This window comes from Dokdonella ginsengisoli (genome assembly GCF_042652785.1).
Classification (GTDB): Bacteria; Pseudomonadota; Gammaproteobacteria; order Xanthomonadales; family Rhodanobacteraceae; genus Dokdonella_A; species Dokdonella_A ginsengisoli.
In genome coordinates this window covers 1-114,279 of the sequence record NZ_JBHSHD010000002.1, presented here as the reverse complement: position 1 = coordinate 114,279, position 114,279 = coordinate 1, and the positions used below count along the sequence as shown (strand labels likewise).

General features: G+C 70.1%; 94 protein-coding genes, 3 tRNA genes and 3 rRNA genes (1 of these 100 only partly in view). 62 read left to right on the top strand and 38 right to left on the bottom strand.

The genetic code is table 11. The features are described 5' to 3' along the window. From amt to ACFO6Q_RS00805, 5 genes are all read left to right on the top strand, one after another. Positions 1–1,022: the 3' portion of an ammonium transporter gene (amt, locus tag ACFO6Q_RS00825; protein ID WP_380018578.1), read on the top strand. 391 nt of this gene lie to the left of the window's left edge; 1,022 of the gene's 1,413 nt are visible here — the last part of the coding sequence; the start codon falls outside the window, past its left edge; it ends in the stop codon at positions 1,020–1,022. A gap of 88 nt (positions 1,023–1,110) precedes the next feature. Further along, positions 1,111–2,712 (top strand): tetratricopeptide repeat-containing sulfotransferase family protein, encoded by a 1,602-nt coding sequence (locus ACFO6Q_RS00820; RefSeq protein ID WP_380018577.1) that lies wholly within the window; start codon positions 1,111–1,113, stop codon positions 2,710–2,712. A gap of 106 nt (positions 2,713–2,818) precedes the next feature. Beyond that, positions 2,819–3,067 (top strand): PepSY domain-containing protein, encoded by a 249-nt coding sequence (locus ACFO6Q_RS00815; protein ID WP_380018576.1) that lies wholly within the window; start codon positions 2,819–2,821, stop codon positions 3,065–3,067. A 45-nt stretch (positions 3,068–3,112) separates the two neighbouring features. Next, positions 3,113–3,823: a response regulator transcription factor gene (locus tag ACFO6Q_RS00810; RefSeq protein WP_380018575.1), complete on the top strand. Its 711-nt coding sequence runs from the start codon at positions 3,113–3,115 to the stop codon at positions 3,821–3,823. Positions 3,824–3,839: 16 nt separating this feature from the next. Continuing rightward, complete coding sequence (locus ACFO6Q_RS00805; RefSeq protein WP_380018574.1) at positions 3,840–5,228, top strand: ATP-binding protein; 1,389 nt, start codon at positions 3,840–3,842, stop codon at positions 5,226–5,228. Between the two features lie 153 nt (positions 5,229–5,381). On the opposite strand, the gene ACFO6Q_RS00800 is transcribed toward ACFO6Q_RS00805, so the two are convergent. The 4 genes from ACFO6Q_RS00800 to ACFO6Q_RS00785 are packed head-to-tail and all read right to left on the bottom strand — an operon-like array spanning position 5,382 to position 10,111. After that, entirely contained in the window at positions 5,382–6,569 is a 1,188-nt protein-coding gene (locus ACFO6Q_RS00800; RefSeq protein WP_380018573.1) for a glycosyltransferase, read from the bottom strand. After that, a complete protein-coding gene (locus tag ACFO6Q_RS00795; protein ID WP_380018572.1) occupies positions 6,566–7,651 on the bottom strand; it encodes a glycosyltransferase in 1,086 nt (361 codons plus the stop codon). The genes ACFO6Q_RS00800 and ACFO6Q_RS00795 overlap by 4 nt, the downstream gene beginning before the upstream one ends. Beyond that, positions 7,648–8,730, bottom strand: a complete 1,083-nt coding sequence (locus tag ACFO6Q_RS00790; protein ID WP_380018571.1) for a glycosyltransferase family 4 protein — start codon at positions 8,728–8,730, stop codon at positions 7,648–7,650. Before ACFO6Q_RS00790 ends, ACFO6Q_RS00795 begins: the two co-directional genes overlap by 4 nt. Before the next feature lie 13 nt (positions 8,731–8,743). After that, a complete protein-coding gene (locus ACFO6Q_RS00785) occupies positions 8,744–10,111 on the bottom strand; it encodes a methyltransferase domain-containing protein (RefSeq protein ID WP_380018570.1) in 1,368 nt (455 codons plus the stop codon). 169 nt (positions 10,112–10,280) lie between these two features. Here ACFO6Q_RS00785 and ACFO6Q_RS00780 point away from each other — a divergent pair, with 169 nt between their 5' ends. The 11 genes from ACFO6Q_RS00780 to ACFO6Q_RS00730 all read left to right on the top strand — a co-directional run bounded on the left by ACFO6Q_RS00780 (position 10,281) and on the right by ACFO6Q_RS00730 (position 23,289). Then, on the top strand, positions 10,281–10,832 hold the full coding sequence (locus tag ACFO6Q_RS00780) for a hypothetical protein (protein WP_380018569.1): 552 nt from the start codon (positions 10,281–10,283) through the stop codon (positions 10,830–10,832). A 13-nt stretch (positions 10,833–10,845) separates the two neighbouring features. Further along, entirely contained in the window at positions 10,846–12,228 is a 1,383-nt protein-coding gene (locus ACFO6Q_RS00775) for a glycosyltransferase family 39 protein (RefSeq protein WP_380018568.1), read from the top strand. 47 nt (positions 12,229–12,275) lie between these two features. Next, positions 12,276–13,037, top strand: a complete 762-nt coding sequence (locus ACFO6Q_RS00770) for an ABC transporter permease (protein ID WP_380018567.1) — start codon at positions 12,276–12,278, stop codon at positions 13,035–13,037. Between the two features lie 7 nt (positions 13,038–13,044). Next, entirely contained in the window at positions 13,045–13,764 is a 720-nt protein-coding gene (locus tag ACFO6Q_RS00765) for an ABC transporter ATP-binding protein (RefSeq protein WP_380018566.1), read from the top strand. Beyond that, on the top strand, positions 13,761–14,024 hold the full coding sequence (locus tag ACFO6Q_RS00760) for a hypothetical protein (protein WP_380018565.1): 264 nt from the start codon (positions 13,761–13,763) through the stop codon (positions 14,022–14,024). The genes ACFO6Q_RS00765 and ACFO6Q_RS00760 overlap by 4 nt, the downstream gene beginning before the upstream one ends. Before the next feature lie 2 nt (positions 14,025–14,026). Beyond that, positions 14,027–16,660, top strand: a complete 2,634-nt coding sequence (locus ACFO6Q_RS00755; protein WP_380018564.1) for a glycosyltransferase — start codon at positions 14,027–14,029, stop codon at positions 16,658–16,660. Positions 16,661–16,662: 2 nt separating this feature from the next. Next, positions 16,663–18,228 carry a glycosyltransferase family 2 protein gene (locus ACFO6Q_RS00750; protein ID WP_380018562.1) on the top strand — a complete coding sequence of 522 codons (1,566 nt, stop codon included), beginning with the start codon at positions 16,663–16,665 and terminating at the stop codon, positions 18,226–18,228. Further along, positions 18,225–19,259, top strand: coding sequence for a GDP-mannose 4,6-dehydratase (locus ACFO6Q_RS00745; protein ID WP_380018561.1), 1,035 nt, complete (start codon positions 18,225–18,227; stop codon positions 19,257–19,259). The genes ACFO6Q_RS00750 and ACFO6Q_RS00745 overlap by 4 nt, the downstream gene beginning before the upstream one ends. A gap of 469 nt (positions 19,260–19,728) precedes the next feature. Continuing rightward, on the top strand, positions 19,729–20,889 hold the full coding sequence (locus tag ACFO6Q_RS00740) for a glycosyltransferase family 4 protein (RefSeq protein WP_380018560.1): 1,161 nt from the start codon (positions 19,729–19,731) through the stop codon (positions 20,887–20,889). A gap of 49 nt (positions 20,890–20,938) precedes the next feature. Further along, positions 20,939–22,300: a S1C family serine protease gene (locus tag ACFO6Q_RS00735; RefSeq protein WP_380018559.1), complete on the top strand. Its 1,362-nt coding sequence runs from the start codon at positions 20,939–20,941 to the stop codon at positions 22,298–22,300. After that, positions 22,288–23,289, top strand: a complete 1,002-nt coding sequence (locus ACFO6Q_RS00730; RefSeq protein ID WP_380018558.1) for an FHA domain-containing protein — start codon at positions 22,288–22,290, stop codon at positions 23,287–23,289. Before ACFO6Q_RS00735 ends, ACFO6Q_RS00730 begins: the two co-directional genes overlap by 13 nt. Positions 23,290–23,310: 21 nt before the next feature. On the opposite strand, the gene ACFO6Q_RS00725 is transcribed toward ACFO6Q_RS00730, so the two are convergent. The 3 genes from ACFO6Q_RS00725 to ACFO6Q_RS00715 all read right to left on the bottom strand — a co-directional run bounded on the left by ACFO6Q_RS00725 (position 23,311) and on the right by ACFO6Q_RS00715 (position 27,396). Beyond that, positions 23,311–26,070: a C25 family cysteine peptidase gene (locus ACFO6Q_RS00725; RefSeq protein WP_380018557.1), complete on the bottom strand. Its 2,760-nt coding sequence runs from the start codon at positions 26,068–26,070 to the stop codon at positions 23,311–23,313. 59 nt (positions 26,071–26,129) lie between these two features. Beyond that, positions 26,130–26,924 carry a M90 family metallopeptidase gene (locus tag ACFO6Q_RS00720; protein WP_380018556.1) on the bottom strand — a complete coding sequence of 265 codons (795 nt, stop codon included), beginning with the start codon at positions 26,922–26,924 and terminating at the stop codon, positions 26,130–26,132. 85 nt (positions 26,925–27,009) lie between these two features. Continuing rightward, a complete protein-coding gene (locus tag ACFO6Q_RS00715; protein WP_380018555.1) occupies positions 27,010–27,396 on the bottom strand; it encodes a hypothetical protein in 387 nt (128 codons plus the stop codon). Between the two features lie 252 nt (positions 27,397–27,648). On the opposite strand from ACFO6Q_RS00715, the gene ACFO6Q_RS00710 reads away from it, so the two are divergent. The 5 genes from ACFO6Q_RS00710 to ACFO6Q_RS00690 all read left to right on the top strand — a co-directional run bounded on the left by ACFO6Q_RS00710 (position 27,649) and on the right by ACFO6Q_RS00690 (position 30,892). Then, on the top strand, positions 27,649–28,689 hold the full coding sequence (locus tag ACFO6Q_RS00710; RefSeq protein WP_380018554.1) for a biotin--[acetyl-CoA-carboxylase] ligase: 1,041 nt from the start codon (positions 27,649–27,651) through the stop codon (positions 28,687–28,689). Further along, positions 28,686–29,435 carry a type III pantothenate kinase gene (locus ACFO6Q_RS00705; RefSeq protein WP_380018553.1) on the top strand — a complete coding sequence of 250 codons (750 nt, stop codon included), beginning with the start codon at positions 28,686–28,688 and terminating at the stop codon, positions 29,433–29,435. The genes ACFO6Q_RS00710 and ACFO6Q_RS00705 overlap by 4 nt, the downstream gene beginning before the upstream one ends. A 39-nt stretch (positions 29,436–29,474) precedes the next feature. Next, positions 29,475–30,140 (top strand): SPOR domain-containing protein, encoded by a 666-nt coding sequence (locus ACFO6Q_RS00700; RefSeq protein ID WP_380018552.1) that lies wholly within the window; start codon positions 29,475–29,477, stop codon positions 30,138–30,140. Positions 30,141–30,222: 82 nt separating this feature from the next. After that, positions 30,223–30,298, top strand: a tRNA-Thr gene (locus tag ACFO6Q_RS00695). A 351-nt stretch (positions 30,299–30,649) separates the two neighbouring features. Next, on the top strand, positions 30,650–30,892 hold the full coding sequence (locus ACFO6Q_RS00690; RefSeq protein ID WP_380018551.1) for a hypothetical protein: 243 nt from the start codon (positions 30,650–30,652) through the stop codon (positions 30,890–30,892). A 22-nt stretch (positions 30,893–30,914) separates the two neighbouring features. Here the strand turns inward: ACFO6Q_RS00690 and ACFO6Q_RS00685 are convergent, their stop codons facing one another. The 8 genes from ACFO6Q_RS00685 to ggt form a co-directional block, all read right to left on the bottom strand. Then, entirely contained in the window at positions 30,915–31,568 is a 654-nt protein-coding gene (locus ACFO6Q_RS00685) for a glutathione S-transferase family protein (RefSeq protein WP_380018550.1), read from the bottom strand. A gap of 236 nt (positions 31,569–31,804) precedes the next feature. Continuing rightward, on the bottom strand, positions 31,805–32,383 hold the full coding sequence (locus ACFO6Q_RS00680) for a YkvA family protein (protein WP_380018548.1): 579 nt from the start codon (positions 32,381–32,383) through the stop codon (positions 31,805–31,807). A 122-nt stretch (positions 32,384–32,505) separates the two neighbouring features. Continuing rightward, a complete protein-coding gene (locus ACFO6Q_RS00675) occupies positions 32,506–34,341 on the bottom strand; it encodes a phospholipase D-like domain-containing protein (protein WP_380018547.1) in 1,836 nt (611 codons plus the stop codon). Beyond that, positions 34,338–34,934: a YceI family protein gene (locus ACFO6Q_RS00670; RefSeq protein ID WP_380018546.1), complete on the bottom strand. Its 597-nt coding sequence runs from the start codon at positions 34,932–34,934 to the stop codon at positions 34,338–34,340. Before ACFO6Q_RS00670 ends, ACFO6Q_RS00675 begins: the two co-directional genes overlap by 4 nt. Positions 34,935–34,950: 16 nt before the next feature. Continuing rightward, on the bottom strand, positions 34,951–35,427 hold the full coding sequence (locus ACFO6Q_RS00665; RefSeq protein ID WP_380018839.1) for a SixA phosphatase family protein: 477 nt from the start codon (positions 35,425–35,427) through the stop codon (positions 34,951–34,953). A 152-nt stretch (positions 35,428–35,579) separates the two neighbouring features. After that, positions 35,580–36,056 carry an EF-hand domain-containing protein gene (locus ACFO6Q_RS00660; RefSeq protein ID WP_380018545.1) on the bottom strand — a complete coding sequence of 159 codons (477 nt, stop codon included), beginning with the start codon at positions 36,054–36,056 and terminating at the stop codon, positions 35,580–35,582. A gap of 142 nt (positions 36,057–36,198) precedes the next feature. Next, a complete protein-coding gene (locus ACFO6Q_RS00655) occupies positions 36,199–36,831 on the bottom strand; it encodes a nucleotide-binding protein (protein WP_380018544.1) in 633 nt (210 codons plus the stop codon). Positions 36,832–36,922: 91 nt separating this feature from the next. Then, on the bottom strand, positions 36,923–38,620 hold the full coding sequence (gene ggt / locus ACFO6Q_RS00650) for a gamma-glutamyltransferase (protein ID WP_380018543.1): 1,698 nt from the start codon (positions 38,618–38,620) through the stop codon (positions 36,923–36,925). Positions 38,621–38,784: 164 nt separating this feature from the next. Between ggt and ACFO6Q_RS00645 the strand changes: the two genes are divergently transcribed. From ACFO6Q_RS00645 to ACFO6Q_RS00635, 3 genes are read left to right on the top strand one after another with little or no spacing between them, the layout of a single operon-like run. Continuing rightward, on the top strand, positions 38,785–40,350 hold the full coding sequence (locus ACFO6Q_RS00645) for an ArnT family glycosyltransferase (protein WP_380018542.1): 1,566 nt from the start codon (positions 38,785–38,787) through the stop codon (positions 40,348–40,350). Further along, the gene (locus tag ACFO6Q_RS00640; protein WP_380018541.1) at positions 40,347–41,192 is read left to right on the top strand and encodes an ABC transporter ATP-binding protein; all 846 of its coding nucleotides are present in this window, start codon (positions 40,347–40,349) and stop codon (positions 41,190–41,192) included. Before ACFO6Q_RS00645 ends, ACFO6Q_RS00640 begins: the two co-directional genes overlap by 4 nt. A gap of 42 nt (positions 41,193–41,234) precedes the next feature. After that, positions 41,235–41,543 (top strand): PGPGW domain-containing protein, encoded by a 309-nt coding sequence (locus ACFO6Q_RS00635; RefSeq protein ID WP_380018540.1) that lies wholly within the window; start codon positions 41,235–41,237, stop codon positions 41,541–41,543. 33 nt (positions 41,544–41,576) lie between these two features. Here ACFO6Q_RS00635 and speE read toward each other — a convergent pair whose 3' ends face one another. Next, positions 41,577–42,449: a polyamine aminopropyltransferase gene (speE, locus tag ACFO6Q_RS00630; protein WP_380018539.1), complete on the bottom strand. Its 873-nt coding sequence runs from the start codon at positions 42,447–42,449 to the stop codon at positions 41,577–41,579. A 131-nt stretch (positions 42,450–42,580) separates the two neighbouring features. On the opposite strand from speE, the gene speA reads away from it, so the two are divergent. Next, complete coding sequence (gene speA / locus ACFO6Q_RS00625; protein ID WP_380018538.1) at positions 42,581–44,470, top strand: biosynthetic arginine decarboxylase; 1,890 nt, start codon at positions 42,581–42,583, stop codon at positions 44,468–44,470. A 127-nt stretch (positions 44,471–44,597) separates the two neighbouring features. Further along, on the top strand, positions 44,598–45,494 hold the full coding sequence (locus ACFO6Q_RS00620) for an NAD(P)-dependent oxidoreductase (protein ID WP_465251704.1): 897 nt from the start codon (positions 44,598–44,600) through the stop codon (positions 45,492–45,494). A gap of 10 nt (positions 45,495–45,504) precedes the next feature. Here ACFO6Q_RS00620 and ACFO6Q_RS00615 read toward each other — a convergent pair whose 3' ends face one another. Beyond that, positions 45,505–47,049, bottom strand: coding sequence for an outer membrane protein assembly factor BamB family protein (locus tag ACFO6Q_RS00615; protein WP_380018536.1), 1,545 nt, complete (start codon positions 47,047–47,049; stop codon positions 45,505–45,507). A 57-nt stretch (positions 47,050–47,106) separates the two neighbouring features. Further along, the gene (locus ACFO6Q_RS00610; protein ID WP_380018535.1) at positions 47,107–49,098 is read right to left on the bottom strand and encodes an outer membrane protein assembly factor BamB family protein; all 1,992 of its coding nucleotides are present in this window, start codon (positions 49,096–49,098) and stop codon (positions 47,107–47,109) included. 174 nt (positions 49,099–49,272) lie between these two features. On the opposite strand from ACFO6Q_RS00610, the gene ACFO6Q_RS00605 reads away from it, so the two are divergent. Beyond that, positions 49,273–50,598 (top strand): PQQ-dependent sugar dehydrogenase, encoded by a 1,326-nt coding sequence (locus ACFO6Q_RS00605; protein WP_380018534.1) that lies wholly within the window; start codon positions 49,273–49,275, stop codon positions 50,596–50,598. Between the two features lie 52 nt (positions 50,599–50,650). Beyond that, positions 50,651–52,261 (top strand): PQQ-dependent sugar dehydrogenase, encoded by a 1,611-nt coding sequence (locus ACFO6Q_RS00600; protein ID WP_380018533.1) that lies wholly within the window; start codon positions 50,651–50,653, stop codon positions 52,259–52,261. Here ACFO6Q_RS00600 and ACFO6Q_RS00595 read toward each other — a convergent pair. Then, on the bottom strand, positions 52,224–52,862 hold the full coding sequence (locus ACFO6Q_RS00595; protein ID WP_380018531.1) for an SPOR domain-containing protein: 639 nt from the start codon (positions 52,860–52,862) through the stop codon (positions 52,224–52,226). The two genes, ACFO6Q_RS00600 and ACFO6Q_RS00595, sit on opposite strands and share 38 nt — an antisense overlap. Continuing rightward, positions 52,862–54,547 (bottom strand): arginine--tRNA ligase, encoded by a 1,686-nt coding sequence (gene argS / locus ACFO6Q_RS00590; RefSeq protein ID WP_380018530.1) that lies wholly within the window; start codon positions 54,545–54,547, stop codon positions 52,862–52,864. The genes ACFO6Q_RS00595 and argS overlap by 1 nt, the downstream gene beginning before the upstream one ends. 184 nt (positions 54,548–54,731) lie before the next feature. Here argS and ACFO6Q_RS00585 point away from each other — a divergent pair, with 184 nt between their 5' ends. The 4 genes from ACFO6Q_RS00585 (at position 54,732) to ACFO6Q_RS00570 (ending at position 62,999) form a co-directional block, all read left to right on the top strand. After that, a complete protein-coding gene (locus ACFO6Q_RS00585; protein ID WP_380018529.1) occupies positions 54,732–57,647 on the top strand; it encodes a TonB-dependent receptor in 2,916 nt (971 codons plus the stop codon). A 148-nt stretch (positions 57,648–57,795) separates the two neighbouring features. Then, the gene (locus tag ACFO6Q_RS00580; RefSeq protein WP_380018528.1) at positions 57,796–59,556 is read left to right on the top strand and encodes a hypothetical protein; all 1,761 of its coding nucleotides are present in this window, start codon (positions 57,796–57,798) and stop codon (positions 59,554–59,556) included. A 293-nt stretch (positions 59,557–59,849) separates the two neighbouring features. After that, positions 59,850–61,565: a DUF1800 domain-containing protein gene (locus tag ACFO6Q_RS00575; RefSeq protein WP_380018527.1), complete on the top strand. Its 1,716-nt coding sequence runs from the start codon at positions 59,850–59,852 to the stop codon at positions 61,563–61,565. Positions 61,566–61,574: 9 nt separating this feature from the next. Further along, positions 61,575–62,999, top strand: a complete 1,425-nt coding sequence (locus ACFO6Q_RS00570; protein WP_380018526.1) for a DUF1501 domain-containing protein — start codon at positions 61,575–61,577, stop codon at positions 62,997–62,999. 6 nt (positions 63,000–63,005) lie between these two features. On the opposite strand, the gene radC is transcribed toward ACFO6Q_RS00570, so the two are convergent. Further along, positions 63,006–63,665 (bottom strand): RadC family protein, encoded by a 660-nt coding sequence (gene radC / locus ACFO6Q_RS00565; protein ID WP_380018525.1) that lies wholly within the window; start codon positions 63,663–63,665, stop codon positions 63,006–63,008. 194 nt (positions 63,666–63,859) lie between these two features. On the opposite strand from radC, the gene coaBC reads away from it, so the two are divergent. The 3 genes from coaBC (at position 63,860) to ACFO6Q_RS00550 (ending at position 67,960) form a co-directional block, all read left to right on the top strand. Next, positions 63,860–65,077, top strand: coding sequence for a bifunctional phosphopantothenoylcysteine decarboxylase/phosphopantothenate--cysteine ligase CoaBC (gene coaBC / locus ACFO6Q_RS00560; protein ID WP_380018524.1), 1,218 nt, complete (start codon positions 63,860–63,862; stop codon positions 65,075–65,077). Further along, positions 65,074–65,526 carry a dUTP diphosphatase gene (gene dut / locus ACFO6Q_RS00555; protein WP_380018523.1) on the top strand — a complete coding sequence of 151 codons (453 nt, stop codon included), beginning with the start codon at positions 65,074–65,076 and terminating at the stop codon, positions 65,524–65,526. Before coaBC ends, dut begins: the two co-directional genes overlap by 4 nt. A 79-nt stretch (positions 65,527–65,605) precedes the next feature. Next, positions 65,606–67,960 (top strand): phosphomannomutase/phosphoglucomutase, encoded by a 2,355-nt coding sequence (locus tag ACFO6Q_RS00550; protein ID WP_380018522.1) that lies wholly within the window; start codon positions 65,606–65,608, stop codon positions 67,958–67,960. A 155-nt stretch (positions 67,961–68,115) separates the two neighbouring features. Here the strand turns inward: ACFO6Q_RS00550 and ACFO6Q_RS00545 are convergent, their stop codons facing one another. Beyond that, positions 68,116–68,769 (bottom strand): DUF4124 domain-containing protein, encoded by a 654-nt coding sequence (locus tag ACFO6Q_RS00545; RefSeq protein WP_380018520.1) that lies wholly within the window; start codon positions 68,767–68,769, stop codon positions 68,116–68,118. A gap of 59 nt (positions 68,770–68,828) precedes the next feature. Beyond that, a complete protein-coding gene (gene pyrE, locus ACFO6Q_RS00540) occupies positions 68,829–69,470 on the bottom strand; it encodes an orotate phosphoribosyltransferase (protein ID WP_380018519.1) in 642 nt (213 codons plus the stop codon). A gap of 137 nt (positions 69,471–69,607) precedes the next feature. Here pyrE and ACFO6Q_RS00535 point away from each other — a divergent pair, with 137 nt between their 5' ends. Then, positions 69,608–70,405, top strand: coding sequence for an exodeoxyribonuclease III (locus tag ACFO6Q_RS00535; protein ID WP_380018518.1), 798 nt, complete (start codon positions 69,608–69,610; stop codon positions 70,403–70,405). Then, positions 70,402–71,706, top strand: a complete 1,305-nt coding sequence (locus ACFO6Q_RS00530) for an AmpG family muropeptide MFS transporter (RefSeq protein ID WP_380018517.1) — start codon at positions 70,402–70,404, stop codon at positions 71,704–71,706. The genes ACFO6Q_RS00535 and ACFO6Q_RS00530 overlap by 4 nt, the downstream gene beginning before the upstream one ends. Here the strand turns inward: ACFO6Q_RS00530 and ACFO6Q_RS00525 are convergent. Beyond that, positions 71,658–72,851 carry an anhydro-N-acetylmuramic acid kinase gene (locus ACFO6Q_RS00525; protein ID WP_380018516.1) on the bottom strand — a complete coding sequence of 398 codons (1,194 nt, stop codon included), beginning with the start codon at positions 72,849–72,851 and terminating at the stop codon, positions 71,658–71,660. The two genes, ACFO6Q_RS00530 and ACFO6Q_RS00525, sit on opposite strands and share 49 nt — an antisense overlap. Before the next feature lie 7 nt (positions 72,852–72,858). Next, the gene (locus ACFO6Q_RS00520; RefSeq protein WP_380018515.1) at positions 72,859–74,316 is read right to left on the bottom strand and encodes an OapA family protein; all 1,458 of its coding nucleotides are present in this window, start codon (positions 74,314–74,316) and stop codon (positions 72,859–72,861) included. 201 nt (positions 74,317–74,517) lie between these two features. On the opposite strand from ACFO6Q_RS00520, the gene tyrS reads away from it, so the two are divergent. From tyrS to ACFO6Q_RS00480, 8 genes are all read left to right on the top strand, one after another. Further along, the gene (tyrS, locus tag ACFO6Q_RS00515) at positions 74,518–75,732 is read left to right on the top strand and encodes a tyrosine--tRNA ligase (RefSeq protein WP_380018514.1); all 1,215 of its coding nucleotides are present in this window, start codon (positions 74,518–74,520) and stop codon (positions 75,730–75,732) included. A gap of 564 nt (positions 75,733–76,296) precedes the next feature. Continuing rightward, positions 76,297–77,835 (top strand): 16S ribosomal RNA (locus ACFO6Q_RS00510). 86 nt (positions 77,836–77,921) lie between these two features. After that, positions 77,922–77,997: transfer RNA gene (locus ACFO6Q_RS00505), tRNA-Ala, on the top strand. Positions 77,998–78,072: 75 nt separating this feature from the next. Further along, positions 78,073–78,149 (top strand) — tRNA-Ile (locus tag ACFO6Q_RS00500). A gap of 181 nt (positions 78,150–78,330) precedes the next feature. Further along, positions 78,331–81,207, top strand: a 23S ribosomal RNA gene (locus ACFO6Q_RS00495). Between the two features lie 115 nt (positions 81,208–81,322). Then, positions 81,323–81,437: ribosomal RNA gene (gene rrf / locus ACFO6Q_RS00490) — 5S ribosomal RNA — on the top strand. The 16S, 23S and 5S rRNA genes sit together here with 2 tRNA genes alongside, the layout of an rRNA operon. A gap of 92 nt (positions 81,438–81,529) precedes the next feature. Next, a complete protein-coding gene (locus ACFO6Q_RS00485; protein ID WP_380018513.1) occupies positions 81,530–81,790 on the top strand; it encodes a YcgL domain-containing protein in 261 nt (86 codons plus the stop codon). A 125-nt stretch (positions 81,791–81,915) separates the two neighbouring features. Beyond that, the gene (locus tag ACFO6Q_RS00480; RefSeq protein ID WP_380018512.1) at positions 81,916–85,335 is read left to right on the top strand and encodes an ankyrin repeat domain-containing protein; all 3,420 of its coding nucleotides are present in this window, start codon (positions 81,916–81,918) and stop codon (positions 85,333–85,335) included. A gap of 25 nt (positions 85,336–85,360) precedes the next feature. Here the strand turns inward: ACFO6Q_RS00480 and ACFO6Q_RS00475 are convergent, their stop codons facing one another. The 3 genes from ACFO6Q_RS00475 to ACFO6Q_RS00465 are packed head-to-tail and all read right to left on the bottom strand — an operon-like array spanning position 85,361 to position 89,221. Further along, entirely contained in the window at positions 85,361–86,092 is a 732-nt protein-coding gene (locus ACFO6Q_RS00475; RefSeq protein ID WP_380018511.1) for an SDR family NAD(P)-dependent oxidoreductase, read from the bottom strand. Further along, on the bottom strand, positions 86,089–87,426 hold the full coding sequence (locus tag ACFO6Q_RS00470) for an FAD-binding oxidoreductase (RefSeq protein WP_380018510.1): 1,338 nt from the start codon (positions 87,424–87,426) through the stop codon (positions 86,089–86,091). The genes ACFO6Q_RS00475 and ACFO6Q_RS00470 overlap by 4 nt, the downstream gene beginning before the upstream one ends. A 1-nt stretch (position 87,427) precedes the next feature. Next, positions 87,428–89,221, bottom strand: a complete 1,794-nt coding sequence (locus ACFO6Q_RS00465; protein WP_380018509.1) for a monovalent cation:proton antiporter-2 (CPA2) family protein — start codon at positions 89,219–89,221, stop codon at positions 87,428–87,430. Between the two features lie 34 nt (positions 89,222–89,255). Here ACFO6Q_RS00465 and ACFO6Q_RS00460 point away from each other — a divergent pair, with 34 nt between their 5' ends. Continuing rightward, on the top strand, positions 89,256–89,729 hold the full coding sequence (locus tag ACFO6Q_RS00460) for a hypothetical protein (RefSeq protein WP_380018507.1): 474 nt from the start codon (positions 89,256–89,258) through the stop codon (positions 89,727–89,729). Here the strand turns inward: ACFO6Q_RS00460 and ACFO6Q_RS00455 are convergent. Both ACFO6Q_RS00455 and ACFO6Q_RS00450 read right to left on the bottom strand, forming a co-directional pair. Further along, entirely contained in the window at positions 89,726–91,966 is a 2,241-nt protein-coding gene (locus ACFO6Q_RS00455; RefSeq protein WP_380018506.1) for a hypothetical protein, read from the bottom strand. The genes ACFO6Q_RS00460 and ACFO6Q_RS00455 overlap by 4 nt on opposite strands. A 31-nt stretch (positions 91,967–91,997) precedes the next feature. Further along, positions 91,998–93,482 carry a RimK family protein gene (locus ACFO6Q_RS00450; protein WP_380018505.1) on the bottom strand — a complete coding sequence of 495 codons (1,485 nt, stop codon included), beginning with the start codon at positions 93,480–93,482 and terminating at the stop codon, positions 91,998–92,000. Positions 93,483–93,735: 253 nt separating this feature from the next. Between ACFO6Q_RS00450 and ACFO6Q_RS00445 the strand changes: the two genes are divergently transcribed. Further along, positions 93,736–94,161 carry a GNAT family N-acetyltransferase gene (locus ACFO6Q_RS00445; protein WP_380018504.1) on the top strand — a complete coding sequence of 142 codons (426 nt, stop codon included), beginning with the start codon at positions 93,736–93,738 and terminating at the stop codon, positions 94,159–94,161. 31 nt (positions 94,162–94,192) lie between these two features. Here the strand turns inward: ACFO6Q_RS00445 and ACFO6Q_RS00440 are convergent, their stop codons facing one another. Both ACFO6Q_RS00440 and ACFO6Q_RS00435 read right to left on the bottom strand, forming a co-directional pair. After that, positions 94,193–94,498: a PepSY domain-containing protein gene (locus tag ACFO6Q_RS00440; protein WP_380018503.1), complete on the bottom strand. Its 306-nt coding sequence runs from the start codon at positions 94,496–94,498 to the stop codon at positions 94,193–94,195. 74 nt (positions 94,499–94,572) lie between these two features. After that, on the bottom strand, positions 94,573–95,259 hold the full coding sequence (locus ACFO6Q_RS00435) for a hypothetical protein (RefSeq protein ID WP_380018502.1): 687 nt from the start codon (positions 95,257–95,259) through the stop codon (positions 94,573–94,575). A 47-nt stretch (positions 95,260–95,306) separates the two neighbouring features. Here ACFO6Q_RS00435 and lptM point away from each other — a divergent pair, with 47 nt between their 5' ends. The 10 genes from lptM (at position 95,307) to ACFO6Q_RS00385 (ending at position 102,958) form a co-directional block, all read left to right on the top strand. After that, positions 95,307–95,450 carry an LPS translocon maturation chaperone LptM gene (lptM, locus tag ACFO6Q_RS00430; RefSeq protein ID WP_380018501.1) on the top strand — a complete coding sequence of 48 codons (144 nt, stop codon included), beginning with the start codon at positions 95,307–95,309 and terminating at the stop codon, positions 95,448–95,450. A gap of 8 nt (positions 95,451–95,458) precedes the next feature. Beyond that, a complete protein-coding gene (gene dapF, locus ACFO6Q_RS00425) occupies positions 95,459–96,289 on the top strand; it encodes a diaminopimelate epimerase (RefSeq protein WP_380018500.1) in 831 nt (276 codons plus the stop codon). A gap of 47 nt (positions 96,290–96,336) precedes the next feature. Then, positions 96,337–97,017, top strand: a complete 681-nt coding sequence (locus ACFO6Q_RS00420) for a DUF484 family protein (protein ID WP_380018499.1) — start codon at positions 96,337–96,339, stop codon at positions 97,015–97,017. Position 97,018: 1 nt separating this feature from the next. Then, a complete protein-coding gene (locus ACFO6Q_RS00415) occupies positions 97,019–97,927 on the top strand; it encodes a tyrosine recombinase XerC (RefSeq protein ID WP_380018498.1) in 909 nt (302 codons plus the stop codon). Between the two features lie 184 nt (positions 97,928–98,111). Next, entirely contained in the window at positions 98,112–98,645 is a 534-nt protein-coding gene (gene hslV, locus ACFO6Q_RS00410) for an ATP-dependent protease subunit HslV (RefSeq protein WP_380018497.1), read from the top strand. 144 nt (positions 98,646–98,789) lie between these two features. Continuing rightward, positions 98,790–100,127: an ATP-dependent protease ATPase subunit HslU gene (hslU, locus tag ACFO6Q_RS00405; protein WP_380018496.1), complete on the top strand. Its 1,338-nt coding sequence runs from the start codon at positions 98,790–98,792 to the stop codon at positions 100,125–100,127. Positions 100,128–100,262: 135 nt separating this feature from the next. After that, positions 100,263–100,880 (top strand): hypothetical protein, encoded by a 618-nt coding sequence (locus tag ACFO6Q_RS00400; protein ID WP_380018495.1) that lies wholly within the window; start codon positions 100,263–100,265, stop codon positions 100,878–100,880. Between the two features lie 93 nt (positions 100,881–100,973). Beyond that, the gene (locus ACFO6Q_RS00395; RefSeq protein ID WP_380018494.1) at positions 100,974–101,333 is read left to right on the top strand and encodes a gamma-butyrobetaine hydroxylase family protein; all 360 of its coding nucleotides are present in this window, start codon (positions 100,974–100,976) and stop codon (positions 101,331–101,333) included. A gap of 40 nt (positions 101,334–101,373) precedes the next feature. Continuing rightward, positions 101,374–102,123, top strand: coding sequence for a bifunctional demethylmenaquinone methyltransferase/2-methoxy-6-polyprenyl-1,4-benzoquinol methylase UbiE (gene ubiE, locus ACFO6Q_RS00390; protein ID WP_380018493.1), 750 nt, complete (start codon positions 101,374–101,376; stop codon positions 102,121–102,123). Positions 102,124–102,133: 10 nt separating this feature from the next. Then, a complete protein-coding gene (locus ACFO6Q_RS00385; RefSeq protein ID WP_380018492.1) occupies positions 102,134–102,958 on the top strand; it encodes an aminoglycoside phosphotransferase family protein in 825 nt (274 codons plus the stop codon). Between the two features lie 113 nt (positions 102,959–103,071). On the opposite strand, the gene ACFO6Q_RS00380 is transcribed toward ACFO6Q_RS00385, so the two are convergent. Beyond that, complete coding sequence (locus ACFO6Q_RS00380; RefSeq protein WP_380018491.1) at positions 103,072–103,782, bottom strand: LuxR family transcriptional regulator; 711 nt, start codon at positions 103,780–103,782, stop codon at positions 103,072–103,074. 329 nt (positions 103,783–104,111) lie between these two features. Here ACFO6Q_RS00380 and ACFO6Q_RS00375 point away from each other — a divergent pair, with 329 nt between their 5' ends. Then, positions 104,112–105,947, top strand: coding sequence for a M1 family metallopeptidase (locus ACFO6Q_RS00375; protein ID WP_380018490.1), 1,836 nt, complete (start codon positions 104,112–104,114; stop codon positions 105,945–105,947). A 51-nt stretch (positions 105,948–105,998) separates the two neighbouring features. Here the strand turns inward: ACFO6Q_RS00375 and ACFO6Q_RS00370 are convergent, their stop codons facing one another. Beyond that, the gene (locus ACFO6Q_RS00370) at positions 105,999–106,751 is read right to left on the bottom strand and encodes a tetratricopeptide repeat protein (protein ID WP_380018489.1); all 753 of its coding nucleotides are present in this window, start codon (positions 106,749–106,751) and stop codon (positions 105,999–106,001) included. 94 nt (positions 106,752–106,845) lie between these two features. Then, positions 106,846–107,496, bottom strand: coding sequence for a DUF4097 family beta strand repeat-containing protein (locus ACFO6Q_RS00365; protein WP_380018488.1), 651 nt, complete (start codon positions 107,494–107,496; stop codon positions 106,846–106,848). A gap of 129 nt (positions 107,497–107,625) precedes the next feature. Between ACFO6Q_RS00365 and gpmI the strand changes: the two genes are divergently transcribed. From gpmI to lepB, 4 genes are all read left to right on the top strand, one after another. Then, on the top strand, positions 107,626–109,152 hold the full coding sequence (gene gpmI / locus ACFO6Q_RS00360; RefSeq protein WP_380018487.1) for a 2,3-bisphosphoglycerate-independent phosphoglycerate mutase: 1,527 nt from the start codon (positions 107,626–107,628) through the stop codon (positions 109,150–109,152). Beyond that, the gene (locus ACFO6Q_RS00355) at positions 109,152–110,327 is read left to right on the top strand and encodes a murein hydrolase activator EnvC family protein (RefSeq protein WP_380018486.1); all 1,176 of its coding nucleotides are present in this window, start codon (positions 109,152–109,154) and stop codon (positions 110,325–110,327) included. The genes gpmI and ACFO6Q_RS00355 overlap by 1 nt, the downstream gene beginning before the upstream one ends. A 94-nt stretch (positions 110,328–110,421) precedes the next feature. Next, positions 110,422–111,795 (top strand): S41 family peptidase, encoded by a 1,374-nt coding sequence (locus tag ACFO6Q_RS00350; protein WP_380018485.1) that lies wholly within the window; start codon positions 110,422–110,424, stop codon positions 111,793–111,795. A 19-nt stretch (positions 111,796–111,814) separates the two neighbouring features. Next, complete coding sequence (gene lepB / locus ACFO6Q_RS00345; protein ID WP_380018484.1) at positions 111,815–112,486, top strand: signal peptidase I; 672 nt, start codon at positions 111,815–111,817, stop codon at positions 112,484–112,486. A gap of 230 nt (positions 112,487–112,716) precedes the next feature. On the opposite strand, the gene ACFO6Q_RS00340 is transcribed toward lepB, so the two are convergent. The 3 genes from ACFO6Q_RS00340 to ACFO6Q_RS00330 all read right to left on the bottom strand — a co-directional run. Continuing rightward, positions 112,717–113,046, bottom strand: a complete 330-nt coding sequence (locus tag ACFO6Q_RS00340) for a DUF1820 family protein (RefSeq protein WP_380018483.1) — start codon at positions 113,044–113,046, stop codon at positions 112,717–112,719. A 110-nt stretch (positions 113,047–113,156) separates the two neighbouring features. After that, the gene (locus tag ACFO6Q_RS00335) at positions 113,157–113,840 is read right to left on the bottom strand and encodes a rhomboid family intramembrane serine protease (protein WP_380018482.1); all 684 of its coding nucleotides are present in this window, start codon (positions 113,838–113,840) and stop codon (positions 113,157–113,159) included. 14 nt (positions 113,841–113,854) lie between these two features. Continuing rightward, positions 113,855–114,279 (bottom strand): general secretion pathway protein GspB (locus ACFO6Q_RS00330; RefSeq protein WP_380018481.1); only part of this gene is annotated, 425 nt, incomplete at its 5' end.

The window sequence follows — 114,279 nt, the reverse complement described above, 5'->3', positions numbered from 1 at the left end:
CGATGTACGAACTGGTGTTCGTCGCGTTCCAGGCCACGTTCGCCGCGATCACCTGCTGCCTGATCCTCGGCTCGCTGGTCGAGCGCATCCGCTTCTCCGCGGTGCTAATCTTCATGCTGATCTGGTTCACCTTCAGCTATCTGCCGATCGCGCACATGGTCTGGTTCTGGCCGGGGCCGGACGCCTACACCGATGCCGGCAAGGTCGAAGCCCTCAACGCCACCGCCGGTCTGATCTGGCAGTGGGGCGCGCTCGATTTCGCCGGCGGCACGGTCGTGCACATCAACGCCGGCGTGGCCGGACTGATCGGCGCGTTCCTGGTCGGCAAGCGCATCGGCTACGGCCGCGAGGCGCTGCGCCCGCACAGCCTGACCATGACCATGATCGGCGCGTCGCTGCTGTGGTTCGGCTGGTTCGGCTTCAACGCCGGCTCCGCGCTGGAGGCGAACGCCTCGGCCGCGCTCGCGTTCCTCAACACCTATCTGGCGACCGCCTGCGCGGTGCTGTCGTGGACCTTCGCCGAGTGGCTGCTCAAGGGCAAGCCGTCGATGCTCGGCGCCGCGTCGGGTGCGGTCGCCGGCCTCGTCGCGATCACGCCGGCGGCCGGCAACGTCGGCATTCCCGGCGCGTTCGCGATCGGCCTCGCCGCCGGCGTGATCTGCCTGTGGGGCGTGACCGGGCTGAAGCGCCTGCTCAAGGCCGACGACTCGCTCGACGTGTTCGGCGTGCACGCGCTCGGCGGCATCAGCGGCGCGCTGCTGACCGGCATCTTCAACGCCCCCGCGCTCGGCGGCCCCGGCCTCGTCACCGACTGGGTCACCGGCACCGTCGGCTATCCCGGCATCGGCACGCAGCTGCTGATCCAGGCCAAGGCGGTCGGCCTCACGATCGTCTGGACCGCGGTCGTCGCCGTCATCGCCTACAAGGTCGCCGACCTGCTCGTCGGCCTGCGCGTCAGCGAGGAGCAGGAGCGCGAAGGCCTGGACATCGTCTCGCACGGCGAGTCGGCCTACGACCACTGAGTCCGGCGTCCGCGCCGGCGCGGCTTCCCCCGCGCCGGCGCTTTGCTAAGCTCGCGCGGTTTCCGCCGAAGACGGGGCCTTCCGCGCGATGAACTCCGCCAGTCGCCTTGCGCCCGGCCCCGCCGAACGCCTGCGCGGGCTGGCGCCGCCTGTCGTCGCATCGTTGCAGGAGGCGGCGCAGCGTCTGCGTCGCGGCGACCCCGACGGCGCCGAACGCGCCCTGGCCGCGGCGCTCGCATCGGCACCCTCGCATCTGGAAACCCTGCGTCTGCACGGCTTGCTCGAACAGCGCCGCGGCCGTCGTGCGCAGGCCGAGGCGATCTACCGCCGCGCGCTCGAGGGGCAGCCGGACGACGTCTCGATTCTGGTCCAGCTGGCCGAGGTCAGGCTCGACCTCGGCGACGCGGACGAGGCGCAGGCCCTGCTGCGTCGCGCGGAGCGCCTCGCGCCCGCCGAGGCCGACACCCTGTTCCGCCTCGGCCGGCAGTTCGATCGCCACGGCCTGCACGCGCCAGCGCTCGCCTGCGGTCGCCGCGCGCTGGCGCATGCGCCCACGCATGCGCTGGCGCGGCTGCTGGTCGCGCGCAGCCTGCAGGCGCAGGGGCACATCGACGAAACCGCCGCCGAATACCGCACGCTGGTCGGGCAGGGCGGGCCGCGCGCCTACCAGGCCTGGTTCAGCCTGGTCGACCTGAAGACGGTGCGGCTCGACGCGGACGAAACCGCCGCGCTCGAACGCCTTGCCGGCGACGCGACGCTCGGCGACGAGGCACGTTCGGCGCTCGCCTTCGCGCTGGGCAAGGTCTGCGAGGACGCCGCGCGCTACGACGACGCGCTGTCGGCGTTCGCACGCGCGAATGCGCTCGCGCGGCGCCGGCTCGACTGGAGCGCCGACGCTTTCGGCCGCGAGATCGAGGCGATCCGCCTGGCTTTCGACGCGCCGCCGCCGCAGGCCCCGGCGGCATTGGGCGAGGACGTCGTCTTCGTGCTCGGCATGCCGCGCTCGGGCACCACCCTGGTCGAGCAGATCCTTGCTGCGCATTCGCTCGTCGAAGGCGCCAGCGAATTGCCCGACCTGCCGATCGTCCTCGCGCAGGAGTCGCGACGGCGCGGCCGGCCGTTTCCGCACTGGGCGGCACAGGCGACGGCGGCCGACTGGGAGCGCCTGGGCCGCGACTATCTCGCGCGCACGGCGCGCTGGCGCGCGCGCCGGCCGCGTTCGACCGACAAGCTGCCGGACAACTGGACGTTCGTCGGCGCGATCCGCGCGATGCTGCCGGGCGCGAAGATCGTCGACTGCCGCCGCGATCCGCTCGAGACCTGCTGGTCTTGCTACAAGCAGCTGTTCGCACCGGGCCGCGCGACGTACGCCTACGACTTCGCCGACCTGGGTGCCTGCTGGCGTGCCTACGATCGCCTGAGCCGGCTCTGGGAGTTGCGCCACCCGCAGCACGTGCGCGTACAGCCTCACGAGGCGCTGCTCGCCGCGCCGGAGGCGGAAATCCGTGCCCTGCTGGAATTCTGCGGCCTGCCGTTCGAGCGCGGCTGCGTGGACTTCCACACCGTGCGGCGCGACGTGCGCAGCGCCAGCGCGGCGCAGGTGCAGCAGCCGCTGTATCGCGACACCGCACGCGCGGCGCGCTACGGCGAACGCCTGGCGCCGCTGCGCGCTGCGCTCGCCGGCGACTGAGGCCGGAACCGGCGCGCGAAATTCAGCCGCAATTCAATGGAATCTGCCGAGACTGCCGCGTCGCTACGCTTTTGCGTGGACTGGCATGCCGGCTAAGATGAGGACGATGCAAGCCCGACGCGGAACAAGCCTGCTGGTGCTCTTCCTGATGCTGTCGTGCGCGGCCATCGGGTCCGCACCCGTCGTCGCGCGCGAAGTCAGCGTGCAGGAGGCGGTGGCGCAGGCGCAGCGGCAGGCCGACGGCAAGGTGCTGTCGGTGCAGACCTTGAACGTCGGCAAGCGCAAGGTCTACCGCGTCAAGATCCTGACGCGCGACGGTCAGGTGCGTGTCATCCAAGTGCCTGCGGAGCAATGACGCCGGCCCGGCGCGAACTGGACGCAACATCCTACGGAGAACGACATGCGCGTATTGCTGGTGGAAGACGAAGCCCCGTTGCGCGAAACCCTGGCCGCGCGGCTCAAGCGCGACGGCTTCGCGGTCGACGCCGCCGGTGACGGCGAGGAAGGCCTGTACCTGGGCCGCGAAGTGCCGTTCGACGTCGCGATCATCGATCTGGGCCTGCCCAAGCTCTCGGGCATGGACCTGGTCAAGCAGCTGCGCGAAGCGGGCCAGCGCTATCCGATCCTGATCCTCACGGCGCGCTCGAGCTGGCAGGACAAGGTGCAGGGCCTGAAGAACGGCGCCGACGACTACCTGGTCAAGCCGTTCCACGTCGAGGAACTGCTGGCGCGTCTCAATGCGCTCGTGCGCCGCGCCAGCGGCTGGTCGCGGCCGACGCTCGAATGCGGTCCGGTGGTGCTCGACACGACCGCGCAGACGGTCGCCGTCAACGGCGGCACGGTCGACCTGACCAGCTACGAGTACAAGGTGCTCGAGTACCTGATGCTGCACGCCGGCGAGCTGGTGTCGAAGGCCGATCTCACCGAGCACATCTACCAGCAGGATTTCGATCGCGATTCGAACGTGCTGGAGGTGTTCATCGGACGCCTGCGCCGCAAGCTCGATCCGGACAACGCGATCAAGCCGATCGAGACCGTGCGCGGCCGCGGCTACCGCTTCGCGCTCGAACGCAGCGACACGCCGGTCGAAGAAGCCAAGACCGAAGCCTGAGAGGGGGCAAGCGCGCATGGCGCGTCCGCTTTCGCTGCAGGCGCGCTCGCTGGCGGCGGCCGGTCTGGTACTGGCCGCCTTCCTTGCGCTGGCGTTCTTCGCGCTCGACAACGCGTTCTATCTGGCGGCCGAGAGCGGCCTGCGCGAGCGCCTGCAGGGCTACCTGTACACCTATCTGGCCAGTTCCGATCCCAATCGCGCCGGCGCGCTGATTCCGCCGGACGTCGGGCCCGATTCGCGCTTCGACCAGCCGACCGCGACCGGCCTGTACGCCGGCATCGTCGGCGGCAAGGTCGTCGGCGCGAAGGAAAAGGAATGGCGCTCGGCCTCGGCGGCCGGACGCGAACTGCCGTTCTCCGACGAGCTCGATCCGGGCGAGATCCGCTTCCGCGGTCCGGTGGCGACGTCCGAAGGCAGCCTGTTCGTGCTGTCGCAGGGCGTGGTGTGGAACGCCGGCGCGAAGAACGAACTGCACGTGACCTTCCACATCGCCGAAGACAGCCGCGCCCTGCAGCGCCAAGTCGACGTCTATCGCCGCACGCTGGCGACGTGGCTGGGCTCGCTCGGCGTGGTCCTGCTGCTGCTGCTGCTCGGCGTGCTGCGCTGGAGCCTGTCGCCGCTGCGCCGCGTCGCCGGCGATCTTCGCCGCGTCGAGCACGGCGCGCAGGAACAGCTCGACCGCGACTATCCGATCGAGCTGTCGGGCCTGACCGCGAACATCAACAACTTCATCGAGGCCGAGCGCGAGCGCGTCAAGCGCTATCGCAACACCCTGTCCGACCTCGCGCACAGCCTGAAGACGCCGCTGGCCGTCATGCGCAGCCAGCTGGAGACCGGAGCCGACGGCAAGGACCTGCGCTGGACGGTGCTCGAGCAGGTCGGGCGCATGGACGAGATCGTCGCCTACCAGCTCTCTCGCGCGGCGACGTCCGGCCACCAGACCTTCGCCGCGCCGCTGCCGCTGGAGCCGTACGCGGAAGAGGTCGTGCGCAGCCTGGAGAAGGTCTACGCGTCGAAATCGATCCTGTGCGAATTCGACATCGATCCGGGCGCGCGTTTCCACGGCGACCAGGGCGACCTGCTCGAGCTGCTCGGCAACCTGCTCGAGAACGCGTTCAAGTGGGCGCGGCGCCGCGTGTTGCTGACCGCGCAGCCGCAGCCGGCCGCGGCCGGAAAGCGCGCCGGCCTGGTGGTGATGGTGGAAGACGACGGTCCCGGCATCCCGGACGACAAGATCGAGCATCTGCTGCAGCGCGGCGTGCGCGGCGACGAACGCGTGCAGGGCCACGGCATCGGCCTGGCCATCGTGCAGGACATCCTCAAGGCCTATCGCGGCGAGCTGGTCGTCGACCACTCGCCCAACCTCGGCGGTGCGCGCTTCTCGATGCGTCTGGCGGCGCGCTGAATCTCTGGGTCGCGAGAGCGGCCGAGAAAGACGGTTCTCGCAGAGGCGCAGAGGTCGCGGAGAAAAAAGCCGGGCTTTCGTCTGTCCTCTGCGGACTGCGTGTCTCTGCGAGAGGGCAGCTTCGTCCGCGCGACAGCCGGGCACGCGGCCGGCTCAGTTTGCCGCCAGCGCCTCGATTTCCGCGATCAGCCGTGCGCGCACCTGCTCGCGGCTGTAGTGGTCGAGCACGTAGGCCCGCGCGCGTCGCGCCTGCTCGGCGCGCGCGGGCGCGTCGAGCGCGCGCACGGCGTCGATCGCCGCGTGCAGTCCGGCTTCGCCGCGGAACACGAAGCCGCTGCCGCTGGCCTCGACGTGGTCGGCGAGGGTTTCGCACTCGCCGTTGACCACGATCGGCGTGCCCTGTGCCATCGCCTCGAGTGCGACGATGCTCAGGCTCTCGTACGGCGAGGGATGCACGAAGGCGAGCGCGCCCGCCATCAGGGCCAGCTTGCGCTCGTCGCTGACGAAGCCGAGATAGCGCACGTGCTCGGACTGCTGCACGCCGAGCTTGTCGGCGCCGGTCAGCAGCAGGCGCAGGTCGGACGGCCGTTCGCGGCTGTAGCTGCCGAACGCGTCGAGCAGCATCGCGCAGCCCTTGTGCGTGTCGATGCGGCCGCTGTAGAGCAGGTACGGCGTCGACTCGCGCGCCGGCGCCACCGTTTGCGTCGCCACGGTCATGGCGACGAGATTGCCGGCGTCGACGTTCCACAGCCTCGCGCCGAGGCGGCGTTCGGCCGGCGTGTTCCAGAGCAGGCGCGGCGTGTGCCGCGCCATCTGCGCGAACACGCCGAAATGCCCGGCGGGCTCGTCGTGCAGGGTCGGCACGATCGCCCAGCGCCGGTGCGGCAGCGCGCGCGCGCCGTCGTAGGTGGTCGGATACAGGTACGTCAGGAAGATCACCGCGGCGTAGTCGTCGCCGGCCCGCGCCAGATGCGCGATCAGGTCCGGGCACACCGGCCCCTGCGAGCGGATGAATTCCTCCTGCAGCGCCTCGGGCCACGCGACGCGTCCGTCGCTCGCGTCCGCGCGCGCGGCGAAATGCGCCAGCAGGCGGCGATGCAGGTCGTGGAAGTAGCCGTCGCGGCCGCGCGCGACGCGGAAGCGGTGGATCGCGACGCCGTCACGGCGTTCCACGCCTTCGGGCAGGTCGTTCGCCCAGCTGACGTAGTCGCTCGCGGTGGTGGTCAGCACGTCGACCGCGTACTCGTCCGCCAGCAGGGTCGCGTACTGCCAGCCCAGCGCTTCGGCGCCGCCGACCAGCGATTCGTGACAGCGCGGCACGACGATGGCGACGCGCTTCACGACAGCGGCTCCAGCGCGGCGAGGAAGCGCTCGCGCAGCACGTGCGGCGCGAACTCCGTCTCGTAGCGGCGTCGCGCCGTATCGCGCAGGTCGTTGCGGAAGTGCGCGTCATCGGCGAGCCGCGCGAGGCTGGCCGCGAACAGCCACGGATCCTCCTCGCTCCAGAGCACGCCGCCGTCGCCGATCGTCTCCGGGATCGCGCTCGAGGCGTGTGCCAGCACCGGCACGCCGAGCGCCATCGCCTCGATCAGCGGCACGCAGAAGCCCTCGTGGCGGCTCATCGTCAGGAACGCGTGGCTGGCCAGATAGGCCGCCTTCAGCTGCGCCTCGCTCAGCGATTCCAGCCACCACACGCGGTCGCCGAGACGGTGTTCGTCGATGCGCGCGCGGATCGCCTGGTTGTAGGCGTCCAGGCCCGGATCGGACTTGCCGACGACGAGCAGGCGCGTGGGATCGCCGTAGGCGTCGACGTAGGCGGCGAACGCGTCGATCAGCGCGAGGTGGTTCTTGTTCGGCGCGATGCGTCCGACCATCAGCAGGTTGCGCGTGCCGTCGTTGAGTTCGTCGAGCAGGTCGAGGTCGGCCTCGGCGCGCAGCAGTTGCTCCACGCGATGGAACGGTGCGACCACGGCGCCGCGATCGGCCGGCGCGCCGCAGGCGATCAGCTCGTCGAGGTTGTAGCGCGAGGCGCCCAGATAGCGCTCGCAGCCGAGCCGCGCGACGGCGGGAATCTCCTCGCGTCCCTTGGCGCAGGCGCTTTCGTAGAGGCGCGAGGTGCCGGCGAAGAATTCCGGCGGCGTGATGTTGTGGTAGCGCACGACGCGGTAGCCGCGCGCGCGCGCGACCAGTTCGGTCGCCTGCGGCCAGCCGACCGAGAAGTGGTAGATGACGAGGTCGTCGGGACCGCCGGCGAAGTCGAGCAGCGTGTCCGGCGAGTAGGTGGTCTCGGCCACGCCGTGCGCGACGTCGCAGAACACGCGCGTCTCCAGGCCGCGCTCGCGCAGCAGCGCGGCCATCGCCAGCGTGTCGTTGCCGACCGCATCCTTGCCCGCCAGCACCGGCAGCAGCAGGGCGGCCTTCATCGGCGCGCTACCCGGGTCATCGCCTCGGCCAGGCCGCGCTCGAGCACCGCCGGTGCGAACGTCGAGGCGTAGCGCGCCTTGCCGGCGGCGCGCAGGTGTTCGCGCAGTTCCGCGTCGCCGGACAGACGCTGCACGGCGGCGGCGATCACGTGCGGGTCGGCGCCGTCCCACAGCAGGCCGGCGTCGCCGAGCGTCCACGGGATCGCGCTCGTCGCGCGCGCGATCACCGGCGTGCCGAGCGCCATCGCCTCGATCAGCGGCACGCAGAAGCCTTCGTGCCGGCTCAGCATCAGCAGCGCGTCGGCGCGCTCGAACGCAGCGCGCAGCTCGGCGCCGTTGGCGTCCTGCATCAGCGTCACCGCGTCCTGCGTGTCGCGGCGCTGGATGTGATCTTCCAGCGCCTCGCCATAGCGCGAGAGATTCGGATCGAGCTTGCCGGCGGAGAGCAGATGGGCCGAGCCGGCGCCCATCGCGCGCAGCGCGGCGAGCGCGTCGACGAGGTCGAAGTGCGCCTTGTTCGGCGCCAGCCGTCCGACCATCAGCAGCAGCGGCTCGCCGCGCGGCAGGCGCCGGTCGTCGGGGGCGAGGGAGCGCAGCTGTTCGACCTGGTGGAACGGCGGCAGCAGCGCGCAGCGCGCGGGATCGACCCCGCGCGACAGGAAATCCTCGAGGTTGTACGGCGAGCAGCCCAGGTACAGCTCGCAGTTCATCGCCGCGTAGGGATCGAGCTGGCCGCGCCCTTCGGCGCAGGCGGCGACGTAGCCTTCGGCCCACTCGGTGAAGAATTCCGGCGGCGTGATGTTGTGGTAGCGCAGCACGCGGCGCGCACGCGTGCGGCCGAACAGCGCCAGCGGGAAGTCCCAGCCGACGCAGTAGTGATAGACGATGACGTCGTCCGCGGACTGCGCCCAGGCCTCCACCTCGGCCGGTGCGCGGATCGTCTCGTCGACGCCGCATGCGTGCGGCGCGAACAGCGCCACCTCGTGCCCTTGCGCACGCAGCGCGCGCGTCATGCCGAGCGTGTCGTTGCTGACCGCGTCGTGCGGCGCCAGCCCCGGCACCAGCATCGCGATCCTCATCAGCCGATCCTCATCAGGGGCCGCCTGCGCCGCGCCGGGCGAGGACGATCGCCGCGTCGCCGTCGCGCACGATGGCCGGCGTCTGGAAGCCGGTCGCCGCGAGCCACGCGCTCCAGCGCGTCGCATCGCCGTCGACGGCGGCGAGCCGGTGCGGCTCGCGCTCGCAGCGCAGGGCCAGCCAGCCGGAAGGCTTGAGCGCGCGGCGCGCGTGTCCGAGCAGCTCGACGGTGGCGGCCGGGTCCGCGGCGAGCACGCTCGCGCTGACGCTGATGGCGTCGAGGCCGGCATCGGCGCAGCGCGCAAGCGCCGCTGCCGGATCGCCCTGCGCGACGCGGCCGGCCTTCGCGCGTGCGACCAGGTGCGCGTTCGCCTCGACGCCGACGGCGTCGAAGCCACGTTCGGCCAGCGCCTCCGGCCAGGCGCCGTCGCCGCTGCCCAGGTCGAGCACCGACGCGGCCTGCGGCAGGCGTTCGGCCAGCGCCGCACTCCACGCGCGATGGCGCTCGCGGCGTGCGGCGGCGACGCCTTCGTCTTCCGGCAGCGACGCGGCGAACGCGTCGGCGCTGTCGCGCTCGGCGGCGGCGCCTTCCTCCAGATCGCCGAGGCTGCGCTGCAGCGAGGCGATCCAGTGGTTCGCCGCGTGCACGTACTGGCGCAGCTCGCCCAGTTCGTGCGCGGCGGCGCCGGTGCGGCCTTCCAGCGAGTCCGCGCGCAATTGGAACTCGTGCGCGCGCCGTTCGAGATCGTCCACGCGCAGCTGCAGGCGGCGGATCTCGCCGCGCAGCTCGTCGCTGCGCCGGTCGTGTTCGGTCCTGAGTGTGGCCTGCACCTCGTCCAGCCGGTGCCCGGCGTCGCGCTGCGCGTCGGCGATCGTGTTGAAGCCGGCGGCAACCGAGGTGTCGGCGGCGCGCTGGTGGCGCAGCAGCACCGGCAGCCCGGCGAACGCGATGCCCCATTGCAGCGCATAGCCGATCACCGGCAGGCGCGCCAGCTTGGCCAGCACGTAGCGCGGCAGCAGGCCGCGGATGCGCGTGCCGATGCGGCGGCCTTCCGGCGACCAGCGCAGATTGCCGATCACCTCGGCCTTCGGCGCACCGGCGGCGAGCAGGCGGATCTGCATGGTCGAGCCGGCGTCGTCGGGCTGGCGCTTCAGGACCGCGCGGAACACGTGGTCGACGAAGGCGATGTAGTGCGGCCCGCTCAGTTCGGCGATCGAGTAGTCCAGACGCTCGCGCTCGATGCCGTCGCCCTGCGTCGAACGCGGCCGGCGCGGCGGCGGGTCGCGGCGCGGCAGCGGCGCGCGCGTGCGCGCGGCGTCCGCTTCAAGGCGGATTTCGGCCTTGACGCGCTCGAGGTAGTCATCCTGCCGATCCGGACTCACGCGTTCCCATCCCGTCTGTGGAGCTTCGCCCTGCGGGCGGTCGCGCATTATGGCGGGCCGGCGCGCGGATGCGAAACCGCGCCGGCGCGGCAGGGCGCGCCGCGCCGGTTGCCAGCGCCGGTACCGGACGACTATCGTTGCCGACCTGTCGCGAAACGCCGGAGTCCGCATGCGCCCGCTCGTCCCGATCTCCCTGGCCACCGCCCTGGCCGTCGCCCTGGCCGCCTGCAGTCCGCCGCCGTCGGAACCGGTCGCGCCGAAGGCTCCGCCGGCGCCCGCGGCAAACGTGCCGGCCGCCGCGCCCGCCGCCGAGGCGCCGAAGCCGGCCGAAGCCGCCGCTCCGGTCAAGGAGATCCCGGAAGGCGAGTGCGGCGACCAGTCGAAGGTCGCGGCCGACCAGCGCGCCTTCAACACCGCGCGCTGGTCCACCGCCAGCGAGCAGAACAATTTCGGCTTCGACGTGTGGCGCGGCGACTCGGAGAAGGGCGAGTTCGCCAAGCTGACGAAGGAACCGATCCTCGGCGCCGGCACCTCGGACGAGACGCACAAGTACGAGTTCCGCGACGACACGATCGATCCGTGCAAGGAATACTGGTACTACATCGAGCAGACCAACACCGACGGATCGAAGGAGAAGATCTCGCCGGTGTTCAAGGCGCCGGCCAAGCGCCGCGCCGTCGGCAGCCCGGCGCCGCAGCCGGTCGCGCCGGCGAAGGAATGACCGCCGCGCCGCGATGAACGTCGCGGCCGCGCTTCCGGCGCTGCGCCGGCGCAACCGGCGCGCCGCGGCGGCGGCTTTCATCGTTCTGTTCGCCGTTTCCCAGGCGCTGCTGTGGAGCGCCTGGTACGCCTGGGGCGCGAAGCGGCTGATCGGCGACGAAAACGCCTACCACGACTTCGCGCTTGCGATCCTCGCCGGCGGAGCGTGGATGCCGAGCACGATCTGGCCGCCGCTGCAGCCGCTGCTGCTGGCGGCCGTCTACGCGCTCGCCGGCGTGCACGTGCTCGCCGTGCAGCTCGCGCAGACCGCGCTGTTCGTCCTCTGCGGCGCCCTGCTGCGCGACCTGTGGCGCACGCTCGGCGGCAGCGTCGCCGCGGCGAACACGGCGGCGGCGCTGTTCCTGCTGAACCCGTCGATCGCGGCCTATTCGCACTGGCTGTGGCCGGAAATCCCGCACCTGACCCTGCTGCTGGCGGCGTTCTGCCTGCTCGCGCGCGCCGCGTCGGGCCTGCGCGCCCTCGCCGCCGGCGCCTGCGTGGGCCTTGCGATCCTGGCCAAGAGCCTGCTGTCGGCGTTCTGGCCGGCGTTCCTGATCGTGTTCCTGCGCCGCGAACGTCCCTGGCTGGTCTGGCGGCCGGCCGCGCTGTTCGTGGTCGGCCTCGGCCTCGTCACCGCGCCGGCGCTGTGGCACGGCTGGCGCGAGTACGGCCGGCCGATGATCGCCGACAGCTCGGTGTACAACCTCTGGGTTGGCCTGACCGACCGCTGGCGCAGCGACTACGTGCTCGACATGGGCGGTGCGACCCTGCCGGCCTTCCTCGACAGCGGCGCCACGCCGCAGGAACGCAACGCGGTCTACCTGGAAAAGATCCGCGCGCTGCTCGCCGAGCGCGGCGCCGCGGCGGTCGTGGCCGACCAGCTCGGACGCCAGTATTTCCGCCTGTTCAGCGCGAAGACGCCGCTGCTGTCGCAGCTGCCGGGGCCGGCCTGCGCCGGGCACCTGTCGGTCTACAGCACGCCGCCGTGGCTGACGCGCACGTTGACTCTCGCCAGCGACGCCTTCCATGCGCTGATCCTCGCCGCTGCCGCGTTCGGCCTCGCCGGCTGGCGGCGCCGGCCGGACCGACTGGCGCTGGTGGCCGCCCTGTTCGTCGCCTACCAGCTCGCGCTGTTCGCGCTGATCCACGTCAAGGCGCGCTTCCTGCTGCCGCTGCTGCCGTTCCTGTGCGGCTTTGCCGGTAGCTTCCTGGCGGCCCTGCGCGCGCGCGCCTGCGCGCGGCGCTTCGACGCGATCGCGCTGACGCCGCCGCGCCTGGTCCTCGGCGCGGCGCTGGCTGGCCTGCTGCTGTTCCTCGCCTTCGCCGGTCCCGCGCTCGACCGCCTCTGCGCGGCGTGAGCGGCGGAATCCGGTATCCTCGCAAGGTTTTCCCTTCCGCTTCGCCCATGCGTCAACATCTGATCGAACTGGTCCTCTTCAGCACCTACGCGGAACTGCGCGCCGAGCGCGCGCGCAGCTATCTCGGCCTGGCCTGGTGGGTGCTCGACCCGGCCATGCAGATGGCCGTGTGGTGGCTGCTGATCCATGTGATCCTGCGCGCCGGCGGGCCGGACTACCTGCCGTCGCTGCTGATCGGCGTGACGCTGTGGCAGTGGATGAAGTCGTGCATGATCCACGGCGGCCACGCGATCTGGAGCAACCTGAACCTGGTGCGCCAGGTGCGCCTGCCGCCGCTGGTGTTCCCGATCGTGGCGATGCTGTCGGACACGGTGAAGTTCTTCTACATCTTCGCCGTGCTGCTGCTGATCCTGTGGTTCGCCGGCTATCCGCCGAACCTCGCCTACTTCGGCCTGCTGCCGCTGTTCGTGGCGATCCTGCTGCTGTCGGCCGGCGTCGGCTTCGTGATCGGCGCGGTGGTGCCGCTGTTGCCGGACCTGCGCTTCGTCATCGAGCAGGTGCTGAACGTGGTGATGTACCTGTCGGGCGTGGTGTTCATGCTCTCCAACGTGCCCTCGCCGCTGCGCGAGATCCTCGCGCTGAACCCGATCGCGGTGCTGATGGACGCCGCGCGCGGCATCCTCATGCACGGCCTGTGGCCGAACTGGGTCGGCCTGACCAAGGCCAGCCTGATCGCCCTGGTCGCGTGCGCGATCGGCGCGTTCGTCATCTCGCGGCTGGCGCCGCGCTATCCCAAGCTCGCCGCGTGAGGGACGCATGCCGGTAGACCCGAACGAGATCCTGGTCGAACTGCGCAACGTCGGCGTCGCGTTCAGTTCGCAGCGGCGCATGAACGAAAACCGCTTCTGGGCGCTGGAAGACGTCGACCTCACCCTGCGCCGCGGCCAGCGCCTGGGCGTGATCGGCCGCAACGGCGCCGGCAAGAGCACCCTGCTGCGCGTGATCGCCGGCATCCTCGCGCCCGACCGCGGCACGGTGCGGCGCGGTCCGGTGTCGTGCCAGCTGCTGTCGCTGGCACTCGGCTTCACGCCGCACCTGTCCGGCCGCGACAACGCGATCCTGTCCGGCCTGATGCTCGGCCTGCGCCGCCGCGAGATCACCGCGCGCCTGCCGGCGATCCGCGAATTCTCCGAACTGGGCGACTTCTTCGAGCAGCCGATCGCCGCCTATTCGTCGGGCATGATGATGCGCCTGGCGTTCTCGGTGGCGATCCAGGTCGAGCCGGACGTGCTGCTGATCGACGAGGTGCTCGCCGTCGGCGACGCCGAGTTCCAGCAGAAATCCGGCGCCGCGCTGCGCGCGCGCATGGGCGAGGGGCACACGGTGGTGCTGGTCAGCCACGACGAGAACCAGATCGCTTCGCTGTGCGATCGCGTGCTGTGGGTCGAGCACGGCAAGAGCGTGCTCGAAGGCGACCGCGACGAGGTGTTCGAGGCCTACCATCGCGACCTGCACCTGACCGCGGTGCCGGCATGAACCAGGTGGATACCGCCCGCCTGCAGGCGCTCGCGCGCCGGCTCGGTATGGCGCCCGGTCAGCTCGCGCTGGCCGCCGCGCGCCTGGCGCGCGAACCGGGCGCGGTCCAGGCGCAGCGCCGGCGCCGCGTGCTCGCCGAAGCCGCGTGTCCGTCGGCCGCGGCGGAGAACGTCGCCGCGCTGCTGCAGACGCCGATCGCCAGCTTCGCGCTCGGCGACGTCGATCGCGCGCTGGCGGCGGCCTGGCGGACGGAGGACTAGCCGTGCGCGGCACGACCCTCATCGTGCTCGCCTGGAACCAGTGGCCGCTGACGCGGCGCTGCCTGGATTCGCTGCTCGCCAGCGATCTCGACTTCGCCGAAGTGCTGGTGGTCGACAACGGCAGCGAGGACGAGACCCCGGACGGCCTGGCCGCTTACGCCGGCCGCGTGCGCACGCTGCGCCTGCCGCGCAACCTCGGCTTCGTGCGCGGCATGAACGCCGGAATCGCTGCGGCGCCCGCCGACGACGACGTCGTGCTGCTCAACAACGACCTGGTGTTCACCCAGCCCGACTGGCTCGGCCGCCTGCGCGACGCCGCCTACGCCGATCCGGCGACCGGTATCGTCGGCTGCCGCCTGCTCGGCCCGGAAGCCGAAGGGCGCGTCTACCACGTCGGCGGCTACATCGAGCCGGACGACCTGCACGGCCAGCAGACCGAATCCGCCCACGTCGAGCGCGAGGTCGCGCAGTACCCGCACCTGCGCCGCGTGCAGGCGATCGCCTTCGCGCTCGCTTACCTGCGCCGCGACGCGATCGCGCGCATTGGCGGCCTCGACGAGGCCTTCCACAGCTATTTCGAGGACACCGACTGCTGCCTGCGCGCCGCCGACTTCGGCATCGCCAGCGTCGTCGCCGGCGGCGTCACGCTGCGCCACGACCAGCACGGCTCGACCCAGGACGACGGCGGCTTCCGCAGCCGCCTGTTCGCCGACAGCCGCGCCGCGTTCGCCGCGCGCTGGCGCGAGCGGCTGCGCGCGGACTACCGCGGCGACGTGCTGTGGCACGGCGCCACGCGCTTTCCGGGTGCCACGGCGGAACTCGCGCGCCTGTTCGTGCGGCGGCTCGACGCGCGCGGCCTGCGCATGGGCTTCGCGCCGACCGCGCGCGAATGCGCCGACGCGCAGGACGGCCGCCTCGACCTGGCCGCGCGGCGGCGCCTGCCGGCCGTGCCGGCCGCCGCGATCGCCTGCGGCGCGGAAGACGCTTTCGCGCAGGCGCGCGGCCGCTGGCGCGTCGGCGTGGGCTTGAGCGACTGCGAAACCGCCTCGCCGCAGGCGGCGCGCGGTGCGCGTTCGCTCGACCTGCTGCTGGTGCCCGATGCGTTCCAGCGCGAGGCGTTCGAGCGCGCCGGCGTGCGCACGCCGATCCAGATCCTGCCGCTCGGCGTCGATCGCGACTATTGCCATCCCGGCGTGCCGGCGCCGCGCCACCCGCACGGCCGGTTCGTCTTCCTCGCGCTGGCCGAGGATCTCGCGCGCGACGCACCGGACCTGCTGGTCGCCGCGTTCCGCGCCGCGTTCGGCGCCGACGAGCCGGTCGAGCTGCTGCTGCAGATCCTGCCCGGGCGCGACGCGCTGGCGATCCGCGCTGCGCTGGACGCGCTGCCCGACGGAGCCGCGCGCGGCCGCGTGCGCGTGCTCGACGACTGGGGTTTTCCGTGGCACCAGCGCGCGCAGCTGCTCGCCGCCGCCGACGCGTATGTTTCCGCGCGCCGCGGCGGCGGCTGGGATCCGCGCGCGGCCGAAGCGCTCGCCTGCGGCCGGATCCTGCTGGCCACCGACTTCGGCAGCCAGGCGAGCCTCGCGCGAGAACACGGCCTCGCCGTCGCCGCGAAAACGATCGACGCCGGCCCCGGCCGGCGCTGGGCCGAGCCGGACCGCGACGCGCTGGTCGCGCGCCTGCGCGAAGCCTTCGAACGGCGCGAGGTGCTCGGCGCCGCCGCGCGCACGCGCGCCGAGTCCTTCGCCCGCGATCACGACGTCGAAACCAGTGCCGACCGCCTCGTCGAAGCGCTCGCGCGCGGCGGCACGCTGGCGCCGCCGCGGCCGACGCCGCGGGTGCATCGGCCGGCCGACCTCGCGCAGCCGGCGAGCGGACAGATCCTCGTGCTCGGCATGCACCGCTCCGGCACCTCGAGCGTGGCCGGCCTGCTGGCACGGCTGGGCGTCTATGCCGGCGAGGATGCGGACCTGCTGATCGGCCCGGACAATCCGAAGGGCCACTACGAACTGGCGCGCCTGCACGGCGCCTGCCTGCGCCGGCTCGAGGCCGCCGGCGGCGACTGGAAGCATCCGCCGGCGCACGCGCCCGGCGCCGCCGTCGACGCGTTCCGCCGCGACGTCGCCGAGGTGCTGCGCACGCTGGAGCCGCGGCGGCCGTGGCTGATCAAGGAGCCGCGCCTGTGCCTGCTCGCGCGCGAACTGCTGCCGCTGCTGACGCGCCCGGTGTTCGTGCACGTCGTGCGCGAGCCGCAGGCGGTCGCGCAATCGCTGGCCCGGCGCAACGGACTGTCGCGCGAGCACGCGCTCGCGCTGTGGCGGCAGTACACCCTGGCGGCGTTCGAGGCGAGCCGCGGCTGGCCGCGCGTGCTGGTCGACTACGCGCAGGCGCTGGCCGATCCGCTTGCGTTGGCGCGCCGGCTGCATGAGGAACTGAGCGGCTTCGGCGTGCCGGGTCTGCGCCAGCCCGACGCCGCCGAGCTGCGCGCCTGGATCGATCCGGCGCTCGCCCATGCCTCGCCCGTGCAGCCATCCGCGCTCGACCCCGAAACGCAGGCCTTGTGGGACGCGATCCGCGAACGCCGCATCCTCGACGAGGCCGTCGAGCCGCCGCGCCACGCCGGCGTCGGCGGCTGAGCGTGTTCTCGTTCGTCCGTCATCTGCTCCGCCCGTCGCGCGCGCGGCTGCGGCCGCCGCTGCGTGCGGCGGCGTGGAACGGCACGCAGCTGCGACTGGAGTTCGAGCCCGGCCACGCCGACACGGTCGCGCTGGATCTGGACGGCGCGTATTTCGCGCAGTCGCCGCTCGACGCCCACGCCCACGCGGACTTCACCTTTGCCTTCGCGCCGTCCGGGCACGACTGGCTGCAACTGATGCCGCGCCGCGGACGCGACGGCGAGGCGCTGGCCGAACGGCCGCTGCACGTGCGCCTGGGTTCGGCCGGCATCGGCGCGGCCGATGCACCGCCGCCGCCGCTGGCGCCGCCGGCCGCCGCCGCGCAGCCGGTTCCGTTCGGCGTCGACGCCGCGGCCGCCGAGGTCGCGATCGTGGTGCCGGTCTACGACGCGCCGGAACTGGTCGGGCGCTGCCTCGATTCCGTGCTCGCCTGGACCACCGGCCGCGTGCGCCTGATCGTCGTCGACGACGCCAGCCCCGATCCGCGCATCGCGCCGCTGCTGGCGCGCTACGCGCGCGTGGCCGGCGTCGAGGTGCTGCGCATTGCCGAGAATCGCGGCTTCACCGCCACGGCCAACCGCGGCATCGACGCGGCGGGGCGCGCGGACGTCGTGCTGCTCAACGCCGACACCGAAGTCGGGCCGAACTGGCTGACCGGGCTGCGCCGCGCCGCGCACGCGCGCGACGACGTCGGCACCGCCACGGCGGTGTCCGACAACGCCGGCGCGTTTTCCGTGCCGGAGCTGGAGCAGGCCAACGAGCTGCCGCCCGGCTGGAGCTTCGAGCGCGCCGCGCGAACGCTATGGCAGCAGGCGGGACTGGCGTATCCGGCGCTGCCGACCGGCAACGGTTTCTGCCTCTACATCCGCCGCGCGGTGATCGAGCGCGTCGGAAAGCTCGACGAAGCCGCGTTCCCGCAGGGCTACGGCGAGGAGAACGATTTCTGCCAGCGCGCCGCGCAGGCGGGCCTGCGCCACCTGATCGCCGGCAACGTGCTGGTGCGGCACGCGCGCAGCGCGAGCTTCGGCGAGGAGCGCCGCCGCCGTCTGGGCGAGGCCGGCATGGCGGTGCTGCGCGAACGCTGGCCGGACTACGAAGCCGAGGTCGGGCGAACCCTGTTCTCGTTCGAGCGGCGCGTGCTCGACTGGCGCGTGCGGCGTGCCTTCGCCGACGCCGCCGCGGCGCGGCCGCGCCTGCTGTGGGTCGGTGCGAACGCACCGTCCGTGGTCGATGCCGACGTGTGGACCCTGCGCGCGAACGGCGAGCGCAACGAGCTGGTCGCGGGCGGGCGTGTCGTCGCCGCCAACCTCTGGCGCGCGGACGATGCGGAAACCTCCTACCGCGCGCTGTGGGACTGGCTGCAGCTGCATGCGATCGAGGGCCTGCTGGTCGCCGAGCGCAAGGAGTCGGCGGCGGAGATCGTGTGCCGCCTGCTCGATATTCCGATCCTGCCGATCGACCCCGCGCGGACCGCGACGCCGGCCGAGCTGTTCGCCGGCGCACGCCGTTTTGCGAAGATGCCGTCATGACTTCCGACTGCGCGCGCGCCCTCGTCACCGGCCTTTGCGGCCAGGACGGTGCCTTGCTCGCGGCGCGGTTGCTGCGTGAGGGTGTCGAGGTGGTCGGCACGCACCGGCCGCAGCGCGAGCCGGAGCGCTGGCGCCTGCGCGAGCTGGGCATCGACGCGCATCCGCGGCTGCGCGTCGTCGCGCTCGATCCGACCGACGCCACCGCCTGTGCCGCGCTGGTCGCCTCCACGCATCCGAAGGCCGTGTTCCACCTGGCCGGGCAGTCGCGCGTCGCCGAATCGTTCCGCGATCCGGTCGGCAGCCTCGCCGCAAACGGGCTCAGCACGGTGCACCTGCTCGAAGCGCTGCGCGCGCACGCGCCGGCCGCGCATTTCGTGCTCGCCGCGAGCGCGGAAATCTTCGGCCTGCCCGAGCGCGCGCCGCAGGACGAGCGCACGCCGGCGGCGGCGCGCTCTCCGTACGGGTTGTCGAAACTGCTCGCGCACGCGGCGGTCGGCAGCTGGCGCGCCAGCTACGGCCTGCGCGCGTCGAGCGCGATCCTGTTCAACCACGAGTCCGAGCTGCGCGATCCGGCCTTCGTCACGCGCAAGATCAGCCTCGGCGCGGCGCGCATCGCGCTGGGCCGCGCGCAATGGATCGAACTCGGCAACCTCGATGCGCGGCGTGATTTCGGCTACGCGCCCGACCACGTCGCCGCGATGGCCGCGATGGCGGCGCGCGACACCGGCGACGACTACGTGCTGGCGACCGGCGTCGCCGCCAGCGTGCGCGATTTCGCCACCGCGACGTTCGCCGCCGCCGGCATGCCGCTGGACTGGTTCGGCGAAGGCGCGGACGAAGTCGGCGTGGAACACGGCAGCGACCGCGTGCGCGTGCGCGTGGACGCGTCGCTGTTCCGCCCGGTCGACGCGCCGCTGCTGGTCGGCGACGCGTCGAAGGCGCGTCGAGAGCTGGGTTTTGCGCCGAGTCTGGATCTCGCCGGACTGGCGCGGCGCATGTTCGAGGCCGATCTGGCGCGCGAGCGGGCTTAGGCGTTCGGGACGCCTCGAGCATGCAGCGCGTGTCGAGAGCTTTTCTCTCGCAGAGGCGCAGAGAGCGCAGAGAAGAGCATTTTCGAGTGTTCTTCCCTGCGTTCTCTGCGCCTCTGCGAGAAACCGGCTCGAACAGCCTCGCGAAGCCTGGAACAACCCTCGCCATTCCCGCGAACGCGGGAATCCACTTTGATCTCCGCTCCGAGAGCAGGATGGATGACCAGCCCCGCGGTGGTTGAACGGCGCCTTGCGCGTTCGCGGGAATGACGGTACTCGGCGTTGTCCAGGGTTCCCTTCAGCGCCGCCCGCGTTCGACGAGCGGCCGCCGGAAGAAATCGGCCGGGCGCCGGTACACCTCCAGCCAGGTCGCGTTTCCGCGTGCCCGCGCGAGCGCGCAGGATCCGTCACTCCGCGTTCCGCCGCGCTTCGTGGTTCAATGGCCGGTCTTGCCGTTCGAACAGGGCCGCGCATGCGCGTGATCTTCAACGTCGACGCGATCACCGCGCCGCTCACCGGCATCGGCCGCTACGCGCTCGAGCTCGCCCGCGGGCTGGCGCGGCATCGCGAGGTCGAGGCGCTCAAGCTGTACTCGGCCTATCGCTGGGTCGACGATCCCGAGCATGCGCTGCACGCCAACGCGACGATCGCCGCGGTGCGCCGCAACGTGCCGTTCAAGAGCGCCGCGCTGGAGGCGTACACGCAGCTGCGCTCGGCGCTGTTCCGCCTGCACACGTGGCGCCTCGACGGCTGGCTGCTGCACACGCCGAACTACGTGCTGATGCCGTTCGCCGGTCCGGCGCTGACCACCGTGCACGACCTGTCCTGGCTGAACCATCCCGAGACGCACCCGATCGAGCGCGTGCGTTTTCTCGACCGCCACCTGCCGCGCAGCCTGGAGAAGGCCGCGGTGGTGTTCACCGATTCGCAGTTCATCGCCGACGAGATCGAAACCCGGCTCGGCGTGCCGCGCGCCAAACTGCGCGTGGTGCCGCTGGGCGTCGACGCGACCTACCGGCCGCGCGCGGCGGACGAGCTGCGCGCGACCTTGCGCAAGCACGCGCTCGAGGACGTGCCCTACCTGCTGGTCGTGGCCACGCAGGAGCCGCGCAAGAACCTCGCGCGGCTCGCTCGCGCCTACGCGGCGCTGCCGGCGGCGCTGCGCGCGCGCCATCCGCTGGTGGTGGTCGGCGCGCGCGGCTGGCTGCGCAGCGAACTGGAGCAGGCGCTGGGTCCGCTCGAGGCGCGCGGCGAGGCGCGGCGCCTGGGCTACGTCGACGAGGAAGACCTGCCGCTGCTCTACGCCGGCGCGCATGCGTTCGCCTTCCCGTCGCTGTACGAAGGCTTCGGCCTGCCGCTGCTGGAAGCGATGGCGAGCGGCGTGCCGGCGCTGACTTCCGACCGCTCGTCGATGCCGGAGGTCGTGCGCGATGCCGAGGGCACGATCGCGCTGACGGTCGATCCGCTCGACGAGGACGCGCTGCGCGACGGCCTGCAGCGACTGCTCGAGGACGCGCCGTGGCGCGCGCGTGCGGCCGAGCGCGGCGCGCGGCACGCGCGCACCTATCCGTGGACGCGCTGCGTCGAGGAGACGGTCGCGGTCTACCGCGAAGTGCTGGGGCAGGGACGTTGAACCGGAGGCGAGGCAGGCGATAGGCTCGGCGTCCGCCGTGGAGATGCCGATGAAGGAACCTTGCAACGCACCGCGCTGGATCTGCCTGCTCGCGCTGGCGCTCGGCGCCGCCGCAGCGTCAGCGCAGGAAGCCGCGCCCGCCGCGCCGCCCGCCGCACCGCCGGCCGCGCCGGTGTCGGCCGCGGCTGAGGGCATCTACGCCGGCACGCGGCCGAGCCTGCTGCAGATCCGCACCCTGGTCGAGGCCGCCGGTCGGCAGTCGTCGATCGGCTCCGGCTTCCTGGTCGGTGCGGACGGGCTGGCGGTGACCAACTACCACGTCGTCTCGCAGTACGCGCTGGAGCCGAAGACCTACCGCCTGGAGTTCGCGCGGCCGGACGGCACGCAGGGCGCGCTGACCCTGCTCGCCATCGACGTCGCCAACGACCTGGCCGTGGTGCGGCTGGAAGGCGCCGACCTGCCGCACCTGCAGTTCGATCCGGGCGCGCTGTCGGGCGAGCTGCCGCGCGGCGAGCGCGTCTACGCGATGGGTAATCCGCTCGACATCGGCTTCACCATCGTCGAGGGCACCTACAACGGGCTGGTCGAGCGCAGCTACAACGAGCGCGTGCACTTCACCGGCGCGATCAATCCGGGCATGAGCGGCGGTCCGGCGGTGACCGCGGCTGGCCGCGTCGCCGGGGTCAACGTCGCCAAGCGGCTCGACGGCGAGCTGGTCAGCTTCCTGGTCCCGGCGAGCAAGGCGGCGGCGCTGGTCGAGCGCGCGCGCGCCGGCGCGCCGCTGGATCCGGCGCAGACGCGCGAGGAGATCGACCGTCAGTTGCTGGCCTGGCAGGAGGCCTTCTATCGCGAGCTGGACGAGCGCGGCTTCCGCGCGACGACGTTCGGCCCGTATCGCGCGCCGGAGAGTTCGGCGCCGTGGTTCAACTGCTGGGCGCGCACCAACGCCGAGCAGACGCCGCGGCCGCGCGCGCAGATGGACAGCTCCAGCTGCAATTCGCAGAGCTCGCTGTTCGTCGCCGAGGACATCGAGAGCGGCCGCGCCGAGCTGACGCACGCCTACGTGCGCAGCAGCGATCTCAACGCGTTCCAGTTCGCCGCGTTCCTGTCGCAGTACTACGCCTCGGCGTCGATGAGCCGCTCGTGGTCGCGCAAGCGCCTGACCCAGCCCGAATGCCACGAGGAATTCGTCACGCCGGCCGACCCGGCCGCCGCACCGGTGCTGCGCGCGGTCTGGTGCGCGCGCGCCTATCGCGACTTCGCCGGCCTCTACGACGTGGCGCTGACCACGGTGACGCAGGACCGCGACCGCGAGGCGCTGGTCTCGCGCCTGGCCATGCAGGGGGTCAGCTACGACAACGCACTCGCGCTGGGACGGCGCTTCCTCGGAGCGGTCGCATGGACGAAGTGAACGTGACGCCCGCCGCCGAGGCGGTCTGGCTCGAGGTGCTCGGCCGCCATCGCGACGTCGTCGCGCGCGAGCGCGTCACCGCAGCGGCGATCACCGTCGGCCGCGCCTTCGACAACGACGTCGTGCTCGACGACCCGTACGTGGCCGCGCACCACCTGCGCATCGTGCGCGGCGACGACGGACGCTGGAGCGCGCAGGACCTGGGCAGCCGCAACGGCGTCTACGTCGAGGGCTCGGCGCAGCGCCGCGACCGCGTCGCGCTCGAGCGCACGACCGCGCTGCGCATCGGCCACACCGTGCTGCGCCTGCGCTCCTCCGCCGAGGCGGTGGCGCCCGAGCTGCCGCTCGCCGGCCACCGTTCGCCGTGGCCGTTCGCGCTGGTGGCGATCGCGCTGGTGTTCGCGCTGGAGCTGCTCGGGCTATGGCTGAACGAGACGGGTGAGTCGAAACTGATCCGCTATCTGACGCCGGCGCTGACGGTGGTCGCCATCATCGCCGTGTGGACGACGCTGTGGAGCGTGCTGTCGCGCGTATTCAGCGGCCATGCGCGCTTCGGCCTGCATCTGGCGATCATCGGCAGCGGCCTGCTGGCCTATTCGCTGTACGACCAGGTCGGCGAGTTCGGCGCGTTCGCGCTGTCGTGGCCCGCGCTGACCACGTACCAGTACGTCGTGGCCTGGCTGATCCTCGCCGCGGTCTGCTTCTTCCATCTGCGCGCGGTCAGTTCCGCGCGTCTGCCGACGAAGGCGATCGCGCTGGCCGCGCTGGCCGCGCTCGGCATCACGGTGCAGAGCCTGAAGCTGTCCGAATGGCGTTCGACCTACGGTCAGGCGGTCACCCTGCAGCGCCTGCAGCCGCCGTCGATCCGCCTGGCCGGTGCCGAGAGCATGCAGGCGTTCTTCGCCCAATCGGAAGCGTTGAAGGCGTCGCTCGACCAGGCGCGCAGCCGCGAGCCCGACGAGCCGGCCGAATCCGACGACGCGCAGTGACGGCGTCGTCCGGGGCGCGGCTCAGGGCGAGCCGGCCGCGGCGGTCTTCGGCAACGCGGACTGCGCCTGCTGCCGCGCCTGCGCGGTGCGCGACGGGTCCTCGAAATCGATCTGCATGATCGTGTCGGCGTGCCATTCCGGTGCGCGATACGGCGCGCGCCGGAAATCGCGCCACCAGTCGGCCAGCGCGACGCGCATCGGCTTGGCCGGCTTTCGCGCCTCGAAGTCGAGGCCGCCGACGGCGTCGCGGCCGGTCGTCGGCGACGCGGCGTAGACGCGCACCTGGGCGAGCTTGCCGCGTGCCGCCGCCGGCACCGGCAGGCGGAAGCGCGCATCGTCGGTGCGGTAGTCCGCCGAGGCGAGCTTGGCGCCCTTCGCGTCGAGCCAGTCGACGCGCACGTTGCCGGCGAAGCCCGGCTGCTGCAGGTCGACGACGATGCCGTCGCTCCAGCGGCCGTCGTCGCGCACCACGCGCGCGTTGTCGCGCGGACGCTCGAGCACGATGGCCGGGTCGCCGAGCAGGTTGTACATCTCCACCAGCACGCGGTCCCTGGACTGCCGCTTGCCGCGCACGATGGCCTCGCCGATGGTCGCGCCGGGCGTCAGCAGTTCGCTGATGATGCTCTTGCTGAAAGCCGGCGACGGCGAATTGCGCCAGGACGCGGCGAACACCGCGACCGCACCCTTGTCCGGCTCGCGCAGGAACTTCTCGCCGATCGAGTCCTCGGTCGGGTTGTCGAACGGCGCGGAATAGCAGGTCATCGACAGGATCATCGGCAGGCGCTCGGTGTTCTTCAGCGCGCTGACGTCGTCGAGAGTGAACAGGTCGTGGTTCTTGCTGAAGTCCGGCGGGCCCGTGCGCCAGATGTAGCGGCCGCCGTGGCCGATGAAGTGCACCAGCAGGCGACCGTCGTCGATGCCGTCGCGGATCGCGGCCTGGTGCGCGGAGTTCTGCGACTCCTTCGGGCTGGCGTAGACCTTGTCGGCGAGGAAGCCTTCCTTGCCGAGCGCGGTGGCGATCTCGTCGGAGGCCTTCTTGAACGAGTCGATCTCGTCGGTGATGAACATCACGTCGCGGCGCCAGGCGCCCAGCTGCGGCTTGGACAGGTAGTCGATGGTCTTGTCGACGATCGCCTTGACCTCGTCGGGCTTGACCACCGGGAAGCGTCCGACCGCGACGACCGGATGCCAGTCGTCGCCGTCGACCGCGGCGAACCAGTTGTCGCTGGCGGACTGGCCCTCGGGCGAGGGGAACTGCCAAGTCGGGATCAGGTTGCGCTCGCCGAGCTTCTTGGGCATGTCCTTGTAGTGCGAGCTGGCGATGACGCCGAACGCGTTCGGATACTGCAGCTCCAGCCCCACCCACTTCGCGTACTGGCCGTCGCGGAAGCTGTCGTTGCGGATGTCGAAGCTGGAATCGCCCACCAGCAGCAGGAAGCGCGGTCGCGGCGCCGGCCAGGAGTGATAGGCGACGTCGACCAGGTTGCGCACCGCCTGCGGATGCGTGATGCCGTGGTTGAACTCGTCGTAGACCGCGTTGATGTCGAGGATCGCCACCTTGAGGCCGCGCTTCTCGTGGAACTCGGCCAGCGGCCGGATCGACTCGATCAGGCTCGGGTGGCTGACGATCAGATAGTCGTACGGCTGGTCCGGCTGGCGCCATCCGCCTTCGGCGACCGCGCGCAGCGCGACCGGCCTGGCCAGGCCGTCGCCGAGCACCGGAAACAGCTCGGTGCCGGCCGTCGCCGGCGCGAACGCGTAGCGGCCGGGACCCAGCGCGCGGCCGGGACGGCGCAGTCCGTCGCTGCCGTACAGCGCCGGCACGCCGTCGCCGCGCCAGGCAAGTTGCAGCGGCGAGGCTGCATCGGCGGCCACCGTCAGCGGCAGCGCGCCGGCATCGAGATCGCCGGCGAGCCGGTAGCGCGTCTCGAACCAGTTGAACATCACCACGTCGACCACGCTCTGCGCGGCATCCCACGGCAGCGCGCGCTTGGGCACCTGCAGCGACAGCGTGTTCTGCGCGGCCTTCAGCCAAGCGCCGGGCACCTCGAGTTCGCGACGGATCTCGTCGCGCCCGTTCCAGCGCAGCGAGCTCAGCGCCTTGCCGTTGACCAGCACCTCGACGGCGTGGTCCTCGGGCTTGTCGCCCTTGTGCTTGTACGGCGGATTCACCTGCGACAGGCCGCGGAAGTTCACGGTGAGCTTCACCTGGCCGGCGCGCGGGTCGAGATCGGGCAGATCGAAGCGCGTCTCGAACGGCTTCGGATCGACCTGGGTCAGCTTGGCCCATTGCCAGACGTCGGACTCCTGCCCCGGCTTCTGCTGGGTCTGGTCGAGCCGGATCATCATGTTTTCCTGCTCGAGGTGCAGGTGCCTCTCCAGCGCGGCGCGGCCGCTGCCGTCGGCCTCGACGTCGCGCAGGCGGGCGTGCGGGCCCGCGGCGGCGCCGAGCAGGTAGACGTTGTTGATGCTGTACGGGTCGTACCAGCTCTCCGGGCCGTGCAGCGCCCGGCCGATCCATTCGATGCGGTCGCCGGCGGCGAAGCGCTCTGCGGCGGCGATCACGCGGATCGGCACCTCCTTGCCGTTCTGCGTCAGCACCAGCTCGTCCGCGGCGCAGTCGGCCAGGCCAGGCTGTGCGGCGACGATGGCGGCGTGGTCGAGCGTGTAGACGCCGGCGTGTTCGAGCTCGATGTGCAGGCGGCCGCTGCAGGCCAGGGCGGGCAGGGGGGCGGCGAACAGGGTCAGCGCGAGCGCGCGGATCGGAAAGGCGAGAGGCATGTCGGCAGGCGGTAGCGGGACGGAACCCGCACGGCGAAAAGGCTACGGAACCGCGCAGGCTACCGGTCTGACCGCAGCCCCGCAACCGAAGTTGCAGGCGCCGGCGCGGCGTAGAAGCGCCGCAGCAGGTCCGCCACCGCCGGGGCTTCGCGCGCCAGCAGGACGGGGTCGGAGAAGTGCAGTTCGCTGACAACGGCGAAGTATTCGTCGACCGATTCGGCCGCGTACGGATCGATCGCCGTGTCGCGGCCGCGCTGCACCGCGCGCGCCAGCGCGTCGTAGGCCGGCTGCATGGCGCCGATCCATTCGCTGCGCGCGATCGTCGGCGGCAGCCGCGGCGTGCCGTTCATCGCCCCGTCCAGCGCGTCGAGCTTGTGCGCGATCTCGTGCGCGACCACGTTGAAGCCGTCGAACGGATGCGCCAGGTCGGTGGCGACGTCGGCCCAGGACAGGATCAGCGGGCCGCGCTCCCAGGCTTCGCCGATCAGGTCGTCGTCGCCTTCGGTGACCACGCCGCTGCGCTCGTCGTGGTGCTCGCGCCGCACGCGGAATTCGCCCGGGTAGACGATCACCTCGCGCCAGCCGGCGAGATGCTCGAAACCCAGGTGCAGCACCGGCAGGCAGGCCAGCGCCGCGATCGCCAGGCAGTCGGCGGCGACGAGTTCGTGCCCGCCGGCGGCGCTGAAGGTCTTGCGCGCGAGGAAGCGTTCGCACAGCGTGCGCAGCGCGGTGCGATCGCCGTCCGGCAGCCGTTCGAACAGCGCCGAGCGGCGCAGCAGCGCGTGCCAGTCGGAATCTTCGATGCGCGGCGCCGGCGCGAAGGCGTCGCGCAGGCGCCGCAGCCAGTTCGTCATGCGCGGTTCCGGTGCGGGATCGACCGGATTAGAACCGGAAGCCGCGGCGGCGTACATCCCCGCCGCGAGCAAGGACTCGATGCGACTACTTGATCGCGCCGGGGACCAGCGACTGCCAGCGATAGCTCGGCCGCTTCGGCGTGGCCACGTTCGGCGCTGCCGGGTCGACCTGCTGGATCGGGCCCGGCGGCAGCGCATCGGGCGTCTTCGGTGTGGCACCAGGGCGGGTCGGTGCGGCGCCGGCGTCACCGCCGCGCGCGGCACGCGGTTCGCTGCCGCCGCCTTCGTCGGGCATGTCGACCATCACGTTGCGGAGGCTGCGGCCCGGCGTATTGCCCAGGCCGTTGTCCGAATCACCGGCGGCGTTCAGCGCGAGCAGCCCGACGCCACGCAGCGGCGCGTCCTGCGCGAACGCAGTCGCACCGCAGGCCAGGCCCACGACGAACGCGAGAGCGAGAACGGGCTTGTTCATGAAGGGATTCCCGATGAGGGAAGCGACTATGCTCGCACGATCCATGGGTCGACTCCAGTACCCGCCTTTAGCACGTTTCATGCCACCAGGCCAAGGGCCGTCCGGCGCGTATCCGCCCGGCCGGAAGGTGTCCGCCGGACACCGGCGGACAACCGCGGACAGACCGCCGGCCTGCAGCGATCTGGGATGCGCCGGCAGGGCGGTTGGTTGCACCCACGCCTGCTCGCGATGACGCCCGGCTACACTGCCGCGATGTCCGCGTCCGTCGCCCGCCCCGCCCACGCCCATGCGCCGCCGCCGCTGCTGGCCGCTCTCGCGCACGGCGGAGCGGTCTCCGGCAGCGAGCTGGCGGCCCGCCTCGGCATCAGCCGTGCCGCGATCTGGAAGCAGATCGAGCGCCTGCGCGAATTCGGCCTCGAGGTGGAGGCGCAGGCCGGCCGCGGCTACCGTCTCGCGGCGCCGATCGAATGGCTCGATGCGCCGTGCATCCGCGCGGAGCTGAGCCCGGCCGAGGCGGCCCGCCTGTCGGATCTGGCGCTGCACTGGCAGCTCGATTCGACCAGCAGCGAGCTGCAGCGGCGCGCCGCCGGCGATGCGCGCGACGGGCTGACCTGTCTGGCGGAATGGCAGGACGCCGGCCGCGGCCGCCGTGGCCGGGTCTGGCGTACGCCGCTCGGCGGCGGCCTGGCGCTGTCGCTGCTCAAGCGCTTCGACGACGGCATGGCCGCGCTGGGCGGTCTCAGCCTGGTCGCCGGCGTCGCCGCCGTGCGCGCGCTGCACGACTGCGGCGTCGAAGGCGTCGGGCTGAAATGGCCGAACGATCTGGTCGCGCGCGAACGCAAGCTCGGCGGCATTCTGGTGGAGCTCGGCGGAGACGCGACCGGGCCCTGCCATGCGGTGATCGGCATCGGACTGAACCTGCGCCTGGACGCGCGCACGGCCGCCGCGATCGACCAGCCGTGGATCGACCTGGCGACCCTGACGGGCGCTGCGCCGCCGTCGCGCAACCGGCTGGCGGCGCGCCTGATCGCGCAGCTCGGCGCCGCGCTCGAGCGGTTCGCCGCCGACGGCTTCGACGCCTTCGTCGAGGACTACCGGGGACTGGATCTTCTGCGCGGCCGCGCCGTGCGCGTGCTGCGCGCCGGGGCGGTCGAGGACGGCGTGGCGCTCGGCATCGACGCGCGCGGAGCGTTGCGCGTCGCGTTCGCCGACGGCGAGCGCCGCGTCGACGGCGGCGAGGTCAGCGTGCGCCCGGCCGGCTTCGATTCGACCGCACGAGGATCGGACGCATGAAGCTCCTCGTCGACCTCGGCAACACGCGCCTGAAGTGGGCGACGCTGACGCGCGGCGAACTGCGCGCCGGCGGCGTGTTCGCGCACGGGCGCGAGCCGCTGGAAGCGGCCTTGCGCGCGGAATGGGCCGACCTGCGCGGCGTCGAGGGCGTGCTCGTCGCCAGCGTGGTCGCGCCGGCGCGCGAGGCGGAACTCGACGCGCGCGTGCGCGAACGCTTCGGCGGCCATGCCCGGTTCGTGCGCACGCCGGCGGCGGCGCTCGGCGTGCGCAACGCCTACGCCGAGCCTGCGCGGCTGGGCGTCGACCGATTCCTCGCGTTGGCGGCGCTGCACGGCGAACGCGCGCGCGCGCAGGTCCTGGTCAGCGTCGGCACCGCCCTGACGGTTGACGCGCTGGACGCCGGCGGCCGCCACCACGGTGGCCTGATCCTCGCCAGCCCCCGCCTGATGCGCGAGGCCGTGCTCGGCAACACCGCCCGCGTCGACGCGCTCGGCGGGCGCTGGAGCGAGATGCCGGACAACACCGTCGACGCGGTGGTGTCCGGCTCGCTGTACGCAGCGCTCGGTGCGATCGAGCGTTTCCTCGCGGCAGCGACGCCGCGTCTGGGCGGACCGCCGGCACTGGTCCTCACCGGCGGCGGCGCCGAGGAACTGGCGCCGCTGCTGCCGGACGCCGAGCGCGCGCACGACCTCGTCCTGCGCGGGCTTGCGCGATGGGCCGCGGAAGAGTCCGCGCCGGAACACTAGAATCGCCTCTTCGTTCCGCCCGAGGTCGGCCCGCTTCCGATGTTCGTCCGCGCCCTGTTCCTTCTGCTGCTCGCGCTGAATATCGGCGGCGCCTGCTGGCTCGCGTTCGGGCAGAAGCCCGCCGCGCCGCCTGCCGCGACCGATCCCGGCGTACCGAAGCTGGTGCTGCTGGCCGAGCGCGACGGCGACGGGCCGCTCGCCACCGCGGAACTGGCCGAGGCACCGGAAACCCCGGTCGATCGCGCCAACGACCAGTGCCGCACGCTCGGCCCGTTCCCGACCCAGGCCGACCTGCGCGCGGCGATGAATGCATTGACGCCGCTGACCAAGCGCATCCAGTTCCGCGAGACGCACGCGACGCAGACGCGCGGCTACTGGGTCTACCTGCCGGCGATGGCCTCGCGCGAGCAGGCGCTGGCGACCGCCCGCGCGCTGTCGGCCAAGGGCGTGCGCGACTACTACATCGTGACCGCCGGCGACCAGCAGAACACGATCTCGCTCGGCCTGTTCCGCGAGCCGGCCAACGCCGAGAAACGGCGCAACGAGATCGGCGCGCTCGGCTTCAAGCCGCAGACGAACACGCGCACCGAAGACCTGCCGCAGTACTGGATCGACCTCGCCCTGCTCGGCGACCAGCCGCTGGACTGGCGCGCGCGCGTGCCCGCGCAGCGCGACCTGCGCGAGGAAACCATCGATTGTTTTTGACGCTTCGAGCGGTTGCGCGGCAAGAAGGCGGGCCTGGATCGGCAAATACGCCTGCGGGCGGATCGCTTACAATCCCGCCCGCGCCGCTTTAGCTCAGTTGGTAGAGCAACCGCCTTGTAAGCGGTAGGTCATCCGTTCGAGTCGGATAAGCGGCACCATTCGATGATTCCGGCAAGTGCGGGGACGACTTGGGAAGCGCCAGAATCCGCGACAACGCGGGTTTTCGTTCCATTGCGGACAGCGCTCCGGGCCACTCCGCGGCCCGCCCGACGCGGGCGCTCCGCCGTACGCACGGAACGCTCCGGAACTTCGATGTCCTGCACGTCCAGCCGCCCCGATACCCTCGTCCTGCTGCTCGCCGGCCTGACGTCCGTTGCCGCTGTTGCGCAGCCGTCCGAAAAGCCGAACGACATCCACGAAAGTTTCCTTCGCTACCGCGCACGAGTCGTCGCGGAAGGCTGGGTGCCGAGGCAGACCGCGCTGCCGTTCGGCGACGGGCTGGAAAGGTCGTGGGGTCCGCCCTGGCGTTCTATCAGGCGGGCTTCCACGAAGTGGAAATCTGCGCCGGCACCGGCGTGAATCCGTGCATCTTCAACTACGTTCGCGGTGCGCAGTGCCTGCGCGTCCATACCGTCGGCGAGCAGCCCGAAGACGCCACGATCAGCGACGTCAGTCACGAGTGCCCGCCGGACGAAGCCCTGAAACGTCCGGGCTCACGAGAGGACGAGGAGCGGCCGGCTCGGCCGGGATGACGGCACGTGCCCGCCGGCGACCTCAGCCGCCGACCGGCGGCGCGGCGTTGACCGCCCACTGCGCGGCGAACGCGCGCCGGTAGGCAGGCCGCGTTTCGCCACGGGCGACATAGGCGGCCAGCGACGGAAATTCATCCAGGAGGCCCGAAGGCCGCAGCCGCAGCAGCACCGAGACCATCATGAGGTCGCCCGCGCTGAAGCTGCCGTCGAGCCAGTCGGCATCGCCCAGACGCGCCGCCAGCTGCGTCAGCCGATCGCGAATGCGATCTTCGACCAGGGGCAGCCGCTCGGCGGTCCAGGGCTTGTCCCTCTCGAGGATCCGCGCGGTAACCAGCTCCAGGATCACCGGCTCCACGGTGTTGAGCGCGGCGAAGATCCAGGTGATCGCCCGCGCCCGTGCGCCGGCGTCATCGGGCAACAGGCCCGCGTGATGCTGGGCAATGTGGAAGACGATCGCGCCGGTCTCGAACAGGGCGAGATCGCCCTCTTCGTACGTGGGAATCTGGCCGAACGGATGCAGGGCCAGATGCGCCGGTTCCTTCATCGCGCGGAACGACACCGGACGAACCTCGTAGGGCAGGCCCGCTTCCTCCAGCGCCCAGCGCACGCGCGTATCGCGGGCCAGTCCCTTGCCGCCATCGGGCGAGCGTTCAAAGGCGGTGATGACGATGCCCATCGGTGCAGGTTCCTGGCGATTGATCGGCTGCGTATCGGCAAGTCGGATGGCCGGCTCTCTCCCGTGCGACGATCCGGCGGCGCCGGACTCGACATCGCGCGGAGAAAATTTCCGGTTTCGGCGCGGCTGCGCAGTGATCGGTTGGATGGAACGAAGAATCGGAAACGAGGCTGGAGAAGCCATACGAAAAAGGCCGCCTTGCGGCGGCCTTTTCGCGACGGAAGACTGCGGCCTCGTCAGCCGCGGAACGTGAACAGCACCGGCTTCCAGCCGCCGCTGGACTGGTAGCTCTGGCCACGGCGCTTGCGCATGCGCTCGATCAGCTCGATGCGGCGCGCTTCGGCCCACTCGACGCGCTGCGTCTTCAGCGCGGACGGATCGACGCCGCGGCGCGCGGCCTCGTCCTTGCGATAGAGCACGAAGTCCTCGTAAGCCTCGATCTCGTACTGCAGCTCGCGTACGCACAGTTCGATCATGATCGCGTCGTCGAGGAAGCCGAGCACCGGCACCCCGTCGGGAATGATGTCCTGCGGATTGGCGAAGTAGGTCAGGCAGGCGAGCACGTGCTGGCGGTCTTCCTCCGGCAGCGCGAAGCCTTCGTCGTTGGCCATCGCGATCATGCTGTCGAGCTTGCCCAGGCGCTCGGCGATGAAGTTCGGCAGCTTGACCTTGTGGCCGTCCACGAGCAGTTTCGAGGCGGCCTCGGTGATCTGCTGCGGCGACAGGCTCTTGGCCTCGCTCTGCGCGCGCTGCATCGCGTCGATGAAGTGCTGGAGGTCGGCATCGCCGAGTTCGATGGTGATCGCGAGCGACATGGGAGGAACTCCGCGGGAAACGACGCGCGAGACTAGCCAGCGGGGCCGGTGACGTCAATGTGGCCGCGCCGGACGCGCCGACGGCGCCGGCTCCGGACGGCCGTCCGCGGGTTCGGCGGCGCTCAGAGGATGCCGACCAGGCCGGCGCCGAAGGCGGTCACGATGCGCGTGTAGATGGTCTTCAGCGGCAGGTCGACCTCGGGGAAGTCGCCGACGTCCTCGTAGCAGGCCTCGAAGCCGGGGTCCCCGGGCGGCAGGGGCCGGCAGCCGGGTTTCAGCTCGTAGCTGGTGGCGTAACGGAACGGCCACAGATCGAACAGCGGCAGCGCGGTCGAGGCGGTGGCGATGACGTTGTTGAGCTTGCGGATCAGCTTCGGTCCGGTCTGGGGCTGTCGCGCGATGGTCCACGCGTTCTGCGGCGCCGCGTTGCGCAGCACGGCTTCGCGCACGCGGTCGGCCACGGCACGGTCGTAGATGATGAAGCCGGACTCGGTGTTGACGTTGTCCGAGCGCGGGTCGAAGTTGTGCGAGCCGATCAGGCTGACGCGGTCGTCGATGACGATCGACTTGGCGTGCAGGCCCAGCCGCACGCCGCTGCGCGTGAGCGGCGTGCGCCCGTAGCGCTGGTAGCGGCCGGCGTTGCCGCCGCCGGCGAGCCGGTCGTAGTTGCGCACGAACTCGGCGGCGTCGGCTGGGAACGGCTTGAACTCGTGGATCTGGAAGCCGTAGCGCTTCAGATAGCGCTTCTTGTACTTGTACGACAGCGCGTAGACGTAGAACGCGTCGGTCGCGGCGAGCGAATTGGTCGACACGACGATCGGCACGCGCGGCTTGCGCTTGTACAGGTCGCGGAACACCTCGCGCGCGCTCGGGCTGAGCACGAGGTAGGGCGTCTCGAACACCACCTGCTTGCGTGCGGCCAGCAGCAGGTCGCTGATGCGCCGGGTCAGCTCGGCGCCGGACGGATCGTCCGGGCGCTGCGCCTTGTCCGGCGCGTCGGAGAAGTAGTCGACGCGGCCGACCGGCAGCGCCGCCGCCGCGAAGTGGTCGCGCACGTAGTCGAAGTCGGTCGCGCGCGTGCGCAGCGCGGCGATGCGCTCGAGGTCGGCCGATTCCGGCGGCGCGAAGCCGGACGCCTGTCCGCCGCCGGCGGCGACGAGGCGGCGGTTGACGTCGTTGAGCCGGGTCAGCGGCTTGCTGCGCGGGTGGCTCCAGAACTGCTCGAACGAGGCACGCATCTCGGCGCCGACCGGCGGGCCGAGCACGAGCACGTCGCGGTCGCGGTAGTCGAATTCCGGATCCCAGTCGAAATAGCGGTTCTCGATGTTGCGTCCGCCGGCGATGCCGATCTGGCCGTCGATCAGCAGCAGCTTGTTGTGCATGCGCTGGTTGAACTTCGAGAAGCAGCAGATCACGCCGGCGGCGAATTCCAGCGGCTGCGTCACCGCCTCGTCGAAGGTCGGGTTGTAGAGCCGGAACTCGAAGTTCGCGTGCGCGCGTGCGATGCGCGACAGCCAGTCGACGTTGTCGAGGGAGAACAGCTGGTCGGCCAGCACGCGCACCTTCACGCCGCGGCGCGCGGCGGCGATCAGCTCGTCGAGCACCAGCCAGCCGGCGTCGTCGCCGGCCCAGATGAAGGTCTGCAGGTCGATGCTCTCGCGCGCCGCGCGGATCAGGTGCACGCGCAGCAGCAGCGAGTCCTCGCCCACTTCCAGCACGTTGACGTAGTGCGCCGGTGCGTCCGGCCGGCTCGACGCGCGCGCGCGTTCGACCAGTTCGCGGTACGGCGAGGGAATCGCGCAGTGATCGGCGCGGTCGCAGTCCAGTGCGCCGGGGCGTTCGGCCGCGACCACCGCATCGGCCTGGCGCGCCAGTTCACGGTTCAGGCCGCAGGCGGACAGGAGCAGCAGCGTGCCGAGGCCGAGCAGGAGGCGGGCACCGCACGAACGTGGCGTCATCGCCGGGCGGGTTGCGCGTAGACGCTGAAGGCGAGTTCGACCTTGTCGCTGAGCGTGCCGCGACGCGAGCGCATCTCGAAATCGGACCGGCGGATGGCGCCCTCGACCTCGATCGGGCAGTCGAACGCCGGCTTCTCGCAGCTCGACGGCCGCATCTGGAAGCTGACCTTCTTGCGGATTCCGCGCACGGTCAGCGCGCCCGGCAGCTCGCCGCCCTTGCGCAGGCGCTCCTGCGGGATCGGCTCGGAGGTGAATTCGATCTGCGGGTGTCTTTCGGCGTCGAAGAATTCCGGCGACTTGACCCAGTTCTCGTAGTTCTTGCTGTTCATGCGGATCGCGTCGACGTCGATGCGCGCGTCGACGCTGATCTGGCTGCGGAAGCGGTCGACCTGCACGGTGCCGTGCACCTTGCCGAAGCGGCCCTCGACGCCGACCAGCCACAGTACCTTGACCTTGAAGTCGACGCGCGAGCGTTCGCTGTCCAGGCGCACGGCTTCCTCGCCGTCGGCCGCGACTGCGCGCTCGACGGGAGCGGCCGACAGCACCACCGCAAGGAGCGCGAAAGCCAGCGGCGCGCGCGACGGATGGAACATGACGCGCAGGCTGCGACTACGGCCACCAGAAATGGCGGGCGGTGGCGCTGCCCGGTTCGAAGCCGGCGTTCTCGCCCAGGCGCAGCCAGACGACGCCGCCGGGCGGGATGCCGCGGCCCGAATCGGACGCGCCTTCGGTCAGCAGCGCGACCAGGTTCTCGAGCCCGGGATTGTGGCCGACGAGCAGCAGCTGCTCGACGTCGGCGTGGTCGTCGAGCACGCGCAGCAGCGTCGCCGGGGTCGCCTCGTAGATGCGCGCCTCGCTGCGCAGGTCGGCGTAGCCGAGGATCGCGAGCACGCGTTCGCAGGTTTCGCGCGTGCGCGCCGCCGGCGAGTAGAGCACGCGGTCCGGCGCCGCGCGGTGGTCTTTCAGCCAGACGCCGGCCGCATCGGCCTCGGCCTCGCCGCGCAGGCTGAGCACGCGCGCGATGTCGTCCTGACCCGGGGCTGCCGAGTCGGCGTGCGCATGACGCAACAGGATGATCTCGCGAATGGCCATGGCCGCTTCCTCTCGCTCCGATGCGCGATGATGCCTGATTCGACGCGGCCCCGGTCAAGCACCGCGTATGGCCGGTGCGCGCCGCACGCACGGCGGACGGCGGGGCAGCCCGTCCGCCGCGCGCGCGGCGCGCGTTTCGATGCGGCTTACTGGGCGGAGGCGTCGCGCGGGCCGCGATGCCCGTGCCCGCGCTTGGCGGCGAACTGCTCGGCGGTCAGCGAGTCGGCGCCGCCGCTGAGCTTGTCGAAGCGCGCCATTTCCTTGGCCTGGAAATCGGCCTTGCTGACCTTGCCGCTGTCGCTGGCGTCGTAGCGCTGGACGAAGCGCTCCGCGCGCTTCTGCGCGCGCTCGGCGGCGGCCGGCGAGGCGGCCAGTTCGTTCGCGTCGACGCTGCCGTCGTGGTTGGCGTCCATGCGGTCGAAGCGGCCGTCGACCCAGGCCTGGTATTCGGCGCGGCTGATCTTGCCGTCGTGGTCGGTGTCGATGCGGTCGAAGAAGCGTTGCCGGGCTTCGGTGTGCTTGGCGGAGCGGGCGATGTCGGCGTCGGTGACCGGTGCCGCAGCGGCCATACCGGCGGCGCACAGCGCGCCGGCTGCCAACACGGTGGGGAGGAAGTTGCGCATGTTCGGGACCTCGTGCAGCGGCCAGGTCGGCCGCAGCACTATTGAACGTCCGCAGCGCGCCGGCGTTCGCCGCCGGCGTGCAAAGATCGCGCAAATTCTTGTGAAGCCGCGGGCCGCCGCGACGGCGGCTCCGCGCCGGCGTTCAGGAATGCTTCTTCAGCCAGCGCAGCAGCCTGGCCCAGTCTTCCTGGTGCGAGCGCACCAGTTCGGAGTGGTAGTCGAAGATGCTCTTGCCGAGCGCGTTGGCGAGCACGTAGCCCTGCGTGTCGCGCAGTTCGGCGACCAGCGGGAACGGAAACCTGCGCATTTCCTCGACCGCCAGCTGCGAGGCGTTCGTCCACGGCTTGAGGCGGTTCGCGACCAGGCCGACCGCGACCTTGCCGCGCTTGATGCGGGCGAGGCCGGCGAGTTCGTTCAGGAACGGCTCGGTCGCCTCCAGGTCGATCGCCGACGGCAGCACCGGTACCAGCACGACGTCGACCTGCTCGAGGTAGGCCTCGACCTCGCCGGCGCGGATGCCGGCCGCACTGTCGACGATGACGCGCTGGGCGTCCGCCGGCACCTGCTTCTCCCAGTCGCGCCGCAGGCCGGGCAGGCCCAGCACCGCGTTCGCGTGGGGCGCGCGCTTCTCGCACCAGCGCAGTCCCGAACCCTGCCGGTCGGCGTCGACCAGCACGGTGTTCTTGCCGTCGACCGCGTAGTACGCCGCCAGATTCGTCGCCAGCGTGCTCTTGCCGGCGCCGCCCTTCGAACTCGCCACCAGGACTTTCAGCATGCTGCCTCCTGTCGGTACGCCGCGGGAAGGGTACACCGCGGCGCGGACGGGCAAAAGCGAACCGCACCGCGCCCGCGGCGGCGGGGCGCGCTCAGTAGCCGGCGGCCTGGCCGTCCTTGCGTCCTTCCGAGGCGCCGACGTAGACCCGGTTCTTCGCGTCCCAGCCGATCGCCTGGTAGCCGCCGTAGGGGCCGTTGGCGAAGCGCACGGAGTGGCCCTTCTGCATCAGGCCGCGCACGGTTTCGTAGGGGAAGCCCGATTCGAGGTCGATCCAGCCGCCGTCGGTCATCGGCTCGGCCTGGCCCTCGGGCGAGGTCGAACCTTCGTGCTGGATGCGCGGCGCGTCGCCGGCCTCCTGCAGATTCATGCCGAAGTCGACCAGGTTCATGACGATCTCGACGTGGCCCTGCGGCTGCATGTCGCCGCCCATCACGCCGAAGCTCAGCCACGGTTCGCCGTTCTTCGTCACGAAGGCCGGAATGATCGTGTGGAACGGCCGCTTGCCGGGCGCGTAGGTGTTGGCGTGGCCTTCCTTCAGCACGAACATCTCGCCGCGGTCCTGCAGGATGAAGCCCAGCCCCGGCGGCGCCATGCCCGAGCCCATGCCGCGGTAGTTGGACTGGATCAGCGAAACCATGTTGCCGTCGGCGTCGGCGGTGGTCATGTAGATCGTGTCGCCGTCGAGCTTGTGCGTGCCCGGCTCGACCGCCTTCATCGCCTTGTCCGGCGAGATCGACTTGCGCCGCTCGGCGGCGTACTCCTTGGACACCAGCCATTCGACCGGCGCCCTGGCGAAGGCCGGGTCGGCGTAGAACTTGGCGCGGTCCTCGAAGGCGAGCTTCTTCGCCTCGACGAACAGGTGCACGTGCTCGGTGCTGCCGAACGGGATCTTCGAAAAATCGTAGCCTTCCAGGATGTTGAGCATCTGCAGCGCGGCCAGGCCCTGGCCGTTGGGCGGCAGTTCCCACACGTCGTAGCCGCGGTAATTGGTCGAGACCGGCTCGACCCATTCGCCGCTGTGCGCGGCGAGGTCCTCGTAGGACAGGAAGCCGCCGTTGGCCTTGAAGTAGTCGCCGATGGTGCGTGCGATGCGCCCCTTGTAGAACGCGTCGCGGCCGCCGTCGGCGATCGCCTGCAGGGTGCCGGCGAGGTTGGCGTTCTTCCAGATCTCGCCCTTCGCCGGCGCCTTGCCCTGCCGCGTGAACTGCTCGGTGAAGCCGGGGTATTTCGACAGGCGCGGCACCGACAGATTCCAGTAGTGGGCGATCAGCTCGGTGACCGGAAAGCCTTCCCGCGCGTAGGCGATGGTCGGCGCCAGCACGCGCTTCATCGGCAGCTTGCCGAAACGCTCGTGCAGGGCGAACCAGCCGTCGACCGCGCCCGGCACGCTGACCGGCAGCGGTCCGGTCGGCGGAATCGCCGTGTAGCCGTGCTCCTTGAACCATTGCAGCGTCAGCGATTTGGGCGACCGGCCCGAGCCGTTGTAGCCGTACAGCTTCTTCGTTTTGGCATCCCACACGATCGCGAACAGGTCGCCGCCGACGCCGTTGGAGACCGGTTCCATCAGGCCGAGCGCGGCGTTGGCCGCGATCGCCGCGTCGACGGCGCTGCCGCCGGCCTTGAGCACGTCGAGGCCGACCTGGGTGGCCAGCGGATGCGAGGTCGCGACCATGCCGTGCCTGGCGAGCACTTCCGAGCGCGTCGCGAACGGCTTGCCGGTGATGCGGTCGCCGGCCTGCGCGGCCGGGACGAGCAGAGCAAGCGACAACGCGGCGATCATGCGCTTCATGGGCGACCCCTGGGCGGAAAAGGAACAGCATACGACGGCGCATACCACCTGGAGCAGCGCGGGCGAGTTCCACCCGACGCGGTGCGACGTCTAGAATCCGCCGCCGCCCTGCGCTTGCGCACGGCGGGCTTTCCGATCCGTCCGAAGCCAAGCCAGGAGCACGCGTGAGCAGCAGTCTGCGCGCGAGAAACGCCGTTTCCCGCCGCCGGTCCGCGTGGATCGGCGTGCTGATCGCGCTCGTCGCCGTACTGGCGGCCGCGCTGCATGCCTGGCGCATCGCCGACGTCCCGCACGGCTTCTTCGTCGACGAAACCTCCATCGGCTACAACGCCTGGCAGATCGTGCAGACCGGCCGCGACGAGCACGGCGTGGCGTGGCCGCTGTATTTCCGCGCTTTCGGCGAGTACAAGAATCCGGTCTACGTCTATTTCCTCGCCGCGATCTACGAGGTCTTCGGGCTGTCGGAGACGGCCACGCGCGCGGCGAGCTTCGCCGCCTGGCTGATCGGCAGTCTGGTGATGTTCGGCCTGTTCCGGCGCCTGACGAACGATCGCGCGGTGCTGCTCTACGCGGTGCTCTGCCTCGGCTTCACGCCATGGCTCTTCACGCTGTCGCGCATCTCCTTCGAGGTCATCTCGCTATTGCCGCTGCTCGCGCTGCACCTGTGGGCGGTGCACCGCGCCTACGAAGGCGGCAACACGCGCTGGGCGGTGCTCGCCGGTCTCGCGCTCGGCGTGGCCGCGTACGCGTATTCCACGTTCCGCATGCTCGCGCCGCTGCACGTGCTGGCGGTGCTGCTGGTCTATCCGCGGCGCGAGTACCGCGGCCGGCACGCGTGGCTGATCGCCGGATTCATCGCGGCGGTGCTGCCGCTGGTCGCCTACGTGCTCGCGCATGCGGACAACCTCACTTCGCGCTTCGGCGAACTCACCTACCTGCACGAGCCGGGAACCACGGCCTGGGACAAGGCGGTCACGTTCGCGGGCCGCTACGTCGAATACTTCGGGCCGGACTTCCTCGCCCTGCACGGCGATTCCATCGTGCGCCACCACACCGGCTACGGCGGTCAGCTGCTGCTGGCGACGATCCTGCTCGCGCTGATCGGCCTGATGTGCGCATGGCGCCGCGGTTCGTCGTTCACGCGCCTGCTCGTCGCCGGTGCGGCGATCGCGCCGCTCGCCGCGGCGCTGACGCGCGACCACGGCCACAGCCTGCGCGCATTCTCGCTGGTGGTGTTCGCGCTGCCGCTGTCGGTGGTCGGCGCGATCTGGCTGCGCGAGCGCATCGGCGCCGCGGCGGTGGTGCTGCTCACCGCCTGCGCCGCCGTCCAGGGCGCGCTGTACACCCTGGACTACTTCACGCGCTACGCGGCGGCGACCGACGTGGTGTTCGTCAGCCGCGGATTCGAGCCGGCGCTGCGCGCGGCGCTCGCCCGCAGCAGCGGACGCGTGATCGTCGACGAGCGCCAGATCCAGCCCTACATCCACGCACTGTTCTATCAAGAGATCCTCGCCGTCGAGGACGGTCCCGCCGTGCGCGACCGCACCGTCCTGGTCGGCCGCGAGGACGCGTTGCGGCCGGGCGACGCGTACGTGATGTTCGATCCGATGTTCAGCTGCGCCGGTTGCCGCGAAGGACTGCCGGTGCGCGGGCTGTATGCGGTGAAGATCGCCGGCGCGGACGGCCGCGTGTCGCCGTCGTTCGCGCCCGCGGCGGGTTCGGGCCGATGAACGACACCGCCGATCCCGGCGCGCCGCTGATCGAACTCGAGCGCGCCACCGTCTGCCGCGGCGCCGTGCCGGTGCTGCACGAGCTGGACCTGCGCATCGACCGCCGCCGCCACACCGCGATCCTCGGTCCGAACGGCTGCGGCAAGTCGACCCTGGTAAAGCTCGTCACGCGCGAGCTGTATCCGGTCGCGCGCGAGGGCGCCGCGCCGGTGCGCGTGCTCGGCCGCAGCCGCTGGGACGTGTTCGCCCTGCGCAGCCTGCTCGGCGTGGTCGCGCCGGACCTGCAGCGCGATCTGCTGCGTGCGCCGGGCTTGACCGGCGAGGACGCGGTACTCAGCGGCTTCTTCGCCGCCCAGCGCGTGCCGGCGGACGGCGTCGACGCGGCGATGCGCGAGCGCGCGGCCGCCGCGCTGGCGCAATGCGATGCCGCGCATCTGGCCGCACGTCCGATCGCCGAGCTGTCCACCGGCGAGACGCGCCGCGTGCTGATCGCCCGCGCCATCGCGCATCGCCCGCAGGCGCTGCTGCTGGACGAGCCGACCACCGGCCTCGACGTCGCCGCCCAGGCGCATTTCCTCGCCACGCTGCGCCGCCTCGCGCGCGCCGGCACCACCCTGGTGCTGGTCACGCATCACGTCGAGGAGATCGTGCCGGAGATCGACCGCGTGATCCTGCTGCGCGGCGGCCGCGTGTTCGCCGACGGCGCGCCGGCCCAGGTGCTGACCTCGGCGCGGCTGTCGGCGCTGTACGGCCTGCCGCTGCGCGTGGAGCACGACGGCGGCGGCTGGCGCCTGGCCGGCGCCGATCCGAACGTTTCGTTCAGCACCGCGCGGGAACACTAGCGCGAAGGGCCGGCAGGCGCCGGCCGCGGAGAAGGGGAACGGATGTTCGAAGCCCTGCAACGACACTGGCGCGCGTTCCGCGACGAACCGGTCGGCAAGCGTTTTCAGCGCCGCTACCGCCGTCGCGCGGAACGTCCGAGCGGATGGCTGCGCAAGATCGGCGTGCTCGCCGCCGCCGCCGGCCTGATCATCGCCGGCCTGGCGATGCTGGTGCTGCCCGGCCCCGGCCTGCTCGCCCTGCTGCTCGCCGCCGTGCTGATCGCGGAGGAGTCGCTGCTGGCCGCGCGCGCGCTCGACCGCGTCGATCTGGCGGTCCATCGGCGCCTGGCGCGCCGGCGCCGCACGCAGTGAGGGGGCCGCCGCGTTGCGCGGCGGCCGTGGGGACTAGTCCCCCAGCGCCTCGCGCATGAACTCCGGCATCGCCAGCGCGGCGCGGTGGATGTCGACGTTGTAGTAGCGGGTCGGGAACTGCTTGGTCGCGGCGCCGCGCTCGCGGAAGCCGCTGAGATCGGCGCCCTTGCGCGCCATCGTGCAGCTCCACCAGCCGGTCGGGTACAGCGGCTGCGGGAAGGTCAGCGTGCGCACGGACTGGAAGTCGGCGAAGCGCATCGCCGAGCGCATCGCCTTGATCAGGTCCAGGTGCACCAGCGGCGATTCGCTCTGCTGCACGAGCATGCCGCTCGGGCGCAGCGCCTTGTAGCAGCTGGCGTAGAAGTCCGCGCCGAACAGGCCTTCGGCGGGGCCGACCGGGTCGGTCGAGTCGACGATGATCAGGTCGAGCGATTCGGGCTCGTGCTCGGCCATGTACTTGATGCCGTCGATGAACAGCAGCTCGGCGCGCGGGTCGCCGTTGGACTCGCACAGTTCCGGGAAGTACTTCTCGGCCAGGCGCGTGACGCGCTCGTCGATGTCCACCTGCACCGCGCGCTCGACTTCCTCGTGCTTGAGCACCTCGCGCAGCGTGCCGCAGTCGCCGCCGCCGATGATGACGACGCGCTTGGCGCGCGCGTGGGTGAACAGCGCCGGGTGCGACATCATCTCGTGGTAGAGGAAGTTGTCGCGGGTGGACACCATGGTGCAGCCGTCGATGACCATCAGCTTGCCCCAGTCGGTCGTGTCGTAGATCTCGATCGTCTGGAACGGCGTCTTCTCGGCGTGGAGAAGCTCCTTGATGCGCAGGCCGAACGACGAGCCGGAGCGCTCGTGCCGTTCGGTGAACCAACTTTGGTCGGAGGTCTGCTGTTCGGACGCGGACATCGGGCTTCCTGCGCGGTAAGGGCGGGGTTTTCGGGGTGGCGGATTGTAGCGGTTCCACGCGACGCCGACATACGCGGGACGCAACGCATCGTTACACTACGCAATTCCATCCTGGCGACCGGAGCACCGAGGTGAACGAACAGCGCTGGAGCGCCGACGAGGCGCGACATACCTGGGCGGTACCGCATTGGAGCGAGGGCTACTTCGACGTCGGCGCGAACGGCGACCTGCTGGTGCGCCCGCGCGGCGCGGAAGGGCCGACCTTGTCGCTGCCGGCGATCGTCGAGGCGGCGCGCGCGCAGGGTTCGCGCCTGCCGCTGCTGGTGCGCTTCGCCGACATCCTGAACGACCGCCGCATGCGCCTGCAGCGCGCCTTCGCCAACGCGATGCGCGAGTGGGACTACGCCGGCGGCTACACCGCGATCTATCCGATCAAGGTCAACCAGCAGAAGAACGTCGCCGGCGAGCTGGCCGCGAACGGCGGCGACGGCTTCGGCCTGGAGGCCGGCTCCAAGCCCGAGCTGATGGCCGTGCTGGCGCTGGCCCGCGCCGGCAGCACCGTCATCTGCAACGGCTACAAGGACCGCGAGTACATCCGCCTGGCGCTAATCGGGCGCCGGCTGGGGCTGGACATCTTCATCGTCATCGAGAAGCCGTCGGAGCTGCGCTACGTGATCGAGGAATCGCGCGCGCTCGGCGTCGAACCCCTGCTCGGCGTGCGCATGCGGCTGAAGAGCCTGGGCGCCGGCAAGTGGCAGAACTCCGGCGGCGACAAGGCCAAGTTCGGCCTGACGCCGCGCCAGCTGCTGACCCTGCTCGACGAGCTGAAGGCGGCGCAGCTGTCGCACACGCTCAAGCTGCTGCACTTCCACATGGGCTCGCAGATGTCCAACGTGCGCGACATCGCCAACGGCATGCGCGAGGCGGTGCGCTACTTCGTCGAGCTGTCGCGCATGGGGCTGCCGATCACCTACATGGACGTCGGCGGCGGCCTCGGCGTCGACTACGAGGGCACGCGCTCGCGCTCGGACTGCTCGATCAACTACGGCCTGGACGAATACGCCTCGGCGGTGGTCGGCGCGCTGGCGGAAGCCTGCACGGCGAACGGATTGAAGCCGCCGCACGTGCTGACCGAATCCGGCCGCGCGCTGACCGCGCACCACGCGGTGCTGGTGGTCAACGTCAGCGAGGTCGAGCAGGCGCCGGCGGGCGCCGTGCCGCCGCTGCGCGCCGACGAGCCGGCGGTGCTGCGCCGCCTGCGCGAGACGTACGAGGAGATCGGCCATCGGCCGCCGACCGAGCTCTACCACGAGGCGCAGTACCACCTGGCCGAGGGGTATTCGCTGTACGCGCTCGGGCAGATCACGCTGGCCGACCGCGCCGAGCTCGACGATCTCTACTACGCGATCGTCAACGCCGTGCGTTCGCGCCTGAAGCCCGACGAGCGCGTGCACCGGCAGGTGCTCGACGACCTCAACCAGACCCTGGTCGACAAGTACTTCGTCAATTTCTCGGTGTTCGAGTCCGCGCCGGACGTGTGGGCGATCGACCAGGTCTTCCCGATCGTGCCGATCGCCGGCCTCGACCGCGCGCCGGACCGGCGCGGCGTGATCGCCGACCTCACTTGCGATTCGGACGGGCGCATCGACCAGTACGTCGAGGCCGACGGCGTCGACGTCAGCCTGCCGCTGCATTCGCTGCGCGACGGCGAGCCGTACCGGCTCGGCCTGTTCATGGTCGGCGCCTACCAGGAGACGCTCGGCGACATCCACAACCTGTTCGGCGACACCGACGCGGTCAACGTGCGGCTGACCGACACGGGCTACGAGTTCAGCCACCTGCGCCGCGGCGACAGCACCGACCTGATGCTCGACTACGTCGGCTACGATCTCGCTGCGCTGCGCGCCGCGTACCGCGACAAGATTGCCGCCGCCGGCCTCGCCGGGGCGCAGGCCGGCGCGTTCGAGGCGGCGCTGGAGCAGGGACTGACCGGATACACGTATCTGGCCGAAGCGCAGTGATGCTGGTCGGACGCGGCAGCGAAATTGAAGCCTGAACCACGAAGGGCACGAAGGAAAGCGATGAATTGCCGTTTGCTTTCTTCGTGCCCTTCGTGCCCTTCGTGTTTCCCTTTTTCACTCGGCACACGTGCGAGTGCGGACCCCGGAGCCATCGCGGATGAATGAGTTGAAAGTCGGTTTCGTCGGACTTGGCGCCATGGGCCTGCCGATGGCGGGGCATCTGTCGCGCGCCGGGCTGCTCGCCGCGGTGTGGAACCGCTCGCACGACAAGGCCGCGGCGGCGGCAGCCGACTACGGCGTCGCCGCGCCGGCCACGGTCGCCGAGCTTGCGCGCGCCTGCGACGTGATCGCGCTGTGCGTGCCGGCCGATGCCGACGTGATGAACCTGGTGCAGGAGATCGCCGCGCACGCGCGCATCGGCACCGTCGTCGTCGATCATTCGACCGTCTCCTCGGTGACCGCGAAGGCGGCGCACGCGATCCTTGCCGAGAGCGGCTGCGAATTCGTCGACGCGCCGGTATCCGGTGGCGTGGAAGGCGCGAAGAACGGCAAGCTGTCGGTGATGGTCGGCGGCGAGGCCGACGTGCTCGAACGCGCGCGCCCGGCGCTGGAATGCTACGCGGCGAAGATCAGCCACATGGGCGAGGTCGGCGCGGGCCAGAACACCAAGGCGGTGAACCAGGTGCTGGTCGCCGGCATCGCGCAGGCGGTGTGCGAGGGGCTGGCGCTGTCGGAGAAGCTCGGCCTCGATCCGGAGCGCCTGCTGCCGACCCTGGCCGCCGGCGCGGCCGGCAACTGGTTCCTCGACAAGCGCGGCGCGACGATGCTGCGCGATGAGTTCGCCGTCGGCTTCAAGCTCGCGCTGCTGCACAAGGACCTGAAGATCGTGCGCGAGCTCGCCGTCGCCGCCGGCACCGACCGCTCGGTGATCGAGCAGTCGCTGGCCGACTACGCCGTGCTGCTCGCGCAGGGGCACGGCGACGAGGACATCTCGGCGCTGATCCGCCTCAAGCGCGGGCGCTGAGGATTCCGCTTCAGCCGTCGAAGCCGTCGTCGAAGATCGTATCGCCGAGCGGCAGGGCGAACTTCCACAGCTTGGCGTTGTTGTCGGTGACGTAGACCGCGCCGTCGACGACGATCGGACTCTGCCAGTGCAGCGGACCGATCGCCGGCGAGCTCCACAGCACGTCGCCAGTGTGCGGATTGCGCGCGTTGACGCAGACCCCGGAGCCGCTGGCGCAGACACCGGCGTTGAACAGCACGCCATTGGCGACGACCGGCGAGCTGGACCCGTTCGACGCGCCGGCCTTGGTCCAGCGCGCGGTCAGCATCGGCCGGTTGGCGCCGTCGAGGCCGAGCTGCAGGCCCGACATCCCGCTGCCGTTGCCGACGAACACCCAGGTCGAGTGGTCGGCCGGGTCGACCCACACCGCCGGCTGTTCGCGCATGAGGTCGTTCGGATAGCCGTTGCGGCCTTGCGGTGCGTCCAGCGCCTGCACTTCGCCGCCGACGTGGCCGGCGCCGCCCTGGCCGCTCATGTCGTCCAGGTCGATCAGCCGCAGCACGCCGTCCTTGCCGGCCTGCAGGCCCAGGTGCGCGATCGCGCTGCCGGCCGGCACCGGCACGATCGCCGGCGACACCGAGCCGAGGTCGATGTCACCGTCCTCCAGATGCTGGTACGTGCTCGGCGTGTAGCTGTCGTGCGGCAGGCCGTTGCCGGCGCCGCTGCCGTCCGCGGCCAGCGCGAGCACGCTGTCGCCCCAGTTGCGGCCGCCGGCATTGGCGTTGAACTGGCCGTTGCCGGTGGCGATGTAGAAGCGGTTCGTCGCCGCGTCGAAGGTGGCGCCGGCGCGGCCCCAGATGCCGCTGCGCAAGGCGGGGCAGTCGGTCGTGTCGTCGAAGTGCACGGTCTGGTCGCTGCACACCGTGTTGAAGACCTTCTGCGCGCCGCTGGCCAGGTCGATCGAGACGAGATGGCCCTGGTAGTTGCCGCCGTCGCCGATGTAGCCGTCGGTGACCACGGCGAGGTAGTGCGTGCCGCCGCTGGCGGCGACGGTGAAGCCGCCGGCGCCCTTTTCGACGTTGGTCTTCAGCGAGATCGTCTGCGGCCAGCCGCCACCGGTGATCTCGCCGCCGTCGCCGACACGATACTTGTGCGCCTTGCCGTCGAGGCCGTAGGCGTAGACGAACTGGCGGCCGGGATCGATCGCCGGCGAGGCGGTGGTCGGCTGCGTGCCGCTGGTGGTGTTGGACCAGGCCACGCTGCCGTCATTGGCGTCGACCGCCATCACGCGGCCGTTCTTGCTGAGCAGGAACAGCAGGTTGCGCGTTCCGTTGGCAGTGGCGACGCCGCTCAGGTAGACCGGCGCGCTGTCGACCGAGGCCGGCAGCGCTGCGCCTTTCGGATACGCCGACTGCAGCTGGGCCACGTTCGCGGTGGTGATCGCGCTCTCGGCCGGATTGAAGCCGCTGTGCGCGGCGTCGTAGCCGAACTGCGGCCAGTCGGCCGCCTGCGCCGCCAGCGGCGCGGCGAGACCGAGCAGCAGGGCGCTGCGGAGGGAGTGGGCAGGTGTTGTCATCGCAGTCTCCTTGGGCTTTTCCGTTTGCTGCAGGGAGCGGCAGGCGGGGTATCGGCTTCAATGCGACCGGTGGCCGGCGGGCAGCTCGAAGCCGTCGCGGAAGATCCAATCGTCGCCGGCGAACGTGACCGTGACCGTGCAATCGGCGCTGACCGGACCGGTAGTGTAGACCGAGCCTTTCAGGCTGCCGCCGCAGCCTTCGGCTTCGAACGTGCCGCCGGGCACGTCCGGCGTGATCGTGAAGCTCGTCGTCGCGCCGTCGTCGACGGTCTGCGCGGTCGACGGCGCCACGCTGCCGCCCGTCGTGAATTCCGGCGTGACGGTGTGCGTGAGGATCGCGAACGTCGCCTCGACGGTGCAGTCGGCGCCGATCGGGCCGGTGGTGTAGACCGAGCCGGCCAGGCTGCCGCCGCAGCCGGTGACCGCGTCGATGCGGTAGTGCTCGTCCGGCGTCGCGGTGAAGCTGGTCGTCGCGCCGTCGTCCACGGTCTGCGGCGTGTCCGGCGCGAGGCGGCCGTGCGCGCCGGCGCTGGGTGTGACGGTGTGGGTGGCGCCGGTGTCGCCCAGGTCGAAGCGGCTGAGCTTCGTCCCGGCCGCGACGTAGAGCGCGCCGTTGACGAGGATCGGGCTCTGCCACTTCAGGTTGCCGATCGTCGGCGAGGTCCACAGCACCGTGCCGTCGTGCGGATCGCGCGCGAACAGGCAGTTGCCGCCGGAGCACGAGCCGGCGTGGTAGACCACGTCGTTGGCGACGATCGCCGAGGTCGCATCGGCGTCCTGCGTCCAGGTCGACTGCAGGAACGGCTTGTTCGCCGAGTCGAGCACCAGCTTGAGCCCGGACAGCCCGGCGCCGTTGGCCATGAACACCCAGGTCGCGCCGTCGCCGCCGTGGTCGACCCAGATCGCCGGCTGCGTCTTCATCCAGAACTCGCTGAGCGGCACGTTGATCAGCTGGATCTCGCCGCCGACGCCGCCCGGCGCGCCGGTGCCGCTCATGTCGTCGAGATCGATCAGGCGCAGCTTGGAATCCTTGCCGGTCTGCAGGCCCAGGTGCTGCACCGTGCTCGCCGCCGGCACCGGCAGGATCGACAGCGAGGCCGAGCCGAGGTCGATGTCCTGGCCGTCGAGCTGGCTGTAGTTGGTCGGCGTGTAGCTGTCCATCGGCAGGCCGGCGCCGCGGCCGCTGCCGTCGGGCTTGAGCGCAAGCACGCTGTCGCCCCAGTGGAAACCGCCGGTGTGGGCGTTGAACAGGCCGTTGCCGGTGGTGATGTAGATGCGGTCGGTGGCCGGATCGTAGGTCGCGCCGGGCCGGCTCCAGATGCCGTTCTGCCGTTCGTCGCAATCGGTGGTGCCGGGATTGCCGTTCAGCACCATGTGGATCTCGATGTCGCTGCACAGCGTGTTGAACACCTTCTGCGAACCGCTGCCGAGGTCGATCGCGGTCAGATGGCCCTGGTAGTCGCCCTGGTCGCCGACGTAGCCGCTGTTGACCGCGTACAGGTAGGTCGCACCGCCGCTGGTGGCGAAGGCGAGCGCCGAGGCACCTTTCTCCACGCTCGGCTTGAGCGTGGCGATCTGCGGCCAGCCGCCGTCGAGAACCTCGCTGCCGTCGCCGATGCCGTACTTGTGCACCTTGCCGTCGGTGCCGTAGGCGTAGACGAACTGGCGGTTCGGATCGATCGCCGGCGAGCCGTCGGTGATGATCGGCGAAGAGGTGGTGGTGCCGGCCGTCCACACGATGGAGCCGTCGAACGCGTCGTAGGCGGTCAGGCGGCCGTTCTGCGCGGTGACGAACAGCAGGTCGCGCGTGCCGCCCGGCGTCTGGATCGCGCGCGCCAGCACCGGCGCGACGTTGGCGTTGCTCGCCATCGTGATCTGGTAGCGCCGCGTGAGCTGGGCCACGTTGTCGGCGCCGACGGTCGCCTCGTCCGGATTGTTCGAGCTGTGCGAGGGGTCGTAGCCCCACTGCAGCCAGTCGGCCGCCGAGGCGGTGGAGCACAGGCAGCAGGCGGCGAGCACGCCTGCGGAAAACGGCACCTTCGTACGCATGATCACTCCGGGATGGCGCGGCAGCACGTTCAGGGAGCGGGCATCCTACGCCCGTGCGGCGCGGAATCGGGAGGCGTCTGTCACGTTGCGAACGCTTCGTTCAGGCGCAATGCAAACCTAACCTGCGCCGTGCTACAAAAAGGCTCTGCTGATTCGCTCCCGGGGAGATGAACGATGCGCAAGGCTCGCGTAGTGGGAATCGTGTTGGGCTGTGCCGCGACCGTTCCCGCGGCGGCGGCGATCACGCCGGCCGACCTGCAGCTGGTGCAGTGGCCGGACTCCGCCACCACGTTCAGCCAGCCGATCGGCATCCGCAGCGCCGGTGACGGCAGCGGGCGCGTGTTCGTGATCGAACGATGCAGCGGCATCCGCATCGTCAAGGACGGCACGCTGCTGGCCACGCCGTTCGTCTCGATCGCCAACAGCTGCGGCGGCGAGCAGGGCGTGCTCGGCCTCGCCTTCGATCCGGACTACGCCGTCAACGGCACGTTCTACGTCAGCTATTCCGCGCCGTCGAGCGATCCGCGGCTGGGCGATACCGCCGATCACGTGCTGGCACGCTACCGCGTCTCGGACGGCGATCCGGACATCGCCGATCCGGACGGCGAGGTGCTCCTGCGCGTCCCCGACATCGCCAGCAACCACAACGGCGGCGACCTGCACTTCGACCACCAGGGGTACCTGAACTGGTCGATCGGCGACGGCGGCGTGCAGGGCGATCCGAACGGCTTCGCCCAGTGCACGGGACGCAAGAAGGCCGACAACGATCCGGGCAGCTGCCACTCCACCGACGGCTCCGGACCGACCTACTACCTGCTCGGCAAGATCGTGCGCCTGGACGTGCACGCGACGACCGCGTCGGCGCCGGCCAACTTCTGCGGTGCGACGCCGGGCCAGCCGGCACCGTACGCGATTCCGCCGGGCAATCCGTTCGTCGACGCCGGCGCGCATCCGCAGGAGTGCGCGGAGATCTTCAACTGGGGTTTCCGCAATCCGTTCCGCTTCAGCATCGACCGCCAGACCGGCGACATGCTGATCGGCGACGTCGGCCAGAATGCCTACGAAGAGGTGTCGTTCCAGGCCGCCGGCAGTCCCGGGCAGAACTTCCAGTGGAACCAGTGCGAAGGCTTCCACAGCTACCCGGGTGGCGCGCCGACCTGCGCCGGCCCGGCCGGCAGCCTGCCGCCGAAGCTCGACTACTCGCATTCGGTCGGCTGCGCGGTCACCGGCGGCAACGTCTACCGCGGCCCGATCGAGCCGCTGCGCGGCCAGTACCTGTTCAGCGACTCGTGCTCCGGCGCGATCTACGTCGTCGCCGACGCCGGCGCGGACGTGTCGCCGTGGACCTGGGAAGTCCTGCCCGACACGCCGCCGATGAGCACCTACAGCTTCGGCGAGGACGACGAAGGCAACCTCTATGTCGCCGACGGCGGCGGCAAGGTCTACCGGTTCCAGTCGGAAAGCTCGGGCGACGTCATCTTCCAGGACGGCTTCGACTGAGCGCGGGCGCGCCGCGCCGGGTTCCGCGCGGCGCGCGAAGCGGGAGGGTGCGATGCAACGATTCGCGGCATGGCCGGTGCTCGTCCTCGCCTTCGCCGCCGGCTTCGCGCCGGCACAGGGCGTGCCGCCCGGCCTGACGCTGCAGACGGTCACCGACGAGGTCGCCGCGCCGATCGGCGTACGCGCGCCGAACGACGGCAGCGGGCGGCTGTTCGTGATCAGCCAGGCCGGCTCGATCCGCGTCATCAGGGACGGGGTCCTGCTGCCGACGCCGTTCCTCAGCGTGCCCGTCACCTATCCGGGCAGCGGCGGCACCGGCGGCCTGCTCGGGCTCGCGTTCCATCCGAACTACGGCAAGCCCGGCCTGCCGCACGCCGACGAGTTCTACGTCGTTTCGATCCGCCCGCCGGGCTGTTCGCCGCCGGGCACCTGCCTGGGCACCGGTCCGGACGAGGTGCTCGAACGCTACGTGGTCTCGGCCGGCGACGCGGACGTCGCCGATCCGGCCGGCACCGTGGTCATGCGCATTCCCGGCACCAACGTGCAGTTCCACAACGGCGGCGACATCCACTTCGGCACCGACGGCTACCTGTACATGTCCTCCGGCGACGGCGGCCAGGAAGGCGGCACCAACGGCTTCGCCGAATGCCTGTGGAAGAAGGCGGCCGACGGCAATCCGGCCAGCTGCGGCAGCAGCGGCGGCGTGCAGTACTACCTGCGCGGCAAGATGCTGCGCATCGACGTCGACACGCGCGGTGCGGCGGCAACGGAGGAGATGTGCGGCGCCGCGGCCGGTGCGCCGGCCGAGTACGCGATCCCGCCGGACAACCCGTACCTGGGCGACAGCCAGACCTGCGACGAGATCTGGCTGTACGGCTTCCGCAATCCGTGGCGCTGGAGCTTCGACCGCGCCACCGGCGAGATGTGGATCGGCGACGTCGGGCAGAGCCAGTTCGAGGAGATCGACCGGCGCGCGCCCGCTTCGGACGAGCCGCGCTTCTACGGCTGGCACTGCCTGGAAGGCACCGCGCGCTACAACAGCGCCAACGTCTGCGCCGATCCGCTGCCGCCGAGCGTGCCGCCGCTGCTCGAGTACGACCACGCCGGCGCACGCTGCGCGGTCACCGGCGGCTACCGCTTCCGCGGGCCGATCCCGGCGCTGCAGGGCACGTACGTGTTCGCCGACTCGTGCTCGAGCGAGATCTTCCTCGCCAGCGCCGACGAGCAGGACCACTGGTCCTACCAGCGCTGGCGCGACGACGCCGACGGCTACGGCACCTACTCGGGCTTCGGCGAGGACGAGGCCGGCAACCTCTACGTCGCCGATACCGACGCCGGCGTCGTCTATCGCTTCGCTGCGCCGCAGACCACGCACCAGGTGACGCCGGGCACGGTCGGCGCCGGTTCGATCGATCCGGCGACGGTGCAGACGGTGAACGACGGCGAGGTCGCGACGTTCCTCGTGCAGCCGGAGCCGGGTTACGTCGTCGCCGACGTGAGCGGTTGCGGCGGCGCGCTGGCCGGCGACGTCTACACGACCGCGCCGGTGACGCAGGACTGCGCCGTCACCGCGACGTTCGCCGTCGGCGACCGCATCTTCGCCGCCGGCTTCGAGGCCGCGGCGCCTACTGCGCCGGCTGTTCCTTCAGCGCGATCGCACTGATGCCGTTCTCGGCCAGCGATTTCTTCGCCGCCTCGAGTTCGCTCGCGCTGGCGTAGGGGCCCAGGCGCACGCGGTGCCAGGTCTTGCCGTTGATCGTCACCGGCTGCACCTGCGCGCTGAAGCCGGAAAGCGCGAGCTTGGCCTTGGCTTCGTCGGCGGCCTTCGGGTCCGGGTACGAACTGGTCTGCAGCACGTAGCGCGCGCCCGCGGCGGGCGCCGCGGTGCCGGCGGGGGCGGTGCCCGGCGCCGTCGCCGGTGCCGCCGGATTGGCGCGCGCCTGCTTCTCGGCCTTGGCCTTGGCCGACAGCTCGGCGTCGGGGATCACCACCTCGGCTTCCGGCAGCACCTGGTAGAAGTCGTAGTTCTTCTTCGGCGGCGGCTTGGCCTCGGCCACCGGCGTCTCGCTCTCGCGCGGCGCGGTCGCCTCCGGATTCGGCTGCGGCAGGTTCTTCTTGCGCAGCAGCGGCGCCCAGTCCTTGCCGAGCACGACCAGCATCAGGCCGATGCCGAGCAGCATGCCGACCAGCACCCACAGCCAAGCCGGCTTCTGCGCGCCGTTGCCGCCGCGCGTCGCCTGGCGACCGTTCTTCTTCGCAGCCATTACATGCTCTCCGGCGCCGAGACGCCCAACAGGTCGAGTCCGTTCGCCAGCACCTGGCGCACCGCGTTGGCGAGCGCCAGCCGCGCGTCGCGCAGGTCGGCGTCGTCGACGATGAACTGGCTGGAGTTGTACCAGCCGTGGAAGGCGGCAGCCAGTTCGCGCAGGTAGTTGGCGATCAGGTGCGGCTCGAGGTTGGCGCCGGCCGCCTCGACGACCTCGGCATAGCGCGACAGCTCGACCATCACCAGTTGCTCGGCCTCGCCGTCCAGGCGCGCGAGCGCGGCCAGGCCGTTCGCGCGATCCCAGGCGTGGCCGCGCTCGCCGAGCTGGCGCATCACGCTGGCCACGCGCGCGTGCGCGTACTGCACGTAGTAGACCGGGTTGTCGTTGGTCTGCGCGCGCGCCAGGTCGATGTCGAACACCAGCTGCGAGTCCGACTTGCGCGCGGCCAGGAACCAGCGCGTGGCGTCGCGGCCGACTTCGTCGATGAGGTCGCGCAGGGTCACGTAGCTGCCGGCGCGCTTGGACAGCTTCACTTCCTCGCCGCTGCGCATGACCGTGACCATCTGGTGCAGCACGTACTCCGGCCAGCCCTTCGGGATGCCGACGTCGAGCGCCTGCAGGCCGGCCTTCACGCGCATCAGGGTGCCGTGGTGGTCCGAACCCAGCTCGGTGATGGCGCGCTCGTAGCCGCGCTGCCACTTGCTGTAGTGGTAGGCGATGTCCGGCACGAAATACGTGTAGCTGCCGTCGGACTTGCGCATCACGCGGTCCTTGTCGTCGCCGAACTCGGTGGTGCGCAGCCACAGCGCGCCGCCTTCCTCGTAGGTGTGGCCGTGCGCGACCAGCTCGTGCACCGTGCGCTCGACCTGGCCGCCGCCGTACAGCGAGGACTCGAGGAAATACACGTCGAACGCGACGCCGAACGCGGCCAGGTCGGCGTTCTGCTCGCGCCGCAGGTAGGCGACCGCGAAGCGGCGGATCGCGTCCAGGTCGCCGGGATCGCCGGCGCCGGTGACGGCCTGGCCGTCGACCTCGACGCTGGCGCGGCCGAGATAGGCCTGCGCGACGTCGTTGATGTAGTCGCCGCGGTAGCCGTCGGCCGGCCAGCCGGCGTCGTCGGGGCCCTGGCCGTGCGCACGCGCCTGCACCGACAGCGCGAGGTTGTCGATCTGCGCGCCGGCGTCGTTGTAGTAGAACTCGCGCTTGACCTGCCAGCCGTTGGCCTGCAGCACGCGGGCCAGGCAGTCGCCGATCGCCGCGCCGCGGCCGTGGCCGACGTGCAGCGGTCCGGTCGGATTGGCCGACACGTACTCCACGCCGGCCGTGCGTCCGCCGCCGGCCGCGCCTCGCCCGTAGTCCGCCGCCTGCTCCAGCGCGGTGCGCACCTCGCGCTGGTACGCGGCCGGGCTCAGGAAGAAGTTGATGAAGCCGGGGCCGGCGATCTCGACCTTGGCGATCTCCGCGTGCGCGGGCAGCGCCGCGACCAGGGCCGCGGCGAGGTCGCGCGGCTTCCTGCCGGCGGCCTTGGCCAGCAGCAGGGCGAGATTGGTCGCGAAGTCGCCGTGCTCGCGGCTCTTGGTGCGTTCGACGACGAAGGCCGGCGCGGCGTCCGTCGGCAGCGTGCCGTCGGCGGCGAGCGCGCGCAGGGCATGGTGGAGCGAATCGAGAAGGAGTTCTTTCACGCGGGGAACCGGCCGAAAAACGCGTCATTGTAGAGCCAAGTGCGCTCTTGGACGCGAAACAATTGCGACCGCCGCCGGCCGCGGCGCGCTCCGGTCATCCCGTCGTAAGACACGGCGGTTAGGTTCGTCCGCTTGACTCGACCCGGGCCAGCCCGGGTCCGCGAACGGAAGTGGGGAACGCATGATGACTGGAGGCCTGCGGCTGTCGGCGATCGCCGTCGCCGTGATGTTGTTCATGACCGAGGCGCCGCGCGCGCAATCGGCGGCGGAGGGTGTCGAACAGGGCCGCACGGCGGCGCCGCTGCTGGTGCGCGTGCGCGCGGCCGACGGCAAGGGCGTGGCGGCGAAGATCAGCCTGCTCGGCAGCGCCGCCGCGGGCGGCGACGTGACGCGCGAGGTGAGCACCGACGCCGCCGGCGACGCGCACATCGACGTGCCGCCGGGCACCTACGGCATCGCCGTCGACGCCGAGGGCTACGGCACCTCGCTGCGCGACGGCATCCAGGTCGAGGCGGGCAAGTCGGCGCTGGCCGAGATCGTCGTCGCCGCGGAGGCGACGGCGTCGGGCGGCGACGGCGGCGGCGCGCCGAACCAGCTTTCCGGCGTCACCGTGCACGGCCGCGTCGCCACCGGATCGCAGACGCTGTACCTCGACGAACGCCGCAGCTCGGGCGTGGTCACCGAGGCGATCGGCGCCGAGCAGATCGCGCGCACCGGCGATTCCGACGTCGCCACCACGCTCAAGCGCGTGACCGGACTGACCCTGGTCGACGGCAAGTACGTCTACGTGCGCGGCCTGGGCGAGCGCTATTCCAGCGTGCTGCTCAACGGCGCGCCGATTCCGAGCCCGGATTACACGCGCCGCGTGGTGCCGCTCGACCTGTTCCCGAACGAGCTGCTCGACGGCGTGGTCGTGCAGAAGTCCTACTCGCCCGACATGCCCGGCGAGTTCGGCGGCGGTACGGTGCAGCTGCGCACGCGCGAGGTGCCGCAGGGGTTCTTCTTCCGCGCGCAGGGCACGCTCGGCTACGTCGACGGCACCACCGGCGAGAAGGGCCTGCGCTACCGCGGCGGCGGCGAGGACTGGACCGGCTACGACGACGGCGCGCGCGAGATGCCCGGTTCGCTGGCCGGTGCGATCTCCGGCGGGCGCTACCTGCGGCCGCAGTCGGGCGCCGACCCGGACGGCGCGACCCCGGAGCAGCTGGCCACCTACGGCCGCGACCTGGCCGGCGGCGGCTACGGCATCTACCCAAAGAAGATCGGGCCGGACAGCGGCTTCTCGCTGGGCATCGGCAACGGTTTCCAGGTCGCCGAGGACGTGCGCCTGGGCGTGATCGGCGCGGTGCGCTACAACCAGAACTGGGACCGCTTCGAAGAGACGCGCAACGTCTACGCGGCGAGCAACTCCGGTCTCAATCCGGTCGCCAAACAAAGCGTGGACGACACCCAGCGCAGCATCGACGCGAGCTATTTCCTCGGCGTCGGCCTCGACCTGGGCATGAACCACCGCATCGGCCTGACCAGCCTGCTGCTGCGCCAGACCGACGACCGCGCCAAGATCAGCGACGGCACGGTCGACAGCGTCGACTCGCGCTTCTACGAGCAGAAGTGGGTCGAGAACCAGCTGCACGCCGAGCAGCTGAGCGGCCACCACGCGTTCCCGGCCGCGCGCGACCTGGAGATCGACTGGCGCTACACCTGGGCCAAGGCCGAACGCGACGAGCCGAACACGCGCCGCTACCGCTACGACTACGCCGGCGCGGACGTGCTCGAATTCTCGCGGCGCTCGGATTCCAACTCCACGACCTTCGGCGAGCTGGGCGACAAGCAGAACGATTTCGGCCTGAAGGCCACGCTGCCGATGGATTTCGGCGACGGCACGACGCTCAAGCTCGCCGCCGGCGGCGAACGCACCACGCGCGACCGCGACGCGGCGATCCGCACGTTCACCTTCCAGCTGGCGCCGAACTCGCCGCTGCTGGTGAACGATCCGGACCTGTACCTGCGGCCGATCGGCGACATCCTCTCGCCCGGCAACATCCGGCCCGACGGCTTCGTGCTGCGCGAGACCACGCGCGCGACCGACAACTACCGCGCCGAGCAGACGATCAACGCCGGCTTCGTCGACGCCGACTTCAACTGGCAGGGCAGGTACCGCCTCGCGCTCGGCGTGCGGCGCGAGAGCAATTCGCAGAACGTCACCACCTTCAGCATCGTCAACGAGCACGCGCCGCCGGTGGTCGCCAAGGACGACAGCACGAACTGGCTGCCGTCGGCGGCGTTCACCTGGATCTACAGCGAGAACGCGCAGCTGCGCTTCGGCTTCAGCCGCACGCTGTCGCGGCCGGATTTCCGCGAGCTGTCGCGCGCGCCGTTCACCGATCCGGAACTGGACATCGACACGCTCGGCAACCCGGATCTGAAGACCACGCGCATCCGCAACCTGGACCTGCGCTGGGAGTACTACTTCTCCGACACCGACAGCCTGTCGGTCGGCGCGTTCGACAAGAAGTTCAGCGATCCGATCGAGCGCCTGCGCCTGCCCGGCTCCTCGCCTCTGCTCAGCTTCGCCAACGCGCGCAGCGCGCACAACTACGGCCTCGAGCTCGAGCTGCACAAGGGGCTCGGCTTCGTCGGCGAGCGCTGGCTGAAGGGCGTGGACCTGGCCGACTTCTACGTCGGCTTCAACTACGCGCGGATCAAGTCCAACGTCGCCCTCGACCCGGCCAGCGCGAGCTACCAGACCAACCTGTCGCGGCCGATGCAGGGCCAGTCGCCCTACATCGTCAACACCCAGTTCGGCTATCTCAACGAGGACCGCGGCATCGAGGCGACGCTGCTGTTCAACCGTTCCGGCCGGCGCATCTCGCAGGTCGGCGTGCAGGGACAGCCGGACATCTACGAGGAAGCGTTCGACGCGCTGGACTTCCAGTTCCGCCAGCGCTTCGCCGACGACTGGCGCTGGACGCTGCGCCTGCGCAACCTGCTCGATCCGAAGGTCGACTACACGCAGGGCGGGCTGTCCACGCGCGCCTACCGGCGCGGCCGCGAAATGCTGCTGAGCCTGGAATGGCGGCCGGAGCTACGCAAGCAGTGACGCCGGCGGGTCGCATGACTGTCATCTGCGTGCGATCCGACCGTCACATGCCACCCATACGCTGACGAGGGGTGGTCGGCGCCGGGCGCCGCCGGGTTTCCGTACTCCGAATTTCGTACTCCGAACTGTTCAATCACCGGGGAATTTCATGAAATCTCTGTGCAACAAGCTTCTGCTCGGCGGAATCATCGCCGCTTCGCTCGCCGCCGGTCAGGCGCATGCCGCCCTGCGCCTGTCGGACGCCTTCGACGGCGCCTGGGGCGACATCTCCAACGCGCACGGCGCCTCGCGCGGCTGGGTGTTCGACGTGATCTCCAATCCGGACGGCACCCGCGTGCTGTACATCGCCGGCTACCTGTACGACAACGACGGCAAGCCGCTGTGGGTGTCGGCCACGCCGGCGCTGGGCGAGTTCGAGTACAGCACCACCACCGACCTGTACGAATACGCGGGCGGCACCTTCAACGGCGCGCCGACCGAAAATCCGACGCGCAAGGTCCTGGGCAGCGCGACGATCGAGTTCGCCAGCTGCGGCGAGGCGACCCTGTCGATCACGCCGGCCGCCGATTCGGGCTACCAGCCGATTTCCTACACGCTCAACGCGCTGCAGGACGTCGCCTCGCCGAAGGGCTCGAGCTGCACCTACAAGAAGAAGTTCACCGCCTGCCCGGCCGGCACCACCGCCGGCGCCGCGCCGCGCACCTGCGTGCTGACCGGCGCCATCACGCGCGACCTGACCCTGACCAACGACACCACCTGGGAGCTCGAAGGCCTGGTCACCGTCGGCGGCGACAACGCCAACAGCGCGACCGTGACGATCGAGCCGGGCACGCTGATCACCGGCAGCGGCAACAGCGCCGACTACCTGTACGTCAATCCGGGCTCCAAGCTGGTCGCCAACGGCACGCCGTACGCGCCGATCGTCTTCACCAGCCCGCGTGACGGCCACACCGGCCAGACGCCGGCGCCGGGCGACTGGGGCGGCATCGTGCTGTCGGGCAACGCGCCGGACAACAAGTGCATCGCCGCGCCGTTCGACTGCCGCAGCGAATTCGACAGCACGCTGCGCTACGGCGGCGACAACCCGCACGACAGCTCGGGCAGCCTGCGCTACGTGCAGTCGCGCTACGCCGGCTACATCTTCACCGAAGGCCGCGAAGTCAACGCGTTCACCTTCCAGGCGGTCGGCGACGGCACCGTGCTCGAGCACCTGCAGTCCTATCGCGGCAAGGACGACGGCTTCGAGTGGTTCGGCGGCACGGTCAACGCCAAGTACCTGGTCTCCTACGAAGGCGGCGACGACGGCTTCGACTGGGACGAAGGCTGGAGCGGCAAGGTGCAGTTCGCCTACGTCAAGTGGGCCGACGAATCGCTGGCGCTGGGCAACGACAACGGCTTCGAGTCGTCCAACCAGGCCGACAACAACGACGCCTCGCCGCGCGCGATCCCGAGCTGGTCGAACGTGACCCTGATCGGCAACGGCAGCGGCGGGGGCAACGGCCTGCACCTGAAGGAAGGCACCGGCGGCCACCTGAGCAACATCCTGGTCAGCGGCTTCAACAAGTCCGGCAAGGCCTGCCTGTACGTCGACCACGCGGCGACGGATGCGCTGATCGGCGGTCCGGACCTGACGCTCGACCACACCTGGCTGAACTGCACGGTCGCGGTCGCCGACGGCAGCAGCGGCACCACGGCCGGCAAGGCGCAGGCGCTGTTCGACGCAGGCGAAGGCAACGAGACCGGCGATCCGGGCCTGTCCGGTTTCCTGCCGGCGGCGGGTTCGCCGCTGACCTCGGGCGGCCGCCTGATCGACGAGGACGGCTTCTTCACCGCCGCTCCGTACATCGGCGCGTTCCGCGACGGCAACGACGACTGGACGATCGGCTGGACGCACTTCATCCAGCGCTGATCTGCTGCAGCAATTGCGGAAGGGCGCGGCGAAAGCCGCGCCCTTCTTTTTTTCGTACGGGCGCCGTCACCGACCTGTCGCATTCGGTGCCTAGAGTTCACCCCGCGCGGCGACGCGAACGGTGGAGAGATGGTGGCGTGCGGGATGCGCACGGCGCCCGGGTGCAGGGACGCACCGATCTCCCGCCGCCATCGCACACCGCCGCCGCCACGCCTTCGCGGCGAGTGCCGGTCCCCTGATAGGAATCGACGCCCCGTTCCGTTCTCCTGGACGACGGAACAGGGGAACGCTCGATGGGACTTCGCACGCTCGCAATCACCGGCGCGCTCGCGCTGGGTCTTTCCTCGCCGGCCGCGGCCGCGAACGACACGATCTTCGCCAACGGCTTCGAGATTCCTCCCGACGCGCCGCCCGATCGCGCCGAGGCGAGCCGCTTCCTGGCGCAGGCCACGTTCGGCGCCTCCGAAGCCGACCTCGCCGCGCTCGCGGGCAGCGGCTACGGTGCCTGGCTCGACCGTCAGATGCAGCAGCCGCCGGGCTACGTGCTGCCGCACATGCGCCGCGCCGAGGGCGTCACCGATCCGTTGCAGCCGCTGCCGTTCGCGCGCTTGTGCGCAGCCTGGTTCGTCAACGCGCTCGGCGGCCGGGACCAGTTGCGCCAGCGCGTCGCGTTCGCGCTGAGCGAGATCCTGGTCGTCTCCGAACGCGGCAATGCGCTCGGCAACGACGGCCTCGCGCTCGGCGCCTACTACGACATCCTGCTGCGCAACGCGTTCGGCAACTACCGCCAGCTGCTCGAGGACGTCACGCTGAGCCCGGCGATGGGGCGCTACCTCAGCATGTACCGCAACCGCAAGCCGGATGCGGCGGCCAACATCCAGGCCGACGAGAACTACGCGCGCGAGGTCATGCAGCTGTTCTCGATCGGCCTGGTCAGGCTGAACCGCGACGGCACGCCGGTCCTGGCCGACGGCGCCACGGTGCCGACCTACGACGGCGACGTGGTGCGCGGGTTCGCGCGCGTGTTCACCGGCTGGGCCTGCCACTGCGGGCCGGGCCAGCAATGCCCGGACGATCCGTTCGAGCAGGAGAACTTCACCTGCAGCACCGAGCACGAGATGGTGCCGTTCGAGGCCTATCACGACCGCGGCGAGAAGCGTCTGCTCGACGGCGCGGTGCTGCCCGCCGGCCGCGACGCGCGGCCCGAGCTGGAGGCGGCGCTGGACGTGCTGTTCGAGCACCCGAACGTGGCGCCGTTCGTCGGCCGGCAGCTGATCCAGCGCCTGGTCACCAGCAATCCGTCGCCGGCCTACGTCGCGCGCGTGGCCGCCGCGTTCGAGGACAACGGCGCCGGCGTGCGCGGCGATCTCGCCGCGACGGTGCGGGCGATCCTGCTCGATGCGGAGGCGCGCGAGGGGCATCGCACGGCGCCGGCGACGTTCGGCAAGGTGCGCGAGCCGCTGCTGCGCCTGACCCAGCTGTGGCGCGCGTTCGAGGTGACCTGGAAGAACGACGAGCTGATGTACGACGACCTCAACATCCAGGAGCGCTACAACCAGGCCGCGCTGCTGTCGCCGTCGGTGTTCAACTTCTTCGCTCCCGACCACGCGCCCGGACCGCCGCTGACGGCCGGCATGGTCGCGCCGGAAATGCAGGCGATCAGCGCGAACTTCGCCATCCACATGACCAACGACCTGTCGGGCCGCATCTACTGGGGCTGGCTCGGCGGACCGATGGACGAACTCGATCCGCGCGTGCGGGTGATCCGGCTCGACCGCTGGGAAGCGGCGATCCGCCCGGCCGCGGGCGGAGTGGAGGCGCCGCCCGGCGCGCTCGACGCGCTGCTCGACCGCTGCGACGACCTGCTGCTCGGCGGCCAGATGTCCGCCTCGCTGCGCCAGCGCATCCATGCGCGCCTGCTGTCGATCCCGGCGGCGGACACGCGGCGGCGCGTGCAGAACGTGCTCTACCTGATCACCACGTCGGCCGAATACGCCGTGCAGCGCTGAGGGCTTGCCATGAATTCACGATCCTGCCCGCATTCGCGTCGCGGCTTCCTGCGCCGCAGCCTGGCCGCGCTGGCCGGCGGCTCGGCGTTCTTCGCAGCGCCCGCCAGCCTTTCCCTGCTCAATGCGGCCTGGGCGCAGTCGGCGCCGGCGGGCAGCGACTTCAAGGCGCTGGTGTGCGTGTTCCTGCTCGGCGGCAACGATGGCCACAACCTGCTCGTGCCGCGCTCGCAGACCGAGTACGCCGCGTACGCTGCGCGCCGGCGCGGCATGACCTTGCCGCGCGAGGCACTGCTGCCGATCGCGCCGCTCGAGGGGCCGGGCTTCGCGCTCGGCCTGCATCCGGCGCTGGCCGAGCTGCAGGGACTGTTCGAGGGCGGCAGGCTCGCGCTGCTGGCCAACGTCGGCGCGCTGCTCGAACCGGTGTCGCGCCGGCAGTACGACGAGCGCACCGCGCGCCTGCCGCCGCAGCTGTTCTCGCACAACGACCAGCAGGCGTTCTGGCAGTCGCTGGAGGCGCGTTCGGCGGTCGACACGACGCCGGCGAGCGGCTGGGGCGGGCGCATCGCCGACCTGCTGCACGACGTCGCCAATCCTGCCGCGGCGCTGGCGATGAACCTGTCGCTGGCCGGCAGCAATCCGTTCCAGGCCGGCCGCCGGACGGATGCGCTGTCGGTCGACGTCGGCGCGATCGGCTCGATCGAGGCCGACCTCGATCCGAGCGCGGTCGGCGAGGTCGAGGCGCAGCTCGCGCAGTCGCATCCGAACCTGCTGGTGGAAAGCTATCGCCGCCGCCTGCTCGGTGCGGTCGAGGACTACCGCGTGCTGGCCGACGCGCTCGCCGGTGCGCCGCCGCTGACGACCGCCTTTCCCGAGCCGCCGGCCGTCGGTGCGCCGGCGGCCGATCGCTTCGCGTTCGCGCTCGGCAGCCAGCTGCGGCGCGCGGCGGAGCTGATCTCGGTGCGCCAGGCGCTCGGCCTGCGCCGGCAGATCTTCTTCTGTTCGCTCGGCGGATTCGACACGCACGACGCGCAGATGGCCGACCAGCCGCAGCTGCTGGCGGGCCTGTCGCGCGCGGTGAAGGCGTTTCACGCCGCCAGCGTCGAGCTCGGCGTCGAGTCCGACGTGACGACGTTCGCCGCGACCGAGTTCGGCCGCTCGCTGACCAGCAACGGCGACGGCTCCGACCACGGCTGGGGCAACCACCTGTTCGTGCTCGGCGGCGCGGTGCGCGGGCGGCGCGTGTTCGGCGCGGTGCCGGACCTGTCGCCGGACAGCCAGGACATCGCCGGCGACGGCAACCTGATCCCGCGCGTGGCGGTCGACCAGTACGGTGCGACGCTCGGACGCTGGTTCGGCGTGCCCGACGACGCGCTCGACCTCGTGTTCCCGAACCTGCGCGCGTTCGACCGCCGCGACCTCGGCTTCATGGCGTGAGGCACGCTACAGCCATCCGCGCTGCGCCAGCGAAGTCGGCACGCCGTCGCCGATCACGAAGTGGTCGAGCAGGCGTACGTCGATGAGATCGAGCGCTTCGCGCAGACGGGTCGTGATGGCGATATCTTCGGCACTCGGCTCGGCCACGCCGGACGGATGGTTGTGGGCGAGGATCGCAGCCGCCGCGTTGTGCGCAATGCAGCGTCGGACGACCTCGCGCGGATGTACGTGGGTGCCGACGATCGAGCCGCGGAACAGCTCCTCGAACGTGATCACGCGATGGCGCGCGTCGAGGAACAGGCAGCCGAACACCTCGTACGGGTAGCCGGCCAGGCGCGACTTCAGGTAGCGCGCGCTGGCGATCGGGTCGTGCAGGGTCTCGCGTTCGCGCAGGTCGGCGTCGAGGTAGCGCCGGCCGACTTCGAGCGCACCCTGCAGCCGGCACCAGGCGACGGTGCCGATGTCCGGCTTGGGATGCATGTCCAGCAGCGGCCGCAGCCCGCCGGCGTCGCAGAGCAGGTCGCGGCCGAGCTCGATGGCGTTGCGCCCGTGGCTTCCGGAGCCGAGGAAGACGGCGAGCAGTTCGGCGTCCGACAGCGCCGTGGCGCCGCGGGCGAGCAGTTTTTCGCGTGGGCGTTCGGCGGATGGCCAATCACGAATGGTCATGGGAAAGCCGGCAGTGGAAGGGCGCGGACTTCGCCTCGGTGCCGTGCGCCTCGCGGGCGGGCGCAGCGAACCGGAAGGCATGTCGAAATGACCGCGTTGCGAGGCAGGATAGCCACGGCCCGGCGGCACCGCAGCGGCGATCGGCGCGAATTTCAGTAAGCTAGCCGCTTCGTGTCCTGTCCGCGGTTTCCTACATGAATCGTCCCTCCCTCGCCGGCGTACGCGTGCTGCTCGGCGTCTCCGGCGGCATCGCCGCGTACAAGGGCGCCGAGACCGTGCGCCGGCTGCGCGACGCCGGCGCCGAGGTGCGCGTGGTGCTGACCGAGAACGCGGCGCGCTTCGTCACCGCGCTGACGTTCCAGGCCCTGTCCGGCAACCCGGTCCGCAGCAGCCTGTGGGACGACTCCGCCGAGGCGGCGATGGGCCACATCGAGCTGGCGCGCTGGGCCGACGAGGTGCTGATCGCGCCGGCCTCGGCGGACGTAATCGCGCGCCTGGCCCACGGCGCCGCCGACGACCTGCTGACCACGCTGTGCCTGGCGACCACGGCGCCGCTGTCGATCGCGCCGGCGATGAACCTGCACATGTGGGCGCACGCCGCCACCCAGGCCAACGTCGCCGTCCTGCGCGAGCGCGGCGTGGCGATCCTCGGTCCGGCGGAAGGGCCGATGGCCGAACCCGAATCCGGACCCGGCCGGCTGCTCGAGCCGCCGGAGCTCGTCGCGCGGCTGGCCGCTTCGCGCGCGCCGCGCACGCTGGCCGGGCTGAAGTTCCTGGTCAGCGCCGGACCGACCTTCGAGGACATCGACCCGGTGCGCTTCATCGGCAACCGCAGCTCCGGCCGCATGGGCTTCGCCGTCGCCGAGGCGGCCGCGCGCGAAGGCGCGCAGGTGACCCTGGTCGCCGGCCCCGTCGCGCTGGCCACGCCGGCCGGCGTGGAGCGCATCGACGTGCGCAGCGCGCGCGAGATGCGCGACGCGGTGCTGGCGCAGGCGCCGCGGCACGACGTGTTCGTCTCCGCCGCGGCGGTCGGCGACTTCCGCCCGTCGGCGGTGGCGCCGCAGAAGCTGAAGAAATCCGGCGACGGCGGGCTCGAACTCGCCCTGGTGCAGAATCCCGACATCCTCGCCGAAGTCGCCGCGCTGCCGCAGCGGCCGTTCGTGGTCGGCTTCGCCGCCGAGACCGAGAACGTCGAGGCGTACGCGCGCGCCAAGCTCGAGCGCAAGCGGCTGGACATGATCGCGGCGAACCGCGTCGGCGCCGACTGCGGCTTCGAGCGCGACGACAACGCCTTGCTGCTGCTCTGGCCGGACGGGCGCGAGGAGCTCGCACAGGCCGACAAGCGCGAGTTGGCGCGCGCGCTGGTCGCGCGCATCGCCGAACGCCGCGGCGCCAAGGACGCGGCGCGATGAAGGTCGAGCTGAAGATCCTCGACCCGCGTATCGGCCGCGAATTCCCGCTGCCCGAGCGCGCCACGCCGGCATCGGCCGGCGTCGACCTGCGCGCGATGCTCGACGCGCCGCTGCAGCTGGACGCCGGCGCCAGCGCGCTGATCCCCAGCGGCATCGCGATCCACATCGGCGATGCGGATTTCTGCGCGGTGGTGCTGCCGCGCTCCGGCCTCGGCCACAAGCACGGCATCGTGCTCGGCAACCTCGTCGGCCTGATCGACGCGGACTACCAGGGGCCGTTGATGATTTCGTGCTGGAACCGTTCCGACGCCGCGTTTACGATCGCGCCGGGGGAACGCATCGCGCAGCTGGTGATCCTGCCGGTGGTGCGCGCCGCTTTCGAGATCGTCGACGAGTTCGCGCCGAGCGAGCGCGGCGCCGGCGGTTTCGGCAGCTCCGGCAGGCACTGAAGGCACGCGCGGGAAACGCCGCCGCTGCCCGGCCGGCGGAGGGCAAGTCCGGTTTCGCGAACCAAAAAGGGGGCGGTCGATGGATGAAGCGAACGCGGCACGACCGGGATTGAGCGTGGACTGGCGTTCGCTGCTGTCGCTGGCGCTGGCGACCGTGCTGCTGGCGGCAGGCCTGTTCCTGGCCTGGCAGACGTGGCTGGTCTGGCGCGCGGACAGCGGCGCCGAGCAGGCCGACCGCGTACGCGCGACGACCGTCGACGCGCTGGCCAAGCAGATCCGCCAGACCACCGAGCGCGTACGCGCGGCGCTCGCCTCGCCGTCCGTGCAGCAGGTGCTGGCCGGCGACGGCGCGCTCGACCATGCGGCGGCCGCAGCTGCTCTCAAGGAAGCGCTGCCGGAGGCGAGTGACGCGCAGTTCTTCAGCCCGAACCTCGACGAAGTGCTCGCCGGCGACCTCAAGACGCTCGGCTACGCCAAGGCGGCCGCGCTGATGCAGGCGCGCATGCATCCGGAGCATCCGCCGGCGGAAATGCGCACCGATGCGGACAAGGTGCAGCGCCTGATGATGGCGCAGCCGGCCGCGGCGGGCGGGCGGTTGCGCGCGTACGCGGTGGTCGAGCTGCCGTTCGCGCCGATCCTCGACACGTTCAACGCCGCCTCGATCGACGGCGCGCAGCTGCAGTTGCGGCAGGGCGACGGGCGCGGCGATCTGCAGATCGCCAGCGTCGGCGCCGGCCGCGCCGTGCCGAGCGAAGACCTCGGCGTGCCGGTGCCGGGCTCGAGCCTGCGCGTGGGCAAGGCGGAGCCGGCCTATTTCATCGTCGTGCCGCGAAGCGTGGCGTTGCTGTCGGTGCTGACCCTGCTCAGCCTGCTCGGCGGCGGCTTCGCGTTGTGGCTGCGGCAGGTCGGCGTTCAGCGCGCCGTGGCCATGCTGCAACGTCCATCCCAAGCCAAAATCCAGGAGATCACGTTGGTCGAAGCGATCCAGCAGCAACCCGAGCCCGCGGCGAAGTCCGCGGCGGCGAAACCGGCCGCACCGGCGTCGAACGAGCCGGTCCACGTCGACGCGAGCATGTTCCGCGCCTACGACATCCGCGGCGTGGTCGGCCAGGGTCTCACCTACGACGTGGCGCGCCTGATCGGCCGCGCGGTCGGCAGCGAGGCGCGCGAGCGCGGGCTGAAGGAAATCGTGGTCGGCCGCGACGGACGCCTGTCCGGACCCGAACTGGTGCGCGCCCTGATCGACGGCCTGCGCTCGACCGGCATGGACGTGATCGACATCGGCGCCGCACCGACGCCGGTGACGTACTTCGCCAACTATCACCTGCACACCGGCTCGGGCATCTCGGTGACCGGCAGCCACAATCCGCCGGACTACAACGGCTTCAAGATCGTGCTCGGCGGCGAAACGCTGTCCGAGGGCGCGATCAGGGATCTGCACGCACGCATCGTCGAGAACCGCCTCGTCGATGGGCACGGCGGCCTGCAGGCGATCGACGTCGGCGCGGACTACATCCGCCGCATCGGCGACGACGTGCAGACCGAGCGTCGCCTGAAGGTCGTGGTCGACTGCGGCAACGGCATTCCCGGCGCGTTCGCGCCGGCGGTGCTGGAGAGCATCGGCTGCGAGGTCATTTCGCTGTACTGCGACGTCGACGGCACCTTCCCCAACCACCATCCCGATCCGTCCGACCTGCACAACCTCGAGGACCTGATCACCGTCGTGAAGCACGAGAAGGCCGATCTCGGTCTGGCCTTCGACGGCGATGGCGACCGCCTCGGTGTGGTCACGCCCAGCGGCGAGGTGATCTTCCCGGACCGCCTGCTGATGCTGTTCGCGATCGACATCCTGACCCGCAACCCCGGCGCGACGATCATCTACGACGTCAAGTGCACCGGCCATCTGCAGCCGGTGATCCTGCAGCACGGCGGCAGCCCGCTGATGTGGCGCACCGGGCATTCGCTGATCAAGTCGAAGATGCGCGAGACCGACGCGGCGATGGCCGGCGAGATGAGCGGCCACTTCTTCTTCGGCGAGCGCTGGTACGGCTTCGACGACGGCATCTACGCCGCCGCGCGGCTGATGGAGATCCTCGCCGCGGACCCGGAAGGGCGCACGCCGCAGCAGATCTTCGACACGCTGCCGAAGGGCGTCTCGACGCCGGAACTGAAGATCCCGATGCGCGAAGGCGAGCACTACCGCTTCATCGAGGCGTTCCGCGAGCAGGCCAGGTTCGACGGCGCGCGCCTGACCACCATCGACGGGCTGCGCGCCGACTGGCCGGACGGCTGGGGTCTGGTGCGCGCGTCGAACACCACGCCGGTGCTGGTGCTGCGCTTCGACGCCGACAATTCGGCGGCGCTGGCGCGGATCCAGGACCTGTTCCGCGCGCAGCTGAAGGCGCTGGATCCGGCGCTGCCGATGCCGTTCTGAGGAAGGCGAAGAAGATTTTCCCGCGCAGACGCACAGGCGCGGAGAAAAAAGCTCTTTCTCTCTGCGTCTGTGCGAGAGATCGCTTTTCGCTGGCGACGGCTCTTGACGGATGCCGGCGCCGGTGGACACGACGCCGCAGCGGGCCCCTTCCTAGTTCACTGCCCCGGCGAGCGTTGCGCGAGCTTGGCCTTGAGCTCGCGATAGCGCGCGGCCTCGGCCGCGAACCTCTCCGCCGCCGCGGCGCGTTCGCTTTCGCGGCGGGCGAGGGCGGCGCGCTGCGCGTCGACCTGTTTCTGCGTCTGCGCGATCTGCGTGGCCTGCGCCTCGGGCAGGGTCTTGCCGTTGCGCTCGACCTCGGCCGCGTGCGCGAGCTGGTCGGTCAGCGCCTGTTCCTGGCTGCGCAGGCTGATGCGCGCGGCGTTGACCTGCTGGTCGACCAGGTCGAGCTTCTGGTGCTGCGCGCGTTCGAGATCGCTCTGGGTCGGATAGGCCGAGAGCAGCTGGGCGTCGCTGCGGGCGCGCGTGTCGGCTTCCTCGCGCAGCGCCTGGGCCTTGGCCAGTTCGGCCTTGGCGGCGGCTTTTTCCTCGGTGGTCTTGGCGCGTTCGACGCGCCGGATCACCACACCCTGGCCGTTGACGACTTCGTAGCCGAACTGCGCGGCCTCGGGCGGCAAGGCGTCGGAATAGTGCAGCGCGCCGCCGGCGTCGCGCCACTTGTACTGGTTGCGGCCGGTTTTCTCGACGGCCGCGGCGCCGGCACAGGCGAGCGCGAGCGTACAGACGATCAGACGCGACGATCCACCAAGCATGCAGGCACCCTCCGCGGGCCAGTATAGGCGAGGCGGGCGGCGAAGCGGTGCGGGCTGGTTCAAACTCCGTAGCGGGCGCGGTAGTCGGCCAGTTTCTGCCGATGAGCGGCCAGTTCCGGGCGGTCGCCGACGTAGGCGAGCAGATCGTTCAGGCGCGCGATGGCGAACGTCGGAATGCCGTGCTCGGCGCTGAGTTCCTGCGTCGCCGACAGACTGCCCTGGCCGCGCTCCTCGCGGTCCAGCGCGATCAGCACGCCGGCCGGGACGGCTCCCGCCGCGCGGATCAGCGCCAGCGATTCGCGGATCGCGGTTCCGGCCGTGATGACGTCGTCGACGATCAGCACGCGGCCCTGCAGCGGGGCGCCGACCAGCACGCCGCCTTCGCCGTGGTCCTTGGCCTCCTTGCGGTTGTAGGCGAACGGCAGGTCGCGGCCGTGATGCTCGGCCAGCGCCGCCGCCGTCACCGCGGCGAGCACGATGCCCTTGTAGGCCGGCCCGAACAGCATGTCGAACTCGAGCCCCGAGCGTGCGACCGCATCGGCGTAGGCGCGGCCGAGCGTGGCCAGGGCGCTGCCGGAATCGAACAGCCCGGCATTGAAGAAGTACGGGCTCACGCGGCCGGACTTCAGCGTGAACTCGCCGAAGCGCAGTACGTTGCGGGCGACGGCGAGGTCGAGGAAGGCGCGTTGGCTCGAAAGCATGAGGGCTGAGGGCTGAGGGCTGAGGTCTGCCAGTGTAGGCGGACTCGCGGCAGTTCGTTGCCTGGAATCGTCAGCTATTGCCACTGACGTCGCGAGCGGGGCACGCTAGGCCCTCAGCCCTCAGCCCTCAGCCCTTCATGCGAATCATCTCCTTCAACGCCAACGGCGTCCGCTCCGCCGCGAACAAGGGCTTCTTCGACTGGCTGCGCGAGCAGAAGGCCGACGTGGTCTGCCTGCAGGAAACCAAGTCGCAGGAGGACCAGCTGACCGATCCGATGTTCCGTCCGGACGGTCATCACTGCTTCTACCGCGACGCGACGACCAAGAAGGGCTATTCGGGCGTCGCCATCTATTCCCGGCGCGAGCCGGACGAGGTGCGCACCGGCCTGGGCTGGGCGCCGTTCGACGACGAGGGGCGCTACATCGAGGCGCGCTACGGCAAGCTCAGCGTGGTCTCGTTCTACATTCCGTCCGGCTCCTCCGGCGAGGAGCGGCAGGGCTTCAAGTTCAAGGTCATGGAGTGGCTCAAGCCCGTCCTCGACGAATGGCTGGCCAGCGACCGCGAGTACGTGCTGTGCGGCGACTGGAACATCGTGCGCAGCCGCCTGGACATCAAGAACTGGTCCTCCAACCAGAAGAACTCCGGCTGCCTGCCGCCCGAGCGCGCCTGGCTGAACGCGCAGCTCGCCGACGACGGCGGCAGCGATGGCACGCCGCCGGCCGCGCGCGGCTGGATCGACACCTATCGCGCGCTGCACCCGCAGGGACAGGACTACACCTGGTGGAGCAACCGCGGCGCGGCGCGCGCGAACAACGTCGGATGGCGCATCGACTACCAGTTCGCCACGCCGGGCCTGCGTCCGCGCAAGTGCGCGATCACGCCGGCGCCGCGCTTTTCCGACCACGCGCCGTATCTGGTCGAATACGCCACGTGAGCGAGGCGGCGAAGAACAAGCCTTCGGTCTGGAAGGCGTTTGCGCAGCCGGCTGCGTGGACGATGCTGTTCTTCGGCTTCGGTTCCGGCCTGCCGTTCCTGCTCGTTGCCGGCACGCTCGCGCTGTGGCTCAAGGACGCCGGCATCGAGCTGAAGTCGATCACGATGATCGCCAGCGCCGGCCTCGCCTACGCGTTCAAGTTCCTCTGGGCACCGCTGCTCGACCACTTCAAGCTGCCCGGTTTCGCGCACCTGGGGCTGCGCCGCGGCTGGCTGGTCTTCGCCCAGCTGGGCGTGGTCGCCGGACTGCTCGCGATGGCGGCGCTGACGCCGCAGAACCTGCCCACGTTCATCGTCGCAACGCTCGCCGTCGCCGTGTTCGGCGCGACCCAGGACATCGCCGTCGACGCGTACCGCATCGAAATCGCCTCGGTCGAACAACAAGGCGCGCTGGTGGCGACCTATTCGCTCGGATACCGCCTCGGTCTGATGGTCAGCTTCGCGTTCGCCGCGATGCTGGCCGACCACATCCCCTGGCGCGCCGTCTACTTGCTGATGGCGGCGGCCATGGCGATTCCGATCCTGGCCGTCTTCGTCGCGCGCGAGCCCGTCGTCGAGCGCGCATACCCGCAAGGCTGGCGAAACGCGATGCGCATCAGCATCGTCGATCCGCTGGCGGACTTCTTCCGCCGCTTCGGCGCCCCATTGGCGCTGCTGACCCTGGCCTTCCTGCTCACGTTCAAGATTCCGGAGCAGGCCACGATCGGCGGCATCATGAGCCCGTTCTATCGCGACATGGGCTTCTCCAATACCGAGATCGGCCTGGTCACCAAGTTCTATGGCGTCTGGATCGGCATCCTCGGCGCCTTCGTCGGCGGCGCGATGGTGTTGCGCTGGGGCGCCTGGCGGCCGTTGTGCGCGACGATCCTGCTCTGCGGGTGCAGCAATCTGTTCTATCTGTTCCTGATCGCGCACCAGGGCAATCTGCTGGTGCTGACGGCGGTGATCTCCGCCGAGAACTTCACGCTGGGCATGCTCGGGCCGCCGACGGTCGCGTTCCTGTCCGCTCTGGTCAATCGCCAGCACACCGCGGCGCAGTACGCGCTGCTGAGTTCGCTGGTGAACCTGCCGGGCAAGCTGCTCGGCATCTTCGCCGGTGGCATTGCGATGTCGGTCGGCTACGGCGCCTACTTCGTGATCACGGTGCTCGCGCTGATCCCGGCGACGCTGCTGCTCATCCTGCTGTGGCCGCGCTATCGCGACATCGGGCGCGATAGCGCGCCGTCGCCGCCGGCCGGATAGATCGCGCCGAGCCGCCGCGGCCCGCGTGCGCCGGTGACGCTGGGCAGGTTGCCCGGATCGCCGTCGAGGCGCTCGCGCGCGAGCCAGGCGAAGCCGACGGCTTCGACGTAGTCCGGGTCGAGGCCCAGTGCCGCGGTGCTGTCGACGCGCAGGCGCGGCAGCTGCGCGCGCAGCGCCTCCATCAGCGCCGCGTTGTGCACGCCGCCGCCGCAGGCGTAGACCTCGCGCGTGGCCGGCGCGTGTGCGCGCAACGCGTCGGCGATGCTGCGCGCGCTCAGCGCGAGCAGGGTCGCCTGCACGTCGGCGGGAGCGCATCGCGACGGCAGGCGCGCATCGAGCCAGGCGAGGTTGAAATCCTCGCGGCCGGTGCTCTTCGGCGGCGCGGCGGCGAAGTAGGGATCGGCCAGCAGCTCGGCCAGCAGCGCCTCGTCGACGCGGCCGCTGCGCGCCCAGGCGCCGTTCTCGTCGCGCGGCGCGCCCAGATGGCGCTCCGCCCAGGCGTCGAGCAGGCAGTTGGCCGGGCCGCTGTCGAAGCCGATCACCGGGCGGGCGTGTTCGAGCAGGGTCAGGTTGGCGATGCCGCCGAGATTCAGGATCGCGCGCGGCACGGCCGGGTCGGCGAAGGCGGCCGCGTGCAGCGACGGCAGCAGCGGCGCGCCCTGGCCGCCGGCAGCGACGTCGGCGCGGCGGAAGTCGGTGACGGTGGTCAGGCCCGTGCGTTCGGCGATCACGCTCGGATCGCCGATCTGCAGGGTGAACGGATGCGCTCCGCCGACGCGGTGGCGCACGGTCTGGCCGTGCGAGCCGATCGCCACGACGGCGCCCCGGCGCACGCCGGCTTCATCCAGCAACGCGTTCGCGGCGGCGGCGAAGCATTCGCCGATCTCGACGTCGAGCCGGCCGTAGTCGTCGAGCGTAATCGAGGCGTCGGAGGTGGCCAGCGCGAGCACGCGCCGGCGCAGGTCCTGCGGATACGGCGTGGTCCGCGCGGCGACGATCCGCAGCGGCCAGCTGGCCTTGCCCGAATGGCCGGCGGTGAACGGTTCGGCCGCGGGCGGCGTGGCGAACTCGACCAGCGCGGCGTCGATGCCGTCGGCGCTGGTGCCCGAGATCAGGCCGAGATAGAGCCAGGATGCCGGCGCCACGCGCGGCTCAGTTGCCGGCGCGGGCGTACTGCAGGCCGTCGATCGTCTTCAGCCGGGCCAGCATCGGCGCGGTCTTCAGCTTGAACTGCGCGAGCTGGGCCGCCGGCAGCGCTTCCTCGATCGGCAGGGTCACGGTCAGCGGGTTGCGGTGCTGGCCGCTGACGCGGAATTCGTAGTGCAGGTGCGGGCCGGTCGCCAGGCCCGTCATGCCGACGTAGCCGATGGTCTGGCCCTGGCTGACGTTCTGGCCGACCTTCACGTTGGCGAAGCGCGACATGTGGCCGTAGGCGGTCGTGATCGTGCTGTTGTGCTGGATCGTGATGAAGTTGCCGTAGCCCGAGCTCCAGCCGCGGAAGGTGATCTTGCCGTTGCCGGCGGCGCGAATCGGCGTGCCGGTCGGCGCGGCGTAGTCGACGCCCTTGTGCGCGCGCATGTAGCCGAGCACCGGGTGCATGCGGCCGGTGGAGAACACCGACGAGATGCGCGTGAACTCGACCGGCGTGCGCAGGAACGACTTGCGCAGCGGGCGGCCGGCTTCGTTGTAGAACAGCGTCTCGCCGGAGGCGTTGGTGTAGCGCACCGCGGTGTAGCGCTTGCCCTGGTTGATGAAGGTCGCCGCGATGATGTCGCCGTCGCGCAGGTGCTCGCCCTCGCGGTAGACGTCGTCGTAGATCACGCTGAAGCTGTCGCCTTCGCGCAGGTCCTGCGCGAAGTCGATGTCGTAGCCGAAGGCGTTGGCGAGCTTGAGCACCATCGCGTCGCTGAGCCCGGCCTGCTCGCCGGCGTAGAACAGCGAACGCGTGACCACGCCGTGCGCGACGCGCGTACGGCGCTCGACGGCGCGGTCCTCGGTGGTCTCGCTGACGCCGTCGGCGCCGAAGCGCAGCACGACGCGGGTCGCGTCGTCGCGCTCGAAGCGCATCGCGGCGAGATCGCCGTCCGGGCCGGGCGCGAAGGCGAATTCCTGACCCGGACGGATGCGGCGCAGCGGCGAGGCGTCGCCCTGCGAGTCCAGGGCGCGCTGCAGGTCGTTGGGGCCGAAGCCCTGCTCGCGGAAAATGTCCGACAGCGACTGCCCGGCGCGGACGGCGACGATGCGCCACTCCGGCTCGGCATCGCCGGCAACGCCGTAGCCGCCGATGGCCGGATCGGCTTCGCTGCCGGGCGGCAGCTGCGGCAGTTCGATGTTGAGCGTGGTGTAAGGTGTCGGGTCCGATTCGTGCCGCGTCGCGTTGGCCCAGGTCGGGATCACGATGCCGACCAGGGCGGTCAGCAGCAGCGCGACGCCGCCCAGGATCCAGTGCTCGGCGCGCCAGCGGATCGGCAAGGCGGACATGTTCTGCACGAAGGTCCAGTTCGACCATCGCGAGTAGAAATGGAAATGCTTGCGCTGGGTGTGGCGCCGGATCGCCAGGCGACGGGCTGTGTGGCGCACGGAATGAGTGGCGTTCTTGCTGTCGGTCACGGTCGCGGTCCGGTCAATCGCGCGGTACCATAAAGGGCTTGCGCAGGCGACGTCAATCCCAATCGCAACAAGGAGTTGCGAGACGTCTTTGATCTAACAAATTATTAACCGCGCGACCGTTTTCCCCTGTGCGCGGGGGAAGAAGAAAAATCCATAAGTAGATTCGTTGCAAGGTGCACTGCGGCACGACTAAGGAGCCTCATGAGCGACATCCAGCAAGCCCTCGGCCTGATCGGCCGCGGTGCCGACGAAATCATCAAGCACGAGGAGCTCGAGGCGCGGCTCAAGCTCGGCCGGCCGCTGCGGATCAAGGCGGGTTTCGACCCGACGGCGCCGGACCTGCACCTGGGCCACACGGTGCTGCTGAACAAGATGCGCCAGTTCCAGGACCTGGGGCACCAGGTGATCTTCCTGATCGGCGACTTCACCGGAATGATCGGCGACCCGAGCGGCAAGAACGTCACGCGCAGGCCGCTCAGCCGCGAGGACATCGAGGCGAACGCGAAGACCTACGCCGACCAGGTGTTCAAGGTGCTCGACCGCGAGCGCACCGAGGTGCGCTTCAATTCCGAGTGGTTCGGCCAGATGAGCGCCGCCGACATGATCCGGCTGGCCGCCAAGCACACCGTCGCGCGCATGCTCGAGCGCGACGATTTCGCCAAGCGCTATGCCGCGCAGCAGTCGATCGCGATCCACGAGTTCCTGTATCCCCTGGTGCAGGGCTACGACTCGGTCGCCCTGAAGTGCGACGTCGAGCTCGGCGGCACCGACCAGAAGTTCAACCTGCTGATGGGGCGCATGCTGCAGGAGGACGCCGGCCAGCCGCCGCAGATCGTCCTGACGATGCCCCTGCTCGAGGGGCTGGACGGCGTGCACAAGATGTCCAAGTCCCTCGGCAACTACGTCGGCATCAACGAGCCGGCGATCGACATCGTCAACAAGACGATGAAGATCGGCGACGAGCTGATGTGGCGCTGGTACGAGCTGCTCAGCCTGGATCGCTCGGCCGCCGAGATCGAAACGATGAAGCACGACGTCGCCGCCGGACAGCTGCACCCGCGCGACGCCAAGCTGGCGCTCGCGCGCGAGCTGGCCGCCCGCTTCCAGGGCAGGGACGAGGCGGATCGCGCAGCGGAGCAGTGGACCGCACTGGTGCGCGAGCAACGCGTCGACGTCGATCTGCCGCTGCAGGACATTGCCGTTCCGGCGGAAGGCATACGCGTCGCTCCATTGTTCGTGGCGGCCAAGCTCGCCTCGAGCAATTCCGAGGTCTCGCGCAAGCTCGCCGAGCGCGCGGTGCGCATCGACGGCTCCGTGGTGGAAGACCGCGAGCGCGTGCTCGCCGCCGGCAGCGAGCTGCTGCTGCAGATCGGCAAGCGCGCCTTCGCGCGCGTGCGGCTGGTCGCCGGCGCGTAGGCTTTTGAAGGCTTCCGCGCGGCCGTCGACGACGGCCGCGAAAAAAGTTCGTCGCGGGTGCTTGACGAATCCCGGATTGGATGTAGGATGCGCGGCCCTGCACCGACGGGTCGCTCGAAACGAACGATCCGCACGACGCAGACGGCGGCAAGCGAAGTTGAAGAAAGTTCGCTTGCCGGGGTTGACGAATCGAAGATTGGTTGTACGATTCGCGGCCCTTCGACGACAGGTCCTTCGGGACGGGTTGGCGAAGCGAGATGTTCGGTTCCGACCGGACATCACGGAACGAAAAAAAGTCGCTCCGGGGTGTTGACGGTTACGAAAAAGGTTGTATAGTACGCGGCTCCCTACGACGAAATGTCTTGGGGCGCGAGACAAGAAGTTCTCGCAAGCCTTTGATCTTTGAAAGTGTGCGCAGGTAACTTGTGTGGGCGCCTTGTGGTGGATGTAAGTCCATCGATACAAAGTGCGTCCAAGCAAACGTCAAAGCAGCAATGTTTTACGCAGGCTTGGTTCACACTCAGAAGTTTGACGGAAGGGCTTCGGCCTGGATGTCTGCAATTTCAACTGAAGAGTTTGATCCTGGCTCAGAGTGAACGCTGGCGGCAGGCCTAACACATGCAAGTCGAGCGGCAGCGCGGGGGCAACCCTGGCGGCGAGCGGCGGACGGGTGAGGAATACATCGGAATCTGCCTTATTGTGGGGGATAACGTAGGGAAACTTACGCTAATACCGCATAAGACCGTAAGGTGAAAGTGGGGGACCGCAAGGCCTCACGCGATAAGATGAGCCGATGTCGGATTAGCTAGTTGGTGGGGTAAAAGCCTACCAAGGCGACGATCCGTAGCTGGTCTGAGAGGATGATCAGCCACACTGGGACTGAGACACGGCCCAGACTCCTACGGGAGGCAGCAGTGGGGAATATTGGACAATGGGCGCAAGCCTGATCCAGCCATGCCGCGTGGGTGAAGAAGGCCTTCGGGTTGTAAAGCCCTTTTGTTGGGGAAGAAATCGTGCGGTTGAATATTCCGCGCGGATGACGGTACCCAAAGAATAAGCACCGGCTAACTTCGTGCCAGCAGCCGCGGTAATACGAAGGGTGCAAGCGTTACTCGGAATTACTGGGCGTAAAGCGTGCGTAGGCGGTTTGTTAAGTCTGTCGTGAAAGCCCTGGGCTCAACCTGGGAATTGCGATGGATACTGGCAAGCTAGAGTACGGTAGAGGATGGTGGAATTCCCGGTGTAGCGGTGAAATGCGTAGAGATCGGGAGGAACACCCGTGGCGAAGGCGGCCATCTGGACCAGTACTGACGCTGAGGCACGAAAGCGTGGGGAGCAAACAGGATTAGATACCCTGGTAGTCCACGCCCTAAACGATGCGAACTGGATGTTGGGCACACTTAGGTGCTCAGTGTCGAAGCTAACGCGTTAAGTTCGCCGCCTGGGGAGTACGGTCGCAAGACTGAAACTCAAAGGAATTGACGGGGGCCCGCACAAGCGGTGGAGTATGTGGTTTAATTCGATGCAACGCGAAGAACCTTACCTGGCCTTGACATGTCCGGAATCCTGCAGAGATGCGGGAGTGCCTTCGGGAATCGGAACACAGGTGCTGCATGGCTGTCGTCAGCTCGTGTCGTGAGATGTTGGGTTAAGTCCCGCAACGAGCGCAACCCTTGTCCTTAGTTGCCAGCACGTAATGGTGGGAACTCTAAGGAGACTGCCGGTGACAAACCGGAGGAAGGTGGGGATGACGTCAAGTCATCATGGCCCTTACGGCCAGGGCTACACACGTACTACAATGGTTGGTACAGAGGGTTGCAATGCCGCGAGGCGGAGCCAATCCCAGAAAGCCAATCTCAGTCCGGATCGGAGTCTGCAACTCGACTCCGTGAAGTCGGAATCGCTAGTAATCGCGAATCAGCATTGTCGCGGTGAATACGTTCCCGGGCCTTGTACACACCGCCCGTCACACCATGGGAGTTGGTTGCTCCAGAAGCAGGTAGTCTAACCGCAAGGAGGACGCTTGCCACGGAGTGGTCAATGACTGGGGTGAAGTCGTAACAAGGTAGCCGTATCGGAAGGTGCGGCTGGATCACCTCCTTTCGAGTATGACTTCGCCATCCCAAGGTGCCCACACAAGATACCTGCATCCAGAAGCGCGGCAGCACGCCGCACGAGGTCCCCATTAAGGGGCTGTAGCTCAGCTGGGAGAGCACCTGCTTTGCAAGCAGGGGGTCATCGGTTCGATCCCGATCAGCTCCACCAGTCTGTAGCTTCACGCGGATCCGTCCGCGAAAAGAAAAACCGCGCGATACGCACGGACTTTTCAACGAAAAGCACGGGTCTGTAGCTCAGGTGGTTAGAGCGCACCCCTGATAAGGGTGAGGCCGGTGGTTCGAGTCCTCCCAGACCCACCACTCTTCTGGATCGCACACTGATCAATTTTATGACGCGACGTTGAAGTGCGCGTCATGCTCTTTGAAAACTTGGGACGTAACTAGCGTTTTGGTTCTGTCGAACCAGACGTGTCGTTGAGGCAAGTAGGCGAAGTAATTGAGTTGTTTGGAAGTATGGCTCCGAGGCGACTTGGAGTTATATGGTCAAGCGACTAAGCGCATACGGTGGATGCCTTGGCGGTCAGAGGCGATGAAGGACGTGGTAGCCTGCGAAAAGTCCCGGGGAGCTGGCAACAAGCTTCGATCCGGGAATGTCCGAATGGGGAAACCCACCGCGCAAGCGGTATCCCAATCTGAATCTATAGGATTGGGAGGCGAACTCAGGGAACTGAAATATCTCAGTACCTGAAGGAAAAGAAATCAACAGAGATTCCCCTAGTAGCGACGAGCGAACGGGGATCAGCCCAAAAGTCGTGCAAGTTCTAGCGGAACATTCTGGAAAGGATGGCCGTAGACGGTGATAGCCCGGTATGCGAAAGGGCTTGTGCGATGAAAGTGAGTAGGGCGGGGCACGTGAAACCCTGTCTGAACATGGGGGGACCATCCTCCAAGGCTAAATACTCCTGACCGACCGATAGCGAACCAGTACCGTGAGGGAAAGGCGAAAAGAACCCCGGAGAGGGGAGTGAAATAGAACCTGAAACCGTATGCGTACAAGCAGTAGGAGCCCGCAAGGGTGACTGCGTACCTTTTGTATAATGGGTCAGCGACTTACGTTTTGTGGCAAGCTTAACCGTATAGGGGAGGCGAAGGGAAACCGAGTCTGAATAGGGCGCATAGTCGCAAGGCGTAGACCCGAAACCGGGTGATCTAGCCATGCCCAGGGTGAAGGTGCGGTAACACGCACTGGAGGCCCGAACCCACTCCTGTTGCAAAAGTAGGGGATGAGGTGTGGCTAGGAGTGAAAAGCTAATCGAACCCGGAGATAGCTGGTTCTCCTCGAAAGCTATTTAGGTAGCGCCTCAGGTATCACTGTTGGGGGTAGAGCACTGTTATGGCTAGCGGGTCATCGCGACTTAGCAAACCATGGCAAACTCCGAATACCAACACGTGCAAGCCTGGGAGACACACGGCGGGTGCGAACGTCCGTCGTGAAAAGGGAAACAACCCAGACCCGCAGCTAAGGTCCCAAAGTTATAGCTAAGTGGAAAACGATGTGGGAAGGCATAGACAGCCAGGAGGTTGGCTTAGAAGCAGCCATCCTTTAAAGAAAGCGTAATAGCTCACTGGTCGAGTCGGCCCGCGCGGAAGATTTAACGGGGCTCAAGCTATACACCGAAGCTCGGGGTTCACACGTAAGTGTGAGCGGTAGAGGAGCGTTCCGTACGCCTGTGAAGGTGGATCGTAAGGTCTGCTGGAGGTATCGGAAGTGCGAATGCTGACATGAGTAACGATAAAGGGGGTGAAAAGCCCCCTCGCCGAAAGCCCAAGGTTTCCTCGCGCAACGTTCATCGGCGCAGGGTTAGTCGGTCCCTAAGGCGAGGCGGAAACGCGTAGTCGATGGGAATCTGGTTAATATTCCAGAACCGCTCGTGATTGCGATGGAGTGACGGAGAAGGTTAGGTGTACCGGGCGTTGGTTGTCCCGGGGAAAGGCGGTAGGTGGATCCTTTTGGCAAATCCGGAGGGTCATACACCGAGCACCGAGACGAGTCCTTTTAGGACGAAGTCACTGATACCACGCTTCCAGGAAAAACTTCTAAGCTTCAGATCACGAGGACCGTACCGTAATCCGACACAGGTAGGCAGGGTGAGAATCCCAAGGCGCTTGAGAGAACTCGGGTGAAGGAACTAGGCAACATAGCACCGTAACTTCGGGAGAAGGTGCGCCCGAAAATGTGGCAACGTGCGTTGCTGAGCATTTTCGGGCCGCAGTGACCAGGCCGCTGCGACTGTTTATCAAAAACACAGCACTCTGCAAACACGAAAGTGGACGTATAGGGTGTGACACCTGCCCGGTGCCGGAAGGTTAATTGATGGGGTCAGCCGCAAGGCGAAGCTCTTGATCGAAGCCCCGGTAAACGGCGGCCGTAACTATAACGGTCCTAAGGTAGCGAAATTCCTTGTCGGGTAAGTTCCGACCTGCACGAATGGTGTAACGACAGCGGCGCTGTCTCCACCCGAGACTCAGTGAAATTGAAATCGCTGTGAAGATGCAGCGTTCCCGCGGCAAGACGGAAAGACCCCGTGAACCTTTACTATAGCTTTACACTGAACGTTGAGTTCTTCTGTGTAGGATAGGTGGGAGGCTTTGAAGTGCAGGCGCTAGCTTGCATGGAGCCATCCTTGAAATACCACCCTGAAGTGCTTGACGTTCTAACCTAGGCCCGTTATCCGGGTCGGGGACCGTGTATGGTGGGTAGTTTGACTGGGGCGGTCTCCTCCCAAAGAGTAACGGAGGAGCTCGAAGGTACGCTCAGCGCGGTCGGACATCGCGCACTGTGTGCAAAGGCATAAGCGTGCTTGACTGCAAGATCGACGGATCAAGCAGGTACGAAAGTAGGACTTAGTGATCCGGTGGTTCTGTATGGAAGGGCCATCGCTCAACGGATAAAAGGTACTCCGGGGATAACAGGCTGATACTGCCCAAGAGTTCATATCGACGGCAGTGTTTGGCACCTCGATGTCGGCTCATCACATCCTGGGGCTGTAGCCGGTCCCAAGGGTATGGCTGTTCGCCATTTAAAGTGGTACGCGAGCTGGGTTCAGAACGTCGTGAGACAGTTCGGTCCCTATCTGTCGTGGGCGTTGGAGATTTGAGAGGGGCTGCTCCTAGTACGAGAGGACCGGAGTGGACGATCCCCTGGTGTTCCGGTTGTCACGCCAGTGGCACTGCCGGGTAGCTACGATCGGAAGCGATAACCGCTGAAAGCATCTAAGCGGGAAGCGCGCCTCAAGATGAGATCTCCCGGGGCACAAGCCCCCTAAAGGCACCATGAAGACTACGTGGTTGATAGGTCAGGTGTGTATCGCAGTAATGCCGAGCTAACTGATACTAATGAGCCGTGCGGCTTGACCATATAACTCCAAGACGCTTCGTCGCCTCAACGAGAGGTCTGACGACAGCAAAACGCAATGTTACGTCCCAAGTCCCCATGCAGAGTCCGCGCAAGCGTGCGCGACTCGCACCAGTTCCCTGGTGAAATTAGCGCTGTGGTCCCACCCGATCCCATCTCGAACTCGGAAGTGAAACGCAGCTGCGCCGATGGTAGTGTGGCTTAAGCCATGCAAGAGTAGGTCATCGCCAGGGGCTTCATCGGAACGCCCTCCCATTCGGGAGGGCGTTCGTCTTTGTGCGCCCGGCAACCCTCGCCGAGGCTCGGGCTTCGGAACCAGATCGCGATGACGACTCCGCCCACGACGTGCTACGTCTACAAAAGCCTGCGCAAGCGCGACACCTACGTCTATCTGCGCGAGCGCGACGGCTTCTCCGTATTGCCGCAGGATCTGGCTGCGGCGCTGGGCGAACTGGCCTTCGTGCTGGAACTGCGGTTGACGCCCGAGCGCAAGCTCGCCCGCGAGCTCGCCCCCGTCGTGCTCGAGCATCTCGCCGAGCGCGGCTTCCATCTGCAGCTGCCGCCGGTCGATCCGCTGCTGGAATGATCCTGCCGAAACGCCCGGCCTGGTCTTTCGCGCCGTCCATTTAACCCCCCATTAGCCGCAGCAGCGGCGCACGTCGATATACTCGGTGCGACGCGGCATCCGGCCGCGGTCCTTGTGAGGTGCGGATGCCCAAGCGCGCCGTCGACCGGCTCCACACATCCCTCGCGATCCTCGGGCACCTCGTTCCGGCCTGGCTGATCTTCGCTCTCGTCGCCGTCGTTCCCGAATCCTTTTCGCTGGTGCTCCTGCTCGTCGCCAACACGGTCGCGATGACCGGCATCTGCCGTGCGATCGGCTTCGACGTGGAGATCAGCTATCCACGCAGCCTGGCCAGGCGCGGACTTTCCTATTTCATCCTGCTGACCACCTACACGGCCTTCGTCGCGGCCGTGCTCGCCGCACCGGCCTGGTGGCTCTCCCGCGACGGCTCACTGCCTGCGGCGCTGCTGCTGTCGGCTGCTCTGTTCGCGTCGGTATTCGCGCTCTGGCGCGTATGGCCGACGTTCGCCCTGCCGTTTCTCTGGGACGATGCCTATCCGCGCGACGACGAACGCGGCTCCTGGCTCTCGACCGCGCTGCGCCGCTCCCTTGCCTTCGCGCGGCACCTCACCCGCGAACACGAGCTTTTCCTCGGCTACGGTTTTCCCGTCGGCCTGGCTTTGCTGCTTCTCGCCGCCGGCGCGCTGGCCCTGGCCGGCCTGGGTGGCTTCCTCGCCGGCGAGGTGCGCATCGTCGCGCTCGCCGCCTATGCACTCGTCGTCGCGCCGCTGGTGCACCTCGTGCTGGCCAATCGCACGCTGCGCGCCCTGCTTGCCGATGCCCGTCATGCAAGAAAGCGCCGAGCGGACGAGCCGGTGCCGGTTGCCAGCGAAGAAGCATCCGAGGCCGCAGCGCTTCCGCCCGGTATCAGCCGCAGCGAACTCGACGCGACCCTGCTCTGCGCGGCGCATTCCTCGCAGGTCAATCTCGCCATCGCCGCGCTCGATCGGGGCGCGGATCCGAACGCACTGCCGGCCAGCGACCTGCGCGACCAGCGCAGCGCGTTGATGGTCGCGGCGACCCTGCCGGACCTGCGCCTGCTGCGCGCACTGATCGCCAAGGGCGTGGACGTCAACCGCGCGCACGTCGGCATCACGCCGCTGATCGCCGTCACCCGCGACAGCTACGAGGGCCGTCCGGACGCGGTCATGACCCTGCTCGCCAACGGCGCCGACGCACGCATCGCCGATGCCGCCGGAAACACGCCGCTGCATCACGCCGCGCGCTGCGCCGAACCGAGCATCGCCGCGCTGCTGCTCGATGCGGCCGCCGACGTGAACGCGATCAACGCCGAAGGCCTGACCGCGCTGGCCATCGCCTGCAGCAACGCCAACTGGAAGGTCGCCGCATTCCTGCTGGAGCACGGCGCCAGGCCGGACGTCGCCCAGGCGCAGCCGGCGCTGCAGTTCGCGGCGGGCATCACCGACGACGACCCGACCGGCGTCAAGCTCCTGCTGAAGCAGCGCGCAAACGCCGACGCGCGCGGCACGTTCGAGCGCACTGCCCTGATGGCGGCGGCGCTGGCCGGTCATGCGCGCATCGTCGAGGCTCTGCTCGCCGGCGGCGCCGATGCGGACCTTTCCGACCAGCGCGGCACGACGGCGTTGATGGAGGCTGCGCGTTCGGGCGCGGTCGCCGCCATCCACGCGCTCGGCAAGCGCAAGGCGAATCCGGATGCGGTCGACGCCGGAGGGCGCAGCGCGCTGATCGTCGCCTGCCAGTCGCGCCACGCCAGCGAGGAAACGGTGCGCGCCCTGCTTTCGCTCGGCGCCGACCGCGCTCTCGTCGGCAACGACGGCAAGCGCGCGCTCGATCACGCCGCCGACGCCGGGCGATGGCACGTGGTCGCCTTGCTCGACCCGGCATATCCGCTGCCGAGCAGCCTCGGCGTCGATGCGCCACCGCTGCACGGGGCGAGCGCCGATCATCTGCTCGATGCGCTGCGTTTCGGCCACTGGAACGTCGCCGCCGAATTCACCGGCCTGCTCGCCGAGTGGCCGCCGTCGGCGCTGGCCGACCTGTATTTCGATCTCGCCGATGCCGAACACGGCGAGGCGCGCGTATGGCTGCTCAATCATGGTCTGCGCGGCGACGTCGCGATCGGTGACGGCCGCCTGCTCGGCGACGCGCTGGTCGATGCGCTGCCCGCTTCCGGCGCGGCGCTCGCGCAATGGCTGATGCACGGTGCCGCCGTCGGCGGAGCCGCGCTCGTCGCGCGAACGCTGCTGCAGGCACCGGGCGGAGCGGACGGCGACGAAGTTCGGGCCGTGGCGCGCGAGATTCTTCAGCGCGGCGGCGACGCCTGCGGCCGAGCCGGCGCGCAGCAGCGTACGGCGCTGCATCTGGCCGTCGCGCAGGGCGACGTCGCGCTCGCCGAAAGCCTGCTCGAGCGCGGCGCCGATCCGAACGCGCGCGACGCGCAAGGCCGCACGCCGCTGCACGCCGCGCTCAAGCTCGACGCCGATCGCGCGCTGCCGCTGCTGCAGCGGCTGCTCGTCGCCGGCGCCGACCCGGAGGTCGCCACCGCGAACGGCGAAACCCCGCTGGGTCTGGCGCTCGCGCGCGACGAGCGCGCGTTCGCTCGCTGGCTGAACTGGCCCGCGTGGCGGCTGCCGGCGCGCCGCCTGCGCGCCGACGACGTGCCGGCGGCGGCCGCGATCGGCGATCTCGACGCCGTCGACCGTCTGCTCGCGCTGGGCCTGCCGCTGGAGGGCGAGGACGCGAAGGGCGCGACCGCGCTGATCCGCGCCGCCGGCAACGGGCATGCCGCCCTCGCCGTGCGCCTGCTCGAAGCCGGCGCCGATCCGGCGCATGTCTCCCGTTCCGGCATGCATTGCCTCGCTGTGGCCGTCGCCGCGCAACGCGAGGCGATCGTGCGCACCCTGCTCAATCACGGCGTCGCGGCGGACACCCGTCTCGCCGGCGGCGGCACCGCCCTGATGATCGCCGCCGCGCTCGGCTTGCAGCGCATCGTCGACGCCCTGCTCGAAGCCGGCGCCAACGCGAACGCGGCCGACGAGCAGGGCGCCACGCCGCTGCACGCGGCGGCCCAGTACGCGTTCGACCACGGCGACACCGCCGCCGCGCACGCCCTGCTCGATCGCCTGCTGCGCGCCGGCGCGCAGCTCGACCTGCGCAATCACGCAGGACAGGACGCACTGCTGATCCTGCTCGGTTCGCGCTCGCCGCCCGGCGCGCAATGCGACGCCGAACACCTCGCGCGCCTGACCGAGCTGCTGCTCGGCTACGGAGCCAAGCTGGACACCCAGGATCAGCGCGGCGTCAGCGCATTGCACGCCTGCGCGCTGCACGGCCTGTTCGGTTGCGCGCGCATGCTCAAGGTGCACGGTGCGCCGCTCGACCTGGCCGACGGATTCGGCCGCAGCGCCGCGGACGTCGCCGCCATGCTCGGCTACACCGACGTCGCCGCCGAGCTCGGCGCTCCGGCGCTGCCGCTGCCGAGTGTGCGGCAGACCCTGCGCCGGCCGGCGCGCGCGCCGGACTGAGGCTTCGGTGACGCCGGCCGGATTCCTATCCCTTCATGCGGCGATAGAGAAACCACGGCAGCGAGCGCACGATCCAGGCGATCAGCTCGAACTTCTCTGGCAGATAGCGCAGCGAGGACTTGCCTTTCAATCGCGCGGCAACGACACGGGCGATCGCGGCCGGTTCCGCCGGTGCGGTCGGCAGCTTCATGCCGTGCGTCAGGTTGGTGGCGAGAAAGCCCAGTTGATAGAGCTGCACGCGCAGCTCGTCCGGACGATGACGCTGGCGCAGGCTTTCGTAGAGCGAAACGAGCCCGCGCTTGGCGCTTGCGTAGACGACGTTGCGGCCGCGGCCGCGCACCGCGGCGATGCTGCCGAACAGCACGATCGTGCCGCGCGTTTCGAGCAGGCGCGGCAGCAGCGCGTGCACGATCGCGAGCGGCGCGTGCAGGTTGATCGCCAGCAGCTGGCCGATCGCGGCGGCGTCGAGCGTGAAGGCGTCGTCCTCGCGCGAGGTGCCGACCGGCAGCAGCAGCGCCTCGGGCGCCGGGAGCCCCTCGAGAGCGGCGGCGATGCGGCCGCCCGGATCGGCTTCGCGGCTCAGGTCGAAGGCCAGGGTGCGCACGATCACGCCGTGGCGCAGATTGAGATCGGCGGCAAGCGCCTCGAGATCGCGCGGATCGGACGCCACCAGCAGCAGGTCGTGCCGGCGTTGCGCAAGTGCGTCGGCCAGCGCACGGCCGAGGCCGCTCGAGGCGCCGACGATGATCGCGCTCACAGGCCGATCCTCCGCGCAAGTTCGGACGTGTGCAGGCCGCCGGGATTGTGCGCGGCGAGCCGCGCGCGCGCCTCGGCGAAGCCCGCGAACGCGCGGCGCGCGACGCTTCCGTCCAGGGTCGACTCCTTGATCAGGTTCGGCCTTCCGCCGTGGGCGAGGGCAAGTTCCGCCAGCGCTTCGAGGAACGCGCGCTGCCCGGATTGCGCCGGCGCGGGCACCTGGATCGCCAGCGAAATCCCGTTGCCGTCGAAGCGCAGTCCATCCGCCACGCCGGCGAACAGCTTGCTCGCGATCAGCGCGATGCGCGGGCGGTCGCGCTCGACCAGTTCGCGCAAGGCCTCGGCGAACGCATCGAAGCGCACGTGCGGCAGCAGCCACTGCGCCTCGGCCAGGCCGGCGCGGCCGTAGCCGGCGAAATAGGTGCGCGCACCGTTGAGCGGAAACAGCGCCTCGCCCAGCGCCATCGGCGACTGTCCCGGCCGGCACCAGCGCGCGCCGAGCCAGGTGTTCGCCGCGGCGATGCCGGCGCGGTTCCACAGCGCGACGGGCAGCGGCTGCAGTGCGGCGGGCAGGTCGCGCGCCGCGGTGAGTGGCTTCGACGCCGGCGCAGCCGACGCCGCGGCGTCGTCGACGAGTCCGATGCGGATCACGCCGCGGCCGAAGTGGCCGGGCCGGCCGTCGTGCCAGCCGTACAGCACCGGCGCGTTGGCGGCGTCGCGCAGTACCTTCGCCGCTTCGGCGAGGTCGCGTACGGGCACGCGGCGCAGCACCAGCGCGCTTGGCGGGCGGGCCAGCCGCAAGGTGACGCGCGTGAGGGTGCCGGTCAGGCCGAAGCCGGCGAACGTCGCGGCGAACAGCTCCGCGTTCTGGCGTTCGCTGGCGATCGCGTGCGGGCGCGCGGGCGACTGCAGCTCGATCGCCTCGACCCAGCCGCGAAACGTGCCGTCGCGGGCGGGATTCTTGCCGTGCACGTCGGCCGCGATGCAACCGCCGACGCTGGCCTTGGGATGTCCGGGCGTCACGGGCAGGTACCAGCCGTGCGCGAGCGCGAAGCGCTGCAGGTCGCCGACGCGCGCGCCGGCTTCGACGGTGAGCAGGCCGCGTTCCGCATCGAAGGCCAGCAGCCGATCGAAGGCGCCGAGCTCCTGGCTGATCGCGGCGTTGCCGAAGCTCGCGCCGACGTAGGAAACGCCGCCGCCGCGCGCGATGCGTGGCTCGTCCGCCGGCAGCGCGTCGAGCAGGCGGTAGCGGTCCGGCCGCTGGACGCGGCAGCGCGCCCGGAACTGGCGGTCGAAGCTGACCAGCTCGCTGTCGGCGAGCGCGTAACCTCGCATCCTAGGTGTCGCCCTCTTGCTGTTGGGTATCGGCGCGGAACAGACGCTCGAGATCGGCACGCGATTCCTTGGCCGACTGCAGCAGCGCCGCTTCGTCGTCGTAGATCGGGTACTGCACCGCGAGCATGCGTTCGTCGTGCTGGCGGAAGCGCCGCACGTAGTCGTCCGCGCTCGCCTCGTCGTAGCCGAGCGCCTCGAATACGCCGCGTGCGATCTCCAGGCTCGAGAAGAACGTATCGCGCACGATGTTATCGAGATTGAGGTCCATCAACTTGAACACATGCTGACGATTGCGCGCGCGCGCGAAGATCTTCAGATGCGGGAAGTGGCGCCTGAGCAGCCGCGCCGTGCGCAGATTCGAGTCCGGGTCCTCGGTGGCGATCACGAAGATCTCGGCCTTGTCGGCCTGCGCCGCGCGCAGGACTTCCAGGCGGGATGCGTCGCCGAAGAACACCATGTTGCCGAAGTTGCGCATGAAGTCGACCTGCTCCGGGTCGGCTTCCAGCGCGGTGAAGGGAATCTTGTTGGCGTTGAGCATGCGCGCGACGATCTGGCCGACGCGGCCCATGCCGGCGATGATCACGCGCGGCGTGGCGACGTCGAGCGCGTCGAACTCGCGCGCCGGCTTGCTCTTGCCCTTCGGCGCGAATTCCGAGCGCAGCCGCACCAGCAGCGGCGTCGCCGCCATCGACAGGGTGATGACGAGCACCAGCAGCGCGCGCAGCTCGTTCGAGATCAGGCCGTTGGAGGCCGCCAGCGTGAACACGACGAAGGCGAACTCGCCGCCCTGCGCGAGCACGGCCGCCAGCGCGACGGACTGCTGGCGATCCTCGCCGGCGGCGAAGCGCGACACGGCGAACAGGACCAGCGCCTTGGCGGCGAGCAGGCCGGCCAGCAGGGTGGCGACCAGCTGCGGCTGCGCCAGCGCCATTTGCACGTCGAGCGACATGCCGATGCTGACGAAGAACAGGCCCAGGAGCAGGCCGCGGAACGGCTCGATCTGCGCCTCGATCTCGTGGCGGTATTCCGAGTCGGCCAGCAGCACGCCGGCGAGGAAGGCGCCGAGCGACATCGAGATGCCGGCCAGCTCCATCATCCAGGCGGTGCCGATCACCACCAGCAGCGTCGCCGCGGTGAACACCTCTGGCGTGCCGACCTTGGCCACGGCGCGGAACAGCGGACGCAACAGATAGCGGCCGACCACGACGACGCCGGCGATGGTCAGGATCACGCGCAGGGCGGCGAGCAGGTCGGCGCTGCCGTGCACGTCGCCGTGGCCGGCGCCGAGAATCGGGATCAGCGCCAGGATCGGGATCGCGGCGACGTCCTGGAACAGCAGGATCGCGAAACCCAGGCGGCCATGGGCGCTGGTCAGTTCCTTGCGTTCGGCCAGCAGCTGCAGGTCGATCGCGGTCGAGGACAGCGCGAGGCCGAGGCCGATCACCAGCGCCGCCTTCCAGCCGAGACCGAGAAAGCAGGCGACCCCGCCGATCAGCGTCGCGGTCGCGACCATCTGCAGGCTGCCGAGGCCGAACACGTTGCGCCGCATGACCCACAGGCGCTGCGGCGAAAGCTCCATGCCGATCACGAACAGCATCAGCACGACGCCGAGTTCGGAAAGCTGGGAGATCTGTTCGGTGTTGCCGATCAGGCGCAGGCCGGATGGCCCGATCAGCGCGCCGGCGCCGAGATAGCCGAGCACCGCGCCGAGCTGCCAGCGCTTGGCCAGCGGCACGGCGATGACCGCGGCCAGCAGCAGCACGACCGCGTATTGGAGGAAGCCGTGGTCCTGCACATGCGCTCCGTCGATCCGGCAAGGATTATGGCATGTGCGAATTGGGCCGCCGTTCGACAAGGGGGACGTCGCAGGCGCTGAGATCGGCTCGCTGCAAGGTTCGCCGGTCCTTCCACGGAGCATTCCGATGCTGCTTTCCCCGCTGACCCTGCCGGACCCCGTCACCCGGCGTCGCCGCGACGCAGCGGCGCCCGCGCGCGTTCCCGCCACGCCGCCGCCCCGCCGCGACGGCGAGGATTCGTTCGCCGGCACGCTCCTGCTCGGCTGGCTCGCCTTCGGACTCATCCTCGTGTTCTTCGTGCCGGCCGCGCGCGGCGGCGGGCTGCTCGGTGCGACACTGCCGTTCTGGCTGGTCGGCGCGCCTGTGCTGAATCTGCTCTGGTGGAAACGACACAGGTGGCTTGCCGTCGCTTGGCGCTGGCGGCATGCGCCGCTGCGGTGGAATGCGTCCGCGGTTCGTCTCGCGCCGGAACGGCGCAAGCAGGTGCCGGGACGCACCAGCGCCTAGCGGGCCGCGGCGGCTCCGGCCGGATCGAGGATTTCCCGCGCGACCGCCGAGAGATCGAGCAGGTAGTAGCGCCGGTCGTCCATCCGCCGCGCGCCCGGCAGGGCCTGCAGTTCCGCCGCGGCCACGGCGACGACCCGCGGCACTTCCTCGGAGCGGTTGGTGTTGGCCAGTTCGTCCGGCAGCGGCAGGATCAGGTACTGGATGCGCTGCGTGGCGAGGAAGCGCCGGAACACCGCCGTGTCGTCGAAGTATTCCGGCCGCGCGATGGCGATCTGCGGAATGGATTCGTAGCGCGCCGACAGCCAGTGGCCGGCCGACAGCGCCGTGCAGCCGACGACGCGCGGGCTGCCGGGCAGTTCCGCCAGGTAGTCGGCGATGCGCGCCATTCCGGTGGAATCGAAGGTCTGCCGCCGGCGCGCCGGCAGGTCCTGCCACGTCCGGTTCAGCCGGCCGTCGAAGACCCGCGTGCCGGCGTTCCAGCCGGCACTGGCGAACGAATAGCTCGCATGGAAGGCGACGAACGCGGGTAGGCAGGCGAGGGCGGCGACGAACAGGCGCGGCTGAGCTTCGAGTCGAACGAACGCGGCCGTCGCGGCGACCAGGATTCCCGGCACGACGGCGAACAGGAAGTAGTTGCCGTCGCTGCCGCGCACGCCCGTGCCGACGCCGAAGAACACGTAGACGCCGACGGCGATCAGCGCGAACAGCGGCAGCCGCGATAGCCCGACGCGCGGCGGCGCCGACCCGCCGCCGGCGAAGCGCGCGAGCACGGCGACCAGGGCGAGCCACAGCCACACGTTGCCGATCCAGGTGATGATCATGTGGCGCAGCTCGTGATGCGGCCGCAGCAACACGTCGAAAACGACGCCGGGTAACGCGTTCCATTGCACGGGATGCGCCCAGTGCAGCGTTCCGGCCGGTTCGCGGAGCTGCATGCCGAGCGCGCGCCACAGCGAAACCAGCGGGTCCGGGCCGATGGTCGGCAGGCCGGCCAGCAGCCAGGTCCGCGCGGTCACGAAGCCGGCGACGAGCAGGGTCGCGACGAGCGCGGCCGCCGCGGCGCCGGTGGCGTATCGCGAAGGCAGCTCGGCCGTCGCCGTCGGGCGCGCGCGCCAGGCGCCGATCAGCGTCGCCAGCACCAGCGCCCCGGCGTACGGAATCGCCGTCAGCTTGGCCAGGCAGGCGAGCCCGGCGCAGGCGAGCATCCACAGTCCTGCGGCCGCGTGGCGCTGCCGGATGAAATCCAGCGCCGCCAGCGCGGCCAGCAGCACGAACAGGGTCGAGATCACGTCGGGCTTCGGGCCGATCGCCGTGTTGGCCAGCGCCGGCAGGGTCACCACCAGCGCCAGCACCGGCCAGTGCGCGCGCGCCGGCACGGCGATGCGCCGCATCAGCGCCAGGCAGGCGAGCAGGAGCAGCGGCAGCAGCAGGATCGTCACGCCGTCGATGACGCTGAAGTCACGCAGGCGGCTGACCGGCAGCAGGTACGCCTCGTACAGCTTCGGGAAGTAGTAGACCGGCGAGACCAGGCCGAGCGGCTCGAACAGCGAATGCCCCGGATCGAGCACCTGCTCGGGGCGCAGGCCGTACCACAGGGGGTCGTATCCGATGACGACGTTGCTGCGCGCGAACAGGATCAGCAGCCACGCCGCGAGCAGGCCGCACCAGCGGCGCGTGTCGCGCTCCTGCCGGTGCAGGCGGCGCCAGGCGTACAACGTGAGCGGTGCGGTGCGGCCCAGGCAGGCCACGCCGGCGAGCAGCAGCGTCAGCCAGCGCAGCTGCACGATCGAGCCGAGGCCGAACGCGGACAGCGTCCACGCGGCGAGGCTCCAGGCGAGAAAGCCGAGCACGAAGGCCTGCAGGTAGTCCTCGCCGGTGCGCGCCGGTTCCAGCCGCAGCGCGCGCCGCGCCGCCATGCCGAGGCCGATCGTGATCTCCAGGTACGCCAGGTCGATCAGCAGCGGCACGTCGACGGCGTGGCGGCGCAGGTAGAACGCCGCCGGCAGCGCGACCAGGCCGAACCAGGGGAGGCGCCCGTCCCTGGCGAAGCCCGCGGCGAGCAGTGCGGCCAGCACCACGGCCTCGAGGCCGCCCTGCCAGAATCGGGGCGTCCGCACGTGCCAGTCGAACGGACCCGGCACGAGCAATTGGTGGATCGGCACGGCGACGAACGCGAGGACGCTCAGCAGCAGCGCCGCGAGGCAGACGTTCGTGCGCAGGCGGGAGGAGCGGATCATCGGGACGGCATCCGTGTCCATCGCCGCGTATTCAGCTGCGCAGGCCCAGCCGCTTGCGCTCCATGCGGCGCAGGAATTCGTCCATGATGCGGCGATACAGGTCCTCGCCGAGATAGGCGTCCTCGACGCCGGCGTCGATCGAGGGATTGTCGTTGACCTCGATCACCGCGGTGCGCTCGCCGGCCTGCTTGATGTCGACGCCGTAGAGCCCGTCGCCGATCGGCGCGGTCGCCTTCAGCGCGAGCTTGAGCACTTCGGCCGGAACGGCGCGTACCGGCATCGTCTCGAAGCCGCCGGACTTCGCCGTGCCCTTGGCGCCGTGGTTGTAGATCTGCCAGTGCCCGCGCGACATGAAGTACTTGCAGGCGTAGAGCGGCTCGCGATTGAGGATGCCGATGCGCCAGTCGAACTCGGTGAACATGAATTCCTGCGCGAGCACCAGCGCGGTGTGCTGGAACAGGTCGTCGGCGGCCTCCTTCAGGCGCTCGACGTTCTCGACCTTGACGATGCCGCGCGAGAACGAGCCGTCCGGGATCTTCAGCACGATCGGAAAACCCAGCACGTCCGGCAGCTCGGCCAGCTTCTTCGGCTCGTCGCGATAGAGGATCTCGGTGCGTGGCGTGGGCAGCTTGCGCGAGCGCAGCAGGTCGTGCAGGTAGATCTTGTTGGTGCACTTCAGGATCGAGCTCGGGTCGTCGATGACGACCATGTCCTCCTTCTCCGCCTTGTTGGCGAAGCGGTAGGTGTGGTTGTCGAGCGCGGTCGTCTCGCGGATGAACAGGCCGTCGTATTCGGCCAGCTTGGTGTAGTCGTTCTTGGTGATCGTGTCGACCTCGATGCCGAGCTCCGCGCCGGCCTCGACGAAGGCCTTCAGCGCGCGCTTGTTCGACGGCGGCATCGGATCGCCGGGGTCGGCCAGCATCGCCAGGTCGAAGCGGAACTTCTTGCGCGCGCGCGGCTTGCGCCACAGCTTCTTGGAGAACTTGTCCAGCGCCTGCGCGAACGCGTCCTCCTGCGGATCGGACAGCGTGTGCAGCCCGGTCGGCTTGATCGCGGCGATCTGCCAGACGCGCTCGCGCTCGAACTCGATGCGCAGGATCGGGCACGGGAACAGCTCGAACACCTGCCGCGCGATGTCCTCCAGGCTCTCCGAGGCGGTCTGGCCGAAGTAGACCAGCACGCCGAAGTCGGTGGTGTCGCGGCCGCCGTCGGGCAGGAACTTCGACAGCTTCTGGTTCAGGTCGTCGATGTCCAGGCCGTACACCGAGCGCCGGCGCAGGTCGTTGATCGTGCGCACCGACGGGATCACCTTGTGCCCGCGCGCCTCGGCCAGCAGCGAGACGTAGTAGCCGGTGCCCAGGTACTTGTAGCTGCGGCACAGGTTGATGACCTGCGTGCGTTCGTCGTCGGAGCCGATCGGCTCCTTCAGGTATTCCTGTGCGGTGACGACGTTGTCGGACGGGTAGTACGAGCCCCAGTCCGAGGCTTTCTCGACGACGATGACGAGCCGGCTCATGCGGAAAATTCGGCGGCGGGGTTGAAGGGGGCGCGCCGCTGCACGCGCTGTGCGGGAACGCTCTTGGCGAAGCGGCTGTGGGGCGGCTCGGGGCGCATGCAGGGGCGCGCAGTTTGACACAGCTGTCCGCGCGCGTGCAGTGCCGTTGCGGGCCTGCACCGGCTCGTCTAGGCTGCGCCCCGTGCCGGCGTCCGTCCTTCAGAATCGATCTCCCGCGACGGCGGACGAACTGCGCATCCGGCGTGCGGCGGACGTGGATCTCGCCGCCCTGGTCGCGCTGGAGAACGCCAGCTTCGCGGCCGACCGCATGAGCGCGCGGCAGTGGCGCCGGCACCTGGGCAGCGACAGCGCGCGGATTGTGGTCGCGGTGCGTGCGCGGCGGCTGGCCGGCGCGGCCGTGCTGTTCTTCCGCCTGCGCAGCCGCGTCGCGCGGCTGTACTCGATCGCGGTCGCCGCCGATGCGCGCGGCCAGGGCATCGGCGAGGCGCTGCTGGAGGCGGCCGAACGCACCGCGTCGCGCCGCGGCTGCGACCGCCTGCGCCTGGAGGTGCGCGTCGACAACGCCGGCGCACAGCGCCTGTACGAGCGTCGCGGCTACCGCCGCTTCGCCCGCCTAGCCGCCTACTACGAGGACGGCCACGACGCCTGGCGCTACGAGAAGCGCCTGAGCGCCGGATGAGAATCCGCGCGGTCAGGCGCCGTGCGACGCGTCAGTCGCGCTCGTTCTTCAGCACCTTGCCGGTCTTCGCGTCGATGTCCAGGTCCCACTCGGCGCCCTGCGCGTCGAGCACCTCGACTTCGTAGACGTAGCCGCGGCGATGATGCTCGACCTCGCCGCCGGGCTGCACGGTCCCGCCCGGGTGCTTGGCCAGCGCCGCGGCGTCGAGCTTGTCCTGCGGCAGCACCGCGCCGGATTTGACCAGCGCTTCCAGTTCCGCCGGCGGCACGTCCTTGGCGAAGGCGGCGGCGGAAACGGCGAGGCCTGCGCTCAGCACGATGAATGCGGATCGGTTCATGACGGCTCCTCGACGTGAGCGGGCAGGGGCGCCCGCGAGCCAAGGGTAGCCCAGGCAGCGCCGCAGGGCGCCGCTCAGCCGCCGAGCGACAGCTTGTCCCGCGTCGCCGCGTCGGCCGGCCTCGCCACCAGGCCGCCGGCCGCCGACAGCGTGACCGTGTAGCGGCCGCCGTCGACCAGCGGCAGGTACGCGGCGCTGCCGTAGTCCGCGTCGACCCACGGCAGCCAGCGCGGAAAGCGCTGCTTCAGGCGCCACAGGTCCAGCGGCTGCGCGGGCGTCAGCGCGACGACGCTGCGCGGCGCCTCCCGCTCCTGCGCGACGTCGCGGTAGCGGCCGCCGACGCGGTCGAGCTGGTACAGCGGCGGCGCGCCGAGCAGGACCGCACCGGAGCGCCACTTGATGACGCGTGCGTCCAGCTGCCAGTCGTCGCCCTGCAGCTCGACCTCGTGCCGCACGCCGTCGGCGGTGGTGAGCGCCACCGCGTACCGCTGCGGCGCAAGCTGGCGCGCATCGATCGTCGCGACCGTCGTTTCCGCGGTCAGGCGCCGGTAGCCGAGCAGGCTCGCGCCGCCGAACGCCGCCAGCAGCGCGGCGAGCAGGAATATCAGCGACCACAGCGCGCGGTGTGTGGCGGCGAAACGCCGGCGCTCGCGCCAGCGCCGCCGCATGCGCAGGGCCAGCGCGAAGGCGACGAGCGCGTTCACGGCGGCGATGCCGAACAGGACAGCCTGGAACGAGGCCAGCGACATGCCGGTTAGCATACCGGTCCGCCGCTATACTGCACGCAGGTTTCCGCAAGGCCCCTGCCATGTCCCGCCATCTCGTTCGCGCCGTTCCCTTCGTGCTGGTCGCGCTGCTGCTCGCCGGCTGCGGCAACAAGGGCGACCTGGTCAAGCCGACCCCGCCCGCTCCCGCGCCGGCACCGCCGGCCCAGGACGCCGGCCAGCACTGAAGCCCCGCGTGGCACTGCGCTTCAGCAAGATGCACGGCCTCGGCAACGATTTCGTCGTCGTCGATTGCCGCGCGCGGCCGTTCATACTCGACGCCGCGGCGATCCGCCGTCTGGGCGACCGCCATTTCGGCGTCGGCTTCGACCAGCTGCTGACCGTCGAGACCGCGCGCGACCCGGACTGCGCCTTCGCCTACGGCATCTGGAACACCGACGGTACGCCGTCGGGCCAGTGCGGCAACGGCCTGCGCTGCATCGCGCGCTGGCTCGCGCGCGACGGCGCGCTCGGCGAGGGCGCGACGCGGCTGGAGAGCCCGTCCGGGCCGGTCCAGGTCGAACTGCTCGCCGACGGCCACGTGCGCGCCGACATGGGCGAGCCGCGGTTCGCGCCGGAACGCATTCCGTTCCTCGCCGAGGAAGAAGCCGATCGCTACGCCGTCGACGTGGTCGGCCGCGACGTGGAGATCGGCGCCGTGTCGATGGGCAATCCGCACGCCGTCGTTGAGGTGAGCGACGCGGCCGCGGCACCGGTCGCGGTGCTCGGGCCGCAGATCGAGCATTCGCCGTCGTTTCCGCAGGGCTGCAACGTCGGCTTCGCGCAGATCGTCGCGCGCGACGCGATCCGCCTGCGCGTGTGGGAACGCGGCGTCGGCGAGACGCTGGCCTGCGGCAGCGGCGCCTGCGCCGCGGTGGCGGTGCTGCGGCGCCGCGGCCTGGTCGACGCCGACGTGCGCGTCGGCCTGCCCGGCGGCGAGCTGCGCGTGCGCTGGGAAGGGCCCGGCCACCCGCTGTGGATGAGCGGTCCGGCGAGCTTCGTGTTCGAGGGTGAGTACGACGTCTAGGCCGGTTCGGGCCGACGCCATTGCATACGGGACACTGCGAGGAAACCATGAGCGAACTCAGCATCAGGGAAGGTCTGGACGCGATGGAAGTCGCGAGCTATCTGCGTCGCCATCCGGAATTCCTGCGCGAATTTCCAGACCTGGCGATGGCACTGGTACTGCCGCGCGAGCAGGGTTCGGCGGCCTCGCTGGCGAGCTACCAGCTGGAAGTGCTGCGCGACAAGAACCGCGAGCTGAACCGGCGCCTGCAGGAGCTGATCGAGATCGCGCACGAGAACGAGGCGCTGATGGTCCGCGTGCACACGCTGACCCTGGCGCTGATGCGCGCGAAGACGCTGCCGGAGACGGCGAGCGCGATCGTCGCCGCGCTGACCGAGGACTTCCACACCGATCTGGTGCGCCTGGTGCTGTTCCGCGCCGATCCGGACCTGCCGGCGGCCGAATGGCTGCTGACCGAACCGGCCGGCGCGTCCGCCCTGCCGGCGTTCACCGAGTTCTTCCGCCGCGCCGAGCCGCTGTGCGGCCGCGTGCAGCAGGACAAGCTCGACGCGCTGTTCGGCGACAAGGCCGGCGAGGTCCGCTCGACCGTCCTGCTGCCGGTGCACTCGATGGGGCTGCTGGCGATCGGCAGTTACGACGAGAACCGCTTCCATCCCGGCATGGGCACGGTGTTCCTCAAGCTCATCGCCGAGGCAGTGGCGACCGCGCTGGCGCGCTTCGGGAGCTGACGTGGGCGAGGCGCTCGCCGCACGCGTCGACGGCTTTCTCGCCTACCTGCGCGACGAAAGGCGCTACTCGCCGAGCACGATCGAGCACTACGCGGTGGGCCTGGCGCGACTGGCCGGCTACGCGCAGGAGCGCGGCATCGCGCGCTGGCGCGACCTGAAGGCCGACCAGGTGCAGTCGCTGCTCGCGCAGGAGCACCGCCAGCGCGGCTACTCGCCCTCGACGCTGCGCGGCCTCGCCTCGGCCTGGCGCAGCTTCTTCCGCTACCTCGCCCGCGAAGGCGAGGTGAGCACCAATCCCGCGCTCGGCCTGCGCGCGCCGAAGCTGCGCCGCAAGCTGCCCGAGGTGCTCGACGCCGACGAGATGGCACAGCTGGTCGAAGTGCCCGGCGACGATCCCGAAGCCGTGCGCGATCGCGCCCTGCTGGAGCTGCTCTACTCGAGCGGGCTGCGCGTGGCCGAGCTGTGCGGCGTGCGCTGGCGCGACTTCGACGCCGACGGCGCGATGCTGCGCGTGACCGGCAAGGGCTCCAAGACGCGGCTGGTGCCGGTCGGCACCAAGGCGCGCGAAGCGCTTGCCGCGCTGCGCGAACAGGACCGCTGCGGCGACGAGGACCCGCTCGTGCGCGGTGCGCGCGGCCGCCCGCTGACGCCCAACGGCGTGCGTGCGCGCCTGAAGCGGCGCGCACAGGAACAGGGCGTGTGGAAGCGCGTCTATCCGCATCTCATGCGTCATTCCTGCGCCAGTCACCTGCTGGAATCCTCCGGCGACCTGCGCGCCGTGCAGGAACTGCTCGGCCACGCCGACATCGGCACCACGCAGATCTACACGCATCTGGATTTCCAGCACCTGGCCAGGGTCTACGACGCGGCGCACCCGCGGGCGCGGCGCAAGGCCGGGGCGGGGGAATAGCTCGAAGGCACGGGAAAGCAGTTTTCTCGCACAGGCGCAGAGAGCGCAGAGGAAAAAAGCCGTTTCGCTTTTCCTTTCTCCGCGTTCTCCGCGTCTCTGCGAGAAATCCTTCTTCCCCCCGCCCCCGTCTTGCAAACCCGCGGCGCGATCCCTACCTCGTTGTCCTCGAAGCACAGAGCCGATCATGGAAAGTTTTCACGCCACCACCATCGTTTCCGTCCGCCGCGGCGACCAGGTCGTCATCGGCGGCGACGGCCAGGTCACGCTCGGCAACACCGTGATGAAGGCGAACGCGCGCAAGATCCGGCGCCTGGGCAAGGGCGACGTGCTGGCCGGCTTCGCCGGAGCCACCGCCGACGCGTTCACGCTGTTCGAGCTGTTCGAGCAGAAGCTCGAAAAGCACGGCGCCAACCTGACCCGCGCCGCGGTCGAGCTGGCCAAGGACTGGCGCACCGATCGCCGCCTCGGCCGCCTCGAGGCGATGCTCGCGGTCGCCGACAAGTCGACCTCGCTGCTGATTTCCGGCAACGGCGACGTGCTCGAGCCGGAGCAGGGCATCATCGCGATCGGTTCCGGCGGCCCGTTCGCGCTGGCCGCGGCGAAGGCGCTGTTCGAGAACACCGAGATGGAACCGCGCGCGATCGTCGAGAAGGCGTTGAACATCGCCGGCGACATCTGCATCTACACCAACCACAACATCACGATCGAAGAGCTGTAGCCTTCGCCGTCAATTCCCGCGCGAGCGGGAATCCATCGTGGTCTTGCGCGTCGCGAAGAAATGGATTCCCGCTTGCGCGGGAATGACGAGCAGGCGATGTTGCGTCGAATCTCCAATCCCGAATCCTGAATCCCGGCTCCACTCATGTCCGAACTCACTCCCCGCGAAATCGTCAACGAACTCGACCGCTACATCATCGGCCAGAAGGCGGCCAAGCGCGCGGTCGCGATCGCGCTGCGCAACCGCTGGCGGCGCATGCAGCTCGATGCGTCCCTGCGCGACGAGGTGACGCCGAAGAATATCCTGATGATCGGCCCGACCGGCGTCGGCAAGACCGAGATCGCGCGCCGTCTCGCCGCGCTGGCGAACGCGCCGTTCATCAAGGTCGAGGCGACCAAGTTCACCGAGGTCGGCTACGTCGGCAAGGACGTTGAGCAGATCGTGCGCGATCTGGCCGACGCCGCGGTCAAGATGGCGCGCGAACAGGCCAAGACGCGCGTGCGCTCTCAGGCCGAGGACCGCGCCGAGGACCGCATCCTCGACGCGCTGCTGCCGCGCCGCCAGGGCGTGGGCTTCGCCAACGAGCCGCAGACGGTCGACACGCGCGAGGCCGAGACACGCCAGAAGCTGCGCAAGCAGCTGCGCGAAGGCGCGCTGGACGAGCGCGAGATCGAGCTCGATTTCGCGATGAACGTGGGCGTGGAGATCATGGCCCCGCCGGGCATGGAGGAAATGACCAGCCAGCTGCGCGGCATGTTCCAGTCGCTGGCCGGCCAGAAGACCCAGTCGCGCAAACTGCCGATCGCGCAGGCGCGCCCGATGCTGATCGAGGAGGAAGCCGGCAAGCTCGTCAACGACGAGGAGATCAAGCGCCAGGCGATCGCCAGCTGCGAGCAGAACGGCATCGTCTTCATCGACGAGATCGACAAGATCGCGCAGCGCGGCGAATGGAGCGGCGCGGGCGTTTCGCGCGAGGGCGTGCAGCGCGACCTGCTGCCGCTGGTCGAGGGTTCGGCGGTGTCGACCAAGTACGGCATCGTCAAGACCGACCACATCCTGTTCATCGCCTCGGGCGCGTTCTCGCTGGCCAAGCCGTCGGACCTCGTGCCCGAGCTGCAGGGCCGCTTCCCGATCCGCGTCGAGCTTTCCGCGCTCACCGCCGAGGATTTCGAGCGCATCCTGTCCGAGCCGCATCACGCGCTGACCAAGCAGTACACGGCCCTGCTCGGCACCGAAGGGGTCACGCTGGAATTCACCGCCGACGGCGTCACGCGCCTCGCGCAGATCGCGTTCCAGGTCAACGAGCGCACCGAGAACATCGGCGCGCGCCGGCTGCACACCGTGCTCGAACGCCTGCTCGACGAGATCTCCTACGAGGCTTCGGACAAGGGCGGCCAGCACTATCGGATCGACGCGGCCTACGTCGACGGACATCTGGGCGGGCTGGTCAAGGACGAGGATCTGTCGCGGTACATTCTTTGAGAGCAGGGCTGAGGGCGGAGGGCCGAGGGCTGAAAGAGCGGGGTCTCGGCCTGGCAGGCTTTTCGGCCCTCAGCCCTCAGCCCTCAGTGCCCACACCGACTTGCACCTCCCGCCCCGCTGCCCGACCATATCGCCATGACCACCGTCGTCCCGTTCAAAGCCCGCGGCGTCCGCGCCGATCTTCGCGAAGCGCTGGAGCAGCGCATCCCGATGCGCATCCAGCGCGAGCGGCTGCAGCCGGGCGTGATCCACGGCTACGTCGTCGGCCTGTCGCGCGATTTCTGCCTGGTCGCCGAAGTCGGCGATGCGATGCGCTTCGACGGCTACATCGCGCTCGCGGTGGCCGACATCAGCGCGCTCGAAGTGGATCCCTCGCGCGAATTCGTCGGCAAGGCGCTGGCGCTGCGTGGCGAGCAGCTGGTGGTTCCGGCGGACTTCCGCCTCGACGACTGGACCACGATCGCGCAGTCCGCGGCGGCCGTGGCGCCGCTGATCTCGGTCAACATGATCGAGGACGACGAGGGCGAGATCAGCTACGTCGGCCAGCTGTCCACGGTGGAGCGCGATGCGCTCGTGCTGCGCGAGCTCGACCCGAACGCCCAGTGGTATCCCGATACCGGCGCGTACGAACTCGAGGCGATCGGGTCGATCGGTTTCGGCAGCGGGTATCTCGACGCGCTGTGGCAGGTGGCCGGTTCGCCCGGCGATCCGCCGCTGGCGGCGCGCAAGCCGCAGACCGATAGCGTGCATTGACCGGCGCCGTAGCGATGGACGCCGCATGAGTGCGGAACCGGCGTCATGCCCGCGGACGCGGGCATCCATTGAATGCGGCGCGACGGACGACCGATGAGCTCCCCGATTCCGACCGGCATCACCCTGCACCGCGCCTCGCACGCGCTCGAAGTCGCGTTCGACAGCGGCGAGACGTTCCGCCTGCCGGCCGAATACCTGCGCGTGAACTCGCCCAGCGCCGAAGTGCAGGGGCATGGTCCGGGGCAGAAGGTGCTCGTTTCCGGCAAGGCGCAGGTTAATATCAATGCGGTCGAGCCGGTCGGCAGCTACGCGGTGCTGCTGCGGTTCGACGACGGCCACGCCAGCGGCATCTATTCCTGGGACGTGCTCTACGCGCTCGGGCGCGACCAGGCGCGCAACTGGCAGGCCTATCTCGACGAGCTGGCGGCTCGCGGCGCCTCGCGCCAGCCCTGAGTCCGGCGCGCAGCGGCGCGCTTGCGGTAGCATGCGCGCCATGAGCGAATCGCAAACCACCCATTTCGGCTATCGCGACGTGCCCGAGGCCGACAAGGCCCGCCTCGTCGGCGAGGTGTTCACTTCGGTCGCGCGCAAGTACGACGTCATGAACGACCTGATGTCGTTCGGCGTGCATCGGCTGTGGAAGCGCTACTTCGTCGCCACCAGCGGCGTGCGCGCGGGCGATCGCGTGCTCGATCTGGCCGGCGGCACCGGCGACATCGCCGCGCTGCTGCTGCCGAAGGTCGGCGAACGCGGCAGCGTCGTGGTCGGCGACATCAACCGCGACATGCTGCGCGTCGGACGCGACCGCCTGCTCGACCGCGGTTTCGCGCGCGGCCTGGACTGGTCGCAGATGGACGCCGAGGCGCTGCCGTTCCCGGATCGCAGTTTCGACTGCGTGACGATGGCTTTCGGTTTGCGCAACGTCACGCACAAGGAGCGCGCGCTGGCGGAAATCCATCGCGTGCTGAAGATCGGCGGCCGCGCGCTGGTGCTGGAGTTCTCCGCCGTGCGGGCCGAGTTCCTCAAGCCCCTGTACGATTTCCATTCCTTCCAGGTGCTGCCGCGCATCGGCCGCCTGATCGCCGGCGACGAGTCGAGCTATCGCTATCTGGCCGAGTCGATCCGCAAGCATCCGGACCAGGAAACGCTGAAGGCGATGATGGAGGCGGCCGGCCTCGAGCGCGTGGACGTGCGCAACCTCTCCGCCGGCATCGTCGCGATCCATCGCGGCTACCGCGTCTGAATCCTCGCGGATGACTCGCGCGACCGGGTCCTCGATCTTCGACGACTGGCTGCTGCGCTGGAACCTGCGCGTCGACGGCGAGCCGATCTCGACCCACTGCAGCGACCTGTTGCCGGTGCGCTTCGGCGCCGAGCCGGCGATGCTGAAGATCGCGCGCGAGCCCGATACGCGCTGGGCCTGGCTGCTGATGGAATACTGGGGCGGCGAAGGCGCCGCGCGCGTGTTCGCGCACGACGGCGATGCGTTGCTGCTCGAGCGCGCCATGGGCACGCGCTCGCTGGCGCGGATGACCTATGACGGCCGCGACGACGAGGCGATCGGCATCCTCTGCGCGGCCGCCGCGCGCCTGCATGCGCCGCGGCCGCGGCCATTGCCGGACCAGCTGCTGCCGCTGCGCGAATGGTTCGCGCCGCTCGCGCCGGCGGCCCGCGCGCACGGTGGCATCCTCGCGCGCGCCGATGCGGTCGCAAGCGAGCTGTTCGCCCGTCCGCGTGAGCCGGTGACCCTGCACGGCGACCTGCACCACGAAAACGTGCTCGACGGCACCGAACGTGGCTGGCTGGCGATCGACCCGATGCGCCTGTACGGCGAGCGCGGCTTCGACTTCGTCAACCTGATGCGCAATCCGGACCCGCACGAGGACATCGGCCTGAAGCGGGAACGGTTCGCGCGCCGCGTCGACCTCATCGTCGAGGCCGCCGGCATCGAGCGCGAGCGGCTGCTGCAGTGGACGCTCGCCTTCGCCGGCCTGTCCGCCGCCTGGATCCTCGGTGACGGCGACGAACCCGCCGCGGACTTCGCGGTTGCGGGGATGGCGCTGGCGGAGCTCGGATAGATCGGCAAGGCACGTCCGCGCCTGCAGAGCTGAAAGCCGGGGCAAGCGAGACGACCATCTCTTCGCCGTCGAAAGGGTGGTCCGCTGAATGGCGAGACTTCTTTCGACGTTCCCTACAGCGAAATCATCTGCAGCGCGATCGCGCGCGCCGCGGCCTGGCGGCGGCCGAACACGCCGAACTTGCGTGCGGCGTTCTCCAGGTGAAACACGACCGTGCGTTCGGAGATGCCCAGCACCTGGCTGATCTCCCAGCCGGTCTTGCCGCCGGCGGTCCAGCGCAGGCATTCGCGTTCGCGCTCGGTGAGGCGGACGTGGTCGTTTTCGACGGCGCTGGCCAGGCGATGCCCGGCCTCGTGCACGTAGGTGGCGAACAGCTGGGCGTCGGCGAGGCGGCGCATCGCGGTGCGCGGCGGCGCCTTCGAGCTGGCCAGCGCGAGCACGCCCCACTGGCAGCCGAAGCCGTGCACCGGCACGGTGATGCCGTAGCGCAGGCCGATGTCGGCGGCGTCGCGGAAGAACACCGGGCAGCACAGGTCTTCCTCGTCGCTGACGTTCTCGACGTGCCAGATCAGCGGCCGCAGGTGGCGCCGGCAGTGCGCGAAGACCGGATCGGCGGCGCCGTGGCCGTGCTTGAAATGGTCGGCGTACCACGTCGGCGGCAGCGAGCCGCACAGGTACGGGACCTCGGCGCTGCCGGCCGGCATCATCGCGTAGACCCACGCGTCGTAGCCGAGCCGGCGCGCGCATTCGCTGCCGCTGCGATGGAGCTGCTCGTGCGAATCGCACACGAGCAGGGCCTGCATGAGTTCAAGAGTCGATGCCATGGCTGTGCGCAACGTTCGGCTCTGCGCGCCCGCCGCGCGCCGCCGTACCTTGAAGCGGCTTGCGTGATTCGGGCGTGAAAATCCGTGATTTCGGGAGACTTTCACGAGCGAAAGTCGGTGTGCGGGAATCCTGCCGCGCCGCCCGTGCGGCAATCCGAGGCGGTCGTCGTCGTTTGCGCCACGCATCGCAAACAAGTGTGGCCGCGGACGGCGGCGCCGGCGTGGCGCGCTCGCCGCGGCGGTCTGCGCGTCGTCTTCGTTTCGGCGACAATGGGGGTTGCGCCGCGCGCTCGCGCCGCTTTCCCCGTCCGCATCCACGAGGAGTTCCCGTGTCCTGCCTGCGTTTCGCTTCCTTTTCGGTCCTGGTCCTGGCGGCCGCGACCGCGCACGCCGCCGATCCCCACAGCTACGCGAACGTCGACGCCGTGCGCGTGCGCAAGCTCGACCTCGACCTCGGCGTCGACTTCAAGCGCCACGAACTGTCCGGCAGCGCCGAGCTCGATCTCGACTGGAAGGATCCGGCCGCGCGCACGCTGGTGCTCGACACGCGCGACCTGAAGATCGAGCGCGTCGAGGCGCTCGGCGCCGACGGCGTGGCGCATGCCGCGCGCTACACGCTCGACAAGCGCGATCCGGTGCTCGGTTCCGCGCTGCGCATCGCGCTGGACGCGCAGGCGCCGAAGGTGCGCGTGCGCTACCGCAGCGCGCCGACCGCGTCGGGCCTGCAGTGGATGACGCCGGCGCAGACGGCGGGCAAGAAGCATCCGTTCATGTACTCGCAGTCGCAATCGATCCACGCGCGCAGCTGGGTGCCGCTGCAGGACACGCCAGGGGTGCGCTTCACCTACACCGCGCACGTGACCGCGCCGAAGGAGCTGCGCGCGGTGATGAGCGCGAACAACGATACCCGGCACGCGCTCGACGGCGACTACCGCTTCACGATGGACCAGCCGATCCCGTCGTACCTGCTGGCGATCGCGGTCGGCGACCTCGACGTGCGCGAGACCGGCCCGCGCAGCGCGGTCTACGCCGAGCCGTCGGTGGTCGAGGCGGCGGCGAAGGAGTTCGCCGACACCGAGAAGATGATCGAGACGACCGAAAAGATGTACGGACCGTACCGCTGGGAGCGCTACGACATCCTCGTGCTGCCGCCGAGCTTCCCGTTCGGCGGCATGGAGAACCCGCGCCTGACCTTCGCCACGCCGACCGTCATCGTCGGCGACAAGAGCCTGGTCTCGCTGGTTGCGCACGAGCTGGCGCATTCGTGGTCCGGCAACCTCGTCACCAACGCGACGTGGAAGCACATGTGGCTCAACGAGGGCTTCACCACCTACGTGGAGAACCGCATCGTCGAGGCGGTCTACGGCCAGGCGCTGGCCGACGAGGAATTCATCACTGCCTCCGACGCGCTGCGCCGCGAGATGAAGGAGACGCCGCCGGCGCAGCAGCGCCTGGTGTCCGACGCCGAGGATGCCGACGACGCCGCGTCGAGCTACGCCTACGTCAAGGGCGCCTGGCTGCTGCGCACGCTGGAGGCGCGCTTCGGCCGCGTCGCGTTCGACGACTACCTGCGCGGCTACTTCGACCACTTCGCGTTCCAGAGCATCACCACCGAGCAGATGCTCGACTGGCTCAAGCCGAACCTGATCGACAAGTACCCGGGCAAGATGAGCCTGGACGAGGTCAAGCGCTGGATCTACGAGCCGGGCGTGCCGGACGACGCGCCGGTGCCGGCCTCGCCGCGCCTGGCCGCGATCGCCGCCGCGCGCGCGGAGTGGGTGGCCGGCAAGCGCGCCGCCGCCGATCTCGGCGCCAAGGACTGGAACACGCACGAGTGGATGTACTTCCTCGACGGCCTGCCGGAGAAGCTCACGCACGAGCAGCTCGCCGCGCTCGACGCTGCCTGGCATCTGAACGGCGCACCGAACGCCGAGATCGCGCGCCGCTGGTACCTCGCCGCGATCGCCGCCGACTACGCGCCGGCGCGCGAGGAAATGGGCAAGTACATGACGCGCATCGGCCGCCGCTATCTGGTCGTGCCGCTGTACGAGGAACTGGTCAAGACGCCGGACGGCAAGGCGTTCGCCAGGCAGGTGTACGCCAAGGCCAAGCCGGGCTATCACCCGATGACGCAGGCCAGCATCGAGAAGGCGCTGAAGAAGTGAGTCGCGCCGCCTGCCGCGCCGGATCGGCGCGGCAGGCGGCCGGAACCGGGCTCAGGTGCGGCCGAGTTCGGACAGTTCGCGCCGGGCCGCGTCGAGCCAGTCCTGTTCCTTGCGGCGGTAGTAGCGCGGTGCGGCCTTGGCGCGCCTGAGCATGTCCTGGAACACGCTCTGGGCCTCGTCGGCGCGCGCGCGCTTCTTCAGCAGGCTGCCGTAGCGGAAGCGCGCCTCTTCGCCCGGGTAGCTGCGCGCGAGCGTTTCGTATTCGTGCAGCGCGGCATCGTGTTCGCCGAGCTCTTCCAGGCAGCGGGCGTAGAGCAGATGGCCGTCGGTCGAGCGGAACTGCGGATTGGCCTGGATCAGCGCGTCGAGCGTGGCCCGCGCGGCGGCGAAATCGTTCTTTCCGGCCTGTGCCTGCGCGAGCCCGAGCATGAACATCGGGTCGGTCGCGTACAGTCCCTTGAGAATCGAGGAGTACAGCTCCGCCGCGTTCGCGTAGTCGCCCGTCCGCAGGCATTCCTCGGCCAGCGCGCGGCGGTTGTCGACGGTGTCGGCAAGCTCCAGGCGTTCCTGGATGCGACGGCGCTGGCGCGCCGGGTCCAGGGTGGCGAGCACCTGCTTGGCGGCCTTGCGGCTGCGCGGGTCGTTGCGCAGGTCCGGCAACACCGCGACCAGCACGTAGATCGCCACGGCGAGGTAGGAGCCGATCAGCAGCAGCCAGATCCAGTACAGCGGACGGCCGCTGCGCACGACGTGGATCGCGCACAGGATCTGCAGCGCGAGCGAGACAACGATCAGGATGGGCATGGGGTCGTCGGCTGGGGCGGACGGCCCATCCTGCGTGCTCGCCGTTTCCCAGGCAAGCGCCGCCCGGTGCGGACGGCGCCATCCTGCCCTGGCCTTACGGCTGTTCGCCGGGGAACTTCTGCGCCGTCGCGCCCTTGATCGTGCCGACGCTGGCGCTGTCGCTGACGAACAGCTCCACCTCGCGTTCGAAGTCGAGCGTGCCCTGCACCGTGGCGCGCGGTCCGATCACGATGCGCGGCTTGCTCGAGCGGCCCCAGGACCAGCCGCTGGGCTTCTTCACGACGATGCCGCCCTCGACGCGCGAGTCGGCGCCGATCTCGATGTCGCCGCCGACCGTCTCGATGCCGCCGCCGATGTGCGCGGCGTCGAGCGAGATGCGGCCGTTGACGGTTTCGGCATGACCGCCGACGTCGGCGCTCTTGTCGAGCCGGATGCCGCCGTTGACGGTGGTGACGGCGCCGCGGACCTGGGCCGAGTCGTCCAGACTGATGCCGCCGTTGACCGTCTCGACGGACTCGGCGCGCGCCTGCGCACCGAGCCGCACGCCGCCGTTGACCGTGCTGACCTTGCCGGCGCTGCCGGCGGCGTCGATGCGGATGCCGCCGTTGACCGTGGTCAGGTCGCCGGCCTGTTCGCCGTTCTTGATCTGGATTGAGCCGTTGATCTTGTCGACGTCGCCTTGCGCGAGGGTGGTTCCGGCACAGGGCAGAACCAGCAGGGCGATGGCGAGCGGGAGGTGCTTCATGCGGAATCTCCGGTGGCGTTGGGTACGGGCTTGGATGCGCCGCGTACCGCGAGGGTTTAGCGGCGATTGCGGCAGCGCCGGAAGCGTTCGGCTAGGATGCGCCATTTCGCGAGTTCCGGAAATCCAGGCGTGACCAGACCCAAACCGATCCTGCTGCTGATCCTCGATGGCTGGGGCCACCGCGACGAGGCCGCGCACAACGCGATCGCGCAGGCGCGCGCGCCGAACTGGCGGCGACTGTTGGCCGAATGCCCGCACACGCTGGTCGACACGCACGGGCAATTCGTCGGCCTGCCGGACGGGCAGATGGGCAATTCCGAAGTCGGCCACATGAACATCGGCTCGGGACGCATCGTCTACCAGGATCTGACGCGCATCGACGCGGCGATCGCCGACGGCTCGTTCTACGACAACGCCGCGCTGGTCGGCGCCTGCGCGGCAGCGCGGCGCGGCGGCGGCACGCTGCACGTGCTCGGGCTGGTCAGCCCGGGCGGCGTGCACAGCCACGAGCGGCACATCCACGCACTGCTCGATCTGGCCGCGCGGCACGGCGTCGGCCGCGTCGCGGTGCACGCGTTCCTCGACGGCCGCGACACGCCGCCGCGCAGCGCCGAGCCGAGCCTGCGCGCGCTGGCGGACCAGTGCGCCGCGCTCGGCAATGCGAGGATCGCGACGGTCAGCGGCCGCTACTACGCGATGGATCGCGACCATCGCTGGGACCGGGTGAAGCTCGCCTACGACGCGATCGCACAGGCGCAGGCGCCATTCCACGCCGGCGACGCGATCGCCGCGCTGCACGACGCCTACGCGCGTGGCGAGAACGACGAATTCGTCAAGCCGACCGTGATCGACGGCGGCGCGAAGGTCGCCGACGGCGACGCGATCGTGTTCATGAACTTCCGCGCCGACCGCGCGCGCGAACTGTCGCACGCGTTCGTCGAGCCGGGCTTCTCCGGCTTCGAGCGCCGCGCGGCCGCGCTGTCGGCCTTCGTCACGCTGACCGAGTACGAGCAGGGCCTCGCCGCGACGGCGATCGCGTATCCGCCGCAATCCATGCACGACACGCTCGGCGAGTATCTGGCCTCGCTCGGCCTGACCCAGCTGCGCATCGCCGAAACCGAGAAGTATGCGCACGTGACGTTCTTCTTCTCCGGCGGCCGCGAGGCGCCGTTCGCCGGCGAGGAGCGCATCCTGGTGCCGAGCCCGAAGGTGGCGACCTACGACCTGCAGCCGGAGATGAGCTGTCCCGAGCTGACCGACCGGCTGGTCGAGGCGATCGGATCGAAGCGGTTCGATTTCATCGTCTGCAACATCGCCAACCCGGACATGGTCGGCCATACCGGCATCGAGGCCGCGGCGATCGCGGCCGTCGAGGCGGTCGACGTCGCGCTCGGCCGCCTCGACGAGGCGATCCGTGCGGCCGGCGGCGAGATGCTGATCAGCGCCGATCACGGCAACCTGGAACAGATGCTCGACGAGAACGGCGTGCCGCACACGCAGCACACGGTCGGTCCGGTGCCGCTGGTCTACGTCGGCCGCCGCGCGACGCTGCATCGCGGCGCGCTGCGCGATCTGGCGCCGACCGTGCTCGCGCTGATGGGCCTGCCGCAGCCGGCCGAGATGAGCGGACGCAGCCTGGTCGAGTTCGCCTCCTGATGCGTGGCCTTCTGCTCGCGCTGGCGCTGCTCGCGTCGGTTGCGGCGCAGGCGCAGGCGCAGGAACCGGACCAGGCGCAGCGCGCCGCACAGGAACGTGCCGTCCAGGAGCGCGACGCCAAGCAGAAGCTCGACGCCGTGCGCGCCGAGATCCGCGCCTTGACCGAGCAGCAGCGCGCGACCACCGGCGAGCGCAACGAGGCGGTGCGCGCGCTGCGCGAGAAGGAGCTGGCCGTGGCCGCGGTGGCGAAGGACGTGCACGCCCTGGACGGTCGCATCGCCGCGCAGCAGGGCGAGCTGACGCAGCTCGACGGGCGGCGCGCCGATCTGGAAAAGGCGCTGGAGTCGCAGCGCGAGGCGCTCGCCGCCCTGCTGCGCTCGGCCTACGCGCTGGGCAACCACGAGGAACTCAAGCTGCTGCTGCAGCAGGACGACGTCGCCGCGATCTCGCGCGTGCTCGCCTACCACCGCTACTTCCAGGGCGCGCAGGTCGAGCAGATCGACCGCCTGCGCGGCGACCTGCGCGAACTGGCCGACGTGCAGACCTCGATCGAGACCGCTACCACCGAACTCGGCCGCTCGCGCGGCGCGCGCGCGACGGAAGGCGAGAAGCTGGAGGCCGAACGGGCCGACCACGAGCGGCTCGTCGCCGAGATCGACACCAAACTGAAGGACCAGGGCGCGCGCATCGCCGCGCTCGGCAAGGACGAGGCCGCGCTCGCCGACCTGCTCGAGAAATTGCGCGACGTGTTCGCCGACATCCCCAAGCAGCTCGCCGGCGCCGAGCCGTTCGCGTCGATGCGCGGCCGGCTCGCCTGGCCCGTGCAGGGCAAGGTGGTGGCCGCGTTCGGGGCCGCCGACGATTCCGGCCGCCGCAGCAGCGGCGTGCTGATCGCGGCGGCCACCGGTACCGCGGTGCGCGCTGTCTCGCACGGGCGCGTCGCCTTCGCAGACTGGCTGCGCGGCTACGGCCTGATGGTCATCGTCGACCACGGCGACGGCTACATGAGCCTGTACGGCGGCAACGAAACCCTGCTCAAGGACGTCGGCGACTGGGTCGACGCCGGCACCACGATCGCCAGCAGCGGCGCCAGCGGCGGCCAGAAGACGTCCGGGGTCTACTTCGAGCTGCGCGTCAAGGGCCAGGCGGTCGATCCGCGCGGCTGGCTGCGCTGAGCGCGGCGGGCTTGCAATCGGCACGTGCGCAGCCATAACGGACGCTGCACGCCGTCCGCATTACACTGGCCCGCAGTCCACCGAGGTGTGTTCGATGTCCCCGCGTCTTCCGCTCGCCCTCCTGTTCGCCCTGGCCGCCGCGCCGGCACTCGCCGCGCAAGCCCCGCCCGCCGCCGCGCCGGCGGACGTCGACGATCCCGCGGACGCGCCGGCGCCGGCCGCCGCCGCGAAGCCCGCCGCGGCGAAGAAGGCCGTCGACCTGCAGGACATCCGCGCGTTCACCGCCGTCTACAACCTGGTCAAGCAAGCCTACGTCGAGGACGTCGACGATCATCGCCTGATGCAGCAGGCGATCCGCGGCCTGCTCGCCGGGCTCGATCCGCACAGCGAGTACCTCGACAAGGAGCAGATCGACAATCTCACCGAGGACACCACCGGCAGCTACGACGGCCTCGGCATCGAGGTGCTGCAGGTCGAGGGCACGCTGCGCGTGGTCGCGCCGATCGACGATTCGCCGGCCGAGCGCGCCGGCATCAAGGCCGGCGACACGATCGTGCAGATCGACGGCAAGCCGGTGCAGTCCGACGATCTCGACGGCGCGATCGCGCGCCTGCGCGGCAAGCCCGGCACCGAGATCACGCTCAACGTGCTGCACGAGAAGCAGAACACGCCGGTCGACATCACGCTCAAGCGCGAGGCGATCAAGGTCGCCAGCGTGCGCAGCCGCCTGCTCGAGCCCGGCTACGCGTACCTGCGCGTGAGCCAGTTCCAGGCCGATACCGGCGCGCAGCTGCGCAAGCGCATCGAGCGCGTGCAGGCCGACAACAAGGCGCCGCTGCGCGGCGCGATCCTCGACCTGCGCAGCAATCCGGGCGGCCTGTTGACGGCGGCGGTCGAGGTCAGCGACGAGTTCCTCGACGAGGGCGTCATCGTGACGACCAAGGGCCGCCTCAAGGAATCCGACCTCAGCTTCCGCGCCACGCCGGGCGACCTGCTCAAGGGCGCTCCGCTGGTCGTGCTGGTCGACAACGGCACCGCCTCGGCCGCCGAGATCGTCGCCGGCGCGCTGAAGGACAACCATCGCGCCCTGCTGATGGGGCGGCGCACCTTCGGCAAGGGCTCGGTGCAGACCGTGCTGCCGCTGGACGCCGAGCACGCGGTCAAGCTCACTACGGCGCGCTACTACACGCCGAACGGCGTCTCGATCCAGGCCGCCGGCATCCAGCCGGACATCGCCCTGGCCGACCTCGCCCTGAGCCAGCGCGACAGCGCCTCGCCGGCGATCGGCGAGCGCGACCTGCGCAATCACCTCAAGGGCGCCGACGAGAGCGCCAATCCAGTCGTCACGCCGCCCGCGGCGGAACGCGACGTCGAGAAGGATTACGCTCTGAATGAGGCGCTAAACGCGCTGAAGGCGCTGGCCTTGCGCGGCAAATCCGCGCCGGCGCCGGCGAACAGGAACGGCTGAGGCCGAAGCGGAGATCGTGATGAGGAACTGGCTGCACGACAACCGGCATTTCGTGGCGATCCTGCTGCTGTTCGGCTTCGTGCGTACGGCGATCGCAGACTGGAATCCGGTGCCGACCGGCTCGATGCGGCCGACGATCCTCGAGGGCGACGTCGTCTTCGTGAACCGGCTCGCCTACGACCTCAAGCTGCCGCTGACCGACCGCATCCTGGCTCCGCTCGGCGAGCCGCGCCGCGGCGACATCGTCACGTTCTCCTCGCCCAAGGACGGCACGCGCCTGATCAAGCGCATCGCCGCGGTACCGGGCGACACGATCCAGATGCGCGGCAACCGTCTGTTCGTCGACGGCGCCGCGATCGACTACGCGCTGCTGGGCGAAGTCGAGGAACGGCTCGACGCTCGTCACGTCGCGCGCGCCGAGCGCGCGCTCGAGCGTTTCGGCAGCGATGCGCACACGGTGCAGTGGCTGCGCGGCGCCGCGTCGCGCTCGAGCTTCGGTCCGCTGACGGTTCCGCCCGGCCAGTACCTGATGCTCGGCGACAATCGCGACGACAGCGAGGACTCGCGCTACTTCGGCCTGGTCCCGCGCGAACGCCTGATCGGCCGCGCCGAGCGCATCCTCGTCTCGGCCGACATCAAGGACCACTGGCAGCTGCGCCTGGACCGCTTCGGCAAGCGCTTCGACGACTAGAATGTCTTCGGTTTCTCCTGGCGGTGCGAGGCGAGCACGACTTCACCTCTCCCGCTTGCGGGAGAGGTCGCGCCGTAGGCGCGGGTGAGGGAAATCGGAGCGACGCCTTACGCTCCGCCTTCCCTCATCCGGTGCTCCGCACCACCTTCTCCCGCGCGCGGGAGAAGGGAAAGCCGCGACGCGCCAACGCGGTGCTGATGAAGAAATTCCTCGGCGGCTGAGCGAGGCGGTCAGCTCGTCTTCGGCGGCGCAATCGGGAACGGCATGATCTTGTCGCCGCTGGCCGCGTCGCGGATCGCCGGCGCGCCGCGCCTGACGACCTCCTCCACGCGCAGGATGGTCTGGATCGGCAGGTGCACGATCCTGGTGTCCTTGAACTCGTCGCGCAGGCGTTCCTCGGTCGGATCGACGACCAGGCCCTCGCCCGGCGGATCGAACACCAGATCGCCGATCTCGGTGAAGCCCCACAGCGCGCTCGACGCGACGTGCCGCGCGTAGAGTTCGATGCTCTTGCCCTGCGAGAGGAAGGTGACCTTGTAGAGGCGGGGGGATTTGGGCATCTGGAGCCGGGATTGGGGATTGGGGATTCGGCAAAGCCGTCATCGCGTTTCGACGGAGATTACCTCAGCCTTTCCCAATCCCGAATCTCCAATCCCCAATCCCGGCCCCTTCAATTCCTCAGCCGCCGCGCCACCGCCGGCTTGGACAGCAGCGCCAGCACCACGCCGATGGCGAAGCCGGAGACGTGGGTCCACCACGCGACCGCGCCGAAGGCCGGGCCGACGTAGGTGAACAGCAGCTGCAGCATGGCCCAGAAGCCGATCAGCAGCGGCGCCGGGATGCGCACGAACTCGAGGAAGATGCCCAGCGGCAGCACCAGGCCCAGGCGCGCGCGCGGGAACAGCGCGAGATAGGCACCGACCACCGCCGAGACCGCGCCGCTGGAACCGATGATCGGCGCGCTGGTGCCGGCCAGGGTGAACGCGCCGACCAGGTTGGCCAGCGCGCCGCCGATGACGAACATCGCCAGGAACCGCGCCGAGCCGAGCGCGCGTTCGGCCGAGACGCCGAACACGACGAGGAACAGCATGTTGCCGGTCAGGTGCAGCCAGTCGGCGTGGATGAAGATCGCGGTGACCAGCCGCGCCGCACGCAGCTCGGTGAGCTGCTGCAGCCACGGCGCGTTGGCGTCGAGCAGGGTCGACGGCACCGTGCCCCAGCGCGCCAGCACGGCCAGCCGCTGCACGCTCGGCATCGAGGCCAGCCACAGGAACACCACCACGCAGGCGGCGACGATCAGCAGGGTCGCCCACGGCGGCCGCGGCTTGCGCCGGCTCGGCAGGTGGACGAACACCCGCGCGCCCCGCCTCAGCGCCCGTCGCGCGGATAGATGAAGCGCTGGCCCTTGAACTCCAGCACCATGCCGTCGGCACGGATCTCCTTCAGCGTGACGCCGTCGCCCAGCTCGTCGCCCTCGACGTGGCGCTCGCCCTTGATCACGACGAAGCGGTCGGCCGGCGCGCTGGCGTAGACGTGCATCGTCAGCGCCAGTTCCGGCAGATCCTTGCGCGTGGCGTAGGGCAGGTCCCACACCGAAGGCAGGGCCGGCTGCGCCGGCGCCGGACGCGTGGCCGCGGGCGGCTGGGCGGGGGCGACGGTCGCGTTCGGCGTCGCCGGCTTGCCCTCGGCGGACGGCTTGGCCGGGGCCGGCGGCGTCGCGGCAGGTGGCTTGGTCGATGCGGCCGGCGGCGCCGCGGCGGGGCCGGCCGGCGTCTTCGGCGCTGCCGTGGCGG

Coding starts and splice junctions, on each gene's coding strand:
- ACFO6Q_RS00585 (WP_380018529.1), top strand. CDS start 54,732: ATGACTGGAGGCCTGCGGCTGTCGGCGATCGCCGTCGCCGTGATGTTG.
- ACFO6Q_RS00545 (WP_380018520.1), bottom strand. CDS start 68,769: ATGCTTGGTGGATCGTCGCGTCTGATCGTCTGTACGCTCGCGCTCGCC.
- ACFO6Q_RS00570 (WP_380018526.1), top strand. CDS start 61,575: ATGAATTCACGATCCTGCCCGCATTCGCGTCGCGGCTTCCTGCGCCGC.
- ACFO6Q_RS00720 (WP_380018556.1), bottom strand. CDS start 26,924: ATGACGAACTGGCTGCGGCGCCTGCGCGACGCCTTCGCGCCGGCGCCG.
- pyrE (WP_380018519.1), bottom strand. CDS start 69,470: ATGCTTTCGAGCCAACGCGCCTTCCTCGACCTCGCCGTCGCCCGCAAC.
- radC (WP_380018525.1), bottom strand. CDS start 63,665: ATGACCATTCGTGATTGGCCATCCGCCGAACGCCCACGCGAAAAACTG.
- ACFO6Q_RS00680 (WP_380018548.1), bottom strand. CDS start 32,383: ATGTCGCTCGCGATCACCATCGAACTCGGCGATGCCGACCTCCAGCAC.
- ACFO6Q_RS00710 (WP_380018554.1), top strand. CDS start 27,649: ATGTCCGCGTCCGTCGCCCGCCCCGCCCACGCCCATGCGCCGCCGCCG.
- ACFO6Q_RS00365 (WP_380018488.1), bottom strand. CDS start 107,496: ATGAAGCACCTCCCGCTCGCCATCGCCCTGCTGGTTCTGCCCTGTGCC.
- ACFO6Q_RS00605 (WP_380018534.1), top strand. CDS start 49,273: ATGCGCAAGGCTCGCGTAGTGGGAATCGTGTTGGGCTGTGCCGCGACC.
- ACFO6Q_RS00610 (WP_380018535.1), bottom strand. CDS start 49,098: ATGCGTACGAAGGTGCCGTTTTCCGCAGGCGTGCTCGCCGCCTGCTGC.
- ACFO6Q_RS00440 (WP_380018503.1), bottom strand. CDS start 94,498: ATGAACCGATCCGCATTCATCGTGCTGAGCGCAGGCCTCGCCGTTTCC.
- ACFO6Q_RS00455 (WP_380018506.1), bottom strand. CDS start 91,966: ATGATCCGCTCCTCCCGCCTGCGCACGAACGTCTGCCTCGCGGCGCTG.
- ACFO6Q_RS00745 (WP_380018561.1), top strand. CDS start 18,225: ATGACTTCCGACTGCGCGCGCGCCCTCGTCACCGGCCTTTGCGGCCAG.
- lptM (WP_380018501.1), top strand. CDS start 95,307: ATGTCCCGCCATCTCGTTCGCGCCGTTCCCTTCGTGCTGGTCGCGCTG.
- ggt (WP_380018543.1), bottom strand. CDS start 38,620: ATGAAGCGCATGATCGCCGCGTTGTCGCTTGCTCTGCTCGTCCCGGCC.
- ACFO6Q_RS00805 (WP_380018574.1), top strand. CDS start 3,840: ATGGCGCGTCCGCTTTCGCTGCAGGCGCGCTCGCTGGCGGCGGCCGGT.
- ACFO6Q_RS00700 (WP_380018552.1), top strand. CDS start 29,475: ATGTTCGTCCGCGCCCTGTTCCTTCTGCTGCTCGCGCTGAATATCGGC.
- ACFO6Q_RS00670 (WP_380018546.1), bottom strand. CDS start 34,934: ATGTTCCATCCGTCGCGCGCGCCGCTGGCTTTCGCGCTCCTTGCGGTG.
- ACFO6Q_RS00350 (WP_380018485.1), top strand. CDS start 110,422: ATGTCCCCGCGTCTTCCGCTCGCCCTCCTGTTCGCCCTGGCCGCCGCG.
- ACFO6Q_RS00450 (WP_380018505.1), bottom strand. CDS start 93,482: ATGAGCCGGCTCGTCATCGTCGTCGAGAAAGCCTCGGACTGGGGCTCG.
- ACFO6Q_RS00550 (WP_380018522.1), top strand. CDS start 65,606: ATGGATGAAGCGAACGCGGCACGACCGGGATTGAGCGTGGACTGGCGT.
- ACFO6Q_RS00400 (WP_380018495.1), top strand. CDS start 100,263: ATGACCACCGTCGTCCCGTTCAAAGCCCGCGGCGTCCGCGCCGATCTT.
- ACFO6Q_RS00725 (WP_380018557.1), bottom strand. CDS start 26,070: ATGCCTCTCGCCTTTCCGATCCGCGCGCTCGCGCTGACCCTGTTCGCC.
- ACFO6Q_RS00595 (WP_380018531.1), bottom strand. CDS start 52,862: ATGGCTGCGAAGAAGAACGGTCGCCAGGCGACGCGCGGCGGCAACGGC.
- ACFO6Q_RS00370 (WP_380018489.1), bottom strand. CDS start 106,751: ATGCCCATCCTGATCGTTGTCTCGCTCGCGCTGCAGATCCTGTGCGCG.
- ACFO6Q_RS00735 (WP_380018559.1), top strand. CDS start 20,939: ATGAAGGAACCTTGCAACGCACCGCGCTGGATCTGCCTGCTCGCGCTG.
- ACFO6Q_RS00420 (WP_380018499.1), top strand. CDS start 96,337: ATGAGCGAACTCAGCATCAGGGAAGGTCTGGACGCGATGGAAGTCGCG.
- ACFO6Q_RS00580 (WP_380018528.1), top strand. CDS start 57,796: ATGAAATCTCTGTGCAACAAGCTTCTGCTCGGCGGAATCATCGCCGCT.
- speE (WP_380018539.1), bottom strand. CDS start 42,449: ATGTCCGCGTCCGAACAGCAGACCTCCGACCAAAGTTGGTTCACCGAA.
- ACFO6Q_RS00790 (WP_380018571.1), bottom strand. CDS start 8,730: ATGAGGATCGCGATGCTGGTGCCGGGGCTGGCGCCGCACGACGCGGTC.
- ACFO6Q_RS00575 (WP_380018527.1), top strand. CDS start 59,850: ATGGGACTTCGCACGCTCGCAATCACCGGCGCGCTCGCGCTGGGTCTT.
- ACFO6Q_RS00395 (WP_380018494.1), top strand. CDS start 100,974: ATGAGCTCCCCGATTCCGACCGGCATCACCCTGCACCGCGCCTCGCAC.
- ACFO6Q_RS00795 (WP_380018572.1), bottom strand. CDS start 7,651: ATGAAGGCCGCCCTGCTGCTGCCGGTGCTGGCGGGCAAGGATGCGGTC.
- ACFO6Q_RS00340 (WP_380018483.1), bottom strand. CDS start 113,046: ATGCCCAAATCCCCCCGCCTCTACAAGGTCACCTTCCTCTCGCAGGGC.
- ACFO6Q_RS00765 (WP_380018566.1), top strand. CDS start 13,045: ATGCCGGTAGACCCGAACGAGATCCTGGTCGAACTGCGCAACGTCGGC.
- ACFO6Q_RS00660 (WP_380018545.1), bottom strand. CDS start 36,056: ATGCGCAACTTCCTCCCCACCGTGTTGGCAGCCGGCGCGCTGTGCGCC.
- ACFO6Q_RS00675 (WP_380018547.1), bottom strand. CDS start 34,341: ATGACGCCACGTTCGTGCGGTGCCCGCCTCCTGCTCGGCCTCGGCACG.
- ACFO6Q_RS00740 (WP_380018560.1), top strand. CDS start 19,729: ATGCGCGTGATCTTCAACGTCGACGCGATCACCGCGCCGCTCACCGGC.
- ACFO6Q_RS00600 (WP_380018533.1), top strand. CDS start 50,651: ATGCAACGATTCGCGGCATGGCCGGTGCTCGTCCTCGCCTTCGCCGCC.
- ACFO6Q_RS00615 (WP_380018536.1), bottom strand. CDS start 47,049: ATGACAACACCTGCCCACTCCCTCCGCAGCGCCCTGCTGCTCGGTCTC.
- ACFO6Q_RS00655 (WP_380018544.1), bottom strand. CDS start 36,831: ATGCTGAAAGTCCTGGTGGCGAGTTCGAAGGGCGGCGCCGGCAAGAGC.
- ubiE (WP_380018493.1), top strand. CDS start 101,374: ATGAGCGAATCGCAAACCACCCATTTCGGCTATCGCGACGTGCCCGAG.
- ACFO6Q_RS00715 (WP_380018555.1), bottom strand. CDS start 27,396: ATGAACAAGCCCGTTCTCGCTCTCGCGTTCGTCGTGGGCCTGGCCTGC.
- ACFO6Q_RS00470 (WP_380018510.1), bottom strand. CDS start 87,426: ATGCGAGGTTACGCGCTCGCCGACAGCGAGCTGGTCAGCTTCGACCGC.
- ACFO6Q_RS00780 (WP_380018569.1), top strand. CDS start 10,281: ATGCGCCCGCTCGTCCCGATCTCCCTGGCCACCGCCCTGGCCGTCGCC.
- ACFO6Q_RS00355 (WP_380018486.1), top strand. CDS start 109,152: ATGCGTGGCCTTCTGCTCGCGCTGGCGCTGCTCGCGTCGGTTGCGGCG.
- ACFO6Q_RS00760 (WP_380018565.1), top strand. CDS start 13,761: ATGAACCAGGTGGATACCGCCCGCCTGCAGGCGCTCGCGCGCCGGCTC.
- ACFO6Q_RS00380 (WP_380018491.1), bottom strand. CDS start 103,782: ATGGCATCGACTCTTGAACTCATGCAGGCCCTGCTCGTGTGCGATTCG.
- ACFO6Q_RS00770 (WP_380018567.1), top strand. CDS start 12,276: ATGCGTCAACATCTGATCGAACTGGTCCTCTTCAGCACCTACGCGGAA.
- ACFO6Q_RS00640 (WP_380018541.1), top strand. CDS start 40,347: ATGAACGACACCGCCGATCCCGGCGCGCCGCTGATCGAACTCGAGCGC.
- ACFO6Q_RS00815 (WP_380018576.1), top strand. CDS start 2,819: ATGCAAGCCCGACGCGGAACAAGCCTGCTGGTGCTCTTCCTGATGCTG.
- ACFO6Q_RS00775 (WP_380018568.1), top strand. CDS start 10,846: ATGAACGTCGCGGCCGCGCTTCCGGCGCTGCGCCGGCGCAACCGGCGC.
- ACFO6Q_RS00535 (WP_380018518.1), top strand. CDS start 69,608: ATGCGAATCATCTCCTTCAACGCCAACGGCGTCCGCTCCGCCGCGAAC.
- ACFO6Q_RS00385 (WP_380018492.1), top strand. CDS start 102,134: ATGACTCGCGCGACCGGGTCCTCGATCTTCGACGACTGGCTGCTGCGC.
- ACFO6Q_RS00435 (WP_380018502.1), bottom strand. CDS start 95,259: ATGCTAACCGGCATGTCGCTGGCCTCGTTCCAGGCTGTCCTGTTCGGC.
- coaBC (WP_380018524.1), top strand. CDS start 63,860: ATGAATCGTCCCTCCCTCGCCGGCGTACGCGTGCTGCTCGGCGTCTCC.
- ACFO6Q_RS00820 (WP_380018577.1), top strand. CDS start 1,111: ATGAACTCCGCCAGTCGCCTTGCGCCCGGCCCCGCCGAACGCCTGCGC.
- lepB (WP_380018484.1), top strand. CDS start 111,815: ATGAGGAACTGGCTGCACGACAACCGGCATTTCGTGGCGATCCTGCTG.
- dut (WP_380018523.1), top strand. CDS start 65,074: ATGAAGGTCGAGCTGAAGATCCTCGACCCGCGTATCGGCCGCGAATTC.
- ACFO6Q_RS00810 (WP_380018575.1), top strand. CDS start 3,113: ATGCGCGTATTGCTGGTGGAAGACGAAGCCCCGTTGCGCGAAACCCTG.
- hslU (WP_380018496.1), top strand. CDS start 98,790: ATGTCCGAACTCACTCCCCGCGAAATCGTCAACGAACTCGACCGCTAC.
- tyrS (WP_380018514.1), top strand. CDS start 74,518: ATGAGCGACATCCAGCAAGCCCTCGGCCTGATCGGCCGCGGTGCCGAC.
- ACFO6Q_RS00485 (WP_380018513.1), top strand. CDS start 81,530: ATGACGACTCCGCCCACGACGTGCTACGTCTACAAAAGCCTGCGCAAG.
- hslV (WP_380018497.1), top strand. CDS start 98,112: ATGGAAAGTTTTCACGCCACCACCATCGTTTCCGTCCGCCGCGGCGAC.
- ACFO6Q_RS00635 (WP_380018540.1), top strand. CDS start 41,235: ATGTTCGAAGCCCTGCAACGACACTGGCGCGCGTTCCGCGACGAACCG.
- ACFO6Q_RS00730 (WP_380018558.1), top strand. CDS start 22,288: ATGGACGAAGTGAACGTGACGCCCGCCGCCGAGGCGGTCTGGCTCGAG.
- ACFO6Q_RS00685 (WP_380018550.1), bottom strand. CDS start 31,568: ATGGGCATCGTCATCACCGCCTTTGAACGCTCGCCCGATGGCGGCAAG.
- ACFO6Q_RS00705 (WP_380018553.1), top strand. CDS start 28,686: ATGAAGCTCCTCGTCGACCTCGGCAACACGCGCCTGAAGTGGGCGACG.
- ACFO6Q_RS00480 (WP_380018512.1), top strand. CDS start 81,916: ATGCCCAAGCGCGCCGTCGACCGGCTCCACACATCCCTCGCGATCCTC.